The following is a 115,343-nucleotide window of genomic DNA, read 5'->3' as shown; positions in this document are numbered from 1 at the left end:
CGCGAGCGCCTTCTACCAGGCCACTGCCGCGACCCCGCTCGGCGCCCGCGCGCGGCGGCACCTCTCCTCTGAAGGGCGCCGCGTCACCCGCATCGACGACGAGGTACTCGACGCGACCCTGCTCGATGGTGAGGGCGCCGCGAGCCTGCACCAGGGGGAGGGTGCGCTGCTGAACGCCCTCACCCAGCAACGCACCGGGCAGATGTCCGACATCGTCTCGACGATCCAGGCCGAGCAGGATCGCATCATCCGCTCGGGGCTGAATGGCGTGCTCGTCGTGCAGGGCGGGCCCGGCACCGGCAAGACCGCCGTGGCGCTGCACCGCGCCGCGTACCTTCTTTATACCCACCGTGACCGGCTGCAGAACTCCGGCGTGCTCATCGTCGGACCGTCACGGTCGTTCCTGCAGTACATCGAAGCCGTGCTGCCCTCGCTCGGGGAGACCGGAGTGGTGCTCGCCTCGGTCGGGCAGCTCTACCCGGGCGTCGAGGCCACGCGGGAAGACCCGCCGGCCGTCGCCGCGCTCAAGGGGCAGACGTTCATGGCCGACCTGATCGCCCGGGCCGTGCGAAGCCGCCAGAAGGTGCCGGCCGAAGCCCAGGAACTGCAGGTGAACGGCGACCCGCTTCGGCTCAGCCCCCAGCTGATCCGCAACGCGATCGAGCACGCCAGGTCGAGCGGCAAGCCGCACAACGAAGCGCGCGTGGCGTTCGTGAACCACGCGCTCAATGCCCTCGCAAAGGCCTGGCTCGGCCAGTTGCAGGTACGCAGCCGATCGCTCGACGACGATGACATTCCGCTGCTGCGCGAAGACCTGCGCGGCTCCAACGATGTGCGGATCGCCCTGAACACGGCCTGGTTGCCGCTGACCCCCGAGAAGCTGCTGCAGGACCTGTACGCGCGGCCGCAGTGGCTCGCCGAGCTGACCCCGGCGTGGACGGCCGAGCGACGGGCCCTGCTGCTGCGCTCCCGCGACGCGGAATTCACGATCGCCGACGTGCCGCTGCTCGACGAGGCCGCCGAACACCTCGGCGAATACAGCGCCGTCGACCAGGCCAAGAAGCGGGCGGCCGACCAACAGCGGCAGCTCGACGTGGAAAACGCCGAAGCCGCCATTGAGAACATGAAGGTGAAGGGGTTGGTCAGCGCCGAAGACCTCGCCGACGGCTTCACCGAGTTCACCGATCGCGGAACGACCGCCGAGCGCGCCGCACACGACCGTACCTGGACCTACGGCCATGTCGTCGTCGACGAGGCCCAGGAGCTCTCGCCGATGCAGTGGCGCCTGCTGCTGCGCCGCGGTCCGCGCCGATCGTTCACGATCGTCGGCGATATCGCCCAGGCCGCCTCGGCCGCGGCGGCGCGCAGCTGGAAGGATGCGCTCAAGCCCGTTCTCGCCGGCTCCTTCGAGATCGACCGCTGGCGCCTCGAGGAACTCACCGTCAACTACCGCACGCCCAGCCAGATCGCCGCCGCCGCCGAGACCACCGCGATCGCGCACGGCCTGCCGATCACGCCGGCGCGCTCGGTGCGGGCGAGCGAATGGCCGGTCGAAACGGTGACGGATGTCGCGGCCGCCATTCGCACGGACCGCGCGCTTCCCGCGGCGGGCACCCTCGCCGTGATCGTGGTGGACGAGGCGTTGGATGCCCTGTACGCCACCCTGCGCGCGGAATTCGGCAGCATGATCGGCCGTGGTGCGCTCGGACTCAGCCGGCCGATCGCGCTGCTCACGCCGCACGATTCGAAGGGCCTCGAGTTCGACGCCGTGATCGTGGTCGACCCCTCCGCGATTCTCGCCGCGTCCGAACGTGGTGCCGGGGCACTCTATGTCGCCATGACCCGCTCGACGCAGCGGCTGTACCTCGCCGAGACGCCCGCTTCCCGGCCCGCTTCCCGGCCCGCGAAAGCGGGTGAGTCGGCGGTTTAACGCGGCCGAACCGACGACTCACCCGCTTTCGCGGGTGAGAGCGTGACCCGTGAAAGGGGGTGGCGCGACACGCCGAAAGAGCCTGTGACCGCCCATTCTGTGGGGCAAGGCCGCCGCACCATGCCGTAGCATTTTCACAGTATCGCGGGTGTTCGGTGCGATGTGAGAGTGGGCGTCACCGGTAGCGGTCGAGCCTCCCGGGGGAAGGTCACGACCGTGCGAAAATGGCTGCTGCGAGCCGACGTGCTCATGGTGCTCGCCAGTGCGCCGGCGTACGTGGCGACCCGGGAAGCGCTCAGCGTGTTCGCTCCGCAGGACCTCACGCCGCTGCGCTACCTGGCATCCGCCGCCGTGCTCGGACTGTACCTCGTGGTCAGGCGGCAGGGGCTGCGGCTGACCCGACGCGACCTGCCGCGCATGCTCGCGGTCGCGCTCTGCGGGTACGGCGGCTACGGCCTGCTGCTGAACTTCGGCCAGGCCACCGTTCCGGCCGGCACGACGAGCCTGCTGCTCAACATCTCTCCGGTGTTCGCCTTCGTGCTGGGCTATTTCATTCTGGTCGAGCGCACCACGCTGCGCGGCTACCTCGGCATGGGCGTCGCCGTTCTGGGGGTCGTGGTCATCACCTTGGGGGACAGCACCGCGACCGGATTTGAGGGGAACACGCTGCTGATCGTGGCGGCGGCTCTGCTGTTGTCGATCTTCCTGATCGTGCAGCAGCCGCTGTTGGCCCGCGTACCGCCGGTCGAGGTGGTCTTCTGGGGCTGCCTCGTTGGCGGGTTGGCGACCCTGCCGACGGCTCGCTTCGAGGCGCTGCCCGCGCACGTTCCGGCATCTGTCTGGTTGGCACTGGTGGTGCTCGTCGTGCTGGGCACGGCGGTGGCGTACTCGCTCTGGAACGTGACGCTGGCCCGCACGAGTGTGGCCGAAGGCGGGTCGCTGCTGCTGGTCATTCCCATCTTCTCGGTGCTGCTGGGCTGGGTGCTGCTGGGCGAGGTGCCGAGCCTGGGCGCCATGGTGGGCGGCGCCGCGGCGCTGATGGGGGTGACGATGCTGTCCACGGCGACGCACGCTCGTGCCCAGGCGGGGCCGGGGCTGCTGACCGGGGCCATCCCGATCATCGCGGCGCTGCCGCTTGTCAGCGTGCTAACCGGATCCATCGCGATCACCACGCCGCCGCTGAAAGAAGCTGAAGATGCGCCGAGTACGGCCCATGCGAAGGCCGATCAGGGCTAGCCAGCGAAGCACCTGTCAGTCAGACTTAAGTAGTCCGTGCCCAGACACGGCCGAGATGAGGCTACCCGTGTCTGCTGAACCGACTAACCTTTCCGACTTGAACGACGACAACATCGAGGTCACGCACCCCAAATCCTGGGCGGCCGGGGTCCCGGGCGTGCTGCACTCGATGCAGCCGGCTCTGGCCAAAATGGGACCGGGTCGCAGCTTCAAGACCCTGCTGGCCATGAATCAGAAAGACGGCTTCGATTGTATGAGCTGTGCCTGGCCCGACCCGGCGCACCGAAGTTCCTTCGAGTTCTGCGAGAACGGTGCGAAGGCCGTGACGTGGGAGGCCACTCCGGTGACGGTGCCCACGAGCTTCTGGGCGCAGCATCCGCTCAGCGAACTGGAGGATAAGTCGGAGTACTGGCTGGGGATGCAGGGCCGCCTCGTCGAGCCGGTGTACAAACCCGCCGGGGAGGATAGCTATCGGCCCGTCTCCTGGAGCGAAGCGTTCGACGTCATCGCTCAGACCCTCAACGGACTCGACAGCCCCGATGAGGCAGCGTTTTACACGAGCGGGCGCGCCTCGAATGAGGCCGCGTTCGCCTATCAACTGTTCGTGCGCGCGTTCGGCACGAATAACCTGCCTGACTGCTCCAATATGTGCCACGAATCCACCGGCTGGGCCATGGGCCAGACCATCGGCATCGGTAAGAGCACGATCAGCTACGAAGATTTCGCCCTGGCTGACCTGATCATCATGATGGGGCAGAACCCCGGCACGAATCATCCGCGCATGCTGACGGCCCTCGAAGGGGCCAAGGCGAACGGGGCCGAAATCGTTGCCGTGAACCCACTGCCCGAGGCCGGGCTGCGCCGCTACAAGAACCCACAGACGATGCGCGGCGTCATCGGACACGGCACCGATATCGCCGACCAGTTCGTGCAGATTCGTCTTGGTGGCGATATGGCTTTGCTTCAGGCGGTCTGCAAACGCGTGCTCGACGCTGAGGCCGCGAACCCCGGGACGGTGCTCGATCATGCCTTTCTCGAGCAGCATTGCGTCGGTCTTGAGGAGTTGCGGCAACACCTCACCGGGCTCGACGAGCGCGCGGTGCTCGCCGCCACCGGGGTGCGGGTAGAGGTAATCGACGAACTTGCCGCCCGGTATCTGAAGGCGCAGCGGGTGATTATCACCTGGGCGATGGGCCTCACGCAGCAGAAGAAAGCCGTCGCGACGATCAAGGAGGTCATCAACCTGCTGCTGCTGCGCGGCAACATCGGTAAGCCGGGCGCCGGAGCATCGCCGATTCGGGGGCACAGCAACGTGCAGGGTGACCGCACGATGGGAATCTGGGAGCAGATGCCGCCCCAGTTCCTCGACGCGCTTGCGCAGGAGTTCCATTTCAATCCTCCCCGAAAGCACGGCGTCGACGCGGTCGACAGCGTGCGGGCCATGCGCGACGGGGCGATCAAGGTGTGGGTGGGCCTTGGCGGCAACTTCGTGGGAGCGGTGTCCGATACCGCCGTCGTCGAGGCCGCCGTGCGTCGCACGGCCTTGTCGGTGCAGATCTCGACCAAGCTCAACCGCTCGCACGTCGTCACGGGTGAGGCCGCACTGATTTTGCCGACGATGGGCCGCACCGAAATCGACCGTCAGATCAGCGGCGAGCAATTCGTCTCGGTCGAGGACACCGTGTGCGCCGTGCACGCCTCCCAGGGCACCGTTGCCCCGGTTTCGCCGAACCTTCTCTCCGAAGTCGCCATCATTTCGCGGATGGCCCGCGCGGTTCTCGCAGACCGGGCCGGCGCTGCTGATGTCGCGAATGTCGCCAGAGTGGATTGGGCCGGTTTCGAGGCCAACTACGACCTCATTCGTGAGCATATTTCCCGCGTGGTGAGCGGATGCGAGAACTATAACGAGCGCATCCGACACGACGGCGGGTTCGTGCTCGCGAACGGGCCGCGGGATTCTCGAACCTTCAGCACGCCCACCGGTAAGGCGCACCTCACGGTGAACCAGCTCGAGCACATCGAGATCCCGCCTGGACGGTTGTTGCTGCAGACCCTGCGCTCGCACGACCAGTTCAACACCACGATCTACGGCAACGACGACCGCTATCGCGGTATAAAAAAGGGTCGGCACGTGGTCTTCATCAACAAGCACGATCTGGCCACTCTCGGTTTCGCCGACGGCGATTTCGTCGACGTGCACAGCGAGTTCAACGATCAGGTCGATCGGGTGCTGCGCAATTATCGTCTGGTCGTGTACCCCACGCCCCGCGGATGCGCCGCCGCGTACTTTCCCGAGGCCAACGTGCTCGTGCCCCTCGACAGCGTTGCCGAGGGCAGCAACACCCCGGTCTCGAAGGCCGTGGTGGTGCGCCTCGAACGCGCCGCCTGATGCCCGGCCCGCCAGGGACAGTGCCGCTATCGGGCGGTGCTGAGCCAGCCGGCGGCGTCCGGCGGGGGTGAAGCGTCTTCGGGCGAGAATGCGGCCGGGCGAGAATGCGGCCGGGCGAGCCTCGGCGCACAGCCGGAGTGCGACATCCGCTGCTCGACGGGTGGTTTCCTGGGCGGTGGCCGAACCGGTCGCTGCGGGTGAGTGTGCCGACAGCCGCGCGCGATGAGCCTGATTGCTGCGCTCACGTCGGCCGGTGGGCGGGAACGTGGCGACCTCATCGACGGACATTCGTGGTGTCCTTCCGCTGATCAGTAACGAAAAATGAGTGTCCTCATTTCTGAGCGTCGGCTGAAAGTCGGGCCTAGAACAGAGCAGGATGGAATATCCCCGATCGGGGGGTGGTTTCGCTGGTAATGGTAGACACAACAATGCACGCAATCACCTACGCGAGATACGGAAGCCCCGACGTTCTTGAGCTCACCGAGCGGCCGCTGCCCAAGGTCGGCCCGGGAGCGGTGTTGATTCGCGTCAAGGCCGCCGCGGTCAATCCGGTCGACTGGAAGGTGATGGGCGGATACCTCGATTCGATGATCGACGTCGTCTTTCCAGCCATCCCCGGCTGGGACGTGGCCGGCGTCATCGAGGCCGTGGGCGTTGACGCCCATGGGTTTCAGATCGGCGACGAGGTCATCGCCAACGGGCGCACCGACTGGGTGCACGGTGGCAGCTTCGCCCAGTTCATTGCGCTTCCCGAACGGCTCGTCGCCCGCAAGCCCGCCTCGCTGACCTGGCCCGCGGCCGCCGGCCTGCCGCTCACCGGCATGACCGCGTTCCAGGTGCTGAACCGCCTGGTCGTCACCGCAACGGATACCGTGCTGATCCACGGCGGCGCCGGGGGAGTCGGCTCGATCGGCATCCAGATTGCCGCCGCTCGCGGTGCCCGCGTCATCGCGACCGCCTCCGCCGTCAACCACGACTACCTGCGCACCCTCGGCGCCGAACCCGTCACCTACGGCAGCGGACTTGCCGAGCGCGTGCGCGCGCTCGCGCCCGACGGCGTGAGCGTCGTCGCCGACTTCGTCGGTGGTGTGCTCGACACGACACTCGAGGTGCTCGCCGAGGGCGGGCGGCACGCATCCGTCGCCGACGCCGAGGTCGAACAGCACGGCGGAACCTGGATCTGGGTCGACCCCGCTGCGACCGACCTGCAGGCCCTCGCCGACCTCGTCGACGAACAGGGACTGCGCGTCGAGGTCGCCCGTACCTTCCCATTGGCCGAGGCAGCGGATGCCTACCGCCTCAGCATGCTCGGCCACACCCGCGGCAAAATCATCGTCACCCCCTGACCCTTTCCCTCATCAACCCGAACGAGGAGCACCATGACCAACGTCCCCACCATCACCCTGAACAACGCCACGACGATCCCGCAGCTTGGCTTCGGCACCTACCAGGTCACGCCGGAGACCACCAAGGCGGCGACCCTCGCCGCCCTGAAGGCGGGCTATCGCCACATTGACACCGCCGAGATGTACGGCAATGAGAAGGAGGTCGGTCAGGCGATCGCCGAGTCCGGAATCGCCCGCGCCGACATCTACGTCACGAGCAAGCTCAACAATGGCTTCCACGACCGCGCCGACGCCCTCGCGGCCTTCGACGGCACCCTCGAGGCCCTCGGCTTCGACTACCTCGACCTGTTCCTCATTCACTGGCCGCTCCCCGCGGTCGGCGACTACGTCGAGACCTGGAAGGCCATGGAAGAGATGCAGCGCTCCGGACGCGTGAAGACGATCGGCGTGAGCAACTTTCAGCAGGAGCACCTGCAGCGCCTGTTCGACGAGACCGACACCGTGCCGGCCGTCAACCAGATCGAGGTGCACCCGTATCTCACCCAGGAACCGTTGCGCGCCTTCAACACCGCCAACGGCATCGTGACCGAGGCCTGGTCCCCGCTCGCCCAGGGTGGCGTGCTCGCCGACCCGGTCATCACCACGATCGCCGAGCGTCTGGGCCGCACGACCGCCCAGGTCACCCTGCGCTGGCACCTGCAGCGGGGCGACGTGATCTTCCCGAAGTCGGTCACCCAGAGCCGTGTCGAGCAGAACTTCGCCCTCTTCGACTTCGAACTGACGGATGCCGACCTCGCCGCGATCGGCGCCCTCAACCGCGACGAGCGCACCGGCCCCAACCCGGACGAGTTCAACTACATCCCGTAGTCACGTTCAGGCAGTCACGTTCAGGCAGTCGGGTGCCTGTAGCCGAGTGCATTCCGTGATGGCGGGCCGGGCCGGTCAGAGGCTCACGAGCAACATGGTGACGACGAATACCAGCCCGGCCGCCAGGAACGTGACCGTCGTGTACCCGAGAATGTCGCGCATCTTCAGGCCCGCGATCGCGAGCAGCGGCAGCGCCCAGAACGGCTGAATCATGTTCGTCCACTGGTCGCCGTACGAGACGGCCATGATCGCGATTGACGGGTCAACGCCGAGGCGTTCGGCGGCATCGAGCATGATCGGCCCCTGCACGGCGAACTGGCCGCCGCCGGAGGGTACGAAGAAGTTGACCAGTCCAGCCGACAGCAGGGCGAACACTCCGAAGGTCTGCGCCGTGGAGATGTCCACGAAGAAGTCAGAGAAGATGCCGATCAGGCCGGTGCCGGTCATCATTCCGAGAATTCCGGCGTAGAGCGGAAACTGCAGCAGAATGTCGCCGACGTTTGAGGCGGCATCCTTCGTCAGCCGAATCAGCTCGAACGGGTTGCGCACGAGCAGAAAGATCAGGGCCAGAAAGGTCCAGTTCACAATGTCGAGGGTCAAGGTTCCGCCCTCGACGAAGTGCACGACGAGGTAGGCCACGAGAGCGAGACCGACCAGCGTGGTCAGGATCCGACTCGCATCGAGCCGGTCGGCGGGTGTCGTCACGGGTTCCTCAGCGACCTCGGCCTCGCGGGCGTCGAAGCTCAACTCGTAAATGTCGTTCTGGCGGCGCGGCGCCACCAGCGCGAGCGCGAGCGCGACGATGATGATCGTCGCGATCGCGGCGCTGATATTCCAGAGCGAGAATGTCGTCTCGCTCAGCGGAATCGTGCGCCCGAGCTGTTCGGCGAGAAACGAGCCTTCGGTCGCGGCGGTGAGCGGTCCAGATCCCGAATAGCCCATGTGCCACACCACAAAACCCGAGTATCCGGCGGCTACCAGCAGTGCGAAATGCACACGGATACCCCGGGCCCGCATCTGCGCGGCGACCTCCTTCGCGAGCAGGCCGCCGACGACGAGGCCGAGGCCCCAGGTGATGAGGGAGGCGACGGACGCGATAACGAACACGAACACGTACGCCTGCAGCGCGGTCTTGGGGACCCGACTGAGACGGCCGAGCAGCCGGTGAACCGGGCTGGTATTGGCGAGAATATGACCGAGCAGCAGCACGAGAGCCATTTGCGTCATGAAAGCCAGCAGTCCGGCCAGTCCGTCGCCCCAACTGCGAACCACATCGATCGGTCCGGAGTCGGTGAGGGTCAGGGCGAGAATCGCAACGATGACGGTGAGCACGATGACAAACACCAGCGCGCTCGGAATATAGCGCTCGACCAGCGTATTTATTGGCCGCATGAACGCGGCGACAGGGCCCTTCGAACGTTTTTCAATCGTGGACGACACGAGATAACCTTCCGGTTGCAACATCATTGTTGAAATCAGGCAACTGCCTCAGGGCTCAGATCCATATTGTGGACAGCCCCAGGGCGCACTTATGAAAGCACAGCGCCTAACTGACGGTACGTTCCGGGTTCGCGCGTGTCAAACCGGTTGCTTGTCCATATTGTGAAACTCGAGAACCTTGTCGAGCACCTCAAGGCGCAGATCGTCACGCTGGGGGAGCCCGAACCGGACGTCGCCGTACGGAAACGGCTTGTAGAGGCCGGTGCGCCGGTAGCCGCGGCGCTCGTAGAACGCGAGCAGCTCGCTGCGGGCATCGAGCACAGTCATGGTCATTACCGTGGTGGCCCACTCGGCGGCTACGAAGCGCTCGGCCTCCGCGAGTATTCGTGTGCCGTCGCCGCGCGCCTGACCGAGCGGCCGAACGGCGAACATTCCAAAATAGGCATGTGTCGCATCGGTGCGTGCCACATGCGCGCATCCGACGAGAATGCCGGCGCGCTCGGCGAGGAGCACGACGCTGTCGGGGCGACGGATGTCCGTGCTCAGCAGCTCGAGGTCGATCCGCTGCCCGGAGATCAGGTTGGCCTCGGTCGTCCAGCCCTGCCGGCTGGCCTCACCGCGATACGCGCTCGTCACGAGCTCGATCAGGGCGGGGGCGGCGTCGAGGTCGGCGCGGCGAAAGGTGAGGGGCCGCATCAGGGGCTGGGGCTGGGGCAGGGGCTGCATTCTGGCAACCCTAGCCGCCCGCAGACGCGAAAACGCAGAAACTCCGAGGGCGCCTGCGGTCGGAGCCGCAGACGCCCCCGGAGGGCGAGCCATCGAGGTGGGGGCTACACGAGTGCGTCGTCGCGAACCGGCACTCGGCCGGCGGCGACCTCCGCCGTGGCGAGATCGATGCCGCGGGTCTCCGGCAGGCCGAACGTCGCGATCAGGCTGATGACGCTGACCCCGGCGAGCAGCAGGCCGATGGAGGCGCTGCCGGCACTCGCGATGATGGATGCCGCCACGAGCGGGGTGATGCCGCCGCCGACGAGAGCGCCGAGGTTGTATGCCATTCCGGCACCGGTGTAGCGGTAGCGGGTAGCGAACAGTTCGGGCAGGAACGCGCCGACCGGGCCGTAGATGCCGGCGACGATGAGCAGGGTGCCCGAGAGGCCGAGGCCGAAGGACCAGGTCGTGCCAATGTCGAGGATCGGAAACAGGGCGAGCGACCACGGCACCGCGACGATGCAGGAGGTGACGATGACCGCCCGGCGGCCGACCCGGTCAGAGAGAATCGCACTCGCGATCGTGCCGACGGCGAAGACGAGGGCGCCGATGATGCCGAGGGTGAGGATGGTCGGACGGCTGTGGTTGAGGCCCTCTGGATTGGTGCCGTAGGCCGAGAGGAACGCGGTTCCGGTGTAGAAGAAGGCGAAGAGCATCATGGTCGAGGCGCCGCCCAGCAGGATCTGGCGCGGCTGGTTGCGCACGACTTCCCAAACCGGGAGCTTGCGGGCGACCGGCTTGGCCGTCTGGGCATCCGTCACGGCCTTGAACACGGGGGTCTCTTCGATCTTGAGCCGAATGTAGAGGCCGATGATCACGAGCACGGCGCTGAGGATGAAGGGGATACGCCAGCCGTAGCTGAGGAACGCCTCCGACTTGTCGCCGAGCGTCAGGTTGATGATGAGAAAGGTTCCACTGGCCAGGGCGAACCCGATCGACGGCCCGAGCTGGGGGAACGCGGCATAGAGGCCGCGGCGACGCGGGGGAGCGTATTCGGCGGCCATGAGTGCGGCACCGGCCCATTCGCCGCCAACGGCGAAGCCCTGCAGAAAGCGCAGCAGCACGAGGATGATCGGCGCTGCGACGCCGATGACGCTCGCGTCGGGCATCAGGCCGATGGTGACGGTGGCGATGCCCATGATCAGCAGGGTGCTGACGAGGGTCTTCTTGCGGCCGAGCCGGTCGCCGAAATGGCCGAACAGAATCGCGCCGAGCGGACGCGAAACGAAGGCGACGGCGAAGGTGCCGAAACTGGCGAGGGTGCCGGCCGCGGAGCCGAGGGCGGGAAAGAATACCTGCGGAAAGACCAGTGCCGCGGCGGTTCCGTAGATCAGAAAGTCGTAGAACTCGATGATGCTGCCCATCGAGCTGGCGACGGCCACACGGGCCATCGAGGTGCGGCGCGGAGCGGGCTGCGCGCGGCGCTGTGCGGTGCGTTCGAGCATGCGATATCTCCCTTGACATCGTCGGTCGGGACCAAGCTGTCCCGGCGAGATGCCAGCGTGGCAGGCAACGCGGCGTCCCACTACCTCCCGAGGGAGGTGATGTGGCTGGCGGGTTGCGTCGTCACGGGTTGCGTCGTCACCGGATCAGGGCAGCAGGTGGAACCTGCGGGCAACGAGCACGGCCTCGCTTCGGCTGTGGGCGTTGAACTTGGCCATGATCGCCTGCATGTAACTCTTGACCGTGACGCTCTGCAGGGCGAGCCGTTTGCCGACCTCCGCATAGGAACAACCGAGGGCGACCTGCGCGAGAACGTCGGTCTCGCGCGGGGTCAGGCGCGGAACATCCGTTGTCGAGGAGGTGCTGCCCGAAGCGGATGCCGTTCCCACGAGCCGTGCGGTCACCGCCAGGATGCGCTCGGCCAGGGCAGGATCGGCCGTGATGCTGGCGACGGACAGCAGTTCGGCGTGGGCGAGGCGCACGACCTCGATCAGGTCGCGGTCGATCGGTTCGGCGGCGAGGCTGCCGACGACCCGCAAAATGGCGACCCGATGGTCGACCTCGTCGCGAATCTGCAGCTCGCGGGAGATCTGCAGGGCACCGATGCCGAGTTCGGTGACCAGACGCTCGCCGATGGGGGAGCGGTCGCGGGTGGCAGCGTAGAGGATGCTGCGCCCCCGGCCGTCGACGAGTACGGGCAGCGCGACCATCGACCGCAGGCCTTCGATGCGCACCGCCTGATCGTGATGGTGGGTGATGCGGTCGGAATCGAAATAGTCAGAGACCCCGACCGGCCGGGCGTGGCGCAGGGCTCGCCCGCCTACGCCCTCGCCGGGCTGCACGTTGAGGTTCTTCAAACCCTGGGTGGTGGTGCCGACGAATTCGGTGATCACCAGCTCGCTGTGATTGACGAGGCCGGCGAAGATGACGCCGAGACCGGTCTGCGCGGCCAGCTGACGGATGGCGCCCTTCAGCAACTCCCGGTCGCTCGGCCGGTAAACATCATCGTTGGGTTCGGTCATGGTGCCTTTCCCGCATCTCACGGTTAGCCGGATGTTAGCAGCTTCCCCGCGAAGCCGGGCTCGTCGCGCAGGTCAGCTGTCGCGCGGTTAAACTGGGAGAACGGACTCCGTTCCCGCAGCGTGGCCTGGGCGAGAGGGATCGTCGAGTAACCGCGGAGAATCATGAGCAACACCAGCAGTCGTACCAATCTGCCCGGCACAACAGACCCCACCCCGCCCGAGAAACCGGGCGTGAAGCACCCGGGCCGCCGAGCGCTCATCATCAAGGTGTTCGTGATTGTGCTCGTGACGGTCGGCATCTTCGTTATCCCGGCGCCGCAGGGCGTCGACGCTCGGGGCATGCACATGCTGGGCATTTTCGTGGGCACGATTCTCGGCCTGATTCTGCAGCCGCTGCCCACGCCATCCGTCGCCCTGATCGGGCTGTCGCTCGCCATGGTCACCGGAACCATGGATACGGGCACCGAGGCGCTCGAAGGCTTCGCAAACCCGACGATCTGGCTCATCGTGGCCGCATTCTTCATCGCCGAGGGCTTTCTCATCACGGGCCTCGGGCGCCGCATCGCCCTGTGGTTCATCTCGAAGCTCGGCGGATCAAGCCTGGGACTCAGCTACGGCATGGCGTTGACCGATCTCGTGCTGGCTCCCGCCACCCCGTCGAACACCGCCCGCAATGGCGGGGTTCTGTACCCGATCATCGCCTCGCTCAGCCGCGAGCAGGGATCGACCCCCGACACCGACCAGTCCCGCCGCAAGCTCGGCGCCTACCTTTCCTTCACGTCGCTGCAGGTGAACGCCGTCACCTCGGCGATGTTCATCACCGCGATGGCGGGCAACCCCATCGCTCAGCAGGCCGCGGTCGACGCCGGCATTGACGTGACGTGGGGCAACTGGGCACTCGCCGCCCTGGTACCGGGCGTGCTGAGCCTCGTCGCCGTGCCGTGGGTAATGTCGAAGATCTACGCTCCGACGATCACCAAGACCCCGGAGGCTCCCGCCTTCGCGAAGGCCGAACTGGCCAAGATGGGGCGCCTCAGCCGCGGCCAGATCATCATGGCGCTGACCTTCGTGCTGCTGCTCGTGCTGTGGATCTTCGGCAGCATGCTCGGCGTCACGGCCACGACAGCGGCGTTTGTCGGCGTATCGATCCTGCTCGTGACCGGGGTTCTGACCTGGAAGGACATGGCCACAAACGGCTCGGCGTGGAGCACGCTGATTTTCTTCTCGGTGCTCGTCGGCATGGCCGACCAGCTCAACGCCCTCGGCGTCATCGCCTGGATCGGCGACGGCGTGGCCCTCGCCGTCGGCGGCCTGCCGTGGATGCTCGCCTTCGCTATTCTGACCCTGGTGTATTTCTACGCGCACTACTTCTTCGCCTCGAACACCGCGCAGATCGTGGCGATGTACGCCATCTTCCTCGGGGCCGCGATCGCCGCGGGCGCACCACCGCTGTTCGCCGCGCTCGTGCTCGGCTTCATCGGCAACCTCTTCGGTGCCATCACGCACTACGCGTCGGGGCCGGCCGGCGTCACCTACGGCTCGGGCTACGTGAAAACGAGCGAGTGGTTCCGCATCGGTTTCATCATGAGTGTCGTGCTGATCGGCATCTGGGTCGTCGCCGGCGGTGCCTGGATGAAGCTTCTCGGCATGTGGTGACCCGCTCTCGCGGGAGGGGGAGGGTGTGACTGCAAGGGAAGCTAAACTAATCGAATGTATGTTCCTCATCGGTGGACCGTGGCGGACCCGGTCGCGGTCGCCGAGGCCGACGAGCTCACCGGGCCGACACGCGGGTACGCCCAAGCGGCTCCGGAAGCGGTTCATGCCGGCTTTCCCTCGCCGGCCGGTGGCTATTACACCGGCCCGGTCGACCTGAATCGCCACCTGATTCAGGACCCCACCGCGACGTTCATCGTAAGGGTCAGCGGCGACAGCATGACCGGCGCGGGAATCTTCGACGGCGACGAGGTCATCGTCGATCGTTCCCTCGACGCCCGGGACGGCAGCGTGGTCATCGCCGTTGTCGACAGCGAACTGACGATCAAACGTCTGCGCATCAACCACAACGCAAGCGTGCCCGGCAGCATCCGTCTGGTACCCGAGAATCCGGCCTACCCCGACATCGTGCTCGGCGAAATGAGCGAGCTGACCATCTGGGGAGTCGTTACCCGGTGCCTGCACCGTGTCTAATCCGCCCTCCGCCCCGCCCTCCGCCCCGCCCCGCACCCCGCCCTCCACCCCGCCCTCCATCGCGCCCTCCATCGCGATCGTCGACGCGAACAACTTCTACGTCTCCTGCGAGCGCATCTTCAACCCCAGACTCGAGGGCAAGCCGGTCGTCGTGCTGTCCAACAACGACGGATGCGTCGTCGCCCGCTCCCAGGAGGCGAAGGCCCTGAACATCGACATGGCCGTGCCGTGGCACAGCATCGCGGCAGAGGCGACCCAGCAGGGGGTCATCGCCCGCTCGAGCAACTACGAGCTCTACGGGGATCTGTCCGCCCGCACCGTGGAACTGCTCGGCCGCTACACCTCGTCGCAGGAGGTGTATTCGATCGATGAGAGCTTCATCCGTCTCACCGGCACCGCGCGCGAGGTGACGGCGACCGCCCGGGAGATTCGAACCGCCGTGAAGAAGCTGATCGGCCTGCCGGTCAGTGTCGGCATCGCGACCAGCAAGACCCTCGCCAAACTCGCCAACCGCGGCTCGAAGACCGCTGCGGCGCTGAACGGGGTCTGCAATCTGGCCGCGTACTCGCCGGAGCAGCTGACCGCAATCTTTCGGTCCATCGAGGTCGGCGAGGTCTGGGGTATCGGAGCCCGCACGGCGCAGAAGCTGATTGCCTTGGGCATCTACACCGCGGCTGACCTGCGCGACGCGGATGCCGTGCGGGTGCGGCGCCGCTTCGGTGTCGTGCAGGAACGCGTCGTGCAGGAACTGCGTGGGTTCGATTGCCTGCCGCTCGAAGAGCTGCGCGCCGACAAGGAACAGATCCAGTTCTCGCGGTCATTCTCGATCCCGATCAGCACGGTACCCGAGCTGCGGGAAGTGCTCTCCGTCTACACCCAACGGGCCGCGGCCCGGCTGCGCGAGCAGGGCTCCCTGGCCCGGCTCATGCGCGCCTACGCGTCTACCTCGCCGTTCAAGGAGGACCACGTCACGCACGCCGTCTCCCTCGCCTTCCCCGACCCGACCGATGACCCCGTCGAAATGTATCGGGCCGCGATCGCCGCCCTCGGGCCGCAGCTGCAGTCGGATCGGCAGTACGTGCGAGTCGGCGTCAGCCTGCACGAATTCTCCGCACGAGAGTCACACGCGACCCTCGACATCTTCGGAACCGATCCCGCCCCCTTCGCCGCCGGCGCGGTCCTGGATGCCGTCACAGCGAAATACGGAGCGGAGACCCTGGGCCTGGGCCTCGGCGGACTACGCAGCAACCGCGGCTGGACGATGCGCCGTGACCTGGTCTCCCCGCGCGCGACGACGCACTGGAACGAGCTCGCCACCGTTCACGCCCGCTGAGGTCATGCCGGCTCAGGGCACTGCCGGCTCAGGGCACTGCCCGCGGATATAGTCGGCGATCAGCTCGGGGGTGAAATATGCCACGTGACCCGCTCCCGTGATGACATCTGCACTGACCGGGCCTGAACGGCCGATGGGCGGCCGAATTCGGGAGAGTTCTTCGACGATCTCTCGAAAGACAGGGTTCGACTCGCTTCCCGAGACGAACTGGAAATCGACCGCGGACCGGGCCAGTCCGGCACGATCGACCACTTCACCCGTCAGCGGTACGTCATCCCGAATGAAGTTCTCGGCCAGCTCGTGTGCGCGTGCGGCGTACCAGTCCAATCCCGCCGGGGGTTCGAGCAACTCGCGAAGCGAGTCGTGACGGGGCGGGGTGGCCTGCGCGGCCAGCAATCCGGCTGCCAGAGCGCCCGCCCAGTCTTCGGGGTGTGCAATGAGATGTTCATCGACGGATGCTCTGGCCCGGGAATAGAGCTCGGCCCCGGCTGGCGTGCACCGAAAGTAGCCCGGTTCGCAGACCAGAACGCGGCCCACGAGGTCGGGGTGGCGCAGGGCGAGCTGTACGGCAACGATTCCGCCGGCACTGGCGCCGAAGACGTGTGCGGGAACAAGGTGCAGGGCTCGAAGCAGGTCGCCGGCATCGTCGGCATGCTGCGCTGAGTCGCAGGGCCAGCCGCTCCTGCTGCTGCGCCGGGTTCCGCGAGGATCGAAGGTCACGACGGTGAAGCCGACGAGTCGTTCGGCGATCGGTCGGAACATTTCCGCGTCGTCGCTGGCCGCCCCCGAGATGAGCAGGGCGGGGCCCTCGCCACGAATCTCGACATACAGTCGGCAGTCGTTGACGTCGTACCAGCCGGTGCGCGGTCGGCCCGCCCCCGGGACGGCGAAAGGGTTGGAGTCAGGTGCGCGGTCCGGCATGCCACCGATCCTAGACGTTTACGTGCTGGGGGCGTCGGGAATATCCGGGCTGGTCTCCGGATGGATGCTGCGGGTCTCGGAACGACGCCGTCGCCCGGGAACCAGATCGCCCAGATGCACCATCGGCACGATCTTCGCGATCGCGAGGGCCGCGTACATGACCGTGTTGATGGCCACGAACGCCGCGAGGATGGCGAAAAAGTCCGAGTGCAGCGTGGCCTCGGGAAGTAGAATTCCGGCCGATATCACGGGCAGGGCGATCACAAGCTCGCCACCGGTTCGGGGGCCGTCTGTGTGGGGGCAGGCGGAGTGTGGGTCACGTGGCCCCAGGTGCCCTGCCGGCCACGGGTGATGTCGACGATGCCCTTGACGTACACCACATTGAGGAACATATCGAAGAGGAGTTCCGGCACGACGGTGACGGCGAGCAACCGGGCAGCCCAGCCACCCTTCCAGACCGACACGACCCGTTCGGTCGTGAAGACGACTCCGAGGCCGAGCCAGAACGGAAACCACACCCAGGCATCGATCGAGAGCAGGGTGAGCAGAATGAGAAACATGAACGCGGTCAGAGCGATGACGCTGTAGCCGATGCCGAGTTGCTGCGCCCAATACCGAAAGGTCGGGGGCGTGATGCCGTAGGCGCCGAGGTTCTCGAGGGCGCCGCGCTGCCAGCGCAGTCGCTGCACCCACAGGCTGCCGAGTGTCGGCATCACCTCCGTGACGACGGTGCACTCCGAGGGCGAAATGATCAGCGCCCCAAGAGACTTCAGCGCGATCGTCAGCTCGTTGTCTTCGGTCAATGCCAGGGTGTCGTAGACGTGGCCGGGGGTTCCCGGGATGCTGGCGCCGCGACTGCGGGCGACCTCGCGCAGGGCGCGGGACCGGAACATGGAGGCGGTGCCGGTCAGAACAAAAACCTTGCCACGACGGCGGTGGATCTGCGCCGAATACCGCACATACTCGTTGCGCTGCATCTGGCCCAGCAGGCCTGCGCCCGGTTCCCCGTAGAACAGACCGCCGATGGCCATGAGCGCCCGGTCGCTCGTGAAGCGCGCAACTCCGGCCTGTAGAAAACCGGCGTCGAGCGTGGTGTCCGCGTCGAGCACCATGATGATGTCGTTGTCGCCCTGGGCGGGCAGAATTGTTTCCAACACCTGGTTCAGAGCGCCGGCCTTCTTGTCGCGGTTGCCGATGGTCTCGTACACCTCAACCCCGTGCCGTCGCGCGATCGTCGCGGTGCTGTCGGTGCAGTTGTCGGCCACCACGATCACTCGCTCCGGTCGATGCGACTGCGAGAGCAGTGAGCTGAGCGTCGCCGACAGTGACGCCTCCTCGTTGTAGGCGGGGATCAGCACGGTAATACGCACGGGCCCCGCATAGGTACCACGCGTGGCGGCCATCACGATTTTCGGTGCGAGCGGTGCGGTGCGTGCGTTCGAGGACCGGCGGGACTTGTTGGTCACCCTCCGCTCGAGCAGGGCAACTCCGGCGGCGAACAGAACGGCGAGGGCGACGGCGGCCCAGAGCACGCGGAATGGGGGCGCTTCGAGGGCGTAGAGGTAGCTCCAGATTCCCAAGATCAGCCCCTCGCTGGGGGCCTTACCCGCCTCGGGTGAGTCCGACGCGACGGCGATCCAGAGCAGCGTGGCTGCGGCAACGACGGCCGCACCCACGACGAGGCCGACCATACGTCCAAATAGCGTCGTCCCCATGAGACGGAGTCTAAGCTACCGTTCGGTCGCGTTTTCGTGGCTTGCCGCGCACGATCGGTGACCAGGTCTGATCTAACCGTGCAGGTGGTGTATGTGCCAGCCTGTCGACGCTGTCAGCCGATCGAGCAGCGCCTGGGCGGCGAGCCGAGATTCGGTCGCGCCGCGCGGGTCGGAGACGTCGATCGCGAGCGGTGGGGCTTCACCGAACTTGGGAATGTCGACCACGACCCGCCCGCCGTGGGGCAGCGGTACGAAGGGCCGCGCGGTGCCTGCATCCTGCACCGCGCAACCCAGCGCTGCCGCGATCGCGTCCAGAGCCTCGGGTTTGGTGATGGTCGCGTTCACAATGATCGTCGCCACGGTCTGCATGGGAACTCCCTGTCAAATGGCTGCGATAATGCGGGGCCGCTTCGACCCTAGCGTGTCGTTCCGGGGAGGCCCGATGGGCGGGGCATCCGCTGCCCGTGCTGCCAGACCGCGATCGTCAGCGGTACGCCGGGCCGGTAGGCGAGATGGGCGACGGATGGTGCGTCGAGCACCTGAAGATCGGCCCGCCCGCCGACAACCAGCGACCCGACCGCGTCGGGACCGGTGTCTCGCTGCAGGGCCTGGGCTCCGCCCCGGGTGGCGGCCCAGACGGCCTCTTCGACCGTCAGCTCCATCTGCAGAACCGCCGTTGCGACGCAGAACTGCATCGACGTCGTGTACGAGGTGCCGGGGTTGCAGTTGGTGGCGATGGCGACCGTGACTCCGGCGTCGAGCAGCCGCCGGGCCGGGGCGAGAGGCTGCCGGGTGGACAGATCGCAGGCCGGCAGCACGGTCGCTACGGTGCCTGAAGCGGCCAGCGCGGCTAGATCGGCGGGGGAGACGACGTTGCAGTGGTCGACGCTGGCCGCGCCGAGCTCCACGGCGAGGGCGATGCCGCCGCCGTGCCCGAGCTGGTTGCCGTGCACCCGCAGACCGAGGCCCGCCGTGCGACCGGCGAGCAGTACCTCGCGGCTCTGCTCCACGTCGAAGGCGCCGTTCTCGCAGAAGACGTCGATGAACGACACCCACGGGCGCACAGCGGTGAGCATCGGCCCGGTCACGAGGTCGAGGTAGTCGCGCACGTCGATTCCATCCGGCACGACGTGGGCGCCGAGAAAACTGACGACATCCGCGTGCCGGGCGCCGATCCGGGCCGTACGGGCCTCCGAATCGACGTCGAGCCCATAGCCGGTCTTGGTCTCGAGAAAGGTGGTGCCCTGGGCGAGTGCCTCGGCGCCGAGGCGCCGCAGGTTCGACTCGAGTTCGGCCTCCGTCGCCGCCCGGGTCGCTTCGACCGTCTGACGGATGCCGCCGGCCGCGTAGGGCTGCCCCTGCATTCGCGCCTCGAACTCGGCCGACCGGTCTCCGGCGAAGAGCAGGTGGGTGTGCGAGTCGACCCAGCCGGGCAGCACCGCCCGGCCGCCGACCGAGACGCGGGTGTCGGCGGCGGGGGCGTTCGCCGCGCTGCCGATCCAGCGGATGCGGCCACCCTGCATGAGCACGGCTCGGTCGGGCCGGCGTGGCTCACCGTCGGCCTGAGTGGTCAGCTCGCCGATATCGGTGATCAGCTCGCTCGTTTCGATCGTCATGCTGTGCCCCCTGTTCTCGTAGTGCTGGCGTCGAGTCGTGCCAGAGCGCGTCCGAGCAGAACGGCCGGGTCGGTATCGTCGCCGATTGCCAGCAGCCCGTTTTGGGCCACCAGTCGACCGCCGACGATGACCGAGCCAACGTCTGCGGCCGTGGCGGCGAGCAGAATCTGGCCGGGGGCGCAGCCGACCGTGCGCAGCGAGGCCGCGTCTAGTTCGACGAGGTCACACCAGGCGCCGACCCGCAGGCCGCCCGCGAGGCCGAGGGCACGGTATCCGTTGTCGGTCGCGATTGTTCCGAGCTCGGCGGGATCGAACCTGCCGCGCCGCCCGGAGGCGAGGCGCTCGCCGTGTTCGAGGCCGCGCACTTCGAGCAGCGGGTCGACGACCGCGTTTTGGTCGGAGCCGAGAGCGAGGCGCACGCCGGCGTCGGCCAGTCGTCTGGCCGGGCCGATGCCGTCGCCGAGGTCGGCCTCGGTGCTCGGGCAGAACACGGCGGTGACGCCGGCCGCCCCGAGCAGGGCCACGTCGTGCGGGGTCAGGTGAGTGGCGTGCACGACGCTCAGCCGCGGGGACAGAGCGCCGAGCTCGGCGAGCAGCCCGGTCGGGGTGAGGCCGTACTCCCGCAGGCAGTCTGCGTTCTCTTGTGGCTGCTCACTCAGGTGCACGTGCAGGGGCACGTCGTCGGGCAGCCCGGTGAGTACGGTCGCGATCTGCGCCCGGGATACGCCGCGCACCGAGTGCAGGGCGGCGCCGAGGGTCACGGTGTCTGCGAAGCCCGCGAGGCTCAGGCGCAGGTCGTGCCAGCGGTCAAGCCAGCGCTCTGCGGTGTCGTCGCTGAAACTGCGCTGCCCCGCGGCGAGCGGCTGGCCGATTCCGCCGGTGAGGTAGCAGGTGTCGAGCAGGGTCAGGCGGATACCGGTGGCGACCGCCGCCCGGGCCAGCGCGTGTTCCATCGCGTGCGGCCGGTCCCACGGCGAGCCGTCCGGTCGGTGGTGCAGGTAGTGAAACTCGCCCACCGCGGTGTATCCGCTCGTGAGCATCTCGGCGAAGACCCCGCGGGCCAGCTGCTCATAAGCTTCCGGGTCGAGCGCGGCCGCGGCCGCGTACATGCGTTGCCGCCACTGCCAGAAGTCCCCGCCGCCATCGTGGGTGCGCCCCCGCAGCGACCGGTGAAAGGCGTGCGAGTGCGCGTTGCCGAATCCGGGCAGCACGAGCCCGAGACTTACGTCGTCGGCACTCGGCGCGACCTCCACCTGCAGGCGACGGATGCGCCCGCCCGCCCCGACAGACACGCGCACCCCGTCGACGGGCGCGCCGTCGATCAGCGCCGTGGCGCACCAGTAGGTCGGGCCGGGGGCAGCAGGGGTCATTCGCCCTCCCACATCGGCACCCGCAGGCCGCGCTCGCGGGCCACCTCGGCGGCGCGCTCGTAGCCGGCGTCGACGTGCCGCATGACGCCGGTTCCGGGATCGTTCACGAGCACCCGTTCGATCTTCTGAGCGGCGAGCGCGGTGCCGTCGGCGACAATGACCTGCCCGGCGTGAATGGAACGGCCGATTCCGACGCCGCCGCCGTGGTGGATCGACACCCACGTCGCTCCCGACGCGGTGTTGAGCAGCGCATTCAGCAGCGGCCAGTCGGCGATGGCATCCGAGCCGTCCTTCATACCCTCCGTCTCCCGGTACGGCGAGGCGACCGAGCCGGAGTCGAGGTGATCCCGGCCGATCACGATCGGCGCGCTGAGTTCACCGCTCGCGACCATCTCGTTGAACTTGAGGCCCGCGAGGTGCCGTTCCTGGTAGCCGAGCCAACAGATGCGGGCCGGGAGCCCTTCGAAGTGCACCTTCTGCTGCGCGCCGGCGATCCAGCGAGCGAGCTTGGCATCGTTCGGAAACAGCTCGAGAATCGCCCGATCGGTCGCAATGATGTCTGCAGGGTCGCCCGACAGAGCCACCCACCGAAACGGTCCCTTGCCCTCTTCGAACAGCGGGCGGATGTACGCGGGTACGAACCCGGCAAAGTCGAACGCCCGCGCGCAGCCGCCGAGCAGCGCCTCCGCGCGAATCGAGTTGCCGTAGTCGAAGACCTCCGCGCCGGCGTCCTGAAAGTCGACCATGGCCTGCACCTGTTTGGCCATCGAAGCGCGGGCGGCGAGGGTGAAGCCCTCCGGATCACGCGCCGCCTCGGCGTGCCAGTCGGCGACCGCCACACCCTCCGGCAGATAGCTGAGCGGGTCGTGGGCAGAGGTCTGATCGGTGACGATGTCGATGGCAGCCCCGCGGGCGTGGAGTTCGGCGAAGACGGTCGCGGCGTTGCCGACGAGACCGACCGAGAGGGCGCGCTTCTCGGACTTTGCGGCCAGCACCCGGGCGAGCGCATCGTCGAGGTTCTCGGTCATCTCGTCGAGATAGCCGTGGTCGACGCGGCGCTGCAGGCGGGCCGGGTCGACGTCGATGATCAGTACCACACCGCCGTTCATGGTGACGGCGAGCGGCTGAGCGCCGCCCATGCCGCCGGCGCCGCCGGTCAGGGTGAGGGTGCCGGCCAGGGTTCCCCCGAACCTCTTCTCGGCGACGGCGGCAAAACACTCGAAGGTGCCCTGCAGAATGCCCTGGGTACCGATGTAGATCCACGAACCGGCCGTCATCTGCCCGTACATGGTCAGGCCGAGGTGCTCGAGTCGGCGAAACTCGGGCCACGTCGCCCAGTCGCCGACGAGGTTGGAGTTGGCGATGAGTACCCGCGGCGCCCACTCGTGGGTGCGGAACACACCGACCGGCTTGCCGGACTGCACGAGCAGGGTCTCGTCGAGCTCGAGGGTTTCGAGGGTACGCACGATCGCGTCGTAGGCCTCCCAGTTACGGGCGGCCTTGCCGGTTCCGCCGTAGACGATGAGGTCGTCGGGGCGTTCGGCGACCTCGGGGTCGAGGTTGTTCATGAGCATCCGCAGCGGGGCCTCGGTTGCCCAGCCCTTCGCGGTGAGGGTGGTGCCGCGGGCGGCGCGCACCGGGCGGGGCAGGTGTTCAGTCATGACGCATCCGTTTCTGCGAGGCAAATCAGGCGAGGGTGGGCACAACGCGGCGAGCCGCGGCGAGAATGTCACCGGACTGCACGGCAGCCACGACGAGTTCGATCTCGGGGGAGAGAAACCGGTCGCTGCCGGGCCCGGCCACGGTCTCACGCACCCGGTCGCGCACGGCGCCGGTTGCCGCGCCGGGCACGAGCGGGGCGCGCAGGTCGAGCGCGCGCGCCGCGGTCATCACCTCGATCGCGAGCACCCGGCCGAGACCGTCGATCGCGGTCTGCAGCTTGCGGGCGGCGGCCCAGCCCATCGAGACGTGGTCTTCCTGCATCGCCGACGACGGAATCGAATCGACGGAGGCCGGCACCGCGAGCCGCTTGAGCTCGGACACGATACCGGCGGCGGTGTACTGGGCGATCATCAGGCCGGAGTCCACACCGGCATCGTGCGCGAGAAAGGCGGGCAGTCCCTGACTGCGGGCCGGGTCGAGCATGCGGTCCGTGCGGCGCTCGGACATGGCTGCCACGTCGGCGACGACGATCGCGAGAAAGTCGAGCACGTAGCCGACCGGGGCGCCGTGAAAGTTGCCGTTGGACTCGACCCGGCCGTCGAGCGTGATGACCGGGTTATCGACCGCGGAGGCGAGTTCGCGGCCGGCGACCAGGGCGGCGTGGTCGAGGGTGTCGCGGGCGGCGCCGTGCACCTGGGGCGCGCAGCGCAGGGAGTAGGCGTCCTGCACCCGGGTGCAGTCCGCACCGCGGTGGCTCGCGACGATCGATGACCCGGCGAGCAGGTCGCGCAGGTTCGTGGCGGAGACCCGTTGGCCCGCTTGCGGGCGCAGCGCGGCCAGGTCGTCGGCGTAGACGGCATCCGTTCCCAGCAGGGCCTCGACGCTCATCGCGGCGGCGACATCCGCTGTCGTGAGCAGGGCGCGCAGGTCGTGGATCGCGAGCGACAGCATCGCGAGCATGCCGTCGGTGCCGTTGATGAGGGCGAGACCCTCTTTCTCGGCGAGCACGACGGGAGTGAGGCCGGCGGAATCGAGTGCCTCGGCGGCGGGCATCTCGGTGCCGGACCGATCACGCACGGTGCCCTCGCCCATCACGGCGAGCGCGCAGTGGGCAAGCGGCGCGAGGTCGCCCGAGCAGCCGAGCGACCCGTACTCACGCACGATCGGCGAGATGCCGGCGTTCAGCACGGCCGCGTAGGCCTCCACGGTCGACAGCCGCACGCCGGTGCGGCCGGTCAGGAGGGTCGACAGGCGCAGCAGCATGAGGCCGCGCACGGTTTCACGGTTCACCTCGCGTCCTGAGCCGGCGGCGTGCGAGCGCACGAGGCTCTGCTGCAGCTGGGTGCGGCGGTCAGCGGCGATGAAGGTCGTGGCGAGCGCGCCGAAGCCGGTGGAGATGCCGTAGTGCGGCGCGGTGTCGTTCGCGAGCGCCTCGACGATGGCCCGGCTCGCCGTGATCGCCGTGCGTGAGTCATCGGCGATGACGACGGATGCCCCATCCCGGGCGACCGCGACGACGTCCGCGATCGACACCGGCCCGATACCGACCGTGATCGTGCGGGCCTGACCTGTGGGGGCCTGATGTGTGGGTGCCTGATGTGCGGGGGCCTGATGTGCGGGGGCCTGGCGTGCGGGGGACTGCGTGGTGCGTTGGGTGTTCGAGGCGGTCTCTGTGCTCATACGTCTATCTGACCGCACGGCCACCCTGGATTCGAGTGTGCCTGACCCGTCGGTGTCTCGCCGGTGAGATAGTAGGGCATGCCCAGACCCTCGCCCCGCAGTTCCGCCCTCGCCGGCCGCGCGGCCCCGACCGCCCCGGCGGCGCGCCAGACCCTGACGATTCTGCAGTTTTTGGCCCATCAGCGCGGCCCCGTTGCCGCGTCGGTGATCGCCACCGCGCTCGAGCTGCCGCGGTCCACGGTGTACCGCCTGCTTGGGGTGCTGGAAGAACACGGTTTTGTGCTGCGCTTTCCCGAGGTGCAGCGCTACGGAATCGGCATCGCCGCCTTCGAGATGAGCTCGGGCTTCTCCCGCCAGGAGCCCCTGAGCAGGCTGGGTCGACCGATTCTCGCGGCGCTCGTGGACCACCTCGGCGAGAGCGCGCACCTTGCCGTGCTGCACGGGCGTGACGTGATCTATCTGGTCGAGGAGCGCGCGCCGCGGCGCCCTGCCCTCGTGACGGATGTCGGCGTGCGCCTGCCCAGTCACCTCACCGCGAGCGGGCGCGCCCTGCTCGCGACCTTGCCCAAGGCGCAGCTTCGGGCGCTGTTCCCGACCCCGGCCGCGTTCGTAACGAGAGCGTTCGCCCCGAGCACGAGCACGAGCACGAGCACGAACCCGAGCCCGGTCGCCCCGAGCCCGGTCGCCCCGAGCCCGGTCGCCCCGAGTTCGGGCGGGTGGGATCCGGCGCCTCACGGTGACCTGGTCTCCAGCTACGGGCAGCTCACCCGTCTGCTCGAGGGTGTGCGCGAGCGGGGGTATGCGGGGGAAGACGGAGAGGTGACCGAGGGTTTCGCATCCGTCGCCGTAGCCGTGCGTGATCACACCGGCTGGCCGGCCGCGGGTATCGCGGTCACGTTTCCCCGGCAGAATGTGTCGCCAGAACGTTGGCCCGCGCTCGCCGCGGAGATCGCGCGCTCCGCCGCCGAGCTCTCCCGTCGCATCCGTGGCCGTGACGCCTGACCCTGCCGTCTGCCGCCTCATCGCAGGCCATTCGGTTGTCTCACGGACATGACCAGCACGGGTCAGCTGATGGCGCGGTTGGCGCGGTGGTTTTGGGCGGGCCGCCACGTTTGGCTCGGGTCTATCCAGGCGGGCCCGAGTACTTCGGGCCGTCCGTGGGTCATGCGGATTTGCCAACCCGAGGTGTCGATGGCGTGGTGATGTCGGTAACAGAGGCACACTCCGTTGGCGACTTCGGTTTTGCCGCCCTGGGCGTAGCTTTTCACGTGGTGCAGTTCGGTCCAGTACGCCGGAATGTCGCAGCCGGAGATGATGCAGCCGCCATCGCGAGACATGATCGCTTTCGTCATCGCCGGGGAGAACGCCCGCCGTTTATCGCCGACACGGAGGACCTCGTTGTTCGGGCCGAACAGGATGGGGATGAATCCGCCGCTGCAGAGGGCCTGGTCGACGGTCGTGAGTGAGACCGGGGCTTCGACTCCGTCGATCCAGCCGACGCCGCGGCCGGCGTTGAGGTCGACCGCGTTGACGTGCACCGTGACGGTGGGGGCGGAGCCGCCCATCACTCCGGCTTTGGGGTCGCGGGCGGCTTCACGGACCATGTCGCGCAGAATATCGGCCCGCTTTTCCCCGGCGGGGCGGCGGTCGATGTCGACGACCTCGGTGTCGGGCACGACCTCGGTGTCAGGCACGACGTCGGACCCGTCGGCCCCGGCCAGCTCAGCCGGCCCGGCCGTGGGGAGAAACTTCACCGTCGCCCGCGCCGACAGCCGCGACGCGAAATACGTCTCGAACTCCCCGCGCAGGTCGGGGGTCACGCCGCCGAAGATCCGGTAGAGGCCCCGTTCGAATGAGCCGAAGCTGATGCTGCTCTTGGCCTCCCGAGCCTCTTCCTGGGGCGCGATGCCGTCGGGGTCAAGGCGGGCCTGCCACTCATGTACCAACACCCGCATCCGATCGGCCGGCAACGCGATACCTGCACCGGGGAGACCGGCGGTGTCGTCGTTGAGGGCGCCCGTCGCGTTGGCGACGAGCACTCGTTCGGCGAGGTGCAGATCCGAGGGGTCGGCCTGCCGGATGACCTCTTGCAGGCCTTTCACGATGATCTCGGCCGAGTCCACGCCAATCTCCCCGGCGGCCAGTGCTGCACTCACGGTGGGAAACACGGCCGGTCGCAGCTGTCCCACCTCTGACCGCACGGACGTCAGCGCTCCGAGGCTGATGCGTCGCTTCACTTCCCGCACTGACACGTGGGTGACGCTCATGATCAGGTCGAGCTTTCCGGTGCAGCCCATGCGCTTGGAGAGGCTGGCGGTGCCGCCGTAGAGCTCGACGTCGGCGCGGCGGGCGACATCCGCTGTTGATGCAACGCGGGCACCATCGACGCGGCGGCCGAGCTGCTCAAGACCATCAAGAAGGGCGAGTGACAAGGCATCATCTTGTAGTGAGTAGGTCAGCCCGGTCAGGGCCTTGGCGAGCAGCTCGTTGATGTGGGCGAGCTGGTCTACCGGATTGTGGTCGGCATCTGTGTCCGACGGGAGTGTCTGTGACATATTCTCAGTTTACTCCTGAATGAAGACAAATACCAGAGAATATCAAGAACTTTTTCTGACTCTGGTATTTATCGACGCCCCGAGTGGCGGCCTGTTCGGCCGGCTGACCGTGCTGCACCAGCTCCCGCTGTCGGAGTCTGAAACGCATCTTTTCAACCCGAGCTTCTCACCACCCACCGACACTCCACGCTACAGACCCACGCCGCGAGAGCCTGCCGGGGGGAGCCTGCCGAGGGGAGCCTGCCGAGGACAGACCCGCCCTACTGCGCGGTGGGAACGTCGAGAGCAGCCAAGAAATGTTGCTGCGCCGTCGTGGAGTCGTCGTCGTTCACGAAGACACAGCGTGAGGTGCCAAACGGATTGAGGCCCTGAGGCAGCACAAGAACCCCGAAGTCCCGCCATAGGTCGTCGATCAGACCGCGCAGTCGGGTGATGTCTCCGGGTGTGATCGAGACGGCGGTATTCACATCAATTTGGGTCAGGCGAAATCCCGGCCCACGATGCGCCCGCAACCGCGCTTCGTGGTACAGCAGATGGGCGATGGGGGCGGAGGCCGTGAGCCGGGGATTCACCTCAATCACCTGTCCGGCGATCATGTCCCAGCTGATCGGACCGCGCAGAAAGAGCTCGGGGATGGTGCGCAGCCCGGCGGCGATGTGCGTCGCTGCCGACCAGTGTTCTGCCGCAATCGACGGAGTCCACCGGGCTCCCACGAACCGTCCGGCAGCGTCGAGTAACTGCTCGTGAACCTCCAGAACCCGCACGGTTCGACTTCCGATGACGGCGGATGCGCCGAGGGCGACGCCCGGAACGAAGCGCTGCAGTTGAAACCGGTCGGGAAGAATCTTCCGGACCGCCAGCTCGTTGATGTGGCCGATGACCTCGGCCGCGCTGGACCCCCCGCGGGGATCGCACAGCACGCCGACACCGGCGGCGCCGCCGGCCGGCTTGAAGACATAACGGCCGCGTGATGGAACCGGTGTTGAAGGTTCCGTTCCCGGCGTGAGGGCTCCGGTGCTTCGGAGCCACGTCTGCCGAGTGAAGGTGTACGTGCGGGCACACGGAATCCGGTTGGCCTGCAGCAGGTTCATGGCGCTGTTCTTGTCCATCAGCGCGGTCGTGGCACGCGCACGAGCGCGAAGGTGGCTGCGTTCGAGCGCACCGATCAGGGCTGCCCGGCCGCCACCCGTATCGGCCTGCAGTCCGAGTGCGGTCAGTGTGTTGACGTCCAGGATGAAGGCCAGAAAGGCTCCGCGGCCGGTGCGGTACTCGCCGGCTCCCGCCGCCAGGAGCGACCCGACATGCCAGCGCACGTGGGGCGGCAGCATCGTTCCCGGCGGCGGCGGACGCTCGGCCGAAATAATGACGGGGTCATCGGCCGTGGCCAGCCGCACACCGGTCAGTTCGGCCCAGATCTGCGCGTTGAGCTCCAGCATCGCGAGCACTGCTGCCACGTCGACCGGTCCGGGGACTTCGGTTGCGCTGGCGCGCTGCGGGTCGAGTTCGGGCAGCCGCAGCACGAACACGTCGTGGGGCCGGGTATAGAGGTGACCCTGGATGCCGCTGTCGAGACCATCGATGGCGCGACTCCAGAAGGCGGGCACGAGCGTGGGGTCCAAAAAGACTCCGGACGTCGAGACAGCAACAATGCGCGGGCCGGCAGGATCACCGATCAGTGTGCCCAGATGGGAAACACGGTCGCGGTGCTCCGGCGTGACATCGTCGGCCACAGCCGGCGCCACGGCCACGGCCACGGCCCCTGCCACGGCCTGTGCCACTGCCGTCGTGGTGGTGCCGAGATCACCGGTGCCTGAGCGGGCCATAGCTCATGGTAGCGACAGCGTGCGGGTCAGGACCAGACCGCAGCCAGCCGGTAACGGTGCAGTAACGCGCCCCGGTGAACAGTAGCGATTACCGAGGCGAAAGGAGAAACAAACATGGACGACAATCTCAAGCTGCTGGTCTTGGATCTGGGGGAACACCCCCCGGCATCGCAGGCCGACGACACACTGGGCAGGGCCCTGGACACCGTCGCCGAGTACGGAGTGGAAGTGCACCAGAGCAGCGGACGCATCCTCGTCGTGGACGCGCCAGACCTGACGCAGGCAGATCTGCAGGAGGCCGTTCCGGCCGCGCGGTTGCTGCCCCTTGATGCGGACATCCCCGACCTGTTTCCCCCGCTTGACGAGAGCGAGACCCTCTTCGTGGCGGGCCTGCGCATCAGCACATCGGCCGGGTACCGGCGCGAGAAGGCCGCCCAGAAGCCCGGCGAATCGCCGGAGGAACAACTGATGTTCACCGCACCGTGCATGCCCGGAGGAGAGAACAATGGCTAATGAACGCATGATCAACCGGGTTTCAGCGGGAATCGTGTTTGTCGCCGGACCCGGCGACTACGCCATCTCCGCGGCCGAGCGCGCGCACGTCATCGCCGAGGTGCAGACCGGCCTCGACGCCCTCGCCGGCAACGAGCCGCGCGCGCGTTTGTCGTGGGTGATTTCGTCACGGGTGGCGACCCTGCAGAATTTCACGGCCTGGCAGGGGGCCAATTGGCCGGGTCTCACCGAGCCCTTCTATCGCGGCATCAGCGACGCGCTCTGGAGCGGCACGACGCAGAAGATCTACTTCTTCAACGGCAGCGAGTACATCCGTGTTGACCCGAACAACGGCTGGAATGCCGACCCGGGTTATCCCAAGCCCATCGCCGGCAACTGGCCCGGGTTCCCGGCCTCCTTTGCCGCGGGAATCGACGCTGCCCTGTGGAGTGAAACCAACCAGCGGGTGTATTTCTTCAAGGGAAGTCAGTATCTGCGGGTCGACCCGAACGCGGGTTGGGCTGTCGAACCGGGGTATCCGAAGGCGATCGCCGGTAACTGGCCGGGCTTCCCAGCCGAATTCGCCGCCGGAGTCGATGCGGCCCTGTGGAGCGGAACGAACCAGCGGATTTACTTCTTCAAGGGTGATAAATACATCCGCGTCGATCCGAACAACGGCTTCAACGTGGAGCCGGGCTATCCGCTGCCGATCGCGGGCAATTGGCCGGGCTTCCCCGACGAATTCGCCAAGGGTGTCGACGGGGCGTTATGGAGCGGCACCACGAACAAGATCTACTTCTTCAAGCGCAACCGCTTCTACAACGACTACATCCGGGTGGACCCGAACAACGGCTGGAATGTGGAACCGGGTTATCCCAAGCCGGTCGGGCTGGGCTGGGAAGCCGAGGACAAATGGCGGGATCCGGCTCTCGCGCTGCTGGGATTCCCCGCCGGTCAGGCCGGGTACGACCAGCTCTCCCAGGCCCTGCAGACGGCATCCGGGTCGCAATTTGGCTACATCGGGTTCTTCACCAAGATGCCGACGGCGTGGATGGGATACGCCAGCGGCCTCAAAGTGGTCATGCGCACCCAGGGATCACTCACGGCGTGGACCTCCATCGACCGCATCTACGCCCACGAGACCGGACACATCTTTGGGGCGCCCGACGAGTACACCTCGTCGAAGTGTGCCTGCGACAGCGTGTCGGCGCGCTGGTTCACGGAGGTCAACGGCAACTGCAAGGTGTGTGCGGTCAATCCCCAGGCGTGCCTGATGGACAACAACGTCAACAGCATTTGCACGTTCACCCACGCGCAGATCGGCTGGAAGGCGTTTTTGAACAAGCTCGACGCCGGCGTGCACACCTACGCGAATAACGCGCTGTACCAGTTCTCGGGCGAGTACTACGTGCGCTACACCGGCTTCACCCTGGACGCGGGCTATCCCAAGAAGATCGCCGGAAACTGGCCGGGCTTTCCGGCGTCGTTCCAGGCCGGGGTCGATGCCGCGCTGTGGAGCGGGCCCACCAACAAGGTCTACTTCTTCAAGGGCAACCAGTACCTGCGGGTTGATCCGGCGAACGGATGGGCCGTGGAGGCGGGGTACCCGAAGCCGATCGCGGGCAACTGGCCCGGCTTCCCGGCAAGTTTCGCGGCCGGGGTCGACGTCGCGCTGTGGAGCCCGACCACCCAACGGATCTACTTCTTCAAGGGCAACCAGTACCTGCGGGTTGATCCGGCGAACGGATGGGCCGTGGAGGCCGGGTACCCGAAGCCGATCGCGGGCAACTGGCCCGGCTTCCCGGCGAGCTTTGCCGCCGGAATCGACGCGGCATCATGGGGCGAACCGAACCAGCGCATCTACTTCTTCTCTGGCACTCGGTACGTGCGCGTCGATCCGAACAACGGCTGGCAGGTGGAGCCGGGTTACCCACAACCCATCAACCGCAACTGGATGCCGTTTCCGGTCGCTCCGCTGCGGTTCTCCCGCACGGGGGAGTTCGCCGAGAAGGAGGTGGAAGCCCGCAGCGCAGATACCGATTAGACAGGGCCGAGATTGGACAGGGACCGATCAGGCCGCGACCGTTGAGGCCGTGATGGCGGGCACCCGTTCGGCGCGAAGCGGCGCGCCGGGCGGGGTGCCGTCGCCGAACGGGCGACCGCCGAGGGCTTCGCGACCGGATGCTTCGAGCCAGCCCCGTGCATCCGGTCCCTTGGGCACGATTCCGCTGGGATTGATGTCGCTGTGCGTCAGGTAGTAGTGGGCCTTGATCTGGTCGAAGTCGATCGTGTCGCCGAACCCGGGGGTCTGGAACAGGTCGCGCGCGTAGGCCCAGAGCACCGGCATCTCGCTGAGCTTGTTGCGGTTGCACTTGAAGTGGCCGTGGTAGACGGCGTCGAATCGGGCCAGGGTCGTGAACAGGCGCACGTCGGCCTCGGTGATGGTGTCGCCGACCAGGTAGCGCTGGGTACCGAGGCGTTCTTCGAGCCAGTCGAGGCGGGCGAACAGAGCGTCGTAGGCGCGCTCGTAGGACTTCTGGCTGCCGGCGAAACCGCACTTGTAGACGCCGTTGTTGACGTCGTGAAAGATGAGCTCGGCGACCTCGTCGATCTCGACGCGCAGGGCCTCGGGGTAAAGGTCGGGCGCGCCGGGGCGGTGGTGGGCCGTCCACTCGGATTCAAGGTCGAGCGTGATCTGCGGGTAGTTGTTGGTGACGACCTTGCCCGAGGGCACGTCGACGATGACCGGTACGGTGATGCCGCGCGGGTAATCGGGAAAGCGCGCGAAGTAGGCATCCTGAATGCGTTCGATGCCGAGCACCGGGTCGACGGCGCCCGGATCGAGATCGAAGGTCCAGCTGTTCTTGTCGTGGGTCGGGCCAGGCAAGCCGAGGGAGATGACGCCCTCGAGGCCGAGCAGTCGACGCACGATCGCGGTGCGGTTCGCCCACGGGCAGGCGCGGGCGGCCACGAGGCGGTACCGGCCCGCTTCGACCGGCCAGCCGTCGCGGCCGTCGCGGGTGATGCGGTCTTCGATGTAGTTGGTGTCACGGTTGAAGGGCTGGCCGGGCTCGATGTAGTTCGGTGTGAGCGTGCTCGGTGTGAGCGTGCTCGGTGCGGGGTTCGGGGTCGTCATGGCTCCACGCTACCCGCAGCGTACGCTGCAACCTGTTCGGCGATCTCGGCGTCGGTGCGGGCGTCGAAGATGCCCCACATCATGTGGGTGGGACCGCTGCCGTCGCTGCGCGGCGCGGATGCCCGGCTCACCCAGCGTTGGGTGAGGGCGGCGGCGCCGAGCGCGGTCAGTGACGGTGCAACGCGTTTCCTGATGATCTTGCCCGCGTACACGGCGCCGTCGTCGGCGAGTCGCCAGCCGCGTTTGTGGGCGAGCACCTGAGCGATTTCCTCCTCGGTCAGCCACTGGGAAAAACTGCGGCTGGGCGGGTCGATGGCGGTCAGCTTCATGCAGGCAACTGTATCGAATGGTGACTGGTGTATCGAATGGTGACTGGTGTATCGAATGGTGACTGGTGTATCGAATGGTGACCGGTGTCTCGAAGGTGCCTGGGTTGCGACTGGCCCTGCCCCGAACGTGGGCTGACCGGTCGTTAAGCCCCGCCGATATGTTCGATGAATGACCGTCATCCCGCGTTCCTCGCCGCGCGATCGACTGTTTTCCGGCGGCCTGAGCATGCACATGCAGCCCATCGTCGATCTGCAAACCGGGTTGCTGAACCGCGTCGAGGCGCTCGCCCGGCTGAACCTCGCCGACGGCACGGTGATGTATCCCGACGACTTTCTGCCGCCGCTGACCGCGTCAGAACTCGATCGGCTGTTTCGTGAGGGCCTCGACCAGTCGCTCGCCTATCTGGCCAGCTGGGACGCCCTCGGAGTCGAGGTCACCGTATCCGTCAATGTGGCGCCCGCGACCCTGCTGCACGCCGACTGCCTGCGCTGGGTCAGCGAGGCTCTGCAACGCCACGCCATTGAACCGCGGCGGCTCGAGCTCGAGCTGCTCGAATCCCAGACGATGAACCAGTCGGGTCAGCGTGACGTTGTGGAGCACCTCCTGGAAATCGGGGTGGGGCTCGCGATGGACGACCTCGGCAGTGGCTACAGCAGCCTGAAGCGATTGGCGACGCTGCCGTTTCGGTCGATCAAGCTGGACCGTGACCTGCTGGTGGACATTCGGCGGCGGCCGACCGAGACCCTCAGCCTGATCGCTACGCTGCGCCAGCTCGGGCGCGATTTCGGAGTCACGGTCGTCGTGGAGGGGCTCGAGGACGAGGGCATGGCCGAGGCGGCAACGGTGCTCGGCGTGGCGCTCGGCCAGGGCTACTTTCTGGCCCGACCAATGCCGCCCGAGGCCGTACCCGACTGGATCGCGAGCTATCGGTACCCGCTGCGGGCCGGAACAATCGTCACCAACCTCGGCGCGCTCGCCTACCACTGGCAGTATTCGCGCTGGGACTGGCCTCATCTGGCGACCCTGCACGAGTGCCCACTGACCGCGTACCTGACGAAAGCGCTGACCGGCACCGGCACGGGCACAGGCACGACGGGCACGGCGACGGATGCCGCCGCGGTGCGACGCTGGCATGCCCTGCAGCACAGCGGTGACGGCTCCCACCTGGTGGCCGGCCAGCAGCTTGTGGACTGGCTCGTGCAGCGGGTGCGCGCGGAGGGAGCGCCCGACGCGGGGTGGGACGCAGCGTCAACTCGTCGGATTGCCGATTTCGGTTCATAATCGAGCAGCACGCGAATTCGCATCCCCACACACCGACCCGTACCTACGATCGAGGAGATCCCATGAGCAGCACCCTGAATCCCTACCTGTCCTTCCGTGACGGTGCCCGCACCGCGATGGATTTCTATCATGGCGTGTTTGGCGGAAACCTCACCGTCAGCACCTTCGGCGAAATGCATGCCAGCGAGGACCCGGCGGAGCAGGAGAAGATCATGCACTCGGAGCTGACGACCGACGCCGGTTTCACGCTCATGGCCTCTGACACTCCCAATTCGATGGAGTACACGGCGGGCAGCTCCATCTCCGTGTCGCTCAGCGGCGACGATGATGCCGAACTGCGCCGCTACTGGGACGGCCTCGCTCAGGGCGGCGTCATCGCCCTGCCGCTCGAGAAGGCTCCGTGGGGTGACAGCTTCGGCATGATCCACGACCAATTCGGCATCAACTGGATGGTCAACATCCTCGGCCCGAAGGAGTAGAGCCTGGCCGGGCGCTAGGCCACTTCGACGACGTCGGGCGCGACGAGTTCGCCCGGTGTCGTCGGTCGGGCGATGAGAAATCCCTGTACCGTGTCGCAGCCGAGATCACGCAGAATCGTCAGTTGTGCCATGCGTTCGATTCCTTCAGCGGTCACCGTCAGCCCGAGCGCGTGCGCGGTACTGATGAGCCCGCCCACGAGCAGGGCGTCGGAGGTCGACGTGTCAATGTCGTCTACGAAAGACTTGTCGATCTTGAGCACGTTGAGCGGCAACGCCCGCAGCATGGCCAGGGACGAGTGCCCCGTTCCGTAGTCGTCGAGCGCGATTCCGATTCCCGCCGCACGCAGTTGGTTCAGCTGATCGATGGCCCGGGGCATGTCGGCGATGGCCGAGCTCTCGGTGATCTCCACCTGAATCAGGCGTGCCGGAATGCCGTGTCTGGCCAGAGCCGCCGTGAGATCGGGCACAAGCGTCAGCGCTGCCAACTGGAGTGGCGATACGTTGAGGGCAATCCGGCGTGGTACGCCGGCGTCGACCCAGAGCCGGGCCTGCTCACAGACCCGGTCGATGACCCATCGACCCACTCGGTGAATATCTCCCGACAGCTCCATGATCGGGATGAACTCGTTCGGTGGCACCGAGCCGAGTTCCTCGTCTGTCCACCTCAGCAAGGCTTCAACGGCTGAGTACTGCCCGCTGCGGATATCGAGTTGCGGTTGAAAGTTCAGCGTGAAGGCCTGAGAAGCGACGGCATGTTGCAGGCGCCGACGAATGCTCGCGTTGCGGGCGATCGGTGCAGTCTCACCGCGCCCATCGAGTCGGGCAACCTGATGACGACCGGCGTTCTTGGCCTTGAGCATTGCCGCGTCGGCCTCACGCAGCAGGGCTTCCAGCGGGCTGAGGTCGGAGTCGTCGGGCATGTCGTTAAGCAGGGCGATCCCGACCGAAGCCGAGAGGTAGAGCAGGTGCCCGTCGGAGGCAAACGGCGCCGCAGCCGCCGTCACGATGCGTTGGGCGATGTCCGCGGCCTCACCCTCGCTGATGTCCAACAGAAGGGCCGCAAATTCATCGCCGCCGAGCCGAGCCAGAACGTCGGAGTCGCGCACGTGGTCTCGCAGCCGATCAGCAAAGTCGACCAGAATCTCGTCCCCGATCCGGTGACCGAAGGTGTCGTTAATCGCCTTGAAACCGTCCAGGTCGATATACAGCACGCCGATGGTGCACCGGCGGTCCGCGGCGGCTGGTTTCGCTGGTGACGTGACCGCCGACGTGACCGCCGCCGAGAGAGCTGCCGCTGCCAGCAGTGCGGTGCCGCGATCCTGAAACTTGCGACGATTGGGTAGTCCGGTCAGGGGGTCATGCAGCGCCGCATAGCGAAAATCTTCAGAGAGGCGCTGGAAAACCTGCGACACGGACACGACGCGCGGGGCGGCATCCGTCATCACGATGACGTCACGATAGCGTCGACTCTCCGGCTGGTCGAGAATCAGTTGCGCGGCCTCAGCAAGTTCGGTGTGCCCGGGCACGACCAGTGTGTCGTCGGGGACCAGATCACCGACCGTGGAGCGGGTATGAATGGATCTTCCGTAGCCGAGCCGACCGGTGAGGGTGTATTCGACATGGTCCCGGGACAGGAGCGACAGGGTTCCGGAGCGCTTCACCACCAAGCAGCGCAGTGCGCGGTCGGATCGGAACATGCGATCGATATGCGTTGCGGGGGTGTCTGAGGCAATCAGGGTTGCGGCCACGGACAGGTCCACGAGACGGGTGGCGCGGTCTGCCCGTGGGAGTTGTCGACGGACGGCCGGGTGCGGGTTCATGTTAACTGACTACTCCGACACCGGTGCTCTCGGCGGTGAACTCGCCGGTGTTTACGCACTGTTCAGGTCTTGTCCTGTTCCGGCTGGCGCTAGGCCGGCCCCGGGGTGTGCTGGATGCGGGTAGGTTGTGCGCATGACGGGTGAGGCAGCATGACGAGCGATGCCGTGATGGTGTCCGTTCCCGCACCGTCGGGCGTGCGCGAGGTGCGGCTCTCGAGCCCTGAGCGCGTGCTCTACCCCGACCTCGGCCTGACCAAGCTCGACCTGGCCCGGTACATCATCGACGTGGGGGACGCCTTCGTCACCGCCAACGGTGATCGGCCCGTGTCACTGCAACGATTTCCGGCCGGCATCGAGGGCGAGCAGTACTTTTCGAAGAACCCGCCGAAGGGCGTTCCGGAGTTCGTCAGGGCGGTGACGGTGGTCTATCCGAGCGGGCGGCAGCATCCGCAGCTCGTGATCGATGAACCCGCGGGCGCGGTCTGGGCGGTGCAGATGAACACGATCGTGTTTCATCCCTGGGCCTCGCGCGCCGGTGCAACCGACCTGCCCGATGAGCTGCGCATCGACCTCGACCCGCAGCCGGGCACGGCCTTCGACGATGCGATCACGGTCGCGATCGAGCTGCGCGCGGTACTCGCCGAGGCCGGACTGACGGCGTTTGTGAAGACGAGCGGTAACCGTGGCCTGCACGTCTTCGCGCCCATCGTCGCCCAACACGAGTTTCTCGAGGTGCGGCACGCGGTGATCGCCGCCGCCCGCGAACTTGAACGACGGATGCCGCACCGGGTCACTACCGCCTGGTGGAAGGAACTGCGCGGCGAACGGATCTTCGTCGACTTCAATCAGGCCAACCGTGACCGCACGATGGCGGGGGCCTACAGCCCACGCCCGCTCGGGCATGCTCCGGTGTCGTGCCCGCTCACCTGGGACGAGCTTGAACACGCCGATCCCGCCGCGTTCACGATTCTCACGGTGCCCGAACGCCTGCGCAGACTCGGTGACCCCTGGTCGGGGCTGCACGACGCCCCCGGAACGATTGACACCCTGCTCGCCTGGTGGAGCCGCGATCTGGCGGCCGGACTCGGCGAGCTGCCGTTTCCACCCGACTTTCCGAAGATGCCAGGTGAGCCACCGCGGGTGCAGCCCAGCCGCGCCCGCCCGACGTAGCGCCGTGCGGGCTGGGGCGTGCGGGCTGGGGCGTGCGGGCTGGGGCGTGCGGTCAGGGCCGCGGTGAGCGGGTCGGGCGCAGCAGCAGCACCGTGAGCAGCGCGGCGGCGAGGGCGAGGCCGGCGACCATGCCGGCCGTGCCCGCCCAGCCCCAGGTCACGAAGAACACCCCGCCGAGCCAGCCGAACAGGCTCGACCCGGCGTAATACGACAGGTTGTACAGCGATGAGGCCTGGGCCCGGCCCACGGTGGCCTCGACACCGGTCCAGCCGGATGCCACGGCGTGCGCCGCGAAGAATCCCGCCGTCGCCAGCAGCACGCCGAGCAGGGTGAGGACGAGCAGCGGCGACAGGGTCAGCAGGACCCCGACGACCATCAGGGCGAGGGAACTCAGCAGCACCGCCCAGCGGCCGAAGCGGGCGGCGAGAATTCCGGCCTGCGCCGACGACCAGGTGCCGCCGAGATACGCCACGAACACGAGGCTCACGAGCGATTGGGGGAGTCCGAACGGGTGACCGCTGAGCCTGAAGCCGAGGTAGTTATATAGGGCGACGAACCCGCCCATCAGCAGGAACCCCTGGGCGTAGAGGGCCAGCATCCGCTTCGATTTGAGGTTCTCGCGCAGCAAATGCAGCAGTGGCGGGTGCGCGGGCGGCGCAGCACGGGACGCCCGGCGCGCGGGCCGCGGAACGAAGCCGCGGGAGGCAGGCACGAGCACGATGAACAGCACCGCTGAGATCGCGCACAGCACCGCGACAGCGAACACGCCGACTCGCCAGTTGCTGAACTCGGTGACCGGGCCGGCGACGAGGCGGCCGAGCAGCCCGCCGATCGACGTACCGGCGACGTAGGTTCCGGCGGCACGCGCGGCGTGCCGGGGCTCGATCTCCTCGCTCAGGTAGGCGATCGCGATCGCCGGCACCCCGCCGAGCATGAGTCCCTCGACGAGTCGCCCGGTGAGCAGCAGCGAAAAGGTGGGGGCGAACGGCACGAGCAGCCCGAACACGGTCGCGGCGATGACGGCGATCGCCATGGCGCGCACCCGGCCGATGCGGTCGGCCACGACCGACCACGGGATCACCCCGATTGCGAGCCCAATGGTCGAGGCGGACACGACGAGCGCCGAATCCGCGGCACTGACCCGAAGATCGTCGGCGAGATGGGCGAGCACCGCCTGCGGCGAGTAGAGCTGCGCGAAGGTGGCGATTCCGGCGAAGAACAGGCCGGCGAGCAGGCGGCGATAGTCGCTGCTGCCGTGCGAGTGGCCAGTCCAGTCGGCGGATGCTGCGGGTCGCCCCCGTCCCGCATCCGCTGCCCTCGCTGTCACTCACCCACAGTATCGGCCGCCCGGTGCGCCGGCCCGCGCGCCATCGTCGGCGAGAAGTGCGGAACGTCAGTAACATGGGCGCGTGAAACCGTTTCTGTTGCTGGCCACGCGCCCCGAAGACGAAGCCGCCGATGACGAATATTCCGGGTTTCTCGCCGGCGCCGGGCTCACGCGTTCGCAGCTGCACCGGGTGCGGCTCGAGGCCGGGCCGATGCCGGAGATCGACCTGGCCGACTATTCCGGCATCATCGTGGGCGGCAGCCCCTTCAACGCGGGCGATCCCGATGACGAGAAGACGGCGGTGCAGCGCCGGGTCGAGCACGAACTCGGGCACCTGCTCGACCGCGTGATCGCACAGGACTTTCCGTTCCTCGGCGCCTGTTACGGCATCGGGCTGCTCACCGCGCACCTGCACGGGGTCGTCGACAGCGCCTGGGGTGAGGAGGCCGGCCCGATCGAGATCACCCTGACCGATGACGGGCGCAGCGATCCGCTGTTCGCTGCGCTCGCGCCGAACTTCGTCGGTTTTGTCGGGCACAAGGAGGCCTGCAGCCAGGTGCCGCCCGGCGCGGTGGTGCTGGCGAGCGGTCGCGCCTGCCCGGTGCAGGCTTTCCGGGTCGGCCGCAACGTCTACGCGACCCAGTTTCATCCCGAACTCACCCGGGAGAGCATCGTCACCCGGCTGCGCATCTACCGCGACAATGGCTACTTTCACCCGGATCGCCTCAACGACGTGATGACGGCAATCGGCGCCTCGACCGTCACCGAACCGGCGAAGCTGCTCACCGCGTTTGTCGCGCGTTTCGGCGCCGACGATGCGACGGCGACGGATGCCGCGGCATCCGTGGCGCAGATCAGGTACCCGGGCGAAGCGTAGAAACTGCGCCCGGGCGGCGACCCTGCGCCGCGAGGCAGCGGAAGCTCGACGTAGGCTGGCGCCATGACGTTTCTGGCTGCGGCGACCCCGGTTGTCTACATTGTGCACGAGAACAACGACTGGATGCCGCCCCTGCTGGCCGGTTTCGAGGCCGAGGGTGTGCCGTACCGCGAGTGGATGCTGGATGCCGGCTCGATCGACCTCACCCAGGCCCCGCCGGAGGGCGTGTTCTGGTCGCGCCTGAGCGCGTCGTCACACACCCGCGGCCACGCCCACGCGAAGGAATACGCCCGTTCGGTGCTGCGCTGGCTCGAAGCGCACGGCCGTCGGGTGATCAACGGCACCCACGTCGTAGAACTCGAGGTGAGCAAGGTGGCCCAGTACGTGCAGCTCGGCGCGGCCGGGTTCGACGTTCCGGCCACCATCGCCGTATTCGGGGTCGACGATCTCGGCGCGCGCGCTCGCGAACTGGCCCTGCCGTTCATCACCAAGCACAACCAGGGCGGCAAAGGGCTCGGTGTGCGCCGGTTCGATAGCTACACCGACTTCGATGCCTACGTCGCCGGGGCCGATTTTGAGGTTCCGATCGACGGGGTCACCCTGCTGCAGGAGTACGTGCTGAGCGCCGAACCCTTCATCACCCGGGCGGAGTTCGTCGGCGGTCGGTTCGTCTACGCGGTGCGCGTCGACACCTCCGCGGGCAGCTTCGAGCTGTGTCCGGCCGATGCGTGCGTGGTCGAGCCGGCGCCCGGCCTGGCCCCAGCGGTGTGCGCCGTGCCCGGCGCGGGAGCCAGCCTGTTTACCCGGCGCGACGAGATCGAGGCGGGGCATCCGCTGATCGTGAAAATTGAGGCCTTCTTGGCCGAGCACGGAATCGAGGTGGCCGGCGTCGAATTCATCGAGACGGCCGACGGTCGTTTTGTCACCTATGACGTGAACACGAATACCAACTACAACCCCGACGTCGAGGCCGGCCTGTCCGAGGCGGGTGGCGCGCGATCGGTGGCCCGCTTTCTGGGCGGCGAACTCGCGGCCCGGTACTCCGCTGACTAGTGCGCTCACCGCGGCGCCCGTGAGATGGCACCTAAATAATTAGGTGCCCGCAGAGATGGCACTCAAAGCCGTTCGAAAGGTACGATAGTCACCTCAGTGCGCGCCCGCCCAGCGAACGAAGGAGTGCGTCATGCAGAACATCAGCCCGTTTCTGTGGTTTGACAACCAGGCCGAGGAAGCAGCCACGCTCTATACCTCCGTGTTCAGAAACTCCCGCATTCTTCAGGTGACGCGATACCCCGAAGGCTCGCCGGCTCCGGCCGGCACGGCGATGTCGGTCACCTTTGAGATCGACGGCCTGCGCGTGCAGGCCCTGAACGCCGGTCCCGCCTTTCAGTTCAGCGAGGCAATCTCGCTGTTCGTCAACGCGAATACCCAGCCCGAAATTGACGACTATTGGAGCAGGCTCACCGCTGACGGCGGCGAGCCGAGCCAGTGCGGTTGGCTGAAAGACAAGTTCGGGCTGTCCTGGCAGATCGTGCCGGCGGTGCTCGGTGAACTTCTCTCTGACCCGGACCCCGAGAAGTCGGGCCGCACCATGCAGGCCATGCTCGCCATGACCAAGCTCGACATTGCCGCGCTGCAGGCCGCGCACGACGGCACAGACCTCGATACCGCCTAACCGCACTACCCGCACTAGCCGCACTACCCGCACGAAAGGAACGATAAATGAGTGAAACCGATCCGCTCGGAGCCGAAGCCGAGGGGATTCCCGCTGATGCGCTCGATGCGTATTCGCGGGTCGTGACCGACGTCGCGGCGACCGTGACCAGACAGGTCGCCGCCATCGAGATGTTTCTGGCCACGTCCCGGGGCAATGCCCGTCGGGGCGGTGGCTCGGCGGTGGTCTTTTCCGAATCGGGCCATCTGCTCACCAACGCCCACGTGATCACCGGGGCATCGGCGGGCAACGCCACCTTCGCCGACGGCTCCACGAGCCCCATTGACATCGTCGGCGCCGATCCCCTTTCCGACCTCGCCGTGCTGCACGCCCGCGCTGGCCTCGTTCCCGCCCCCGCGACCCTCGGCAACGCCGACAGCTTGCGCGTCGGCCAGCTCGTGGTCGCCGTCGGCAATCCGATGGGGCTGTCCGGATCGGTCACAGCCGGCGTGGTCAGCGCCCTCGGCCGGTCGCTGCCGACCCGGTTCGGTGACGCCGGCCGGGTCATCGAAGACGTGATTCAGACGGATGCCGCCCTCAACCCGGGCAATTCGGGTGGCGCCCTCGCAGACTCTCGCGGAATCGTGATCGGCATCAACACCGCCGTCGCGGGCGTCGGCCTGGGATTGGCCGTACCCATCAACCTCACGACCCGGCGCATCATCGACGCGCTGCTGCGCGACGGCCGCGTGCGGCGCGCCTACCTCGGCCTGATCAGCGCCCCGACACCCTTGCGGCCGGAGGTCGCCGTGCGCGTCGGCCAGGAGATCGCCCTGCGCGTCGTCGACGTGATCGAACGATCGCCGGCCGCACGCGCCGGACTTAAAGTCGGTGACCTGTTGCTCTCCGCCGGACGCCAGCCGGTGCACGACGCGCAGAGCCTGCAGCGGCTGCTCTTTGTTGAGGCGATCGGACATCCGCTGCCCGTCACCGTGCTGCGCGGCACGGCCATGGTCGATGTCATCGCCGAGCCCGAGGAGCTCTCCGCCGTGCGCTGATACTCGTGACCGTTGCAACGTGACTGCTTCAACGCTCAAAACTGCTGCAACACTCTTAACTTCTTCATAGGAGGCCCATCGGCGACGCATAGCCAGCACTGGCTGGATGAACACTAACGAATTCGAAAACCTCGAATTGACCTGTGCCAACTCACTGAGTGTTCATCTGGAGGACCCCCATGCTGCAATATGCGATGATCGCCATTGACCTGTGCGTCATCAGCCTGCTCACATTCGGCCTGTACTTTCCGCGTCACCGCCGGCGGGACCTGATCGCCGCCTACCTCGGCGTGAACGTCGGCGTGCTGGCCGTCGCGATGGTACTCGCGTCGAGTGCCGTCGGCGTTGGACTCGGGCTGGGACTGTTTGGGGTGCTGTCGATCATCAGGCTGCGGTCGACCGAGATCGAGCAGCACGAGGTCGCGTACTACTTCGCCTCGCTCGCCCTCGGCCTGCTCGCCGGGCTGAGTGCGACCGCCACGACACTGAACTGGTTCGCGGTCGCCCTGATGGGCCTCATCGTCGCCGTCATGTTCGTGGGCGACCACCCTCGCCTCTTCCGTCAGTACCGGCAGCAGACGGTCGTGTTGGAGCGGGCGATCGCCGATGAGACCGCACTGCAGCTGCACCTCACCGAGCTGCTCGGCGCCCGGGTACATTCGGCGCACGTGACGCGGCTCGACCTCGTCAACGACACCACCGTCGTTGACGTGCGCTACGAGGTGCGTGAGCGGCTCGCTCGCCCGGCGGCTGCCCGTGAGAGTGCCGTCACCGAGGCAGCGGATGCCGCCGCCCGGCCCGCAGGCCGGCTGCCCGAGCATCCGCTGCCCGAGCATCCGCTGCCCGAAACGGCCGTGCTGTCTCGGATCAACTCGTGACCCGGCTCGCCGCCCCTGATCTGACCGGCCGTGATCTGACGGGCCGTGATCTGACGGGCCGTGATCTGACCGGGCCTGATATTCCCACCCACGATATGCCCGGCCTCGAATTGCCCGCCCTCGAGCCGATCGGCCTCGAGGAGCTGACCGAGCGGGCGAGCCTGCAGACCCGCGTCGATCGCAAATACGTGCTGCCGCTCGCCGACCTTGACGCCGTGCTCGTCGACCTGGCCGACGACACCCGAGTACTCGACATCGGGGGAGTGCGCGCGTTCGCCTACGAATCGATCTACTTCGATACCCCCGAGCGCACGAGCTACTTTCTGACGGCGCAGCCGCGGCGGCGGAGGTTCAAGATCCGCACCCGCACCTACCTCGACTCCGCCGCCACCTATCTGGAGGTGAAAACCCGCGGCGGGCGCAGCGTCACCGTCAAGGAGCGTCTGCCCTACGACACCGCAGACGGGAACCGACTCACGCCGGAGGGCCGCCGCTATGCCGACCAGATTCTCGACGAGTCGGGTATCGGCGGCAGCGCGGCGCTTGGCTTCACCCGGGCGCTCACCACCCGCTACCGGCGCACGACGCTCTACCTGCCGGCCTCCGAAAGCCGGGCGACGATCGACACCGACCTGTCATGGGTGATAGACAACGAACGCAGGCTCGACCTGCCCGAACTGACCGTCGTCGAGACCAAATCCGGCGCGCGGGCCGGTGCCGTTGACCGCGTGCTCTGGGCACACGGCCACCGCCCCGCCGTTATCTCCAAATTCGGCACCGGCATGGCGGCGCTCTGCCCCGAGCTGCCCGCCAATAGGTGGGTGCGGGTATTGAGCCGCTACATTCACCAGCCCGCCCCCACCGCTTGGAGCACCCGATGAATTTTCCCTCGACCCGCCGACGTGGTGCCTTGAGTGCCGTTCCGTTCGTGCTCGCCGTCGCCCTGCTCGCCGGGTGCGCTTCGACCCCGGCCGCCCGTACCGACAGCAGCAGTACCGACAGCAGCACGGCCGACACGGTCGCCGGTGCCACCACGAGCGCCTCCGCCACGGCCCTGTCCACCGCGGCGGAGGTGCTGACCGCCAACCTGGCCGTGACTGACACGAGCGCCGCCACCTGGGAAGAGTCCGCCGAGATCGCGGTCACCCTGGCTGGCGACGCGTCCTCGGCAACCGGCACCGGGGCATCCGGTGCCGTCTCGGTCAGTTCGAGTGCTGCCGGCGGCAGCACGGTCACGATCACCGCGGCCGGCACCTATCGGCTCAGCGGAACCCTCGCTGACGGCCAGGTCATCGTCAACACGGCCGATTCCGGTACCGTACGGCTCGTGCTCGACGGCATCGACGTGTCCAGTTCGACGACCGCCGCGATCAACGTGACGGATGCCGACACCGTCGCTGTCGTGTTGGCCGCCGGCTCAGAGAACGTGCTGAGCGACACCTCCAGCTATGCCGAGGCCGATGAGGCCAACGCCGCGCTCTACAGCTCTGCCGACCTGACGATCACCGGAACCGGGGCGCTGACCGTGAACGGCAACGGCAACGACGGCATTACCGGCAAGGACGGCCTCGTCATCGACTCCGGCACGATCACCGTCACGGCCGCGGACGACGCCCTGCGCGGCAAGGACTATCTGGTCGTCACCGGCGGAACCCTCGACCTGACGGCCGGCGGCGATGGCCTTAGTTCCGACAACGCCGAGGATGCGGCCGCGGGCTTTATCGCGCTGACCGGGGGAACGATTGACGTAATCGCCGACGGTGACGGCGTAGCTGCGGTGACGGATGTCGTCGTCACCGGCGGCGACGTCGGCATCGAATCCGGGGGCGGAGCGGGGGCATCCGTCGCCGACGACGCCTCGGCGAAGGGCCTCAAGGCCGGCGTGATCGTCGTGATCGAGGGCGGCACCCTCAACGTGGACGCCGCCGACGATGCCGTGCACTCCGACTCGATCGTGCACGTGGCCGGCGGCGGGCTGACCCTCGCGGCCGGCGACGATGCGGTGCACGCCGACGTCGAGCTGCTCGTCTCGGGCGGCACGCTCACCGTGACCGAATCCTACGAGGGCCTCGAGAGCGCCGCGATCACCGTCAGTGACGGAGTTCTCACGATCGCCGCGAGCGACGACGGCATCAACGCCGCCGGCGGCAGTGCGAGCGGCACCGAACGGCAGCGGGGCGGCATGAGTCAGGCCGGCGACTACTCGCTGAACGTCACCGGAGGGTCGATCACGATCAACGCCTCCGGTGACGGTTTCGACTCGAACGGATCGGCCTCGATCACCGGCGGCAGCCTCGTCGTGAACGGGCCCACCGACAACGGTAACGGCTCGCTCGACGTCGACGGAACCTTTGAGATCAGCGGCGGCTCGCTGCTCGCCGTGGGCAGCTCCGGCATGGTCGTCACGCCTGATTCCACCTCCGGCCAGGGGACCCTGTCCGCCAGCCTCGGGTCGACCCAGGCAGCGGGCACGGTCGTCACCGTCGTCGCTGCGGGTGGCTCGCAGGTATTGGAGCATGAGGCCGTGAAGGCGTTCCAGTCGGTGGTGTTCTCGTCGGCCGACGTCGTGGACGGCGCCAGCTACGAGGTGTACGCCGACGGCGTGCTCGTGGCCACGGTCACGGCGGGCGTCGCGGCCGCCGGCGGCATGGGCGGCGGCCCAACCGGCCGATGATCCGCCGTTGCGCGGGTGATGCGCCAGCGCGTGGGCAGGCCTGTGGTGAGTTGCGCGGGTGCTGCGCCGTTGCGCGGGATGCACACCACCCGCGTAGCGGCGCACTACCCGCGCAGCGCCGGGGCCGCGCTTGTGGAAACACGTTGCGCGGGTGCTGCGCCGCTGCGCGGGACTTGAGCCCGGGTGTGTGCCGAGCAGGGGTGGTTCATGGGGGGCGACAGAACCGTCGTTCGTGACCTTTGACCCTAGACCGGGTGTACGGTGCCTTCAAGACTGGGACTAGACGATCAAAGGACGATCTCATGGCCACGCCGCACACCACACCTCAGCGCACGACCGAACTCCGGCTCGCGCGCGCGCGGTGGAGGGCCGACGAATCGGTTCCACTGCTCGATGACGTCATCGCGTTCGCCCGCGTCGCGTATGCGGGGCTGACGGATGCCGCCGGCCACCCGGCCATTGAACATCCGCTTCGCATCATGGAGATGGTGAGCAGTGACGATGCCCGCATCGTCGCGGTGCTACACGACACGCTGCTGCACGAGGCCATTTTGCACGACGAATCGTGCAGTCCGACCCTGGCCCGGGATCTGCGGGCGCTCGTCTCTGACCGGTTGTTGATGGCGGTGGCTGCGTTCTCGCACAGCGGCGACGGCCTCGACGGAATCTCGGCGGAGCTCATCGCGGGGGACCCGATTGCCCGGGAGGTTGAGTTGGCCTGCCTGGCCGATCTCACCGACCCTGACCGCCTCGCCGAGCTCGATGCTTTCTCGCGGCGGCGCCTCGAGGCGAGCTGTGCCGCGTCGGCACGGGCGCTCGGCACCACCCTGCCGGCCGTGCAGGCCGACCAGTGGATCGCCAAGCGCAGCGCCACTCGCGCCCTGCGCGCCGCGGGGGATGACCCCCTGCTGACCACGGAGCTCGGGATGGCCCCGCGCCCGCGGCCACGCAGCCGAGGCTCGCGGGTGTGGACTTTCGCCCGCAACCGCTAGTTCGCCCCGCTCTCGTCCCGCCCGAGTCCCGCTCTCGCGAGGGGCAGGGCGGACTATCCGCCTACAGGGCGGCGGCCCGGCGGTGCCGCAGATGCTGCACGATGCTGATCAGGATGGCGATCGCCATGATCGCGTAGAGCGTCACGGAGATCGGGGATGCGACCAGAATGCCCACGTCGCCCTCTGATACCGCGAGCGCGCGGCGCAACTCGGTCTCGGCGAGGGGTCCGAGAATCGCCGCGATCAGCACCGGGGCCAGCGGAATCGCGAAGCGCCGCATCACAAAGCCGAGCACCCCGATTGCCACGAGCAGCCACAGGTCCTTCATCGATGAGGCAATCGCGTAGACGCCGAACACCGAGAACACGGCCACGCCGGCATACAGGTAGTGCTTGGGCACGAGCAGCAGCTTGGCCCACACCGAGGCGAACGGCAGGTTGATGATCAGCAGAATCACGAGGCCCACGAACAGGCTCGCGAGCAGCGGCCAGACCAGGTCGGCGCTGCGCTCGAAGAGCAGCGGGCCAGGCTGCATGCCGTACTGCTGAAAGGCGGCGAGCATCATGGCGGCCGTCGCCGACGTCGGCAGGCCGAGCGCGAGCAGGGCGCCCATCGCGGTACCGGCGGTGGCGTTGCCGGCCGCTTCGGGTCCGGCCACGCCCTGGATCGCTCCGCGACCGCCGAACATCGTGTCGCCGCGCCGCTTGGCGAGCTTCTTCTCGGTGCCGTAGGCGAGGAACGTGGGTACCTCGGAGCCGCCCACCGGAATCGCACCGAACGGCAGGCCGAAGCTGGTGCCGCGCAAGAATGCCGGCAGCGCCTGCTTGAACTCGCGCCAGTTGAGGTACGGCGAGCCCTGCGTGGTGACCCGCGTGGCGGAACCTTCGCGGTGGATGCGCGAGGCCACGTGCAGCACCTCGCCCATGGCGAGCAAGCCCACCGTGACGACGATGATCGAGATGCCGTCGAAGAATTCCGGCATGCCGAGGGTGAACCGGGCGGCGCCACTCTGGCCATCGATGCCGACCATGGCGAGCGCAAGTCCGATGCCGAGTGCGATCAGGCCGCGCACGACCGACTCGGCAACAACGGCCGAGATCGCCACGAACGCGAATGCCGCGAGGGCGAAGTATTCGGCCGGCCCGAACAGGGTGGCGAGGCGCACGAGGTAGGGCGAGAAGAACACGACGAGGGTCGTGGCGATCATGCCGCCCATGAAGGCGCCGATCGCGGCTGTGCCGAGTGCCTTGGCCGCGCGCCCGTCTTTGGCCATGCGATGGCCCTCGAACGAGGTCGCAATCGCCGAGCTGTTGCCGGGCGTATTCAAGAGGATGCCGCTGGTCGAGTCCCCGAACAGGCCACCGAAGTAGATGCTCGCGAACATGATGAACGCGCCGGTCGGATCGAGGCTGAACGTGACGGGCAGCAGCAGGGCCACGGCCATCGCCGAACCGAGCCCCGGCAGCACGCCGACGGCGGTGCCGAGTACCGCGCCGATGACCAGAAAGACCAGGTTCATCGGGGTGAGGGCGACCGAGAAGCCCTCGAGCAGGTTGCCTAGCTGATCCATGAGAAGACTCCCGTCAGAATTCCCGAAGGAAGGGTCAGGCCGAGACCGGCCGAAAATGCGAGCTGCATGCACGAGGAGAAAATCAGCGAGACGCCAATGTCAAACACCGGGCGCCTGCTGCCGAGGGCCCGGGCGAGTGCCCAGAACAACGCGGCGGCGGAGAGCAGCCAGCCGACGGGCTGCAGAATGAGCACGAAGACGATCACGCACGCGAGCACGATGCCGGTGGTCTTCCAGTCGGTCAGGCCGATCTTCGCGGTGGTCTTGGGGTGAACGGTCGACCGGATCACGCGAATCTCGCTCGTGGTGTCGATGTCGCCGACGTCGTTCAGTAGGTCGCTTGAGACGCCGACCCGGCTGGAGTTGCTGTCGCCGTCAATCGGGCGGGGAGCCCGCACGACCTGCACCGCCAGCAGCACCGCGAGCACGTAGAGCAGTGCGGCCACGATGGTGGGAAAGAAGGTCGGGCCGGGGGCGCCGGCACCGTCGGGTATATCCATCGTCACGATGCCGATGGTCAGAAACACGGCGATGCCCAGGGTCAGGGCTGCCACGACGAGCTCGCTGCGGCCGGCCAGCCATGACTGCGGTGACCCGGTGGGTGAAGCGGATGCCGCGGCATCCGTCACCGTGCCGGCCGCCGGATGGAACCTGCTCTCGTTCCCGGTGCTCGCGTTCCCGGTGTTGTCAGTCCCGGTGTTGTCAGTCACAGGCCGAGCTCCTCAACGATGGATGCGACGCGGAGACTTTCCGTGTCGATGAAGTCCTGAAATTCGCCGTCGGTGGCGTAGCTGTCGCTCCAGCGGTTGCGGGACATGGCGTCATCCCATTCCGGGGTGGCGTGCATCTCGGTGACGATGTCGACGAGTTCCTGGCGGGCCTCCTCGCTGATGCCGGGGGGCGCCGCGTAGCCGCGCCAGTTCGACATCTCCACGTCGTAGCCGGACTCGATGAACGTGGGCACCTCGATGCCCTCGACGGGTTCGGCGGCCGAAGTGCCGAGGGCACGTACGGAACCGGCCTCGATCTGGTCGCGGAAGTCGTTGTAGCTGGAGATTCCGGCCGAGGCGGTGTTGGAGAGCAGGGAAGTCAGCACCTCGCCGCCGCCGGCATAGGCGACGTAGTTGACCGCGGCGGGATCAATGCCGATTTCCCGGCCCAGCAGGCCGCTCAGCAGGTGATCGATGCTGCCGAGGGAGCCGCCGGCGATGGCGGTTCCACCCGGATCGGCGGCCCAGGCGGCCGTGAACTCATCGATGGTCTCATACGGTGAGTCCTTGGGTACGACGAGCACGTTGTAATCGTCGGCGACCCGGGCGATGAGCGTCACGTCGTCGAAGGACACGTCGGCCGTCGACAGCTCGATGCCGCCCATCATGGCCGCACCGGTGGCCAGCAGCAGGTCTTCGCGACCGTCCATCTGGGCGACCTGGCCGAGGCCGATCGTGCCGCCCGCGCCGGGAACGTTGATCACCCGGGCGTTATTGACGATGCCGTTCGCGCGCAGCGCCTGCTGCGACTCGCGGGCAAAGCCGTCCCAGCCGCCGCCGGGGGCAGCGGGGGCCAGCAGAGTGAGCTTGCTGCGGGCGGTGGCGCCGCCACCGGCCGAGCTGGCATTGGCGGTGGCGGCAAGCACCAGCACCGCGGTCACGGCCGCGAATGCGACCGTGAGAATCGTTTTTTTCATGCACGAATCCCTTTCTACGGGCGACATCGTTGTTGCCGCAGGAGTGGGGTCAACCCTGCCATCGGCATCGAGCGACTAGTCTCAAAACAGTAGTTGTGGACTTAGATGCACTCTGGGAGAACGAACAAGAGCACGAACAACGGCACGGGGCACGGGGCACGGGGCACGAACAACGGCACGAGGCACGGCACGAATCGATGGGCGCAGCGGGAGCAGAATGATCTGGAAGCGACGCGGCATGCTGCTGCTCGTGCAGGTTCTGATCGTCACCGTGTGCGTGAGCGTGACGAGTGTTGTTGCGGTCAGCGTGCAGCAGCGCCTGCTGCAGGACCGCACCGTGGACCGCGTCACCGCCGTGGCCGAGAGCCTCGCCGGACTGCCCGCCGTGATCGAGGCCATCGAGGCCATCGAGGCCATCGAGGCCAGCGAGGCCAGCGAGGCCAGCGAGGCCAGTGCCAGCCCCGACACGAGTGCCGCGACCGAGGCGCTGCAGCCCCTGGCCGAAATCGTGCGGCAGGCCTCGGGGGTCGACTACATCGTGATCACCGACGCCCGGGGCATCCGTCTGACCCATCCGACACCGGATGCCCGCGGTCGACCGGTCTCGACCGATGCGTCGCGGGTGCTGCAGGGGGAGACGTTCGTCGGAGTGGAGCAGGGCACCCTCGGGCTGACCCTGCGCGCCAAGGTACCCGTCTGGGCGCTCTCGTCCGAGTCGGCTGCCGCAGCGCCGAGTACCGCAGCTCCGAGTACCGCAACGCCGAGTCCCGCACCGTCGAGTCCCGCAACGACCGACGCCGCGATCATCGGTACCGTGTCGGTTGGCCTGCTGCAGAGTCACGTCGCGGCCGACCTCAACGAGGGAGTGCTGCAGCTGGCACCCTGGGTGCTTGGATCGTTGATCCTGGGCATTCTGGCGGCGGCAGCCGTGAACCGAGTGGTGAGTCGGCGGTTCGCGCGGCTCGAGGCCGACAGCCGTGAACTCGACGTGCAGCGGCGCCTCGCCGTCGAACTCGGCAGTCAGACCCATGAATTCACCAATCGCCTGCACGTGGTGTACGGGCTGGTGGAGGGCGGGGAACCGCGCGAGGCGCTCGACTACATCGGCTCGCTCGTGCCGGTCGCCGGGGCTGCCGCGGCTGCCGGGGCTGCCGGGGCTGACGCGCCAGACGAGGCCGAGCTGGTCGGGATTCCGCGAACGATCGAGTCCCTGGGCCTGCGCGCGACGCTGGCGGCCCAGCTCGCCACGGTGACGGCGCGCGGGGGCAGGTTCCTGCTCGACGCCGAGTGCTCCGCGCCCGCTGCCCACGTCGACGACGAGCAGGTCACTGTGACCGCCAATCTGGTGCGGAACGCCGTCGATGCCGTGTCCACGCTCGGCCCGAGCGCCCGGGTCGAGGTGCGCGTGTGTGCCGATGCACATGGTTTCGCGCTCACCGTGAGCGACAACGGCCCCGGCCTTGACGCGGGACTGCGTTCCCGGGTGTTCGAGCGCGGCTTCAGCACCAAGCTCCGCGAACGGCGCAGCGGGGTCGACATTCCCCGCGGGGTGGGGCTGGCGCTCGTGCGTGAGATCGTGCTGCGTCGCGGTGGCGCCATCGACGTCGGGAGTTCAGAAGCCGGCGGTGCCCGCTTTCAGGTCAGGCTGCCCGCCGTTGGTGTACCTCGCCACGAGTGCGCACCGGCCGAAACGGCACGTCGATGACGCGCCCGGTGACCGGCATTCGCGCTCTTATCGTCGAGGATGACGCATCCGTCTCGCGCCTGCACGTGCGCTACCTCGAGGGGGTCGGCGGTTTCACCGTGCTGGGGACAGCGGTAACCGGGGCCGAGGCCGTGGCCTTCGTGACCCAGAACGAGGTGGATCTCGTGCTGCTCGACATGCACCTGCCCGACTTCAGCGGCATCGAGGTGCTGCATCGGCTGCGGGCGCTGACCTTCGACAACGTCGACGTCATCGTCGTCAGCTCCGCGACGGAGGCCGTGACCGTACGTCAGGCCGCAGCGGCAAGCGTCGAGGACTACCTGGTCAAACCCTTTTCCCGGGCGATCTTCGACCTGCGCCTCGCGGCATACCGGGCACGGTTCGCGGCGCGGGCGCTGAGCGACACCGGGCAGATTCCGCTGCGCCAGGTCGACATCGACCGGCTGATTGCCGGCCGGGTGCCCGGACCTGGCGCGGGCTCTGGCGCGGGCTTTGGCTCTGGCCCTGGCTCTGGCCCCGCGACGCGGCCGATCGGCCAGACCTCGGAGCTCGCGGCGATGCCCAAGGGGCTTTCGGCACCGACCGTCGAGCTCATTCTGCGGGCACTGCGCGCCCAGGAGGTGAGCACCGCCGTTCAGGTGGCCACGGGCTGCGGCCTCGCCAGAGGCACGGCCCGCCGCTACCTGGACTTTCTGCGGCAGGCCGGCCTCGTCGACGTCACCCATCGGTACGGCGCCCGCGGACGCCCCGAACTGCTCTACAGCGTGACCCCCGCCGCGCGTCACGGCTGAGAGACGATCTCGCACCCTTGCCGGGCGTCGATGTCGATGTCGATGTCTATGTCGATAAGTGACAGCTGTGAGCGAGCAATCCTGCTATAGCGGGGTCGCGGCCTCACAGCTGTCACGTATCGACACGGCGACCCAGAACCGAGCGGGCCGGGAGCTACGAGACGGGCCCCGCGGCCGCGCACAGGGCACGCACCGCAGCGAGCGGAATCGGCAGCCAGGCCGGCCGGTTGCGGGTCTCGTAGACCGTCTCGTAGACGGCCTTGTCGAGTTCAAACGCGTCGAGCAGGGCGCCGCGAGCCAGCAGGTCCTGCCCGCTCGCCGCGGCGTATCCCTCGAGAAACGCTGTGCGGCACTCCGATGCCCAGTGTGCGATGGCGGCCGGGTCGTGATCGGCATAGTCCATGGCGATCGTGCTCGCCGCGTAGGCGAACGAGCGCAGCATTCCGGCCACGTCGCGCAGGGCAACATCCGGTCGCACCCGCTCGCTCAGGGGTTTCAGCGGTTCACCCTCGAAGTCGACGAGCGCCCAGCCGCGCCCGGGCACGTTGAGCACTTGGCCCAGATGATAGTCACCGTGGATGCGCTGCAGCGCCGGCCACTCGGCGGTCTGCGCTCGGTCGAAAATGCGGTCGACGGATGCGGCATGCTCGGCCAGCTGCGGAACCTCGCGCACCGCGGCCCGGTAGCGTTGCCGCATTCCGGTGATCGTGGCCGCACTGATCTCGGGGGTGACGGCCAGGCTCGGCATCACTCGGGCCAGGTCGAAGTGCACCTTCGCGGTGGCGGCGCCGAGGCTGCGGGCCTGGGCGCTGAAGTCGGTGCCGGCCTCGGCCGCGGTGAGGGCGGTGCGCCAGGCGTCCTCGACGCCCGGCAGAAACTCCTGCGCGAAGGCGAGGTGGCCGCTGACTCTCTCGTCGTCGATGTCGATCCAATGGCCGCTGATGTTGCCGATCGGCTGCGGTACGAGGTCGGATCCGCCGCGGGCGAGCGCCGTCTGCACCGCCACGTCGGGGTTCTCGCCGGCGTGCAGGGCGCGGAAGACCTTGCAGATGACGGGCGCTGCCGGGAGGCCCGCGGCATCCGTCAGATCGTAAATGATCGAGGTGTTTGACTGCTCGCCGCGCAACACCCGGCTGCCGGTCACGGAGTGGGCGGTGGCACCGGGTTCGCACTGACCGGCCGCGTCGGCCTGGCGGTCGTCGGCCACGGGGGAGACTTCGCCCCGCAGCATGAGGCCCAGCAGGGCCTCCGTGTAGGCCGGATCGTGCGGAGCGTCGTAGACGTAACCGGTGCCGGCGTCGGGGGTGCCGGGGTCGAGGGTGCCGGAGCCGATGGTGCCGGAGCCGATGGTGCCGGAATTGATCAGGGCGGACTCTGCTCCGGGAAGGGGGCTGGTGCGCTCGGTCAGCGGTAGCTGGTAGAGCGTGCGTTCCGGGCCCGCTCCCTCGCTCGGCGCCGACGAGTCGTACACCAGAGAGGTACGGATGCGCACGCCCGGCACCGACGTGGGCAACGACCATTCGCCGATGCTCTGCAGCACCGGAACCGTCCCTTTGCTCGCGAACCAGCGTTGCCGAGCCACCCACTCATTGAGGTAGGGCGGCAGGGCATGTGCAGACGTGCCGTTGACGGTCATGCCCACATGGTACGCGAGGCCGGTGGCCAGCAGGAGGTTACCGGCAGGTGGTGACGAGAGCCGGACTAGGGCGTCACAATGTGGTGGGCTTGTCCGTCGGCTTCGCGGGGTCTGCGGGGTTCGCCGAGTTCGCCGAGTTCGCCGAGTTCGCGGGATCGGACGCGGGCGGGTCGCTGCGAATCTCAGACTTGAAGATCTTCATCGACTGGCCCAGGCTGCGAGCCAGGGCCGGAAGCTTGGGCGCGCCGAAGAGCAGCAGCACGATGAAGAGGATGACGATGAAGTGCCATCCGGTGAGATTGCTGAGCATGAACGGGGCTCCTCGGGTCTACGGTTTCGGCACGGTCCAGCCGAAATCATTCGCCAGTGTACCCGGCCAGTGTGGGAGGAGACTCAGCGTGGCAGCGGCATCAGGTCGCTGGCTGACCGGTCGCTGGCGTGCAGGTCGTTGCCGAGCAACTCGGCGAACCGCGGCGAGGGTTCCACCCCGAGTTCGCTGCCCAGGCTGCGCCGAAACTCCCGATAGGCCCGCAGCGCCGAGGCGTGGTTGTCTTCCGCGAGGTGGCCGCGCACCAGGATGAGTTGTGCGCTCTCCCGCAGCGGGTCGATGGCCGTAGCCGCCCTGGCGGCTCCGATGGCCGGGCCGAGATCGCTGTGCCGCAGATGGTGGCGGGCGAGGGCCTCGAGCGCTTCGATGCGTTGCTGCTGCAACCGGTCCTGCTCGCGCAGCACCCAGTCCTCATACCAACCCGGCAGCAGATCAGCCGCGCGCAACACCTCGGCCGCGTCGCCGGGCACGGCGAGGTGTGCGGCGGGGCGGGCCGCGGCATCCGTGATCTCGTCGATGAGGTGACGCACCGCGTGCAGGTCAACGATCACCGTGGGTTCCAGCTGCAGAGGATCGCACGGCCGCACGAGGGCCGGCAGGTCATGCGCGATGCGAAACAGGCTCGCGCGCAGGTTGCCCGCGGCCTGAACCTCGCTGCTGTCGGGCCAGAGCAGCCCCGCCACGACGTGACGCGAACGAGCCCCCAACAGGGCGAGGGCGGAGATCAGGCGTTTCTGCCGCGCTCCAACCTCTACGGCCTGCTCATTCCGCCGTAATTGCCAACAGCCGAGCACAGTCAAATTCCAAGCCGGTGCCTGTCGCGCTCCCATGCTGACATGGTGGCGAGGTCTCGGTGCCTTGTCAATGTGCTCGTCGGGGTCGACAATGTCCGTGTCGAGAACGTCGGTGTCGAGACCGACAGCGAATCGAGAACCTCGGCATCGAGAGGAAATCATGACCAGTCTCGCCGTGTGTGTCGGAATCAACGAGTTCGAAAACCTCCCCACCCACAGCTGGCTCAACGGCTGCGTCAATGACGCCGACGACATCGTGTCGCTGCTTACCCGTCACTATGGGTTCAGCGACACAGACATCACCCGGCTCACCGATTCGGCCGCCACCAAATCGGCGGTGATGGGGGCCCTGACCGATGCGATGGGCCGCGTGCGCACGGGCGAGGCGACCCAGCTGGTGTTCTCCTTTTCCAGCCACGGTACCCAGGTGCCCGACTCGAACGCCGACGAATCGGACAGCGTCGACGAAGCTTTCGTGACCTACGACATGCGCCAGTCGGGCGATAACTGGGACCCGACGACGCTCATTGTCGACGATGAGCTGCACGACCTGTTCGCGCTGCTGCCCGAGAATGCGCTGCTTGACGTGATCCTCGACACCTGCCACAGCGGCACGGGGCTGCGTGCGATCGATCTGTTGCCCAGTCGGCGCCCGCGGTTCGTGCCGCCACCGACGCCGGTCGCGGTCGAACGCGCCGAGGCCGCCAACTCGCGGTCGTTCCGTGATCTGGTGCGCGCGGCGACCGACACCGGCGACACCGGCGAGCAGGGAGCCGGGCACCCGGCCCTGTTCGCAGCCTGTCGCTCCAACCAGACCGCGGCCGACGCCAACTTTGGCGGTCGGTACAGTGGAGCTTTCACCCACTTTCTGATTCAGGCCCTGCTCGCCAATCCCTACCTCACCCGTGCCGACATCCTCACGCAGGTGAACACGGATTTGCGGGCCGAGAAGTTCACGCAGCGGGCTCAGCTCGAAGCCCCGGCCGCCGGAAAGCGGATGCCGTGGGGCAGCCCGTTCGCCCGCGCCGGGTCCCCGGCACCCGTGCGAGCGGAGAGGCCGGTACGCACGCTGGGGCCCGTGCGAACGGACAAGCCGGCCCGCGACGACCGCAACTAGCCTGTTCTCGTGAGCGGTAAAGAGCTGCCGAAGGCCTGAGTAAAGAGTTGTCGAAGGCCTGAGTAGACGGCTGCTAGTTCACGGGGCGGTTGGCGCGGTGGTTTTGGGCGGGCCGCCACGTTTGGCTCGGATCAATCCAGGCCGGGCCGAGTACTTCGGGCCTTCCGTGGGTCATGCGGATCTGCCAACCCGAGGTGTCGATGGCGTGGTGATGTCGATAACAGAGGCACACCCCGTTGGCGACTTCGGTTTTGCCGCCCTGGGCGTAGCTTTTCACGTGGTGCAGTTCGGTCCAGTACGCCGGGATGTCGCAACCGGAGATGATGCAGCCGCCATCGCGAGACATGATCGCTTTCGTCATCGCCGGGGAGAACGCCCGCCGTTTATCGCCAACTCGGAGGACCTCATTGTTCGGGCCGAACAGGATGGGGATGAATCCGCCGCTGCAGAGGGCCTGGTCGACGGTCGTGAGTGAGACCGGGGCTTCGACTCCGTCGATCCAGCCGACGCCGCGGCCGGCGTTGAGATCGACCGCGTTGACGTGCACCGTGACGGTGGGGGCGGAGCCGCCCATCACTCCGGCTTTGGGGTCGCGGGCGGCTTCACGGACCATGTCGCGCAGAATGTCGGCCCGCTTTTCCCCGGCGGGGCGACGGTCGATATCAACGGCGTCGGTGTCAGGCACGACCTCGGACCCGTCTGGCCCTTCTGACCCGTCGGACCCGTCGGTCCCGGCCATGTCGGTCTGTCCGGCGGTGGGCAGAAACTTCACCGTCGCCGTCGCCGTCGCCCGCGCCGACAGCCGCGACGCGAAATACGTCTCGAACTCGCCGCGCAGGTCGGGGGTGACGCCGCCGAAGATTCGGTACAGGCCTCGTTCGAATGAGCCGAAGCTGATGCTGCTCTTGGCCTCCCGGGCCTCTTCCTGGGGTGCGATGCCGTCGGGGTCGAGTCGGGCCTGCCACTCATGTACCAGCACTCGCATCCGATCGGCCGGCAACGCGATACCGGCACCGGGGAGACCCTCGGTGTCGTCGTTGAGGGCACCCGTCGCATTGGCGACGAGCACTCGTTCGGCGAGGTGCAGATCCGAGGGGTCGGCCTGCCGGATCACCTCCTGCAAGCCTTTCACGATGATCTCGGCCGAGTCCACGCCAATCTCCCCGGCAGCCAGTGCCGCACTCACGGTGGGAAACACCGCCGGTCGCAACTGTCCCACCTCAGGCCGCACACCGGTCAGCGCTCCGAGGCTGATGCGTCGCTTCACTTCCCGCACTGACACGTGGGTGACACTCATGATCAGGTCGAGCTTGCCCGTGCACCCCATGCGCTCAGACAGGGTGTCGGTGCCGCCGTCGTACTCGACGTCAGCACGGCGGGCAACATCCGCTGTTGAGGCAACGCGGGCACCATCGACGCGGCGGCCGAGCTGCTCGAGCCCATCAAGAAGGGCGAGGGACTCGTCATCGGCGACCAGCGGGAAGACGAGCCCTTCGAGAGCGTCGGCGAGTTGCTCGGTGATGTGGGCGAGGCGTGAAACCGGATTGTGGTCGGCATCTGTGTCCGACGGGAGTGTCTGTGACATATTCTCAGTTTACTCCTGAATGAAGACAAATACCAGAGAAACTCAAGAACTTTTTCTGACTCTGGTATTTATCGACACCCCGAGTAGCGGCCTGTTCGGCCGGTTGATCGTGCTGCACCAGCTCCCACGGTCGGAGTCTGAAACGCATCTTTTCAACCCGAGCCTCTCACCACCAACCGACACTCCACACCCAGGCGGAGGTCGGGCCTATCCCCGCCGGAACGTGGGGGTCGCCGAGTCGCCTGGGTCGCGACAGCCGTTCAGAGCGCGCACTCGGGGCGCTGTCGCGCAACCTCATGCGTCAGTAGTCAGCGGCGCCAGACGAACCCGTCAGGAATGCGGGAACCCGCCTGAGCGCCTGTTTCGCGGTGGTTAACGGCGTTCCATCGCTTGGTGGAACGCCGTTCCAGTGGTCTGTGGGGCGTCGGCGGCATCCGCTACCTCACGGGTGGCGCGCCGGCGAACCGGCGGCGCTATCGATGCGGTCCGTGCAGTCGATGCAGTCGATGCATTTCGAGCAGTTGGCACCGTCGGCGCGAAGGCGGCAAAACTGAGGCGGCCACCCTCGTCGAAGCGCAGCAGACCGCCGCGGCGAATCAGTACTGGTCCGGCGGCGGGCAGTCCCGCCCTGCGGGCCTCGGCTCGGTCGAGCAGAAACTCCTGGGTGAAGGAGGCGCCGATCTCCGAGACGACGAAGCCATCGGGACTGACCCGCACGCTGGGCCGCACCCGGTCGACGGTGATCGAGCGGGCCGGATCGAGTCCGGCCGCTTCGATCAGGGCCGGATTCTCCCAAATCAGGCGCAGCACCTCTTCGGGGTCGCTGCCGAGGGCGGCGAGGCGAATCGGATAGCGCAGCTGCGGCGCCAGGGCTGCCACGTCGACGGGCGTTGCCCGTCGCACTCCGATGGCTGCGAAGGCTTCAACGACGGCGTCGCGGTAGTGGTTGTCGTCGCCGGGCACCAGCTGCTCGTCGGCCGCGAGAATTCCGTGCAGCAGGTCTTCCCAGGTCGTGTCGACGGGCGGCAGGTAGCCCAGGCCGCGCACGAGCATCGTCAGGACTCGGCGGCCGACGATCGCGCCGGCGGAGGCGACCTGCACGAGGCTGGCTCGCCCGCCGGGTCGATCGATGCGTTCCACCCAGAGCCGCACAACCACGGCCAGCAGCGCGTGCACAACCGCCTGGCTGCGGGCGTGCGGGCTCGGCAGGGTGCGCCAGTCATCGGGGATCTCGTCGGTGAGGCTATTGCGGCCGGCGAGGCCGTAGCGGGAGGCGGCGGAGCGGGCGGAGGAGTGGGCGGCGGTGTGGCTGGCGAGGCCGTCGCCGAACCCGAAGAGGCGGCCACGCAGCAGCTCGGTCGTGATGCCGACGAGTGCGGCCTGGTCGGCCACGGGCGGCACCACGCCGGCGAGCAGCTGTTCGACGCGTTCGTCGGCGGCGAACACCGACAGGATCGCGACCAGATCGGCGATGGCCTCGTGCAGCGCCAGCGCGTCGATTCCCGCGTGGGCGTCGGCCCACCGCGGCCGGTAGCCGTCGATAATCGCGTGTGTCACTTCGTGGGCGACAACGTCTCGGAACAGAGCCAACGGCACCCGGCCCGGGCCCTGATCGTCGGCGTAGTGCCCCAAGCGGATGCTTCGCTCGTCACGGTCGTACCCCGAATCGCTCGCGGCGACCTGGTCGTAGGCGAAAATGGAGAGGCGTTTGCCGCCGGCCCAGCCCATCCGCCGCCCCAGCGTGGATTCGAAGACGAACAGCGTCGAGGCGGCCACCGCGTAGACGTGCTGGGCCAGAAAACGACGGTCGGCGAGCAGGTCGACTCGGTGCGGCGATGGTGCGCGGTCGACGCAGCCCCACGGGGGCCGCGGGTCGGCGAGGTCGGCGAGGGCAGGGCGGCGGCGGTGCTGCGGGGCGGTGCCGTTCACCGAGATCGCGAAGCGGGCGCTGAGCATGGTGGCCGCAGAGTGCGCGTCAAGGGTGATGCGCTCGACCGGTACCCGCACGCGGGTCAGCAGCGCACCGTTCGGGCCGGAGGTGTTGGGCCCCTCGGCCAGGGCGGTGAGGGTAATCAGGTCGCTTTCGGTGGGCACGGGAAAACCGTGGTCCTGCCGGGCTTCGCTGTCAAGGTGTGCGGCGATAACACCGGGATAACGCCTCCGTAACGGGTCGCTCGCCAAGCTGGCACCGCATGTGACAACGCGCCCAGGTGAGCACGCCCATGTAGCAGCGAAAGGAGCACCACCATGATTGAGCCCGGATCAGAGAACTTCGCCCGCGGAACCGGACTGCCCCCCGGCAGCGATGTGCTGGAGACGACCGGACGCTTCATCGTCGTCTTCGACGAAAGCGAGGGAGACCCCACGGCCACCCTGCGCAACGCGGGCCTCGGGAACGTCGCGAATTCCCGTGACTTCACCGACCAATCGGTTGACCCGCTCGAGGTCGAGAACGCCGACGCCACCATATTCTCGGAGCTCGGCATCGCCGTGGTGACAGCCGACCGGGGGCAGGCGCGCAGCTTTGCGCACTCGGCCGAGGATCGCGGAACCATCCAGTCGATTTCACCCGAACTCGTGCACCACATCCTGAAGCGGCAGGGCACCCAGACCTCGCCCGGCCAGGGCTCACAGGAACAGGACATGCAGCAGGCCGGCTTGCAGACTGGGACCCGCAGCGGGTTCGGCGCGAACCCGCTCGCTTTCCAGGACACGCCTCAGTTCACCTGGGGTCTGCAGGCGACCGACGTGCCGTCGTCGCCGTGGTCGGGCCGGGGAATTCGGGTCGCGGTGCTCGACACCGGGTTCGACTCGACCCACCCCGACTTCGCGGGGCGCCAGATTACGACGCAGTCGTTCATTCCGAACGAGCAGGCGCAGGACGGCCACGGCCACGGCACCCACTGCATCGGTACCTCGACGGGAACCAACGCCCCGGCGAGCGGTCCGCGCTACGGAATAGCCTATGGCGCCGAAATCTTCGTCGGAAAGGTGCTCAGCAATGCCGGATCTGGCAGTGACGGCGGCATCATCGCCGGCATCAACTGGGCGGTCGCCAACAAGGTGCCGATCATTTCGATGTCGCTCGGCGCCAACGTGTCGCAGGTGCATCCGCCATACACCGCGGCGGGTCGTCGTGCCCTCAACAAGGGATCGCTGATCATCGCTGCCGCCGGCAACAACGCCGCGCGGTCACAGGGCAACTTTGGCTTTGTGGGCGCACCTGCGAACAGCCCGCACATTCTCGCGGTGGCCGCCCTGGAACAGTCCCTGGACGTCGCCAACTTCTCGGCCCGTACCCTGGCGATACGCGGGGGACAGGTGGACATTGCGGGTCCGGGATTCCGGGTGCTGTCCTCGTGGCTGATGCCGGCGAAATACAACACGATCAGCGGTACGAGCATGGCCACGCCGCACATCGCCGGCCTCGCGGCGCTCTGGGCGGAGGCGACCGGTTTTCGAGGTCGCGAACTGTGGGCCACCCTCGTGCAGGAGGGCCAGCGGCTGCTTGCCCCCTCCGTCGACGTGGGATCGGGCCTCGGCCTGGCACCGCAGCGCGGCTCGCGCAGCGTATCGTCGGACGATGATTCACGTTAGCCGCGCGCAACGGGCGGTGCGAATGAAACGGGCGGTGCGACCAAGGAGGGTGTCACCATGCTGAATGTCAGTGTCGTCGTCGACGACGGGCACGCTGACGACCTCGAGCGCGTGGCCGAGCGGCTGCGTGCCAGCGGCATGGCGGTCGATGCCGTGCTGGGCGAGGTCGGCATCATCACGGGCAGTGTGCGGCCGCAAGATCTGGCGGCCGTGCAGGAGGTCGAGGGCGTGGCATCCGTCACCGCCGACCGAACCGTGCGGCTCGAACCCCCGGACTCCGACATCCAGTAGCCCACCCCGCCCCACCCAGTTCCCGCGAGAGCGGGTGAATCGTCGCTGTGACCACGTCACACCGACGATTCACCCGCTCTCGCGGCGCTATGGGGCGGGCTGTGGGGGCGGGGCGGGGCGGTCGGTGATCGTGCCGGTCAGGGCCGCGATCGCGCGCACGACCCGTGGTCTGGCCGCGGCCCAGACCACGATCGTCACGACGAGCGCCCCGGCGAAGATCGCGAAGCCGTGCCAACCCTCGCCGTCTTGAGCCGCATACATGTGATTGAGGTTGCGCAGGGCTCCCGTCGTGAACACCAGAAAAACGTGCACGCTGATGAAGGCGACGAAAAAGAGCATCACGGCGACGTGAAGGGCGCGGGCGACTCGGATCGGAAACAGCGCGCTCATCCGTCGGGACGTCCATGACGGCGAGAGGCGCAGCCCCGTCAGCAGGGCCAGCGGGGCGGCCACGAACACGACCAGAAAGTAGCTGATGGTCTGGAGCGCGTTGTAGTTAATCCAGCCGTTCTCCATCGGCCAGTCGAGCGACGCGTACTGCAGCGCCGCCGACGCTGCGTTCGGAACGATGCTCCAGGTCACCGGCACGAGCCGCAGCCACTGCCCGGTCGCGAACAGCAACACGTAGAACAACACCCCGTTCAGCACCCACAGCGTGTCCCAGCCGAGGTGCAGCCACACGTTCAGACCGATTCTGGTCGGCGGTCGTTTCGTGCGCAACAGGCCGGTGTTCGTGCGCTTCCAAAAACTGGTCGGACGACCGGTGCGGCGAATCTGCCAGCCGGTCCGAATGATGAAGAACAGAAAGAATGCGTTCAGTCCGTGCTGCCAGGCCAGCCACGCGGGAATCCCCACCGGGGCCGAGTCCGGCAGGGTCGTCGTGCCGGGATACACGGCCAGAAACGACTGAACCTCTGGCAGAGAGCGGATGCCGCGCGCCGCCAGCACGACGCCGGCAAACAGCACGAGAGCGGCCGGGACGATCCAGAGCAGTCTGAGCCACCGGTGTGTCGGGGCAATCGCGGAGCCGGAATCCGTGCTGGCCATCGGGCGCTCCATCGTGGGTCGCTGCGTCATCGGCGGACCCGAACGAGTGCTCTCATGACCTTGTTCCTGCGTGCGGTGTCGCGCGTGTGAGGGAAAGTTTCCAGACTGCTTTGCAGCCTAGCGGTCACGACGTTTTCGCCCGGGGTCTGATGACCGTGACAAATTCGGGCGTAACAATCGGCCCGGCAGTTCGCGCAGCGCAGCAGTCTGCGCAGCGCAGCAGTCTGCGCAGCGCAGCAGTTCGCTCAGCGCAGCAGCGACTCGACGCCCCGGCGCATCGTGACGGGGTAGTCGGTTGTGGCCGTGCCGACGCGCACGAGCATCTGCACGGTCGCCCCGTTCGGGGCGTACGCGGCGTGAATCCCGGCATACGGCTCGGCCATCATCGGATACTCCTCGAGCACCTGGCTGATGGGCTGCATCACGAGGCCCAGGCTGCGGGCCCGCAGGCTGAGGGCGCCGTAGAGCATGCCCGCCTCAACCTGTTCGGTGCGGCTGTTTGCCTGGGTGCTGATCAGCGCGTAGGCGGGCGTCGCCGCGGCGGCCGCCGTGGCCATGGCCACGTCGCGGTCGGCCGAACTCTGTGCGCTGTTGATGCTCGGAATCATCGTGAGCGCGCCCTGCATGAGGTATTTCATGAAGCCCGACGTACCCTGTCCCTCCACAGCGAAACCGTACCGCTCGTTGTTTTTCTCGGCCTCGTTCGCGCGGAACAGGCCGGCGGACTCGGCGGCGACATCCGCATTGCCCGATTCGATGGTGCTGCCCCGCACGCCGAAGGCACCGAGTGTGGCCACGTCGGCGGCCTCGGTGACGAGATCAAGACGGGCGACGGATGCATCGGCCGTGGCGGCGAGCGAGCTTACCTGCGCCCTGGTCAACGACTCGTCGCTGTAGGGGCTGCGGTTCGTGTCAGAGAGAAAGAGAGAGTCGAAGTCAGCGGCCATGGCGCCTGCCGCGGTCTCGGTGCCCGCCGCCGCAGGGTTCAGCACGATTCTGGCCACCGCACGAGTCGTCATGCTCGCAGCCAGATCGGCTTCGTCATACTCGCCGTCCGGAAAAAGCTCAATCGCCACGTCAATGCCGAGGTGCGCCGCACCGACAACCAGGTACTGAAGAAAGGCGCCCTGGGAGACCAGTATCTGGCGGGACAGCGGGTCGACGGCGGGGGTCAGGCGGTCGGCGTCGACATAGAGCGAGAACGCGTCGACGTCGGCTGGGTCAAGCTCGATGATCCACGGCTGCATGTTGTGGCTGTTGGGGGCGAGCAGGCCGTAAGCGGCGAGCTGCACCCGGGGGTCGTCGAACTGTGCCGCATAATCGGCGGCCCACGGCTCGAGGTACTTCGGTGTGACGAAGAGGCCACCCACGGTGAGCACGGCCACGAGCAGAATCGCGACCACTCCGACAACGCAACCCGAGACGATCAGTGTGAGGCGGCGCATCCGGTGCCGCTTGCCGCTTCTGATCCGTGTGGCTGGGGCCTGTGTCGTCGGGGTCTGCGGAAGAGGTGCGGGTTGATCGAGGATGCGCTGGGTCATGATGCTTCCATCATCTGGCGGCACGGAACACGGCGTATAGGGCACAACGTCCCGCGCAAAAGCGGATGTACCGGCCCAGCCAGCGACCGGGTACGTGGGGTAGCGTTGCCCGCCCACGCTAAGGAAAGAGCTCGCATGTCGAAACGAACCATTGTGATCACCGGCGCGAGCGACGGCATTGGCGCGGCCGCGGCCCGCAACCTGAGCCGCCGGGGCGACCGCGTCGTGATCGTCGGGCGTTCAGCCACCAAGACCCGTCAGGTCGCCGATGAACTCGGGGCGGACTTCTTCGTGGCCGACTTCGCCGACCTGTCGGAGGTGCGATCGCTCGCCGCGACGCTGCTCGAGCGCTACCCGCGCATCGACGTGCTCGCCAACAATGCCGGCGGCATCATGGGGGAGCGCCAGACCACGGTCGACGGTAACGAGAAGACCTTTCAGGTCAACCACCTCGCCCCGTTCCTGCTGACCAACCTGCTCATGGACCGGCTCCTGCAGAGTCGCGCGAGCGTCATCAACACCTCGAGCGCCGCTAATTCGCTGCTCGGCAACCTCGTGATCGGCGACCTCAACGCAACGAGCGGCTACTCGGCCAACAAGGCCTACGGCGACGCGAAGCTCGCCAATATTCTGTTCACGACCGAACTGCATCGCCGTTTTCACGAGCAGGGGCTGTCGACGGCCGCCTTCCACCCGGGCGGCGTCGCGACCGGCTTCGCGGCCGGGTCGACGAGTGTCATGCGCCTCGTCTATACCAGTTGGCTCAAGCGCTTTCTGAAGACGCCGGAACAGGGCGCCGACACTCTCGTCTGGCTCGCCACGACGACGCCCGGCGTGGACTGGGTGTCGGGGGAATACTACGACAAGCGTCGCGTCGCGAAGGCGCACAAGCAGGCAGCCGACAGCGCCCTCGCTCGCGAACTCTGGGATCGCAGTCTGGACCTCGTCGCCGCGCCGGTACTCTGACCCGGCTACAGCGGCGCGGCTGCGCCACGGCGACGATGAGGTGCGTCACGGTCGTCTGGGAGCGGCCCTGCCCTGGATTTCGACCGCAGAAAGCGCGGTCTGTCGACATCCGTGCCCGCGAGGGCATATGAATTTTGAGAGAATCAAAGCTATGACTGATTCGGAATACCCGGCAGAGTTGCCGACGCAGAGCACCGCGACACCATCACGAGCCACCACCGCCTACCGCGCCGCCCGCGACCAGCTGCTTGCGCTGCGCGCCGACCACGCCCAGGCCGCCGCCGACTTTGAGTGGCCCGATGTGGGCCCCACCTTCAATTGGGCCACCGACTGGTTCGACGTGATCGCCGCGGGCAATGACCGCATCGCACTCTGGATCGTCGAGGAAGACGGCCGCGAGCAGAAGATCAGTTTCGCCGACATGTTGCTCCGCTCCGACCGGGTCGCCACCTGGCTGCAGCAGAACGGCGTCGGCCGCGGCGACCACGTGATGCTCATGCTCGGCAACCAGATCGAGATCTGGGAGTCGATGCTCGCCATCATGAAGGTCGGCGCGGTCATCATGCCGACCTCCGAGATGCTCGATTCCGGCGACCTCGCCGACCGGGTGGCCCGCGGCGGCGTGCAACACGTCATCGCCAACGCCGCCGACGCACACAAGTTTGCTGACATCGCCGGGAATTACACGCGCATCAGCGTCGGACAGGCCGCCGCCGCATCCGCGGCAGTGCCGGCAGACGGATGGCTCGACTACGCCGCCTCCGCCGCGGTCAGCCCGACAGATCTCGGTGTCACGGTCGCCTCTGAAGACCCGTCACTGATCTACTTCACGTCGGGCACCACGAGCAAACCCAAGATGGTGCTGCACTCGCAGACCTCGTACCCGGTCGGACACCTGTCGACGATGTACTGGCTGGGCCTCATGCCGGGCGACGTGCAGCTCGCCATCAGCTCGCCCGGCTGGGGCAAGCATGCCTGGAGCTGCTTCTTTTCGCCATGGATCGCCGAAGCGACGGTGTTCGTCTACAACTATTCCCGCTTCGACCCGGCGGCCCTCACCGCCCAGCTTCACCGCGCGAAGGTCACCACGTTCTGCGCGCCGCCGACGGTCTGGCGCATGCTGATCCAGTCCGACGTCGGCAGCAAGCCGGCGGCCCTGCGCGAGCTGCTGTCGGCCGGCGAACCGCTGAACCCCGAGGTGATCGCGCAGATCGATCGTGCCTGGGACCTCACCATTCGAGACGGCTACGGCCAGACCGAAACCACCGCGATCGTCGGCAACGCGCCCGGATCCGAGCTGCTTGCCGGCTCGATGGGGCTGCCGCTGCCCGGCGTCAGTATCGAACTGCTCGACCCGATCACGGGCGAGGTCGCCGACGAGGGCGAGATCTGCCTCGCCCTGTCTGAGCGCTCGGTGAATGTGATGACCGGTTATCACGGAGACCCCGAGCTCACCGCGCGCGCCACCCGCGACGGCTATTTTCGCACCGGAGATGTCGCCCGCCGTGAGTCCAACGGCTACCTCACCTTCATCGGTCGCACCGACGACGTGTTCAAATCCTCCGACTACAAGGTGTCGCCGTTCGAGGTGGAGAGCGTGTTGCTCGAGCACCCCGCCGTCGCCGAGGCGGCCGTGGTGCCGGCACCGGATGCCACGCGTCTGAACATCGCCAAGGCGTACGTGCAGCTCGCGGCCGGCTGGGAGCCGACCCGCGAGACGGCCCTCGCCGTGCTGCACCACGCCCGGGTGGGCCTGCCGCCGTACATGCGGGTGCGCCGGGTCGAGTTCGCGCCGCTGCCCAAGACCAGCTCGGGCAAGATTCGCCGTGTCGAGCTGCGGGCCCGTGAGAACGTGGCCGCCGAGCAGGGAATGCCCCTGCCCCAGGAGTGGCGCGACGACCAGTTCCCCGAACTCAAACACCCCGAGCTCAAGCATCCCGAGCTCAAGCATCCCGAACTCAAGCATCCCGAAGCCAGGTAGCCGACGCCGAACCGTGAGTTGAACATCCGTTGCCAGCGGAAACCGATGCTCAACTCACGGTTCGGCGTCGGGAATTCTAGAAGCGGGCGAGCAGCTCGGTCTTCTTGGCCTGGAACTCGTCGTCGGTGACGACCCCGGCGTCGCGCAGCCGGCCGAGCTGCAGCAGCTGGCTGCCGGCCGAGTGGTCAATGGCGGTGAGGGCCATCGGTGTGCCGGTCGGAGCCGATTCGAGCGACGCCGGCGCGGCGGGGGAGAAGGCCGGGCCGGCCGGCGACGCCGTGATCGTCGACGGCTTGGCCGGACCGTGGGCCGCGCTCTGCGAGATGCGGTCGATCCAGGCCAGCGCGATGGCCGAGAGAATGAACACCATGTGAATGACGACCTGCCAGAGCACGCCGTCCCAGGTGTAGAAGTTGCCCGTGATGGTCTCGGTCGGGTTGGTCTCTACCGGGGTTCCGCGGGCGGCCAGATCGCCGACCTCAATGAACGTCTTGAGCAGGTGAATCGACGAGATGCCCACGATCGCCATGGCGAGCTTGACCTTGAGCACGTTCGCGTTCACGTGTGAGAGCCACTCGGGCTGGTCGGGGTGGCCGTCGATGCGGATGCGTGAGACGAACGTCTCGTAGCCGCCGATGATGACCATGATCAGCAGGTTCGCGATCATGACGACGTCGATCAGGCCCAGCACGGAGAGCATGATCGCGGCTTCTTCGACGTGGATGGCACCGTCTTCGTCCGGCACGGTCAGCGAGTGCCAGACGTCGCCGCCGAGGCTGACGAGCTCGACCATGAACACGATCACGTAGATGATCTGCGCCACGATCAGGCCGAGGTAGAGCGGGGCCTGCAGCCAGCGGCTGAAGAAAATCATGAGGCCGACGCCGCGAACCCAACCGGATTGCGGGCGGAACGGGCGCGGGGAATTTGAGGGGGCTTCAGTCACTGGGCAACCTTAGGGTGCCCTTGTTGTGAAATACCCTCCAGCGTGGAACTGCCCCACCTCTGGCCTCTGGAAGTGGGGCCGAAAGACCCGGGCGCTGTCGCATCCGTCGGCGTAGCGTCAAGGTAGACGCTCCGTCTATCACGCGCGCGTCTCGATTCTTTCATCACGATCCCACGAGGAGAGCGACCCTATGACCATGACCGAAGGCACCCGCAGCGCAGGCCAACAGGCGGCACCGTTCCACGCCGAACCGCTCGGCTGGGCGGGCTTCGTCTCCGGACCGTGGCAGGACGGCATCGACGTGCGCGACTTCATCCAGCGCAACTACACGCCCTACCTCGGCGACGCAGGCTTTCTCGCCGGCGCCACCGCGCGCACGACCGGCGTCTGGGCGAAACTCAGCGCCATGTTCCCCGAGGAACAGCGCAAGGGCGTCTACGACGTCGACGCGACCACCCCCGCCTCGATCACCGCGCACGCCCCCGGCTACATCGACCGCCCGAACGAGATCATCGTGGGCCTGCAGACGGATGCCCCGCTCAAGCGCGCCATCATGCCCTTCGGCGGCTGGCGCATGGTCGCGACGAGCCTCGAAACCTATGGCTACCCGGTCTCACCGGAACTGGAAACCATCTTCACGAAGTACCGCAAGACCCACAACGACGGCGTCTTCGACGTCTACCCGCCGGCCGTCAAACGCGCCCGCCACAGCCACCTGATCACCGGACTGCCGGATGCCTACGGCCGCGGCCGTATCATCGGCGACTACCGCCGCGTGGCCCTGTACGGTGTGACCGCGCTCATCGCCGGCAAGAAGCGCGAGCGGGTCGGACTCGACATGCAGCCCTCCACCGAAGAGATCATCCGCGCCAGAGAAGAGAACTCGGAGCAGATCAAGGCGCTCAAAGAACTCGTGCAGATGGCCGTGTCCTACGGCTTCGACATCTCTCGCCCGGCCGAAACCGCGACCGAGGCGATTCAGTGGCTGTACTTCGCCTACCTCGGCGCGGTCAAGGAACAAAACGGTGCCGCCATGTCGTTCGGCCGCAACACCGCATTCCTCGACGCGTACATCGAACGGGATCTGACCGCCGGCATCCTCACCGAGGAAGCCGCCCAAGAGCTCATCGACGACCTCGTCATCAAGCTGCGCATCGTGCGCTTTCTGCGCACCCCCGAATATGACGAACTCTTCTCCGGCGACCCGACCTGGGTGACCGAGTCGATGGGTGGCATCGGCCTCGACGGCCGGGCGCTGGTCACCAAGACTGCTTTTCGTTTTCTGCAGACCCTCTACAACCTGGGCCCGGCCCCCGAGCCGAACCTGACCGTGCTCTGGAGCGATGCCCTGCCCGCGGGCTTCAAGCGCTTCTGCGCGCAGGTCTCGATCGACACCTCGGCCATTCAGTACGAGTCAGACGACCTGATTCGCGACGCCTGGGGTGACGACGCGGCGATCGCCTGCTGCGTGTCCCCGATGCGGGTCGGCAAGCAGATGCAGTTCTTCGGAGCCCGCGTCAACACCGTCAAGGCCCTGCTCTACGCCATCAACGGTGGCCGTGACGAGATCACCGGCGAGCAGATCGCCCCCGAGACCGTGCCGCTGGTCGGCGATGTGTTGGACTACGACACCGTCTGGAATGCCTACCTCGGCACCCTCGAATGGCTCGCGGAGACCTACGTCGACGCGCTCAACTGCATCCACTACATGCACGACAAGTACGCCTACGAGCGCCTCGAGATGGCCCTGCATGACGGCGACATTCTGCGCACCATGGCCTGCGGTATCGCCGGCCTCAGCGTGTCCGCCGACTCGCTCTCCGCCATCAAGTACGCCACCGTGCGCCCGGTGCGCGATACGACCGGCCTCGTCACCGACTACACGATCGAGGGCGAGTACCCGGCGTTCGGCAACGACGATGACCGGGTCGACTCCATCGCCGTGCTCATCGTCGAGACCTTCATGGGCATGATCCGCAAGCACCCGACCTACCGGAACGCGGTGCACACCCAGTCGGTGCTGACGATCACGTCGAACGTCGTCTACGGCAAGAAGACCGGCAACACCCCCGACGGTCGCCGCGCCGGCGCCCCGTTCGCCCCGGGCGCGAACCCGATGAACGGCCGCGACACTCACGGCATGCTCATCTCCGCGCTGAGCGTCGCGAAGATTCCGTACGCCGAGGCCCAGGACGGCATCTCGCTCACCAACACGGTCGTGCCGGCCGGTCTCGGCCACACGCCGGAGGAGCAGGTGACCAACCTGGTCGGCCTGATCGACGCGTACACGCTCTCACACGGCTACCACCTGAACATCAACGTGCTCAATCGGGAGACCCTCGAAGACGCCATGGAACACCCGGAGAACTATCCGCAGCTCACCATCCGAGTGTCGGGTTACGCGGTCAACTTCATCCGGCTGACCCGCGAACAGCAGCTCGACGTCATCAGCCGCACGTTCCACGGCAGCGTCTGACGCCCGTGCCGGCTGTCATGCTCGGGATGCCGAGCGCGGATTTTCCGAGCCAGGAGTGCGCCGTCGTCGCCCTCGACGCCGGTACCGTCGCGGTGTCGAATGTCGCGGTGTCGGATGCTGCGCTATCGGATGCTGCGGCGCCCGACCAGACGGCGGCCCACCACGCCGAGATGGCCGCGATCCGGTCGGGTTCGGTCGCGAGCCTGCACTCCTGGGAGCTCGTGACCGCTGTGGACGGGCCGGGTACCCGCCTCACCCTGTTTCTGTCGGGGTGCCTGCTGCGCTGCCAGTACTGCCACAACCCGGACACCTGGAAGCTGCGCGACGGCACCGTGACCGACATCGAGGACATCCTCACCCGCATCCGCCGGTATGAGGGCGTGTTCACGGCCACGAAGGGCGGTGTGACGGTATCGGGCGGCGAGCCGCTGATGCAGCCCGCGTTCGTCACACGCCTGTTCGCCGAGCTGCACGGCCGCGGAATCCACACGACCCTCGACACCTCCGGCTACCTCGGGGCGAGTGCCTCCGACAAACTGCTCGACAACGTCGACCTCGTGCTGCTCGACGTGAAGTCGGGCCTACCCGACACCTACCGCGAGGTCACCGGGCGTGAGCTCGCCCCGACGATCGCGTTCGGTGACCGACTTGCCGAACGCGGCATCGCGGTGTGGGTGCGCTTCGTGCTCGTGCCGGGCCTCACCGACGCCGTCGACAACGTGGAGGCCGTCGCCCGGATCGTCGCCCGCTGGCCCAACGTGGCGCGCGTGGAGGTACTGCCCTTTCACCAGATGGGCGAGGACAAGTGGAACCGGCTCAGCATCCCGTACCCGCTGCACGGCGTGACGCCACCGGATGCAGCGCTGCAGGACCGCGTGCGGGCCCAGTTTCTAGCGCACGGGCTGACCGTCTTTTAGCGGGGAACGGTACGGCCCCCAACCGGGGGACTTACGAAACCAAGGAAAATACATTGATTCGTCCCCCGGTTCGACTTAGCCTTAGGGGAACGATCGGCTCCGGAGCCTCTCGGGAGTCGGAGCACCATGGTTGTGAGCGCGCGAATCGGGGCCCTGATCGTGGTCGTCGTCGGTGCCCTGGCGCTGGTCGGATGGTACGTCGGCCTAAGCCGGCTCACCAACCTGATTCCCGGATTCGGGGCCATGAGACCGACGACGGCCCTCTGCCTGCTGTTGTTGGCCGCCGCCGTGCTCCTTCTGAATCGCCCCATTGCCGCGGGCGTGCTCGGCTGCCTGGTCGCGGTGCTCGGCACGCTGACCCTGCTCGAATATGCCTTCGCCGCCTCTCTGGGTGTGGCCACCCTGCTGCCCGGAATCGACCTCGGCACCGTTGACCTGGGCGGGCACTCGCTCATCATGGCCCCCGGCACGGCCGCGGCGCTGATCTTCTTGGGGGCATCCGTCGCCCTGATCGGGTATCGCCGGCACACGACGCTGGCCCTCATGTTGTCGATGGTCGGCCTCGGGATCAGCCAGATCGCTCTCGTCGGCTTCGCCTATAGCGTCTCCTCGTTGTACACCGTCGCGGGAACCACCAGCATGGCGCCCCACACCGGCGCCAGCTTGCTGATCCTGTCGCTGGCGATCATGGCGCAACGACCGAGAGACGGACTCATCGGGCTGCTGCGCGATCAGGGCAGCGCCGGAACCCTGCTGCGCGGCGCCTTTCCCTTCTTTCTTCTCGTACCGTTTCTGGTGGGCTGGCTGCGCCTCTGGGGCGAACGCGAAGGGATGTACACCACCGCGTTCGGAACCGGGATGCTCGTGATCAGCATGACCGTTCTCGGTTGCGGGGTCAGCTGGCTGGCGGCTCTGCGGCTGCGCGAACTCGATCACCTGCGTGATGCCAGCGACGAGCAACTCGCCGAGGTGAACCGCACCCTCGAGTCGACGGTCAGTGAGCGCACGCGGGAATTGGCTGAGTCCGCGGAGACCCTGCACGCACTCATTCGGGTGGCTCCCGTCGGCTTCGTGCAGCTCGATGCCGACGGAGGCCTGCTGGCGGCGAACGACACCTGGATGTCCCTCAGCGGCATGACCGTGCAAGAGTCGCTCGGCGGCGGCTGGGCAAAAGCAATTCACCCCGACGATGTCGAACGTGTCGTTCGCGACTGGACCGCCTGCGTCGAGCAGGGCGGCAGCTATGAGGCAACCCTGCGGTTTCGTCGACCGGATGGGGAGGAGAGCTGGGTGCAGGTGAGCACCACCCCCCTCAACGGTTCGGAGGTCGACGACTCGTCGCAGAACTTCGTGATCACCGGACATCTGGCGAGCGTCACCGACATCACGGCCCTGCGTCAGATTGAGGCGCGGATTGAGCACCTCGCCTTTCATGACGCGCTGACCGGTCTGCCCAATCGCATCCTGCTCCTGGACCGACTCGACCAGGCGTTGCTGAATGCGGGGCGGCACGGGCGGGGAGTTGGCGTGCTCTTTCTCGATCTGGATCGCTTCAAGATCATCAATGACACGCTCGGGCACCATGTCGGCGATGCGGTGCTCTCCGAGGTCGCCACCCGGCTGTCGCACGGTGCGCGCAGCACCGACACGGTCGCGCGCATCGGCGGCGACGAGTTCGTCGTGGTGTGCCCCGATGTGGCGGGCCTCGACGACGTTGCCCTGATCGCGGCGAAGATCAGCGACCTGATCAGGCAGCCCATCGACCTGCCCGATCTGCCAGACCCGCACGACCTGCCCGATTTGCCCGATCTGCCCGATGCCGGGCAACTCTCACCGGTCACCGTGAGCGTCGGGGTGAGCATCGGTATCGCGTTCGGGGTTGGTGGGGATGAACCCGAACTGCTGCTGCGCGAAGCCGACCGGGCCATGTACCTGGTCAAAGACCCGGTACGCACCCCGCTCGCCGTGCTGCCAGAGCGGCTGGACCGTTCGGTCTTGTAGATCGGCGTTGTGGCCCGGTGCTCGAGATTCGTGCCGGTCGCCGGCCTCTGCGAGACTGGGCGGGCATCAGCCACAGCACCGGAAGGACCCCATGCTCGACTTCTTGTTCGGCCCGATTCCCGGGATCATTGTCACCGTCGTCATCATCGCGGTGGTCGTTCTCGTCTACGCCCGCACGATCTACAAGAACGCGGGGCCCGACGAGGCCCTCATCATCACCGGTAAGAAGAGCCGCAAGACCATCGTCGACGGGGCGACCCTCGAAGAGTCAGGCCAGCGCGTCGTACACGGCCAGGGCGTGTTCATCACCCCGTTCTTTCAGAAGGCCTTCAAGATCAGCCTGCGCAGCCGCGCGATCGAGATCACCGCGGTCGCGCAGGACCGCAACGGCATCACCCTCTCGGTCGAGGCCGTCGCCATCGTCAAGGTCGGCGATTCCCCGAAGTCGATCCGGGCTGCCGCGCAGCGTTTTCTCGGCCAGGACAAGAACATCGACGGCTTCGCCCAGGAGGTGCTGAGCGGTTCGCTGAGGTCCTCGATCGGCGCGACCGACGTGATGACCGTCATCCAGAAGCGCGACGAGCTCGGCAGCGCCGTTCTCGCCACAGCCCGCGAGTCCCTCGCCAACCAGGGCCTCGACGTCGACTCCTTCGAAATCAAGGGCATCACCGACGAGAACGATTACATTCGTGACATCGGCCGTGCCGAGCAGGCCAAGGTGCGCCGTCAGGCCGAGGTGGCCGAGCACTTCGCCAACCGCGAATCGCAGGAAGCCCTGATCGCCGCCGAGCAGGCCATCGCAGAAGCACAGAACACCCTCGCCCTGCGCAAGGCAGCCCTGCAGCTCGACACCGACAAGGCAGCTGCCGAGGCCGCCGCGTCGAAGCCGCTCGCCGAGGCGAAGGCCCAGCAGGCCATCGTGCAGGAGCAGGAACTCACCGCCCAGCGCCGGGCCAGCCTGCGTAAGGCCGAGCTCGAGTCCGAGGTCAACGCCATTGCCGACGCGGATGCCTACCGGATTCGCGTGACCGCGATCGCCGCTGCCGAGGCATCCGTCGCCGCCGCCAACGCCGACCGCGACAGCCGCGTCGCCTACGCCGACGCCATTCGCGCCGAGGGTCAGGCCGAGGCCGACGCGATTCTCGCCCGCGGTACCGCGGAAGCCACCGCAACCCGGCTCTCGGCCGAGGCCGTCGCCCAGCAGTCCGAGGCCCTCATTCAGCTGCGCCTCGTCGAGATGCTGCCGAAGATCGCTCACGAGCTGGCTGCGCCAATGGGCAACATCGACCAGCTCACGGTCATTTCGACGGATGGCGCCAGCCAGCTCTCGAAGAACGTCGCCGCGGGCTTCACCGAGGTAGACGCCGTGTTGAGCTCGACCATGGGGGTGGGCATCAAGGACCTGCTCGGCGGACTGCTCGGCGGCGGCGTCGCGAGCGCCCTCGCGAAGGATGCCGTTGCCACGGGCCTTCCGAACGATGTTGCGGACGGTGTTCCGGCCGGCGTTCCCGTCGTTGCTCCGGAAAGTTCCGACAGCAGATCGTAACTTTCAACCCCTAGCTTTAGCCCCCGCGGTGTTGTTGCATAAGTCATCGACCCCGAACACGGTGTTCGAGGGCGAAGGCGCGGGGGATGACAATGACCACCAAGGTGTTCGAGCCTTACACGTTCGCCGAGACCCACCGACGCACCGGCCATGGTGTGCTCGGTGGGTTCCTCGGCTTCGTCGCCATGAGTGTCGCCGCCGGCATTCTGGCCAGTGTGGCCGTCACTCCCGTGCTCGCCGTCTCGGGGGTCGCCGTCAGCAGCACGATCAATGCCTTCGAAAACCTGCCCGGGTACGTCTCGATCGAACCCCTGTCGCAAAAGAGCAACATCTACGCGACGCAGACCGACGGCACACCGGTGCTCCTGGCCTCGTTCTACGACCAGAACCGGGTCGAGGTCGCCTTCGACGCCATCAGCCAGTTCGTGAAGGACGCCGCCGTGGCCGGTGAAGATCCCCGGTTCTACGAGCACGCTGGCGTCGACCTGCAGGGCACCGTGCGGGCCACCCTCAGCACCGTCGCCGGGGGCGTCACCCAGGGGGGATCCTCGATCACGCAGCAGTACGTGAAAAATGTGCTCGTGCAGAAGTGCGAAATCATCGTCGATCCGGTCGAACACGACGCCTGCTATCTCGCCGCCACCGAGACCACCCCCGACCGCAAGCTCAAGGAGATGCGGCTCGCGATCGGACTCGAGAAGAAGTATGCCAAGGATGACATTCTGCGGCAGTACCTGAACATCGCCGGTTTCGGCGGCACCGTCTACGGCATCGAGGCCGCCGCGAACTACTACTTCAACACCACCGCGGCGGCGCTGAGCCTGCCGCAGGCGGCGAGCCTCGTGGCGATCGTTAACAACCCGGTGAAATTTCAGCTTGACCGGCCGAACAGCGAGACGAACGGGGCCGCGAACGGCTACGCCACCAATCGGCAGCGGCGTGATTACCTCCTCGGCGAGATGCTGAAATACGGCAAGATCACCGAGGCCGACCACGCGGCGGCCAGTGCGGCCCCGATCGAACCCGTCATCACGGAACCGAGCACCGGCTGCCAAACCGCCGGCGACAACGCCTTCTTCTGCGACTACGTCACCCAGAAGCTGCGGAACGACCCGGCCTTCGGCGAGGATGCGGCCTCCCGCCTGATGACCTTCCGGCGCGGCGGGTACAACGTGTACACGACCCTCGACCTCGACCTGCAGGGCGCCGCGGTCGCCACAATGAACGCGGAGGTACCCAAGACGTACGCGGCCGGTGACGTCGGCGCCGTCATCTCGAGCGTGCAGGTCGGCACCGGCCGGGTGCTCGTGATGACGCAGAACAAGGACTACAGCCAGGATCCGGCCGTTCAGGCGACGGGCGCCAACTACACGAGCATCAACTACAACACCGACTTCGCCGAAGGTGGCTCGCGTGGTTTTCAGCCGGGGTCGACCTACAAGGTCTTCACTCTCGCCGAATGGTTGAAAGAGGGGCACTCCCTCAACGAGCGGGTCGACTCCCGGCGCAAGTCGAACTGGGGCACCTTTAAAGACAGCTGTCTCGGTCCGCAGAACTACGACCGGCAGAACTGGAACCCGCGCAACGACGCGAACGAGAGCGGCGGCAACTACAGCGCCCTGCAGTCGACGATCGGTTCCATCAACACCGGGTTCATCGGCATGGCCAAGAAGATCGATCTCTGCGGCATCCGTCAGACCGCCGAATCCTTCGGAGTGCACCGCGCCGACGGCACCCCCCTGCTGCAGAGCGCCGCGACGGTGATCGGCACCAACGAGGTGGCGCCCCTGAGCATGGCGGTCGCTTTCGCCGGCATCGCGAACAACGGCACGACCTGCTCGCCCATCGCGATCGACCGCATCACCGGGCCGGACGGTGCCGAGCTGCCGGTGCCGCAGTCCGAGTGTGTGCAGTCAGTGGAACCGGCGGTCACGGCGAGCATGGCCTATGCCATGCGCCGGGTGATGACCGATGGCACCGGACGCCAATCGAACAGCGCGGCGAAGCCATCCGTTCCCCTGATCGGCAAGACCGGCACCACCGACGGCGCCAAGGACACCTGGATGAGCGGAGCCAGCAGCAAGGTCGCGACGGTCGTTGCGGTGGTGAGCCTCACCGGGGCCGTCAACCAGCGCCGCCTGCAATTTGCCGGGGGGCAGGTCGCGACGGCCCGGCACCGCATGTGGCCGGCCGTGATGAGCGTCGCCAACGCCAAGTACGGTGGCGATGCCTTCGTCGAGGCCGCCCCGCCTCCGCCCGTGCGCACGGTACCGCGGCGGCCCCAGGCTCCGGTCGCGCCGCCGCCCGCCCCGCCCGCCCCAGAGACGCCGCCGACCCAGTAGTTCGCGCACGGAAACCGGATACGACGACGAAAGCCCAGCGATTGCCTCGCGCGTGTGATCCGGTTCTCATCACGAGTTGCGGTCAGCCGCTCTCGCGCAGGGCAAAGGGGTGCAGCAGCACGGGGTGCAGACCGGTGCGATCACCTGGCCGGGGCGCGATGTCGGTGACGAAGTGGGCGGCCGACGGTGTGGAACTGCCGGAGCCGCTCGCGGTGGATGCGGCGGCGGCCTCGGTGGCATGGCGCTTCTTCGCCTGCACGGCCACGTCGACGAGATCCCACAGGTTCTCCCCGGTGAGTGAGACGCCCTTCGCGCCGGAGCGTCGAGTGTGGCCGCGCACGAGCAGGTAATTGGTCTGGAACACCGCACCGCCGATGCGTTCCTGGGCGTCATGGAAGAACACAACGTTGCTGACCGGGCCGGTGCCGTCGTCGAGGCTGACGAAGACGACTCGACGGCCGTCGCGCATCGGAGGCGTGTTCGTGGCCCGCCGTACCCCGGCGATGAGCACCTCGGTGCCGCCCGGCAGGTCGCCGAGCTTGGATGCGGGGGTCACGCCGAGCTCGGCGAACAGCGGGTAGAACATGCTCATCTGGTGTCCGTTCACGGCGAGGCCGAGGCCCTGCAGCTCCAGGTCGGTCTGGGTGCGGCCGCGCAGCTCGAGTGAGGTGACCGCATTGAAGCGGGGGCCGGTGAACGTGGGTACCGGAAGCTCCACTTCGAAGGCGAGCTGGTCGACGGCAATCGTGACGGCGGTGCCGCGCAGTGCCTGAATATGGGCGAGCAGCTCGTGCCGACGGGCACGGTCGTACCCGATAAAGCTGTCGAGCGCACCGACCCGGGCGAGCGCCTCAAAGGTGCGGCGCCGCGGATACACCCGGTCGCGAAAATCCTGCAGCGAGCTGAAGGGCTGGTGCCGCGCGATGCGGGCCCGTTCGGCGACACTGCTGCCGGTCAGTTCGGGCAACGCCAGACGGATGCCCTGACCCCCGATGCCCTGACCCCCGCTGCCCTGACCCCCGGCCGGCAGGTCTTCCACCCGATAGTCCAGCCCGCTGTGCTGCACGTCGAGACCGAGCACCGGCACTCCGAGGTGCCGGGCCTCGGCCACGATCAGGTCTTTCGGCCACATGCCGGGGTCGTGGGTGAGCAGCCCGCAGAGGAACGCGGCCGGATGATGCGTCTTCAGCCACGCCGACTGATAGGTGGGCAGGGCGAACGCGGCGCCGTGCGCCTTGGCGAAGCCGAAGCTGCCGAAGCCGGCGAGCACGGTCCAGGTGCGCGCGATAACACTCTCGGGAAAGCCGCGCTCGAGCGCCTTCTCGCGCACATACGCCTCAATCCGGGGCAGTTGCTCGGGTTTACCGAGGTGGCGGCGAAAAACATCCGCTTTTCCGAGGCCGCAGCCGGTGAGTTCGTCGAAGAGTCGCATGACCTGTTCGTGAAAGATGACCACGCCCTTGGTCTCGCGCAAAATCGGTTCGAAGCGGGGGTGTAGGTAATCGGGCGCGACCTCGCCGTGCCGGGCCTGCAAATACTTGAGAGGCATGTTGTTCTGCATCGGGCCTGGCCGAAAGAGCGAGATCTCCACGGTGAGGTCGTTGAATACCTCGGGCTGCAGCTTGCCGACCAGTTCCATCTGCCCGGGCGATTCGATCTGAAAAATGCCCAGGGTGCGGGTGGAGCGGATGAGCTCGAACGTGGCGGGGTCATCGAGCGGCACCCGGTCGAGGTCGATGCTCTCGCCGGTGAGCCGGTGGTGCTCTTCTACCGCGTGCGCCATCGCCGACTGCATGCGCACGCCCAGAATGTCGAGCTTGATCAGGCCCATCGGGTCCATGTCGTGCTTGTCGAACTGCGACATCGGCAGGCCCATGCCGCTCGCCTGCACGGGCGTGCGGTCGAGCAGGCTCGAGTCGGAGAGAATCACGCCGCACGGGTGCACCGAAATGTGCCGGGGGAGTCGGTCGAGTTTCGCGGTCAGGTCCACGAGCAGGTCGAGTTGCTGCGACTCGCGCACCTCGGCGGCGAGGGCCTCGAGCTCGGGTTTCTCTTCGAGGGCGCGCCGAAAGTCGCGGGCGTTGAAGCGCCACATCTGCTTGGCGATGACCGCGATCTGGGCGTCGGGCATGCCGAGCGCGAGGCCGGCATCGCGCACCGCGCCGCGGCCGCGGTAGGCGTTGGTCATCGACATGAGCGACACCCGGTCGCTGCCGAAGGTCTCGAACAGGGTGCGGTAGATGTCGTGCCGGCGGGCCGACTCAACGTCGAGATCGATGTCGGGCAGGGTCTGGCGTTCGGGGGAGAGAAAACGCTCCCAGAGCAGCCCGTTGGAAATGGGTTCGACCGAGGAGGTGCGCAGCGCATAGTTCAGCACCGAGCCCACGCCGGAGCCGCGGGCCTGAATGCGCACGCCCATTCCGCGCACGATGTCGGCGACCCGCGACACCGTGAGAAAGTAGCTCGCGAAGCCGAGGTGCTCGACCGTTTTCATTTCGTGGGCGAGCTGGGTGTGTGCGGCCTCGATCGCCCGGCCGCCCTCCCGGGCGTAGAGGTCGTCAATGCCGTGACGGGCGCGCCGCCACAGCTCGGCGACGGGGTCACCGGTGACCCCGATGATGCGGGCCTCGGGCATGCGGGGGCGGCCGAGGCCGATGTCGGCGACCGGGTCGAGCGCGCAGCGGTCGGCGAGCTGTTCGGTGTCGCGCAGCATCCGTTCGAGGGCGCCGCTGTCGTGCGACCCGGCATCGACGACCATGCGGGCCACCTGACGCATGGCGCCGACCGGTTTCAGCCAGGCCTGGCCGTTGAACTGCGGATGCTCCAGCTCGGCAAGCGAGGTCAGGTTGCGGGCCGCGTCGGCCAGGTCGGCGGTGACCGCCTCGTCGGGGGTGCCGTAGCGCACGGCGTTGGTGAGCACCGCGGGCAGGCCCGTGCGCTCAGCGAGCGACAGCATACGGGTGGCCGGGGTGACGCTTCCGGCGGTGCCCGGCTCGGCGAGATGACAGACGACTTCGAGGTTCAGGGACTCGGGCGGGAAAGCCCGCAGCCAGGCGTCGAGGCGACCCTGCGCATCCGTCGTCTCGCGGCGGTCGAGGGCGAGGCCGACATCGCTTGCCGGGCCGAGCAGTACGGTGAGGGACTGCAGGCCGGCCAGTTCGGCGAGCCGTACCCGGTCGATGCTCGGGGCGCGGGCACCGGCGGCGACCGCCCTGTGGGCGGCACCGTGGTGGGCGGCGTTGTTGTGGGCTGCAGAAACGGCTCGGCACAGGGCGGCGTAGCCGCGCCCGGCGGTGTTGCCATGAGCAAGCACCACGACCCGGCCGAGCGAATGGTGTTCGCCGTCGTGCACGGCGAGTTCGGTGCCGAGCGCGGGGCGGATGCCGGCGGCCACACACGCGCGCACGTGTTTGACCGCGCCGTAGAGTCCGTCACGGTCGGTGACGGCGAGAAGACTCGCCCCCTGGGCGGCGGCCTGCTCGGCAAGGGCCTCGGGCATGGTGACGCCGTAGTGCGTGGAATACGCACTCGCGACGTGCAGGTGCGAGAAGGTCATGGCGGTTCCTAACCCCAGTCGAGGGCGAGCACCCAGGAACCGTCGTCGTCGTGGCGCAGGTCGTAGCGGTGTTGTTCCTCGCCGCCGCGGGAGGCGTCGAGTCGCCACAGCTCGGTGTCGATGCGCACCGGTGCGCCGCCGTTCTCCCACCAGCGAGTGCGCTTGAAGACGGCCTGAGGCTGGCCGATGACGGTGTGTTCGAAGCGGTTCCAGATGAACGCGCGGGGGTCGCCCTCGGCCCCGAGAACGACGTCAACGGGCGAATCTATGATCTGTGGCATGACGCAACTCCTTAGATGAAATCGAACAGATGTTTGATTCAGAGTGTACGTCACGCCTCCGACACTGGCCAGATATTAATGCTGGGAAGCGGCCGGACGCGTTGCCAATCAGTATGTTTACGCATAAAAGATCGTTAGGCTCGAATTGGAATCCTTCAGAAGTTCACGAACTAGAAAGGTACTTTCATGACAGTCAACAGAGCCGTTGCCTACAAGAGCCCGGGCGAAGTCCAGGTCATCGACACGGACTATCCCACTTTCGAGTTGAAAGACGGACCGGGTGTCAACCCGGCCAACGTCGGTCGGAAAGTGCCGCACGGGGTCATCCTGCGCACGATCACGACCAACATCTGCGGGTCGGACCAGCACATGGTTCGCGGCCGCACCACCGCCCCGAAAGACCTCGTGCTCGGCCATGAGATCACCGGCGAGGTCGTCGAGGTCGGCCCCGACGTCGAATTCATCGCGGTCGGCGACATCGTCTCGGTGCCGTTCAACATCTCGTGCGGTCGTTGCCGTAACTGTAAGGAGCGCAAGACCGGCATCTGCCTCAACGTCAACCCCGACCGCCCTGGCAGTGCCTACGGCTACGTCGACATGGGCGGCTGGGTCGGCGGGCAGTCCCAGTTCGTGCTCGTGCCCTACGCCGACTGGAACCTGCTGAAGTTTCCCGACCGCGACCAGGCCCTCGAGAAGATCATGGACCTCACCATGCTCTCCGACATCTTCCCCACCGGATTCCACGGTGCCGTCACCTCAGGGGTCGGCGTGGGATCGACCGTCTACGTCGCGGGGGCCGGACCGGTCGGCCTCGCGGCCGCCGTCTCGGCGCAGCTGCTCGGCGCTGCCGTCGTGATCGTCGGCGACATGAACCCGCAGCGCCTCGCGCAGGCCCGCAGCTTCGGCTGCGAGACCATCGACCTCACCCAGGGCGACCCGCAGGATCAGATCGAGCAGATCCTCGGCGTGCCGGAGGTCGACTGCGGCATCGACGCCGTCGGCTTCGAGGCCCGCGGCCACGGAAAGGATGTCGGCACCGAGGCCCCGGCCACGGTGCTCAACTCGCTCATGACCGTTACGGCCGCCGGCGGTGGCCTCGGCATCCCCGGCCTCTACGTGACCGGTGACCCGGGCGCGAAGGATGCCGCGTCGCAGGAAGGATCCCTCTCGCTGCGGCTCGGTCTCGGCTGGGCGAAGTCGCTGTCGTTCGCGACCGGCCAGTGCCCGGTGATGAAGTACAACCGCCAGCTGATGATGGCGATCCTGCACGACAAGGTACAGATCGCCAAGGCCGTCAACGCCCAGGCGATCACCCTCGAAGACGCCCCGCGCGGCTACGCCGAGTTCGACGCCGGGGCCGCCACGAAGTTCGTGCTCAACCCGAACGGCTACATCACGGGCTAGTCCGCACCGGCCGCGCGGAGCATCCGTCGAGAATCAGACAGAATTCTGGTTCTCGACGGATGCTTCCCGTCATTTGTCACGGTGACCGGGGGGTTGTCGCACAGGTTGCGGCGATTAGTGTTGAAGCATGACCGGTGCCGAACTTCTCGAACCCGCTGCGCGGTTTTTTCACACTCTCTCGGACATCCCCGAGCAGTTGGAGACCCCGACCGGGCTGATTCGTGACCGTGGCAACCGTCCGCTGCAAGACCTGCGCCTCTCGGTCACCGACCGCTGCAACTTTCGCTGCGTCTACTGCATGCCCAAAGAGATCTTTGGCCGTGACTTCGCCTTCATGGAGCGCGAAGAGCTCATGACCTTCGAAGAGATGACCCGCCTCGCCCGCATCTCCATCGCGCACGGTGTGGAGAAGATTCGCCTCACCGGTGGCGAACCCCTGCTGCGCCGCGGCCTCGAGGAGCTCGTCGGCATGCTCGCCGAGCTGCGCACCCCCGACGGCCGAGAAATCGACATCGCCCTCACCACGAACGGCTCGGCCCTCGCCACGAAGGCGCAGGCGCTCAAGGACGCCGGCCTCAAGCGCGTCACCGTCTCGCTCGATTCCCTCGACGACGCGACCTTCCAGGCCATGAACGATGTGAAGTTTCCTGTCTCCAAGGTGCTGCACGGCATCGACGTGGCCCACGAGGTGGGCCTCGGACCGATCAAGATCAACATGGTGATGCAGCGCGGCAAGAACGACCAGGACATTGTGGCCATGGCCCGCCACTTCAAGGACACCCCGTACATTCTGCGGTTCATCGAATTCATGGACGTCGGCACCAGCAACGGATGGGACATGGCCGCGGTGATCCCCTCGGCCGAGGTCGTACGCCGCATCAACGCCGAACTGCCACTCGAGGAGGTCGCCCCGAACTACAGCGGCGAAACCTCGAGGCGCTGGCGCTACCGCGACGGCGGCGGCGAGATCGGCGTCATCTCGAGCGTCACCCAGTCGTTCTGCCACTCCTGCTCCCGCGCCCGGGTCTCGACCGACGGCAAGCTCTTCACCTGCCTGTTCGCCACCGAGGGCCACGACCTGCGGGCGCTGATGCGCGGCGGCTGCACCGACGAGCAGCTCTCCACCGTGATGGCGCATATCTGGCGCGAGCGCACCGACCGATACTCCGAGCTGCGCAGCTCCAAAACCCGCGAACTGCGGGCATCCGGTGCCAAGAAGATCGAAATGTCCTACATCGGCGGCTGACCCGCTGCGGCATCCGCGTGCCCGGCGCGCCCGGAAGCTGCTTGTGCGCCCGAGAACGGCACGTGCGCGCCAGCCTGGCGCCGTGTCGTGCGCCGGAATACTGCTCCTGCGCCCGACTCCTGCACCCCGTTTCGTTCATGCGCCCAGAAACTGCTTGTGCGCCCGTGATCGCGGGCGCACAAGCAGTTTGTGGGCGCATGAGGAGCGAGTGTGCCCGGTGAGGCACGGGCAGCCGGGGGCGCGCCCGGGGTGGCTGGGCGGCCGGCCGAAGTCGGTGACGGATGCCGCGACATCCGTCACCCGACCGCTGGCACCAGGCGGGCGCGGACCATTCGACGGAGATCGGCTCCGAATTCAGGATCCTGGCACGCGAGAAGACTGCCTGAGAAGCGAGAACACGGTCTGGTGGTGTTCGCCTCCGTCGAACGGTACGGCGGACGGACCTGTGGAACCGTGGACGAGAATAGACGGATGACTGACGCCGGCGACTTCGTGGATTCCACGCTGCAGAGCGAGGGAACCTGGTACCGGGCCGCCGACGACAAGGAGCGCCTGAACAGCGACCTGCGCTTCTACGGCGCCTCGGTCGGTGCCGTGCGCGGTACCGTGCGCGACCTCGCCCGCCGGTACCCGGGAATGACCCACGACGAGATCACCGCTCTCAGCTCGGAGCTGTGGCGGGAGCCGGTGTTCGAGCGGCGCCTCGCATCCGTCGTTCTCTTGCAGGCGAATGTGTCGCGGCTGGTCGGCTCCGACCTCACCCGCATCGAGGGTTTTGTGCGCGACGCGCGCCTGGCCGCCCTCGTCGACCCGCTTGCCCTCGACGTGCTCGGGCCCCTGCGCGAGAACGTGGGCCGGCGGGACCGGATGCGCATCGACCTGGCCTTCGACCGCTGGGTGCGTGACGACGTGTGGCTGGCGCGTGCTGCTCTGCTCTCGCCGCTGCGCGCCCTGCGAGCCGGCGCGGGGGACTGGCCCGGCTTTACCCGCCGGGCAGCTCTGGCGGCGGGGCACAGCCCCGTCGTCGTCGAGGCGATCGACCGGGTTCGGGCCGAGGTGGGCATCCGTCGGCCGGACCTTCTGGGCTAGCGTGAGGGAATGTCCTCTCAGCAGCTGATGCTCGTCTGGCCGAATGACCACCGGCCGACCCTGGCACGCCGCGAACTCGCGATCGAGGTGGTGAACGTATCCGCGCTGCCCTGGCTGCCCGCGGAGGGCGACGATTTCTACGTGGCCGGATTCCTGCTGGCGCCGGGCGTCACCCCGGGCACCCGGGCCGGCGGCGACTTCGCCTTCGTCGCCGGCAGCGAGCCCGCAGTGCCCCTGCAGCCCGGTCAACGCCGGCGGGTTGCCGTGCACCTCGCGCAGGAGGCCTGGGACCAGGCCGCCGCCGGCACCCACCGGGTGCAGGCCCTGCTGATCAGCCTCGACCTGCGCAGCGCCGAAAACGCGCCGCTCGAGCGCCTCCCCGACCGAACGGATGCCGGAGCCGCCGAGCGCGCGCTGATCCCGCCCGGCTCCGCGGCCGCCAAGCGCGGCGAGCGGCTGATTTTCGACCGGGTCCTGACCGCAACCGAGTCCGCCGCCGTGCTCGATGAGATCCTGCTGCTGTGCACGGCCACCGGCTTCCACGCCACCGGCGTCGCGCAGAATTCGGGCCAGGTCACCGCCCACCACATCGAGGTTGACCTGACCGCCGAAGAATGGTTTCTGTACGACCCGCGCTCGCGCGCCAGCTACCGCTATCACGACCACACGGTGACGGCACCGCACGACGAATTTCCCACGCACAGCGAATTCGGAGAGTTTGTTCCCGACCAGGCACTGCGGCTCGCGTTCCCGCGAAAACTGTTCGTGTGGGGCCGGCCTGGCGACGATTACCGGCCGATCCTCGTGCAGCGACTCGGGCACCATTCGATCCTGATCACGATTGAAAACCGGGACGATGCGGCCGCCCGCGGCACAATCATCGTCAATACTGAGCTCGGCCTGATCGAGAAAATGTGCCGAACAACGGAAGCCGTGCTGCTCACGAACGTGCAACCCGGCCTGCCGGTTGAGCGCCACACGCCGACAGATCTGGGCGACCTCAGTTACCAGACGCCCTCCTACTGACACGCGCACACGACACGTTCGGCGACACCGTGGCACAATTTTGGGATGAGCAGAATCACGGTGCGCCGTAAAATCACCCGACTGACCGTGGGTCAGCGTCGAATCCCGAACGAAGACGTTCTCGCGGTCGAAGAGCCCCTGGAGATTCGCGTGCAGGGCCGCTCGCTCGCGGTCACCATGCGCACCCCGGGGCATGACTTCGAACTGGCGGCCGGGTTTCTGGTCTCCGAGGGCGTCATCTCGCGCAGCGATGACTTCAACACGGCCCGCTACTGCGCCGGCGCGACCGAAGACGGCGTCAACACCTACAACGTGCTCGACGTCACCCTTGCGCCGGGCGTCAATGCGCCGGCACCGAGCCTCGAACGCAACCTGCTGACGACGAGCTCGTGTGGACTGTGCGGCAAAGCCAGCATCGATATGGTGCGCACGAAGTCGTCGTTCGAGGTGCGCGACGACGAGCTGCGCCTCGACGCCGGACTGCTCACGACCTTTCCCGACCGCCTGCGGGCCGGGCAGCCGGTTTTTGACAAGACCGGGGGCATCCACGCGGCGGGCCTGTTCGACGGCGCGACCGGCGAGCTGCTCGTGCTGCGCGAAGACGTCGGCCGGCACAACGCCGTCGACAAGGTCATCGGCTGGGCCCTGACCGAAGGGCGCCTGCCGCTGACCGGAACCGTGCTGATGGTGTCGAGCCGGGCGAGCTTCGAACTCACCCAGAAGGCCCTGATGGCCGGCATTCCGGTGCTCGCCGCGGTGTCGGCACCGTCGTCGCTCGCCGCCGAGTTCGCCGCCGAGGTCGGCATGACCCTGGTCGGTTTTCTGCGCGGCGACTCGATGGTGATCTACTCCGGCGGCGAACGCATCACGGAGCCCGAGCCCGCACCGATTCTGGCCGAGGCCGTTCTCGTCGAGTAGCATTCGGCCGGCCGTGCCGCGGGCAGAACTCCCGCGGCACGGCCGGCATAATGCAGCCCGGCGTGGTTCGGCTCAGCTCAGCTGCGGCACGTCCTGTGGCGCGTGCACAACGAAGCGCACCGACATGGCCTTGTAGCCCGGTGTGTTCGACTCGCGGGCGACGAGTTCGCGGTGCATGAGTGCGTTCGCCTCGGGAAAGTAGGCGGCGGCGCAGCCGCGGGGCGTGGGATACGCGACGAGCCGAAACCGGTCGGCGCGACGCTCGGATCCCTGGAAGGTGCTGATCACGTCGACCAGGTCGCGGTCGGCGAATCCCAACTCCGTGAGGTCGTCCTCGTGGATCAGGATCACGCGGCGCCCATCCTTGATGCCGCGGTAGCGGTCGTCGAGCCCGTAGAACGTGGTGTTGTACTGGTCGTGGCTGCGCATGGTCTGCAAAATCAGGTGACCGGGCGGGGGCGTGAGGTACTCGAGCGGGCTGACCGTGAAGCGGGCCAGGCCGATGTCTGTCGCGAAACTGCGGCTGTCGCGCGGCGGGTTCGGCAGCACGAACCCGTTCTTCGTCTTCAGCCGAGCGTTGAAGTCGGCGAAGCCGGGCAGCACGCGGCTGATGTGGTCGCGCACGACGTCGTAGTCCTCCGACATGGCCTTCCAGTCGACCGGGTGGTCTTCGCCGAGCGTCGCCGCGGCCATGCGGGCAATGATCACCGGTTCGGCGAGCAGATGGTCCGACACCGGTTCGAGGCGCCCCTGCGTCGTGCGCACGACCGACATCGAGTCCTCCACCGACAGCACCTGCCGGCCAGACGGATGCTTGTCGTCGGTATCCGTGCGGCCGAGCGTCGGCAGAATCAGCGACGTGAGGCCGTGCATGACGTGGGAGCGGTTGGGCTTGGTCGACACGCTCACGGTCAGGCCGACGCGCTGCATGGCTGCCTCGAGCAGCACGGTGTCGGAGCAGGCGAGCGCGAAGTTGCCGCCCATCGAGACGAAGACGTCGACGTCGTTGTTCTCGAAGGCGTCGACGGTGTCGACCGAGTCGAGGCCGTGCTCGCGCGGCGACTCGATGCCGAACTCGGCGTCGAGGGCGGCCAGCATCCACTCGTGTGGTTTTTCCCAGACGCCCATCGTGCGGTCGCCCTGCACATTGGAGTGTCCGCGAACGGGGCACGCGCCGGCGCCGGGCTTGCCGAAGTTGCCCTGCAGCAGCAGCAGGTTGATGATCTCTTTCAGGGTGTTGACCGAGTGCGGCTGCTGGGTGAGGCCGAGCGCCCAGCAGATGATGGTGGCCTTCGAGGCGACCATCATCTGGGCGACCTTGGCGATCTGCAGACGAGAGAGCCCGGTTGCGGCCTCGGTCTCGTCCCAGTCGATGGTTTTGCGGGCGGCGCGGTAGGCGTCGATGCCATCGGTGTTCGCGGCCACGAACTCGTGGTCGACGACGGAGCCGGGAACGCGCTCTTCTTCCTCCAGCAGCAGGTGGCCGAGTGCCTGGAACAGGGCGAGGTCGGCGCCGACCTTGATCTGCAGAAACTCATCGGCCAGGTCGACGCCCTTGCCCACGACGCCGGTCGGGGTCTGCGGGTCGCGAAAGTTGAAGAGTCCCGCCTCGGGTAGCGGGTTCACGGCCACGATCTTGCCGCCGTTGGCCTTGCAGTCGGCCAGGGCCGAGAGCATGCGCGGGTGGTTGGTGCCTGGGTTCTGGCCGACGACGAAGATCAGCTCGGCGCTGTGGATGTCTTCGAGTGAGACGGTGCCCTTGCCGATGCCGATCGTGGGGTTGAGGGCGGAGCCGGAGGATTCGTGGCACATGTTCGAGCAGTCCGGCAGGTTGTTGGTGCCGATCGACCGGGCGAACAGCTGGTACATGAACGCCGACTCGTTGGCGGTGCGGCCCGAGGTATAGAAGACGGTCCGTTCGGGCGTGGTGGCCCGAATGGCCTCGCCGACGAGCTCGAAGGCGTCGTTCCAGCTGATCTGCGAGTAGTGCGTGTCGCCGGGGCGAATCACGACCGGATGCGAGATGCGGCCCTGGTTTCCGAGCCAGTACTCGGTCTTGGTGGCGAGCTCTTCGATCGAGTGCTCGGCCCAGAACTCGGGGCCGACGGTGCGCAGGGTGCTCTCTTCGGCGACGGCCTTGGCACCGTTTTCGCAGAATTCGGCGGTCTTGCGGTGTCCCTGGGACTCGGGCCACGCGCATCCGGGGCAGTCGGTGCCGTCGCGCTGATTCAGGCGCAGCAGCGACCTGGTCGTGCGACTGAGGCCGGCCTGGGCGATGCCCCGGTCGAGTGCCACGACGACGGCCTCGAGGCCGGCGGCGTGCGTCTTGGGTTTCGTGACGACGAGATTGTCTTCATTGATATCTTCAACCGGTGCTGGGCGTTTCATGACTTCATCCTGCCTGCAAAGTCTGTGAATCACGAACCCGACGGTGACCGGGATGAGGAAAATTCCTGATCGCCACGTAAGGTTGCCCACACCCCCCGTGTGGGCCGCATAGCCCCACCTGAACGAACCCTGTAACGACGCAGGCACAAGGAACCCATGAGCTGGCTCGACCGTGACCGCACCATCGCCCCACCCGGATTCAACCGCTGGCTCATTCCGCCGGCCGCCCTCGCCGTGCACCTCTGCATCGGCCAGGCCTACGCGACAAGCGTCTACAAGACCGCCCTCGTCGAGCACTTCGACGCAAGCCTCACCCAGATCGGCGTGATCTTCTCGATCGCGATCGTCATGCTCGGGCTCTCGGCCGCGATCATGGGCACCTGGGTCGACACCAACGGCCCGCGCAAGGCGATGTTCGTCGCGGCGCTGTTCTGGTCCGGCGGCTTTCTCGTCGGCTCACTCGGCATCTTCAGCAACCAGCTCTGGCTCGTCTACCTCGGCTACGGCTTCATCGGTGGCATCGGCCTCGGCATCGGCTACATCTCCCCGGTGTCGACACTGATCAAGTGGTTCCCCGACCGCCCGGGACTCGCGACCGGCATGGCCATCATGGGCTTCGGCGGCGGCGCCCTGATCGCCAGCCCGGTGTCCACGGCGCTGCTCGCGTTCTACGACCCGAACTCGGGAACGGCCGACTGGGTGGCCAGCGGCGACGCCGTCGGCAAGCTGTTCGTCACCCTCGGCGTGCTCTACCTCGCCTACATGATGTTCGGCGCGTTCACGATCAAGGTTCCCGCCCCCGGCTGGGCGCCGGCGGGCTTCGACCCCAGCACCATCAAGGTCAAGGCGCTCGTCACGAGCAACCATGTCTCGGCCAAGAATGCCATTCGCACCCGCCAGTTCTGGCTCGTCTGGATCGTGCTGTTCTGCAACGTGACCGCCGGCATCGGCATTCTCGAGCAGGCCGCCCCGATGATCCAGGACTTCTTCCGCCAGGGTGACGGCACGTCGCTCGTCACCGCCGCGGTGGCCAGCGGATTCGTCGGGCTGCTCTCGATCGCCAACATGGGCGGCCGGTTCGCCTGGTCGGCGACCTCCGACAAGACCGGCCGCAAGAACATCTACATGATGTACCTCGGCGCCGGCACGGTGCTGTACCTGCTGCTCGCCCTGTTCGGCGGCAGCAGCACGGCGCTCTACGTCGTGCTCGCCTTCGTGATCATTTCGTTCTACGGCGGCGGCTTCGCGACCGTTCCCGCATACCTGCGCGACCTGTTCGGCACCTTCCAGGTCGGCGCCATCCACGGCCGCCTGCTCACCGCCTGGTCGGCGGCGGGAATCGCCGGTCCGCTGATCGTCAACGCCTTCCTCGACGCGCAGGGCACCCCGGGCGAGCTCACCGCGGCGGCCTACCAGCCGGCGCTGCTCACGATGGTCGGGCTGCTCGTGATCGGCTTCATCGCGAACCTGTTCGTGAAGCCGGTGCACACCGACTACCACGAACCGGATGCCGCGCCCAGCGCATCCGCTGCTGCTGCAGCACCCGAGATGACTGGAGAACGCACGTGAAGACCCTGAAGATCACCCTCGCCTGGGCGCTCGTCGGCGTGCCGCTCGCCTACGGCATCGTGCAGACCCTCACCCGCGTGACGGCACTGTTCGGCTGAACGCGGCCGGCCGGGGCGTCTCAGGCGGCGGATGCCCGCGCTGGCCCCTCCGCCGGCGTCGATGGGAGTGTCGATGGGAGCATCTGTGACACTTCGTGGGAGGCTGTGCGCCTCAAAGGGGCCATCGGTGACATCTCGCGCACGAGATGGCACAGAATGCCCCTTGAGCCTCGTGAACCTTTCCCAGGAGGCCCCTCAGCAGCCCCGGCGAGGCCACCATGGGGCCATTGTTGGCTTCTCGCTGGCGAGAAGCCAAAATACGCCCCTTGACTCCTGTCTGCACGGTGCGAGACGCCAAAAAGCGCCCCTTGAAATCGATTCAAGGGGCGCTTTTTGGCGTCTCGAGGTGGCGCGAGGTGTCCGAAGGGGCCATTGTTGGCGTCTCGCTGGCGAGAAGCCAAAATCTGCCCCTTGGCCCGGAGAAAACCCCTGGCCCGGCAGGATCCCGGAGTAATCCCGGCGGAACCCCGTGACTGCGCGCCCCTCGGCAGGCTCAGCGGCCGGCTGCGTAGCCCTGCGCGCCGCGGGGGTTCGCGGCCGCCGTGAGCAGGCCCGTCACCGGGTCGGCGCCGACGCACGACAGTCGACCGAGCGTCCAGTCGCCGGTGCGGGTCACGACGTGGCCGCGCTGCTCCAGCTCGGCAATGACGGCGTCGCCCAGGCGGTCCTCGACCTCGGCGCCGCCGGGCGTCCAGGTGCGGGGCCAGAACGATCCGGGGAACGAGGTCGTGTGGAACGCCGGTGCGTCGATGGCCTGTTGCGGCGTGTAGCCGCCGACCAGGGTGCGCAGTAGGTAGAGCAACTGCCACTGGTCTTGCTGGTCGCCGCCGGGAGAGCCGAGCGCCGTCACCGGCACACCATCCTTCAGTACGAGGGTCGGCGTGAGGGTCGTGCGCGGACGCCGGCCGGGCGTCAGTGTTGACGGTGATCCGGGCTCGAGCCAGGTCATCTGCAGGCGGGTGCCGAGGCAGAATCCGAGCTCGGGAATGAACGGTGAGGACTGCAGCCAGCCGCCGGACGGCGTTGCCGAGACCATGTTGCCCCAGCGGTCGACGACGTCGATGTGGCAGGTGTCGCCGCGAGTGACGCCGTTGTCGCTGACGGTGGGTTCGCCGACTCCGGCCTGCTGCTCGGCGACAGTATCGGCCGACGGATGCCCCGCCGCGCCCCACGCGGGCGGCCGATACTCGGTGCGCATCGGCGGCAGGAACGGTGTGTGACCCGGCACGACTCCCGGCCGGAACTCCCGCGAAGCGCGGTCGGTGATCAGGGCGCGGCGCTCGGCGGAGTACTCGGGCGAGAGCAGGTATTCCAGGGGCACCGGGCTCTGTGCCGGGTCTGTGGTGGCTGGGCCTGTGCTGGCCGGGTCTCCGTAATAGGTGTCACGGTCGGCCAGCGCGAGCTTCTCGACCTCGAGAATGGTGTGCACGCCGAGGGCCGTCGAGGGGTCGAGGCACTCATCGGGAAAGCCGTCGAGCAGGGTGAGCATCTGCAACAGCACCGGTCCCTGCCCCCACGGCCCGGTCTTGGCGATGGTGTGGCCGCGAAATTCGATGGTCGTGGCCGGCTCGTAGCCGGCCTCGAAACCGGCCAGGTCGGCATCCGTCATCACACCGGCGTGATCGGTGCCGGAGGAATGCCGGTGCGGGGTCTGCTGAAACTCCACGATCTCGCGGGCCACGAAGCCCTCGCGCCATTCGCGTCGAACGGCGTCGATGCGGTCCTCGCGGGTGGTGCCGGTGCCGGCCAGCAGCAGGCGGGTCAGGCTCGCCGCCCACGCCTCGTTCGTCACCAGTTCGCCCGCGACCGGCACCCGGCCGCCGGGCATCCAGTGTGCCGCTGAGGTGGGCCAGTGCGTGTCGAACAGGGCGCCGACGGTGCCGATGGTGCGGCAGACCGCGCCGAGCACCGGATGTCCGCGGCGGGCATACCCGATCGCGAACGCGAGCACCGGCTCGAGCTCCCAGGTGCCGTGGTCGCGCAGCAGCAGCAGCCAGGCGTCGACCGCTCCGGGCACGGCGGCGGCGAGGGCGCCGGAACCGGGAACGAGTTCGAGGCCCTCGGCGCGGTAGTGCTCGGGCGTCGCGGCGGCCGGGGCCGGGCCCTGACCCATCAGCACGATCGCGTTCCCGGGGTGCTGGGCGGTCGCGAAGACGCCGGTCATGTCGCCGCCGGGCCCATTCAGGTGCGGTTCAACGACGTGCAGCACGAAGGCGCCGGCGACGGCGGCGTCGAAGGCGTTGCCGCCGCGCTCGAGCACGGCCTGAGCGGTGGCGGTGGCCAGCCAGTGCGTTGACGCGGTCATTCCGAACGTGCCCTGCAGGGTGGGACGGGTGGTGAAGGTGGCCGGGGGAGTGAAGGGTGGGGCGGAACTCACAGCATCTGCTTTCGATTGGGGCAACCGGAATATCAGGGGTTCATGCAATGATGACCCCGATCCTGCGCCAAACCGATTCGAGCGCCACTCCGAATTACGAGGTGACCCCGATGCTGAAGAAGTAGTATTCCTAGTAACCTACTTAGTGAAGCAATTGCTATTTGGTGCCGTACGACTTGACGCTGCGGAGCGATCCGCGGGAGGAGCACACCTGTGGGACCCCACACCGCCCTTGATGAACTCCGCGAGGCCAGCATTCTCGACGGCATGCGCGCAGCCGATACCCTGACCATCGCCGCGAGCCGAGACGGCGGTGCCCGCGCGGTGCGCCTGCTCGCGCGCGCCGCCGTCGATCCCAGCGACCAACTCACGGCCATCGCGGCGGTGCACGCGCTCGGCCAAGTCTTCGACGACACCGCCGACGACGCCCTCGTCGCGCTGCTCAGCCACGACGCCGACTACCTGCGCGAACACGCCGCCTGGGCCTTTGGCTCCCGGCTGCCGCGCCTCGACGCCATCGCCGGCCTCGTGGGCCTCGTCAGCACCGGCGGATTCTCTGGCATGCTCGCCCAGCGCACACTCGAGCAGTGGGGCGCCTCGGCTCCCGATTCCATCGCTCTCGCTCTGGAAGGTTCCCTGCTCGGCATCACCGAAACGGATGCCCGGGCGCGCCTGGTCGAAACCATCGGCCTCGTTGCCGGCCGGATCCCCGACCGACTGCTGCGCCGCGTTGCGGCTGCCGAGGCCGAAGCCCCCGCCGTGCGCGCGACTGCGGTTGCCGCCCTCGGCGATCGGCCGAGCACCGAGGCCGCCCTCAGCATCGTCACGGCCCTCTCGTTTGGCAGCGACGAACTGGCCGCGGTCGCCCGGCTTGCCCTCTTCGACCTGACCGTACCGTCGTACCCGCGACCGCCGTGGAGCCAGGGATCGACCGTCGCCCAGCTGTTCCTGCATGCCGACATCGACGGCGAGCTGTCGCAGGTCGGCGCCGGCGACAATGGCGGCATCGCCACCCTGCTCGTGCGCCTCGGCGATGCCCTGGTGGCCCGCGGAGCGACGGGCACGCATCCGTCGCCGAGTGAACAGGTCGAGCGGGTGCTCACCATCTCCCGTGGTGGTTACGACGCCGCACTGACCGGACTGGCCTCGGTGGGATCCACCCTCGCCGGGCACTTCTTCGCCGCCGTGCCGTTTCCGGGCGGCCCGATGCCTGCGGCCGACGCCTGGCCGCGCCGCGTGGCCGCGCAGCGCGGCATCCGTCGCATTCTGCGTGCCGCCGGCTCGGTCGATGCCATTCACCTGCGCATGGCGGATGTCGGAAGCCTCGCCGCCGCCACGGTCGCCCGTGAGCTCGACATACCCGTGGTGTTCACGGTCGCACCCGACCCGCACGCCGTCATCAACTCCCTCGAGCAGTCCGGGGCGCTCAGCCACGCCAACTTCGGCACGGTCGACGCGGTCGAACACTTCTGGTTTCGGGCCCGACTCGTGCAGCGCCTCGCCGCCGACGCCGAGCACACCGTGCTGTTTCCCCGCCCCGACCTCGAGCGCGACATGCGCGAGCTGGTCGGCATCGACGTGACCGCCCACCCCGAGCGGCACTCGGTGATCGCCGAGGGCATCGACCTCGCCGTGATCGAGCAGTCGAGAGCGGATGCCCTCGATTCTGTTGCTGAAGCCGCCCCGGTCGGCACTGCCCCGGACGCTGTTGCCCCGGGCGCTGCTGTCTCGGGCGCTGTTGTCTCGAGTGCTGTGGCGGCGGATTTCGCTGATCTTGATGCCCTGCTGGCGACGCTGCCACCCGAGCGCCGCGGGCTGCCGCTCATCCTCAGCGTCGGCCGATTGCACCGGGTCAAGGGCATGGCGGCCCTCGTCACCGCCTGGGGCACCACACCCGCGCTCCGTGCGCGGGCCAATGTGCTGATCGTGGGGGGTGACCTCCAGCATCCGTCGCCCGACGAACGGCAACAGCTGACGCTCATGAGCGGGGTCGTGCCGCTCGCCGATGCCGCTTCTCACGGCCTGCTGCTCGCCGGGCATCGCGGCAACGACACCGTCGCTCGGTGGCTCGCAGCCGCCCGCGTCGGCCGACCGGGGTTGGCGGCCCCGCACGGCGTCTACGTCTGTGCAAGCGTCAAGGAGGAGTTCGGCCTGGCCGTGCTCGAGGCCATGGCGAGCGGCCTCACCGTCGTGGCCCCGGCCGGCGGGGGCCCGGCCACCTACGTCGAAAACGGGGTGACCGGCCTGCTCGTCAATACCGGTGATCACGGCGCCCTGACGCGCGGCATCGTCGCCGCGCTGGCCCTGGCCGAGGGGTCGTTCGGGTCCGACTACGCCGAGCGAGCACGCCGCATGGTCGCCGACAACTTCACGATCCAGGCGATGGCATCGACCCTGACCGGCGTCTACCGCGACGTGGCCGCCGCCAATGAGCCGCTCGCCTGGGCGCTCAGTGCGTCCTGAAGCGGTGCGTCCTGAAGCGGTGCCTGCTAGAACGGTGCCTGCTAGAACGGTGCCTGCTAGAACGGTGCCTGCTCAAGCGGTGCCTGCCCTTGACCAGCACGCCATGAACCGGAAGTGACCCGTGACCCTGCTCATCATCAGCCCCGACTACGCCTCCCACCTGTTTCCGCTCGCCACCCTGGGCACCGAGTGGCAGCGCGCCGGGGAACGTGTGGTCGTCGCCTCCGGTCCGGCGACGGCCGACATCGTCGCGGCCTTCGGTTTCGAACGGGTCAACCTGCAGCTCGGCCGCGGCTCCAACCCCGGCACCATTCGCGCCGAACAACAGCCAGAGGGTGAAGACGACGCCCTGCGCGGCTTCTTCGACGCGACCCGCCGCGGCATGGTCGAAACCCTGCGCTTTCAGGCCGAGGCCCGCAGCAGCGATCTGCTCTACAACCCGGTCGAGATTGCGCGCAGCGTGCAACTGCTGGTCGAGCAGGTCAAGCCCGACCGCGTCATCGTGGATCACCTCGCCTTCAGCGCCCGGCTCGGGCTCATCACGGCCGGGGTGCCGCACGCGGATGTCGTGTTGGGGCATCCGTCGGCGCTGCCCGTAGCGGGCGAGGTCTATGGTTACCCGCCGGCCTGGCCGGCCGTCTTCGAGCCGGCCGCGAGCGACCTGGCCGAGCTGCGCGCGCTCTGCGAGCGCGTGCGGGACTCCTTCACCGCTCAGTGGAACGCCGCTCTGGCGCAGCTGGACCCGGCCGCGACCCCGAGCGCCGACGCCTTTCAGGAGACCGGTGACGTGTTGCTGCTGAACTATCCCGAGGAACTGCACGACCCGGCGCGCACCGAGTTGCTGCCCCCGCACCGCTTTCTCGGCTCTGCCGTGCGCGATGAAGCCCCCGATGTCGAAGTCGAGGCGTGGCTCGCCGGCTCGGATCTGCCCATTGTCTACGTGAGCTTCGGCAGCTTCCTGGCCGTGCGCGGCGACGTGCTGGCCCGGGTCGCCGAGGCGCTGCGGCAGCTGGGTTCCGAGCATGATGGGAGCGGAGTGCGCGTTGCGATCGCCGTCGGGCCGACAGACCCCGCCGAGCTCGGTCCGATCCCACAATCCTGGCTCGTGCGCGGGTTTCTGCCGCAGGTGACCCTGCTGCGCTCCGCGGCGGCGGCCGTGTCCCACGCCGGCAACAACAGCGTCACCGAGGCCATGACGGCGGGGGTTCCGCTCGTGCTGCTGCCCTTCTCGACCGACCAGTTCGCGGGTGCCGCTGCGCTGCACGACGCCGGGGTGGGCGTTGCGCTCGACCCGAATGCGGCATCCGTCGCCGAGATTCGCGTTGCCATTGAGCGGATGCTCACGCTCGCCCCCGAACCGCGGGCCCGGCTCGACGCGCTGGGCACGTCGCTGCGCGGCAGTGTGCTGCTCGGTGGCGCCGGCCCGCGCCGTGCCTTCGAGGCGCTCGAGGCCCTGCCCGTCGCGCGCTGAGGCTGCGCTCTGAGACCGCGATGAGGCCCTGAGCTGAGTCGCGGACTTCGTGCCTTCGTGAGGTAAGTGACGGTGCGAAGTCCGCGACTCAGCCGTGCCCAGGTGCTGGCAGGGGTCCTGGTGCGGGGGAGTCAACGTCAAGCCCGGTCGACAGGTCGCCGCACTCGACTGCCTGCACGTGATGCGCCATCAGGTACGGCCGCGCACCCTGGTCACCCTGCAGCCCGGCCGCGAGTGGTGCCCAATGCGCCCGCCCGATCAGCACCGGATGCCCCGGCCGGCTCCCAAAAACGGCCTGCCTGAGCGAGTCCGGCGTGACGACGATGTGCTCGTGCTCGTGCGTGCCCAGCACCCGAGCCACGGTCGCGGTATTGAGATCGGGAACGTCCACCGGAACCACGGCGATGGCCGAGGGGAGGGGCTCGAGCCGCCCCGCCGCATCGAGGCCCGCGCGCAGCGACGCCGACAGCCCCGCGGCCCAGTCCGGCGCCCGCACAATGACGACCGGCACCTCCGAGCCGCCGAGGGTCTCGGCCAGCAGGGTCTCGGCGAGCAGGGTCTCGGCCTGCTCGGCGGCCGCTCCGAGCACGACGAGGATGGGGGAGCATCCGCTTGCCGCGAGGGTCGTCACCGCGTGCTGCAGCCACGGAACTCCGTCGGCGCCGCGCACGAGGACCTTGGGTGTTCCGTAGCGCGTGCCGCCGCCGGCGGCCAGCACGAGGCCGGCACTGCGGGTCTGTCCCCGGAAAGTGGTTGTGCTCGCGGCCATAGTGCTTATCGTAGAACGCAAGAGCCACCAGCTGCCGCGAGACCACGATCAGCCGAGGGAGAATGCCGATGATCGACACGTCCAAGGGTTTCACGCTGCGGCGCACCATCGCCGCGACGCCCGACCGGGTCTGGACGGCCTGGACCGACCCCGTCGCGGTCGCACAGTGGTGGCATCCGCGGGGTACGAGCACGCCTCGGGATGAAGTGCGCATCGACGCGCGCGTGGGCGGTCAGTACCGCTACACAATGGTCAATGATGCCGCCGGAAACCGGGTCGTCACCGCCGGCGTCTACCGAGAGGTCGCGCCGTTCGAGCGCCTCGTGTTCACCTGGGGCGAGCCGGACGATGTCGTTGACACTCCGGTCGTGACCCTCACCCTCGAGCCGGTCGCCGCCGGCACAACCCTGACGTTCGACCTGCGCGGCGTCGACGGCGCCCCCGGCGACGGGTTCTTCTACGACGGCTGGAGGGAGACGCTCGACTCCCTCGCGGAGTACCTGGGCTAGATCCGCGGCAGCGCCGTGAAAGACTGAGGGCATGGCGCGCGTACGAATCCCGAAAAAGTTACGCACGCCCGTCATCCTTCTCGTGGGGCTGGTCGCCGCCCTCGCGGTGGTCGGCAACCTGCTGGCCGAGCCCGAGTCGGGCAGTCGGCCCGCGACATCCGCGGCACCGAGCGCCGCGCCGAACCTCGCCAACCCCACCGCCGACGCGGCCGCTGACCTCGCCACCGTCGCCGGGCTGCCGGGCACCGACTGGGTCGACGACGGCAGCTACGCGGGAGCGCGCGACGAACTCTTCGGCGATGCCTGGTCGTACGACTTCGACAACAACGGATGCGACGCGCGCAACGACGTGCTGGCCCGCGACCTGACCTCGATCAGCCTGCGCGCGAGCGAGTGCACGGTGACCACCGGCACGCTGCTCGACCCGTACACCGGCGAAACGATCAGCTTCACCCGCGGCATCGACACCTCGAGCGAGGTGCAGATCGACCACCTGCTGCCGCTCAAGGCCGTCTACGCGACCGGCGGGCAGGCCTGGAGCCAGGAGAAGCGCGAGGCCGTGGCGAACGATCCGATCAACCTGTTGGCGGTGAAGGGATCCGAAAACGGTTCGAAGAGCGACTCGCTGCCGAGCGACTGGCTGCCGGGCGTCTATCCCGACGTCTCCGACCGGCACGATCTCGGCCAGCGCGTGGTCTGGGACGACCTGCCCGCCGACACCACCCTGCAGTGCTGGTACGTGCAGCAGCTCGTGCCGGTGTTCGTCGCCTACGAGCTCGGCCTCACGGAGCAGGACCGCGTCGCGATGACGACCGTACTCGAAACCTGCTGACCTGCTGACCCGCTGGTTCGGGCGTGGCCCCGGCTGCCGATAGCCTACGAGCAGGGCAGGCCCGCATCACCCGTACCGCCGCAGCACCCGTACCGCCCCCGCACGTTCCCCCGACGGCCGCCCGGGAGGCCCGCCATCTCATTCCGCGACGTACTTCAGCCCGGTGCCGGGCGCATCCGCGCGGCGCAGTATCTGCCCGCAACCCCCGAGACCGTGTTCTGGGGGCGGCTGCCGTGTGCGAGCGATGTCGGTGTGCTCACCATCGACGCCGGCACCGAGGTGACGATCGACACGATCAGCCACGAGGGCGTGCTCGAGGATCAGGGCCGCAACCCGGCCGTCTTCTTCGGCGGCCACGGCGTTGACCGAGCCGACGTGCTTGACGACGCCGTCGTGCTCGCGGCCAGTGACTTCTCGCGCAATCCGCGGGTCGACGGACCGCACGTGGTGACCGGGCCGATCCACGTGCGCGGAGTGCGTCCGGGCGATCTGCTCAAAATGACCCTCGTCGAGGCCGTGCCCCGGGTGCCGTATGGCATCATCTCCAACCGCCACGGCAAGGGCGCCCTGCCGGGGGAGTATCCGCTCGGCTCCGACAACGTGAGCATCTTCGCCACGGTCGATGCCGCTGACGGCAGCGAGCGCGAACCGGCCGGCACCCTCGTCGGAACGCTGCCGCTCCTACCCGGCGGCCAGCGGGTGGTGCGGTTTCCGCTGCATCCGTTCCTCGGCATCATGGGCGTCGCCGTCGCCGGCGAACAGCGCGCGCACTCGGTTCCGCCGGGCGCGCACGGCGGCAACATCGACATCAACCTGCTCACGGTCGGGTCTTCGCTGTACCTGCCGGTGCAGGTACCCGGCGCGCTCGCCTACGTCGGCGACCCGCACTTCGCGCAAGGTGACGGCGAGGTCGCCCTCACCGCGATGGAAGCGAGCCTGCGCGTCACCGTGCGCTTCGACGTGATCGCGGCGGCGGATGCCATCGCCAACTTTGGCGCGCTGGCCGGCCCGCTCGCCGAAACGGCCGAATTTCTCGTGCCGACCGGGCTCGACGAGCACCTCGATGAGGCCATGCGGGAGTGTGTGCGGGCCGCCATCGCGCTGCTCGGCGCCCGCTACGGCATGGAACCGACCCTCGCCTACGCGTACCTGAGCGCCGCGACCGACTTCAACATCTCACAGGTCGTCGACCTCGTGACCGGGGTGCACGCCCGCATTCGGGTGGCCGACTTCGAGGGCGCCGGGCTCGCCCGCGACCGCACCGAGGCGTCGTCATGACGAGCGCGTTCGACACGACGGTCTGGCGGGTGCTCGGCAATCCGCTCGTGGAGGGTGCGTCCGACGATGCATCCGGCCGGCTCGCCGGCGAGACGGTCGCCGTGAAAGACCTCTATGCCGTCGCCGGGTTTGCGATCGGCGCCGGCAACCCGCAGTACCTGCGGGAGGCTGCCCCCGAGGCCAGCCATGCGGCGGCGCTCGCGACCCTGCTGGGGGCGGGGGCATCCGTCGTCGGAATCGCGCAGACCGACGAATTCGCCTACAGCGTCGCGGGTGTCAACGCCCATTACGGCATCGCGCCGAACCCGCGGGTCGCCGGCGGGCTGCCGGGCGGCTCCTCGAGCGGGCCTGCCGCGGCGGTCGCCGCCCGGCACGCGAGCATCGGTCTCGGCACCGACACGGCCGGATCCATCCGGGTGCCCGCGTCGTACCAGGGACTCTGGGGCCTGCGCACGACGCACGGCGCCGTCAGCCGGGCGGGCCTGCTGCCGCTCGCGCCGAGCTTCGACACGGTCGGCTGGCTCACCCGCACGCCCGAACTGCTGCGCACGGTCGCCGGGGTCGGACTGCGCTCGACGGCCTCGCTGCAGGTCGCGGCGCCCGAACGGTTCGCGGTGGCGGTGCCCCTGATCTTCGCCGCCGACGAGGGCGTGCAGGCTGCCTTCGTCGATGGACTCGACCGCCTGACCCGCCGCGGAGTGCTGCCGGCTCCCGAGATCATTGAGCTGGGCGATCTGGTCGAGCTGCTCGCCGCGTTCCGCACGGTGCAGGCCGCCGAAGCCTGGGAAGCGCACGGCGACTGGGTGCGCGCGCATCCCGGAGTTCTGGGTTCCGACGTCGCCGCCCGCTTCGAGGCCGCCTCCCGCATCACCCGGCCGCAGGCGACGGATGCCCGCGCCTCCCTCGCGACGCACCGCGCGGCACTCGACGCGGCACTGCAGGGGCGCACCCTCGTGCTGCCCGCCACCTCGTCGACCGCGCCCGACCGCGGTGCGTCTGCCGCCGCGGTCGACGCCGCCCGCGTGGCGACCCTGTCGCTGACCTGCCTGGCCGCGATCGGCGGCTACCCGGCCGTGTCGGCGCCCCTGCTGGAGGTGGCCGGCGCACCGCTCGGGCTGTCTCTGGTCGGCCCCCGCCACAGCGACCTCGCCCTCGTCGACGTTGCGGCCCGTTTCGCGGCCGCTTTCGCCGCCTGAGACCCAACGAGGAGGCCCCTGCGGACTGGGCCGCCTGCGGCTGAGCCCGCGAACAGCCTGCCCGCCGTATCCGCTCGCGCGAGTGGGCGCAAATGGCCCCTTGAATCGAACTCAAGGGGCCATTTGCGCCCACTCGCACGTCGAGCGAACCCATGAGACGCGGGCACGGGCCCGTCGGTCGCGAGCAGCCGCCCAACGGGGTCAACAGCGTCCCGAGTTCGGGTTATGTTCTGGGAACCATCGCGCTGCGACGGATGCCTGCAGGCCGCATTCGTCGCGCATCCGTAGCCCGCCGTAACGCGCCTGAAACGTTCGTTGCGTAAACTAGCAACATGAAACAACTGTTTCAGAAGCCTGAGGGGATGAAACAGATGAGCGATCGCACCACGGGCGCAACTCCGGCCGCCGGCCTGCCGATCAACCCGCCGCCGCGGCTGCTGATGGGCCCGGGTCCGATCAACGCCGATCCGCGCGTGCTGCGCGCCATGTCAGCTCAGCTGGTCGGGCAGTATGACCCGTCGATGACGGCCTACATGAACGAGACGCAGCAGCTCTACCGCGGCGTGTTCCGCACCGAAAACGAGCACACCCTGCTCGTGGACGGCACCTCCCGCGCCGGCATCGAAGCCGCTCTCGTCTCCCTGATTGAACCCGGCGACCGGGTGCTGGTGCCCATCTTCGGTCGTTTCGGCCATCTGTTGCGCGAGATCGCGGAACGCGCCGGGGCCGAGGTGCACGTGCGCGAAATAGCGTGGGGTCAGGTCTTCACCCCCGCCGCGATCGAGCAGGCGATCCGTGAGACGCGCCCGAAACTGCTCGCGGTCGTGCACGGCGACACCTCCACAACCGTGATGCAGCCCCTCGACGAACTGGGCGCCATCTGCGCCCGCCACGGCGTGCTGTTCTACACCGACGTCACCGCGTCGCTCGGTGGCAACGCGTTCGAAGCGGATGCCTGGGGCCTCGATGCGGTCACGGCCGGCCTGCAGAAATGCCTGGCCGGGCCCTCCGGATCGGCGCCCTCGACCTTCTCGCCCCGCGCGGCGGAGGTCATCACTGCCCGCCGCAGCGTCGAGGCCGGGCTGCGCGAGAGCGGCGACTCCGGTCTCGGGGTCGGGCGCAGCGTCATCCGCTCGAATTATTTCGACCTCGCGATGCTGTTCGACTATTGGGGTGCGCGCCGGCTGAATCACCACACCGAGGCCACGACGGCCCTCTACGGTGCCCGCGAGTGCGCCCGCCTGCTGATCGACGAGGGCCTGCCCGAGGCCATCGAACGTCACCGCCTGCACGGCGCCGCGATGCTCGCCGGCGTGCAGGGCCTCGGGCTCGACGTCTTCGGCGACCTTGCCCACAAGATGAACAACGTCGTCGCCGTCGTGATCCCCGACAGCGTCAACGGCGATGCCGTGCGCGGCTCGCTGCTCGCGGACTTCGGCATCGAGATCGGCACCTCCTTCGGGCCCCTGCACGGCAAGATCTGGCGCATCGGCACGATGGGCTTCAACGCCCGCACCGACACCGTCATGACGACCCTCGCGGCCCTCGAACAGGTGCTGCGCCGCCAGGGAGCGGCGGTCACCGGCGGCGGCGGTGTCGGCGCGGCCTGGGATGTCTATGCGGATGCCGTCGGGGGCGCCGCGTGAGCGCCGTCGACGACCGGAAGCCCGGCGGCGCGCCCGCGAGCACCGCGGCATCCGTCGTGCTGGAACGCTGCGACGAACTCGCGACGTACACGAGTCTGCCGGGTGGCCTCATCGAGCGGGTCTATCTCTCGCCGCAGCACGCCGCCGTCAACTCCCGCACCGGGCAGTGGATGCGCGCGGCCGGCCTCACGACCTGGCAAGACTCCGCGGGCAATCAGTGCGCCCGCCTCGAAGGCCACCGCGCGGGACTGCCCGCGCTACTGCTGGCCTCTCACCTCGATACCGTGCCGAGCGCCGGACGCTACGACGGTATCCTCGGCGTGCTCATCGCCCTCGCGGTCGCCGAACGCATCAACGCCGGCGTCGCCCCGGCCGACCGCCCGGTGGCCCTCGAGGTGCTCGCCTTCGGTGACGAAGAGGGCACCCGCTTTGGCACCACCCTGCTCGGCAGCCGCGCGGTCGCCGGAACCTGGGACCCCGACTGGTGGAGCCTCGAAGACGCCGACGGCGTCACCCTGCACGACGCCTATCTGGCCTTCGGCCTCGACCCGGCAACGGTTGGCGACGCCGCGCGCGCGCCGGTCGAGCTGGTCGGCTACCTCGAGGCGCACATCGAGCAGGGGCCGGTACTCGATGAGGCCGGGCTGCCGCTCGGTGTCGTCACCTCCATCGCGGGCGCCCGCCGCTTTCAGATCGTCGTCGAGGGCGCCGCCGGGCACTCCGGAACCCCCTGGGCGCGCCGCCGCGACGCCCTCGCCGGCGCGAGCGAGGCCGTGCTCGCCATCGAACGGATTGCCCGCGGCGAGGCCGGCCACTCGAGCGGACTCATCGCGACCGTCGGACACCTCGCGGTGTTTCCCGACGCGGTCAACGTCATCGCCGGCCGCGTCGAATTCAGCCTCGACCTGCGCGGCGAATTCGACGACGCCCGCGACGCGGCCTGGCTCGGCATCAAGGCCGCGATGACCGCGATGAGCGAGCGCCGGGGGCTGCGAGTCACCTGGCAGCAGACACATTCGGCGCCGGCCGCCCACTGCAGCGAACGGATGCGCCGGGTCGTTGCCGCGGGCATCCGCGCAACAGAACGGGCGGGCGCAGACCCGGCCGCGCCGCCGGAACTGTTCTCCATGGCGGGCCACGACGCGATGGCCCTCGCCGCGGTGACCGAGATCGGCATGCTGTTCGTGCGCTGTGCCGGGGGAGTGAGCCACCACCCCGATGAGTCCGTCACCGAAGCGGATATCGCCCGCGCGGTCGACGCGCTTGAGGCCTCCGTTCTTGAGCTGTTCGAGCAGTACCGGAGCGAGCCGGGCGTCGAGGGAACAGCCTCATGACCGTGGTTAACATAGGCCAGCGCATCGACGGCCAGTACGGCGAGCTGTCGCCGCAGGAGCAGCGGGCGGCGGACTTCATCCTCGACCATCTGAGCGACCTCGCGGTCTACAACGCCTCCGAGCTCGCCCGGTTGAGTGGGGTGTCGAAGGCGACCGTGTCGCGGCTGTTCCGCAGGCTCGGCTTTCAGGATTCCGCGGAGGTGCGCGAGCACGCCCGGGCGCTGCGCAGCTACGGCTCGCCGGTCGGCGGACCGGGGGCCTCGGCCGGCACCCCGTCTCGGCTCGCCGCGCACGTCGAGGCCGAGCAAGAGAACCTGCGCCGCCTGCTCGTCGGGGTCGAGGACGGCCGCCTCGACGAGGCCTCCCGCCTGGTCGCGTCGGCCCGGCACGTGCTCGTGATCGGCATGCGCAACAGTTATCCGCTCGCGCTGCACCTGCGCGAACAGCTCATGCAGTCCCGCGACCGGGTGACGCTCGGCCCGGTTCCTGGGCAGTCGATCGGGGAGGACCTCGCCGAACTCGGCCCGCGCGACGCCGTCGTTCTGTTCGGCTTTCGGCGCCGGGCGAGCGGGTTCGCGCAGCTCGCGACGGCGATCCAGCGCCGGGGGATCCCGCTCGTGCTGATCGCGGATTCCTCCGCCCGAAGGCACAGCGACAAGGCGACCCACTGGCTCGAGTGCCCCATCGACAGCGTGTCGGCCTTCGACAGCTACGCCGCGGCCATGAGCCTGGTCAACCTGCTCGCAACCGGTGCGATGGGCGCGCACGTGCGCGAGAGCCGTACCCGCATCGCCGCGATCACGAGCGCCTACGAAGACCTCGACGAGCTCGAGGTTCCCTGGTGACGGCAGGGCTTGTCGAGTTCACCTCCGGTCGACCGGGAGCGCGCCCGATGTGGGTAGGCGCTACGCCCGTTACCGTAGCGGTCACCCAGATCGGGGGCGCTCGCCGCAGATCACGGGCTCTCGCGTTCCGACCGCGACCGCAAGCCCGGGGCGGCGGGCGGCGCGGGTGGGGGCGGGCGGCGCGCGCCCTAAGCTGACGGTATGTCCCCGTCCCTCCTCACCCTCTCGCCGAACCAGCTGCGCGAGCCGCTGCACGCCTGCCTCGCCGTGCCCCGCTGGATCGACGCCGTCGCCGCGCACGCTCCGTACGCCTCGACCGCCGACCTGCTCGATGTCGCCCGCGACGCGGCCCTGTCGCTCAGCCGCAGCGAGGTCGACGAGGCCCTCTCGGAGCATCCGCGCATCGGTGAAGTGCCGGTGACCGCCCCCGAACAGGCCCGCCGCTTCTCCGCCGCCGAGCAGGACTCCGCCGACGCCGGCGATGAGACCCTCGCGCTGGCCGTTGCCGACGGTAATCGTGCCTATGAAGCGCGCTTCGGCCGGGTCTTTCTCATTCGCGCGGCGGGACGCACTCGCGCCCAGATCCTCGCCGAGTTGCTGCGTCGCCTGCAGTTGCCCGACGATGAGGAGGCCGAGATTGTGGGCCAGGAGCTGCGTGATATCGCCCTGTTGCGCCTCGAAGCCCTCGCCGGGCGGGCCGATTGAACACCCCCGCCCCCGCCCCCGCTCCCGGCCCCGTGCGCAGTGCCATCACGACTCACGTGCTCGACGCGGTCACCGGACGCCCGGCGGTCGGCGTGCCGGTCGAACTGCAACAGCTCAGCGGCCTCGACTGGAACCAGATCGGTCGCGGGGCGACGGATGCCGACGGTCGCCTCGCATCCCTCGGTCCGGCAACCCTTCCCCCCGGCCGCTACCGCGTCGTCTTCGACACCGGCGAGTATTTCGCCCGCACGGCCACGCCCACGTTCTACCCGGAGGTCGTCGTGTCGATCGAACTGCACGCGACACCGGGCCACGATCACGTGCACGTGCCCCTACTGCTCAGCCCGTTCGCGTACTCGACCTACCGCGGCAGCTGACGCCGGCGCCGGCGCCGCCTTCTCGCCAAGTGTCACAGAACGCCCTCAACTCCGATACCGCTCAGTAAGCATTTGTATAGTGATTTCTGGTTCGTGGCAGGGTTGTGGCCAGTGCGCGCGGTGGAAACGTTTGGAAAATTGCCCCCCGCGACTCACCGACGGGCGACCGAAGAACTCCGTATTCGAAGTGCTGTCGGCAAGATCCAGAATCGTCCCATCAATGGAGACCAAGCGCCGGCCCGCCAATCAGAACCCGGTGTCTTTGGCCCCGCCAACGGTTTCGCGCAGGCTTATGCGGCCTGGCTCCGCCGGGCTTGAGATGCCCCATTTTGGGGCTACGTGTGGACTTGGTGTGGGCGCTGATGGTGGGGAAAATAGTGAAGGACTCGAATAAGGGGCGCAGATGACCGTGACTCCTCTCGGATTTTGCCACGAAGGCAATGCCCGTGGACGGTACGTTTCCGGCGTCAACGAGCGCAGTGTCCAAAGCATCATCGACCGCGGTGAAGAGAATTTCGACGAACTGTGGAGCCTTACCTGGTGGTTCGAGCCCGGCCTGGAGATACCGGGTGCGCATGAATTCGAGGAGAACCTGACCAGAGCCGGGACGATCGCCAAGCTTCGGGGGTGGAAGGTCGATTGGCTCGACGCCCAGTCAACGGTGTTCGCTGAGGGCCATTGGTTCGATACCGAGCCGTGGCTCGCCTGGAAGCACGGCTGGCGAAGGCGTGGAATCGGCCATCGATCCGTTACCCTTGAATTCGCGACCTGGAGCTACCTCTCCCCATTCGGTTCCTCGCCCCGGCCAAGAAAGATCCGCACCTCGCAGGGCGCCTGTACTCTCATCAGAGACCTCTTGGTCGATGACGATGAGACGTTTCGAGGCGAGACGGCGAACCGCGTTGTCGACGCGCGGGTCGGATTAGAGCGCGTAGTCGAGGCCGCCGCCAATATCGGATTTGGTTTTGCGATGGTTCCGCGCGTGGGGTGTCTGTCCGAAGATGCGAGCCTGACCGAAGTAGTTTTTTCGTCCGCTCCTGCGGACGCGCTTGTGAGTACGATTCTTGCGGCGGTGCGAGAGGCCGATGATCGCTGCGAGGGCAATATTGAGATGTTTAACTCGGCTCCTTGGTGGGCACGACGGTGTGCGCGAGGCCCGTCCTACGATTTTCTTTCGTCGGTGGTCGGCCTTGCCCGCACCGACTATTGCCTTGCACTAGTGCCGCTTGGGGTTGATTTCATCAACGTCGAGCTCCCCGAAGATCCTTGGGCCGAGATCCGCGAAGCTGTGGCGGATTAGCGGAGGGAGCAGTAATGCCGAAGCACGCTCGCCTGCGGCGAGATCTGCCGGTGCGAGTGCAACGGTGATCGGGTCGTCGACGACGCGGGCGCCGCCTGACGGAACCGGCGGTCAGCATGCACAGAACGCCCCATCAGCGGCTGGGGAGGCGCCGGCTCACAGCCCGGCGGCGGGCTCCTGCACGCGGCGCCCCTGCACGTAGACGCCGGTGATAGCCGGTTCGCGCAGCCCCATCAGCAGCGCGAACAGGGTCTGCTCCGCCAGGGTGGGGGCATCCGCTTCAGCAGCCACCCCGGCAGCAGCGGGCGAGCGGATGCCGTGATCCACCACCCGGGACAGCGGTTGCCACAGCTCGGGGTCGATGAGCAGAAAGTCGGCATCCTTGCCGAGGTCGAAGTTGCCGTACCGCGCCTCCATATCGAGGGCGCGCGCGCCGGCCAGGGTGCCGGTGAAGAGCAGCGCGGCCGGGTCGAGGGCGACGCCCGCCTCACCGGGCTCGGACAGGTGGGTCTTATAGGCGTCGTTGAGTACCCGCGCGACGAGCCATTCGTCGCCGGCGCCGACATCCGTGCCGATGGCCACGGTCACGCCCGCGGCGATCGTGCGCAGCCACGGCATCGTTCCCGAGCCCAGAAACTGCTGCGAGGTCGGGCAGTGCGCGATCGACGACTCGGTCTCGGCGAGTCGGCCGAGTTCACCGTCGGTGCAGTGCACCGCGTGCGCCAGAATGCTGCGCCGCCCCAGCAGGCTCGCCCCGCCGCGCGTCGACCCGGGCAGAAACAGGCCGTCGTAGGTGTCGAGATACGTCTCGACTCCATAGACCGCTTTCACGGCGTCGATCTCACCGGTGACCGGCCGATTGTTCTCGTTGAGGTGACTGTGAAAGTACACCCCCTGGGCCCGAACCCGCTCGTACAGCGCGCCCAGCCCGGCGAGCGTCTCGGGCGTCACCGACAGGCTGAAGCGGGGCACGAGGGCGACCTGCAGCAGCGCCGTCGTCGGGTCGCCGGTGTCGACGGCGTGCCAGCGGGCGATCTCCTGCTCGGCCAGGCGCAGCGCGTCGGCCTCGCTCGTCAGCAGCGTCTGAGCGGCGGGCGAGCCGACCGTCTGGATTCCGCGGCCGCTCACCACGCGCAGGCCGGCCCGGCGGGTCTCCTCAAACAGTGAGTCCTGCGCGTGGGCGAAGGCCGAGCCGAAGACGAGCGCGCTCGTCGTGCCGGCGGCAATGCGAGCGCGGGTGAAGTCCCGGGCGACCTGCGCCGCGAAGTCAGGGTCGGCCAATCGGGCTTCGGCCGGAAAAATGCAGGTCTCGAGCCATTCGAGCAGTTGGCCGCCGCCGTAGGCATCCGTCGCGTAGGTCTGCGCAAAGTGCAGGTGGGTGTCGACGAATCCCGGCACGATGAATCCGGCCATGGTCACCGGAAGCTGCGCGAACTCGGGCGGCAGGGCGGCGAAGTCTCCGACCCAGGCGATGGTGCCGGTCGGGCCCGTGACGAGGGCACCGTCTGGCAGCGACACGAGGTGGTCGCGGGCCTGCTGCACGGTGGGCGCTCCGGCAACGTGAAAGACGTGGCCGCGGTAGACGTGCGCGCGGCTGCTGGACGTGGTGCCGGGGGCGGCGACGGAGGCACCGGGCCCGGCTTCTGCAGAAGAAGTCACCCCCTATTTTGCCATATCCGCTGTGTGTAGCGTCTCGCCGCGGCACCCCGTCACAGCACCCGTCACACGAGCCCGGTGTACGAGTCCCACGCCGGGCCGGCATCCGCTGCGTCGTCGTGCAGCACCGTGGCCTGGATCAGCCCGTAAGGCCGGTCGGCCGCGTGGAACACCTCGTTCGTGTTCGTCACCCCGAACGGCGCCAGGTCGTAGAGAAAGTGATGCTTGTTCGGCGCCGACAGCCGGATCTCCGCGATGAACGGGCAGGCCTCGAGCACGGCCTTGCCCATCTCGTACAGCGTCTGCTGCAGGGCGAGGGAGTGCACGAGGGCGAACTGGCGTACCAGAATCTGCTTGATCTGGGCATACGCCGCCTCCCAGTCCACCTCTGTCGTCGAGAAGCGCCAGCCCGCTTGGAGCGAGGTGGCCATCACCCGGTCCCCGGTGGGCTCCAGCAGCGTGTACTCGTCGTGCATGAACCCGGTGAACTCCGACCCGGTGGATTTCAAAATGATCAGGTCTTTCAGTCCGCCGACGACCCAGGTTCACTGACCCTGCCCGGTGCCGTCGACCGTGATCGCGGCCGTGCGCACCTCCTGCCCGCGCCGCACCCAGGTGTGGTCGTGCTCGGCGCCGTCGATCACCACGCGTTGCCAGGCGAACTCTTCGATCTCGATGCGCGCGGTCTGCACCGGTTTGATGTGGTCGACGAAGTGCCCGGCGAGGTCGAGGCCGTAGCTCTCGATCGACAGCAGCCCTTTCTCCTTCGCGAACGAGTACGCGGTCTGCTTCTGCGTGTCGGTCGGCAGCACCTGAGACTGGTCCCCGGCGAGGTGCGCCGCGGCGAAATCCCCGCGCAGCGCCGTCGACACGCTGATGTCGTGAATCTCGTGCCGCGGCGAGTCGCGGTAGATGCGCACGATGCGGTTTTCCGCTTTGCCGTAGCGGTTGGGGCCGAGAACGATCGCCATGGAAACTCCTTCAGTTGCGCTGGTGCGGATGGAAAGTATCAGGGTCGGCGCAGCACCCCGAGCGGAACGCCGGCGATGCCGTCGTCGACCGCGTAGACGGATGCCCCGCCCAGCCAGGTGCGCTGCACCCGGCCCGTGAGGGTGGTGCCGTCGAAGGCGCTGATCGGGTTCTTGTGCCGAAGTTGGCTCGCGTCGACCGTGAAAGACTCGGCGGGGGCGAAGGCGACCAGGTCGGCATCCGCTCCGAGAGCGATGCGGCCCTTGCCGGGCAGTCGGGCGAGAGCGGCGGTGGCGCCGCTCATCCAGCCGAGCACCCGCTCGAGGCCGATGCCGCGGCTGGCCGCGGCGGTGCAGACGGCGGCGAGGCTCAGCTGCAGGCCCGAGATTCCGCCCCAGGCCAGGCCGAAGTCGCCGCCGTGGCCGAGCTTCAGGGCGCGCGTCGAGGGCGAGTGGTCCGAGGCGATGCAGTCGATCACGCCCGACTCGAGGCCCTGCCAGAGCAGGTCACGGTTGGCAGAGTCGCGAATAGGCGGACAGCATTTGAAGGCCGTTGCGCCGTCGCTGATCTGCTCCGCGCTGAAGAACAGGTAGTGCGGGCAGGTTTCCACGGTGATCGGCAGTCCCTCGGCGCGGGCCGCCGCCAGGGCGGGCAGCGGGGCAGCGGAGGACAGGTGCAGAATATGGGCGCGCACCCCGGTGCGGCGCACGGCCTCGATGACGTGGCCCACGGCATCCGTTTCGCTGCGGTCGGGGCGGCTGGCGACAAAATCGCGGTAGGCGTCTCCGCCGCCGTTGACGGCGCCCGCCAGCACCTCCGGATCTTCGGCGTGCACGAGCAGCAGACCGTCGAAGGCGGCGATCTCGGTGGCCGCCGCCTCGAGCTGGTCGAGCGACAGGTGCTCGAACTCGGGCACGCCCGAGGGCGACAGAAAGGCCTTGAACCCGAACACTCCGGCGTCGTGCAGCTCGCGCAGGCTGCCGAGGTTGCCCGGAATCGCCCCGCCCCAGAAGCCCACGTCGACGGATGCCTTCGGCCCGGCCACCCGCCGCTTTTGTTCCAGCGCGCTCACCGTACAGGTCGGCGGCAGGCTGTTGAGGGGCATATCGATGATCGTGGTCACGCCGCCGGCGGCCGCCGCGAGGGTCGCGCTCGCGAAGCCCTCCCAGTCGGTGCGGCCGGGTTCGTTGACGTGCACGTGGGTGTCGACGAGGCCGGGAACGAGCATCTGGTCGTGCGGCAGCAGCACCTCGTGCCGCGCAGCAAGGGCGGTGTCGAGGGGCTCGATCGCCACGATCCGGCCGCCCCGCACGGCGACCGCGGCCGGCACGAATTCGGCGCCCACGAGCACGCGCTGGCTGCGAATCACGAGGTCGAAGGTGGCTGACATCGTGCTCCTTTGGTCGGGCGAATGGTCGGGCGAATAAGTCGGGCGAATAGCGGGCTGACCGGCCCCGACACGGGCCGTGAGACCGACTGTACTGAAATTTGTGGGTCGGTATCGGGCGGTTCTGAAACATGTGTGACACACGAAATGCGATCGTCGCATCCGGTGTCGATCGGTAACCTGAGCGACGCATCCCCGGTGTCGAAGCGACACACGGCGGGCCTACCGTCGGGTCAACCAGACGCGTTCCGCGCCCGGTTTTGTCGCCCGCCGGCGCAGCAGCCGGCCCGCCCGCACCGAGAGGCCCCCATGACCCAGCCCCGAGGATCCGAACGCTTGGCCGTTCACCCCGTTCGTCGCACCGTGAAGACGGTGGCTGCCGCCCTGCTGATGTCCGTCGTGCTCAGCGCCTGTGCCGCCACCGAACCCGATTCCGGGGCAGCGGATGCCGCGGCCGACGGCTTCGGCGCCGCCAGCATCCAGCTGTCCTGGATCAAAAACGCGGAGTTCATGGGCGAAATCGTCGCCGAGAGTGCGGGCTATTTCACCGACGCCGGGTTCGACTCGGTCGATCTGGTGGCCGGACCGCCCTCATCCGTCGAAGCGACCGTCATCTCGGGAACGGTCGACATTGGAATCGGCAACGCCATTTCGACGGGCACCGTCATCGCGAACGAGGGCGCCCCGCTCAAGATCATTGGGGCGACCTACCAGAAGAACCCGTTCTCGATTCTGTCGCTCGAGGACAACGGCAATATCGCCACGATCGACGACCTCACGGGCAAGACGATCGGCGTGCAGGCCAGCAACCTCAACCTCTGGGAGGCCTTTCTCAAGGTCAACGAGATCGACGAAGACGAGGTGACGACCCTGCCGGTGGAATACGATCCGACCCCGCTGTTCAACGGGGAGGTCGACGGCTGGTTCGCCTATGTCACGAATGAGTCGATCGATGCCGACCTCATGGGCCTGAATCCGGTCAACCTGCCGCTGGCCGACAATGGCCTGCCGTTTGTCGCCGAGACCTTCACGGTGACCGACGAAGCCCTCGAAAACGACCGCGAGAAGCTCAAAGCGCTGCTCGTGGCCGAGATCCGCGGCTGGACAGACGCGCTGAAGGACACCGACATGGCCGCGGCACTCGTCGTCGAAGGCTACGGCAGCGAATTCGGCCTGACCATCGAGAAGGAGACCCTGCAGGCCCAGATCCAGGCGGCCGACCTCGTCGTGAGTGACGAGACCGCCGAGAACGGCCTGTTCACGATCAGTTCCGAGCTGCAGGGCCAGAGCATCGCGACCCTCGCGGCCGCCGGAATCACGGTGACGGCCGACCAGCTCTTCGACCTCACGCTGCTCGACGAGGTCTATGCGCAGAATCCCGAACTGCTCGACTACGCGAACTAGGCTCTGGTTGTGGTGACCGAGCCGAGCACGGGGCTGCACATCAGCGCCCTGCACAAGGTCTTCACGGTCGGGCGCAAGCCCGTTGTGGCACTCGAGAACGCGACCCTGCACACCGACAAAGGGACGTTTCTGTCGCTGCTCGGCCCGTCGGGGTGTGGAAAGTCGACGATCCTGCGCATCCTGGCGGGGCTCGAGACGGCGACGAGCGGCACGACCTTCGTCGACGGCAAGACTCCAGCCGAGTTGAAGAAGGACCATCAGCTCGGTATCGCCTTTCAGGATTCCGCGCTGCTGCCCTGGCGCAGCGTGCGTGGCAACATCAGGCTGCCGTTCGAGGTGGCGCGCCTGGCGGTCGATGAGGCCTATGTCACCGAGCTCATTCATCTCGTCGGCCTCGACGGGTTCGAAAAGGCGAAACCGGCGCAGCTGTCCGGCGGCATGCGCCAGCGGGTGTCGATCGCTCGCTCGCTCGTGCTGAAGCCCTCGGTGCTGCTGCTCGATGAGCCCTTCGGAGCGCTCGACGACATGACCCGGCAGCGGCTCAACACCGAGCTGCTGCGCATCTGGACGCACAAACCGGCGACGACGCTCATGGTCACCCACGGCATCGCCGAGGCGATCTTTCTCTCCGACCAGGTTGCCGTGATGAGCGCGCGGCCCGGGCGGGTGAAACAGGTGATCGAGATCGATCTGCCGCGACCGCGGCATCCGGAGATGATGCGCACGCCCGAGTTTCATGCCCTGCACGACCAGGCCTCTGAGCTGCTGTTCGGCGACGCGGAAGCCGGCCCCGACACGGGCGCCACCCGGGATGCCGACGGCGGCCCGGCCGCAGCCACCGGTGCCGCGGTGAACCTTGACCCGGGCCGCTCGACGGCGCTGGCCGGCACGACCTCGGCCCGGGCGGCCTCGGCC

General features: G+C 67.8%; 91 protein-coding genes and 2 pseudogenes (1 of these 93 running past the window's edge). 55 read left to right on the top strand and 38 right to left on the bottom strand.

The annotated features are described in order from the left end of the window. The 5 genes from E3T55_RS04715 to E3T55_RS04695 all read left to right on the top strand — a co-directional run. A protein-coding gene (locus tag E3T55_RS04715) for a HelD family protein (RefSeq protein WP_134518417.1) crosses the window boundary here: on the top strand, window positions 1-1,930 show its 3' portion. The gene continues 332 nt to the left of window position 1, outside the view; only the last 1,930 of its 2,262 coding nucleotides appear in the window; the start codon falls outside the window, past its left edge; its stop codon occupies window positions 1,928-1,930. A 216-nt stretch (window positions 1,931-2,146) separates the two neighbouring features. Then, complete coding sequence (locus E3T55_RS04710; RefSeq protein WP_134518416.1) at window positions 2,147-3,166, top strand: DMT family transporter; 1,020 nt, start codon at window positions 2,147-2,149, stop codon at window positions 3,164-3,166. A 55-nt stretch (window positions 3,167-3,221) separates the two neighbouring features. Then, the gene (locus E3T55_RS04705) at window positions 3,222-5,555 is read left to right on the top strand and encodes an FdhF/YdeP family oxidoreductase (protein ID WP_134518415.1); all 2,334 of its coding nucleotides are present in this window, start codon (window positions 3,222-3,224) and stop codon (window positions 5,553-5,555) included. Between the two features lie 428 nt (window positions 5,556-5,983). Further along, complete coding sequence (locus E3T55_RS04700) at window positions 5,984-6,901, top strand: NADP-dependent oxidoreductase (protein WP_134518414.1); 918 nt, start codon at window positions 5,984-5,986, stop codon at window positions 6,899-6,901. A 33-nt stretch (window positions 6,902-6,934) separates the two neighbouring features. Continuing rightward, entirely contained in the window at window positions 6,935-7,768 is an 834-nt protein-coding gene (locus E3T55_RS04695) for an aldo/keto reductase (protein ID WP_134518413.1), read from the top strand. Window positions 7,769-7,843: 75 nt separating this feature from the next. On the opposite strand, the gene E3T55_RS04690 is transcribed toward E3T55_RS04695, so the two are convergent. The 4 genes from E3T55_RS04690 to E3T55_RS04675 all read right to left on the bottom strand — a co-directional run bounded on the left by E3T55_RS04690 (window position 7,844) and on the right by E3T55_RS04675 (window position 12,441). Continuing rightward, window positions 7,844-9,160: a short-chain fatty acid transporter gene (locus E3T55_RS04690; RefSeq protein ID WP_134518499.1), complete on the bottom strand. Its 1,317-nt coding sequence runs from the start codon at window positions 9,158-9,160 to the stop codon at window positions 7,844-7,846. A gap of 186 nt (window positions 9,161-9,346) precedes the next feature. After that, window positions 9,347-9,934 carry a GNAT family N-acetyltransferase gene (locus E3T55_RS04685; RefSeq protein ID WP_241992869.1) on the bottom strand — a complete coding sequence of 196 codons (588 nt, stop codon included), beginning with the start codon at window positions 9,932-9,934 and terminating at the stop codon, window positions 9,347-9,349. A gap of 104 nt (window positions 9,935-10,038) precedes the next feature. Then, window positions 10,039-11,421 carry an MFS transporter gene (locus tag E3T55_RS04680; protein ID WP_134518412.1) on the bottom strand — a complete coding sequence of 461 codons (1,383 nt, stop codon included), beginning with the start codon at window positions 11,419-11,421 and terminating at the stop codon, window positions 10,039-10,041. A gap of 144 nt (window positions 11,422-11,565) precedes the next feature. Next, a complete protein-coding gene (locus E3T55_RS04675; RefSeq protein ID WP_134518411.1) occupies window positions 11,566-12,441 on the bottom strand; it encodes a LuxR C-terminal-related transcriptional regulator in 876 nt (291 codons plus the stop codon). A gap of 162 nt (window positions 12,442-12,603) precedes the next feature. Here E3T55_RS04675 and E3T55_RS04670 point away from each other — a divergent pair, with 162 nt between their 5' ends. The 3 genes from E3T55_RS04670 to E3T55_RS04660 are packed head-to-tail and all read left to right on the top strand — an operon-like array spanning window position 12,604 to window position 15,961. Further along, window positions 12,604-14,097: a DASS family sodium-coupled anion symporter gene (locus tag E3T55_RS04670; protein WP_134518410.1), complete on the top strand. Its 1,494-nt coding sequence runs from the start codon at window positions 12,604-12,606 to the stop codon at window positions 14,095-14,097. Window positions 14,098-14,151: 54 nt separating this feature from the next. Then, a complete protein-coding gene (locus E3T55_RS04665; RefSeq protein WP_134518409.1) occupies window positions 14,152-14,628 on the top strand; it encodes a LexA family protein in 477 nt (158 codons plus the stop codon). Next, window positions 14,621-15,961 (top strand): Y-family DNA polymerase, encoded by a 1,341-nt coding sequence (locus E3T55_RS04660; protein ID WP_134518408.1) that lies wholly within the window; start codon window positions 14,621-14,623, stop codon window positions 15,959-15,961. The genes E3T55_RS04665 and E3T55_RS04660 overlap by 8 nt, the downstream gene beginning before the upstream one ends. 12 nt (window positions 15,962-15,973) lie before the next feature. Here the strand turns inward: E3T55_RS04660 and E3T55_RS04655 are convergent, their stop codons facing one another. From E3T55_RS04655 to hutH, 8 genes are all read right to left on the bottom strand, one after another. Beyond that, on the bottom strand, window positions 15,974-16,882 hold the full coding sequence (locus E3T55_RS04655) for an alpha/beta fold hydrolase (RefSeq protein WP_134518407.1): 909 nt from the start codon (window positions 16,880-16,882) through the stop codon (window positions 15,974-15,976). Between the two features lie 18 nt (window positions 16,883-16,900). Further along, window positions 16,901-17,146 (bottom strand): hypothetical protein, encoded by a 246-nt coding sequence (locus E3T55_RS04650; protein WP_241992868.1) that lies wholly within the window; start codon window positions 17,144-17,146, stop codon window positions 16,901-16,903. Then, complete coding sequence (locus E3T55_RS04645; protein WP_134518406.1) at window positions 17,143-18,597, bottom strand: glycosyltransferase family 2 protein; 1,455 nt, start codon at window positions 18,595-18,597, stop codon at window positions 17,143-17,145. The genes E3T55_RS04650 and E3T55_RS04645 overlap by 4 nt, the downstream gene beginning before the upstream one ends. Window positions 18,598-18,669: 72 nt before the next feature. Beyond that, entirely contained in the window at window positions 18,670-18,966 is a 297-nt protein-coding gene (locus E3T55_RS04640) for a hypothetical protein (RefSeq protein ID WP_134518405.1), read from the bottom strand. 47 nt (window positions 18,967-19,013) lie between these two features. Next, complete coding sequence (hutI, locus tag E3T55_RS04635) at window positions 19,014-20,213, bottom strand: imidazolonepropionase (protein ID WP_134518404.1); 1,200 nt, start codon at window positions 20,211-20,213, stop codon at window positions 19,014-19,016. Further along, window positions 20,210-21,583, bottom strand: a complete 1,374-nt coding sequence (locus tag E3T55_RS04630) for a formimidoylglutamate deiminase (protein WP_134518403.1) — start codon at window positions 21,581-21,583, stop codon at window positions 20,210-20,212. Before E3T55_RS04630 ends, hutI begins: the two co-directional genes overlap by 4 nt. Further along, window positions 21,580-23,244: a urocanate hydratase gene (hutU, locus tag E3T55_RS04625; RefSeq protein ID WP_134518402.1), complete on the bottom strand. Its 1,665-nt coding sequence runs from the start codon at window positions 23,242-23,244 to the stop codon at window positions 21,580-21,582. The genes E3T55_RS04630 and hutU overlap by 4 nt, the downstream gene beginning before the upstream one ends. Before the next feature lie 25 nt (window positions 23,245-23,269). Next, window positions 23,270-24,925 (bottom strand): histidine ammonia-lyase, encoded by a 1,656-nt coding sequence (gene hutH / locus E3T55_RS04620; RefSeq protein ID WP_134518401.1) that lies wholly within the window; start codon window positions 24,923-24,925, stop codon window positions 23,270-23,272. A 78-nt stretch (window positions 24,926-25,003) separates the two neighbouring features. Between hutH and E3T55_RS04615 the strand changes: the two genes are divergently transcribed. Beyond that, the gene (locus E3T55_RS04615) at window positions 25,004-25,927 is read left to right on the top strand and encodes an IclR family transcriptional regulator (RefSeq protein WP_134518400.1); all 924 of its coding nucleotides are present in this window, start codon (window positions 25,004-25,006) and stop codon (window positions 25,925-25,927) included. A 62-nt stretch (window positions 25,928-25,989) separates the two neighbouring features. Here the strand turns inward: E3T55_RS04615 and E3T55_RS04610 are convergent, their stop codons facing one another. Next, window positions 25,990-27,480: an HNH endonuclease signature motif containing protein gene (locus tag E3T55_RS04610; RefSeq protein WP_134518399.1), complete on the bottom strand. Its 1,491-nt coding sequence runs from the start codon at window positions 27,478-27,480 to the stop codon at window positions 25,990-25,992. Between the two features lie 260 nt (window positions 27,481-27,740). Beyond that, window positions 27,741-29,303, bottom strand: a complete 1,563-nt coding sequence (locus tag E3T55_RS04605) for an ATP-grasp domain-containing protein (protein ID WP_134518398.1) — start codon at window positions 29,301-29,303, stop codon at window positions 27,741-27,743. 114 nt (window positions 29,304-29,417) lie between these two features. On the opposite strand from E3T55_RS04605, the gene E3T55_RS04600 reads away from it, so the two are divergent. Together E3T55_RS04600 and E3T55_RS04595 are read left to right on the top strand one after the other, a co-directional pair. Next, window positions 29,418-29,816, top strand: a complete 399-nt coding sequence (locus E3T55_RS04600) for a hypothetical protein (RefSeq protein ID WP_134518397.1) — start codon at window positions 29,418-29,420, stop codon at window positions 29,814-29,816. After that, on the top strand, window positions 29,809-31,839 hold the full coding sequence (locus E3T55_RS04595) for a hemopexin repeat-containing protein (RefSeq protein WP_134518396.1): 2,031 nt from the start codon (window positions 29,809-29,811) through the stop codon (window positions 31,837-31,839). Before E3T55_RS04600 ends, E3T55_RS04595 begins: the two co-directional genes overlap by 8 nt. Window positions 31,840-31,866: 27 nt before the next feature. Here E3T55_RS04595 and E3T55_RS04590 read toward each other — a convergent pair whose 3' ends face one another. Both E3T55_RS04590 and E3T55_RS04585 read right to left on the bottom strand, forming a co-directional pair. Further along, window positions 31,867-32,931, bottom strand: a complete 1,065-nt coding sequence (locus tag E3T55_RS04590) for a glutathione S-transferase family protein (protein WP_134518395.1) — start codon at window positions 32,929-32,931, stop codon at window positions 31,867-31,869. Beyond that, window positions 32,928-33,260 carry a hypothetical protein gene (locus tag E3T55_RS04585; RefSeq protein ID WP_134518394.1) on the bottom strand — a complete coding sequence of 111 codons (333 nt, stop codon included), beginning with the start codon at window positions 33,258-33,260 and terminating at the stop codon, window positions 32,928-32,930. The genes E3T55_RS04590 and E3T55_RS04585 overlap by 4 nt, the downstream gene beginning before the upstream one ends. A gap of 169 nt (window positions 33,261-33,429) precedes the next feature. Between E3T55_RS04585 and E3T55_RS04580 the strand changes: the two genes are divergently transcribed. Further along, window positions 33,430-34,542, top strand: a complete 1,113-nt coding sequence (locus E3T55_RS04580; protein ID WP_134518393.1) for an EAL domain-containing protein — start codon at window positions 33,430-33,432, stop codon at window positions 34,540-34,542. Window positions 34,543-34,604: 62 nt separating this feature from the next. Beyond that, the gene (locus tag E3T55_RS04575) at window positions 34,605-35,021 is read left to right on the top strand and encodes a VOC family protein (protein WP_134518392.1); all 417 of its coding nucleotides are present in this window, start codon (window positions 34,605-34,607) and stop codon (window positions 35,019-35,021) included. A gap of 14 nt (window positions 35,022-35,035) precedes the next feature. On the opposite strand, the gene E3T55_RS04570 is transcribed toward E3T55_RS04575, so the two are convergent. Further along, window positions 35,036-36,841, bottom strand: coding sequence for a putative bifunctional diguanylate cyclase/phosphodiesterase (locus E3T55_RS04570; RefSeq protein WP_134518391.1), 1,806 nt, complete (start codon window positions 36,839-36,841; stop codon window positions 35,036-35,038). Between the two features lie 150 nt (window positions 36,842-36,991). Here E3T55_RS04570 and ligD point away from each other — a divergent pair, with 150 nt between their 5' ends. Next, window positions 36,992-38,011, top strand: a complete 1,020-nt coding sequence (gene ligD / locus E3T55_RS04565) for a non-homologous end-joining DNA ligase (RefSeq protein ID WP_174775428.1) — start codon at window positions 36,992-36,994, stop codon at window positions 38,009-38,011. Window positions 38,012-38,063: 52 nt separating this feature from the next. Here ligD and E3T55_RS04560 read toward each other — a convergent pair whose 3' ends face one another. After that, a complete protein-coding gene (locus E3T55_RS04560; protein ID WP_134518390.1) occupies window positions 38,064-39,338 on the bottom strand; it encodes an MFS transporter in 1,275 nt (424 codons plus the stop codon). Between the two features lie 82 nt (window positions 39,339-39,420). Between E3T55_RS04560 and E3T55_RS04555 the strand changes: the two genes are divergently transcribed. The 8 genes from E3T55_RS04555 to E3T55_RS04520 all read left to right on the top strand — a co-directional run bounded on the left by E3T55_RS04555 (window position 39,421) and on the right by E3T55_RS04520 (window position 47,471). After that, window positions 39,421-40,215, top strand: coding sequence for a glutamine amidotransferase (locus E3T55_RS04555; protein ID WP_134518389.1), 795 nt, complete (start codon window positions 39,421-39,423; stop codon window positions 40,213-40,215). A 63-nt stretch (window positions 40,216-40,278) separates the two neighbouring features. Beyond that, window positions 40,279-41,268 (top strand): ATP-grasp domain-containing protein, encoded by a 990-nt coding sequence (locus tag E3T55_RS04550; RefSeq protein WP_134518388.1) that lies wholly within the window; start codon window positions 40,279-40,281, stop codon window positions 41,266-41,268. Window positions 41,269-41,398: 130 nt separating this feature from the next. Next, the gene (locus tag E3T55_RS04545) at window positions 41,399-41,890 is read left to right on the top strand and encodes a VOC family protein (RefSeq protein ID WP_134518387.1); all 492 of its coding nucleotides are present in this window, start codon (window positions 41,399-41,401) and stop codon (window positions 41,888-41,890) included. A 47-nt stretch (window positions 41,891-41,937) separates the two neighbouring features. Then, the gene (locus tag E3T55_RS04540; RefSeq protein WP_134518386.1) at window positions 41,938-42,927 is read left to right on the top strand and encodes a S1C family serine protease; all 990 of its coding nucleotides are present in this window, start codon (window positions 41,938-41,940) and stop codon (window positions 42,925-42,927) included. A gap of 179 nt (window positions 42,928-43,106) precedes the next feature. Next, on the top strand, window positions 43,107-43,805 hold the full coding sequence (locus tag E3T55_RS04535) for a DUF4956 domain-containing protein (protein ID WP_134518385.1): 699 nt from the start codon (window positions 43,107-43,109) through the stop codon (window positions 43,803-43,805). Continuing rightward, on the top strand, window positions 43,802-44,686 hold the full coding sequence (locus E3T55_RS04530; protein ID WP_241992867.1) for a polyphosphate polymerase domain-containing protein: 885 nt from the start codon (window positions 43,802-43,804) through the stop codon (window positions 44,684-44,686). The genes E3T55_RS04535 and E3T55_RS04530 overlap by 4 nt, the downstream gene beginning before the upstream one ends. Further along, entirely contained in the window at window positions 44,683-46,479 is a 1,797-nt protein-coding gene (locus E3T55_RS04525) for a carbohydrate-binding domain-containing protein (protein WP_134518384.1), read from the top strand. The genes E3T55_RS04530 and E3T55_RS04525 overlap by 4 nt, the downstream gene beginning before the upstream one ends. A gap of 302 nt (window positions 46,480-46,781) precedes the next feature. Beyond that, entirely contained in the window at window positions 46,782-47,471 is a 690-nt protein-coding gene (locus E3T55_RS04520) for a hypothetical protein (protein ID WP_134518383.1), read from the top strand. A 61-nt stretch (window positions 47,472-47,532) separates the two neighbouring features. Here E3T55_RS04520 and E3T55_RS04515 read toward each other — a convergent pair whose 3' ends face one another. From E3T55_RS04515 to E3T55_RS04505, 3 genes are read right to left on the bottom strand one after another with little or no spacing between them, the layout of a single operon-like run. Beyond that, window positions 47,533-49,041 carry a tripartite tricarboxylate transporter permease gene (locus E3T55_RS04515; protein WP_134518382.1) on the bottom strand — a complete coding sequence of 503 codons (1,509 nt, stop codon included), beginning with the start codon at window positions 49,039-49,041 and terminating at the stop codon, window positions 47,533-47,535. After that, entirely contained in the window at window positions 49,029-49,751 is a 723-nt protein-coding gene (locus E3T55_RS04510; protein WP_198418511.1) for a tripartite tricarboxylate transporter TctB family protein, read from the bottom strand. Before E3T55_RS04510 ends, E3T55_RS04515 begins: the two co-directional genes overlap by 13 nt. Continuing rightward, window positions 49,748-50,728, bottom strand: coding sequence for a Bug family tripartite tricarboxylate transporter substrate binding protein (locus E3T55_RS04505; protein ID WP_134518381.1), 981 nt, complete (start codon window positions 50,726-50,728; stop codon window positions 49,748-49,750). Before E3T55_RS04505 ends, E3T55_RS04510 begins: the two co-directional genes overlap by 4 nt. Window positions 50,729-50,945: 217 nt before the next feature. Between E3T55_RS04505 and E3T55_RS04500 the strand changes: the two genes are divergently transcribed. Both E3T55_RS04500 and E3T55_RS04495 read left to right on the top strand, forming a co-directional pair. Next, window positions 50,946-52,433: a sensor histidine kinase gene (locus E3T55_RS04500; RefSeq protein ID WP_134518380.1), complete on the top strand. Its 1,488-nt coding sequence runs from the start codon at window positions 50,946-50,948 to the stop codon at window positions 52,431-52,433. Then, window positions 52,430-53,224, top strand: a complete 795-nt coding sequence (locus E3T55_RS04495; protein ID WP_134518379.1) for a response regulator transcription factor — start codon at window positions 52,430-52,432, stop codon at window positions 53,222-53,224. The genes E3T55_RS04500 and E3T55_RS04495 overlap by 4 nt, the downstream gene beginning before the upstream one ends. Before the next feature lie 154 nt (window positions 53,225-53,378). On the opposite strand, the gene E3T55_RS04490 is transcribed toward E3T55_RS04495, so the two are convergent. From E3T55_RS04490 to E3T55_RS04480, 3 genes are all read right to left on the bottom strand, one after another. Next, a complete protein-coding gene (locus tag E3T55_RS04490) occupies window positions 53,379-54,860 on the bottom strand; it encodes a maltokinase N-terminal cap-like domain-containing protein (protein ID WP_134518378.1) in 1,482 nt (493 codons plus the stop codon). Between the two features lie 73 nt (window positions 54,861-54,933). Next, the gene (tatA, locus tag E3T55_RS04485; protein WP_134518377.1) at window positions 54,934-55,170 is read right to left on the bottom strand and encodes a twin-arginine translocase TatA/TatE family subunit; all 237 of its coding nucleotides are present in this window, start codon (window positions 55,168-55,170) and stop codon (window positions 54,934-54,936) included. A gap of 83 nt (window positions 55,171-55,253) precedes the next feature. Continuing rightward, window positions 55,254-55,982 carry an AfsR/SARP family transcriptional regulator gene (locus E3T55_RS04480; RefSeq protein WP_166791671.1) on the bottom strand — a complete coding sequence of 243 codons (729 nt, stop codon included), beginning with the start codon at window positions 55,980-55,982 and terminating at the stop codon, window positions 55,254-55,256. A 160-nt stretch (window positions 55,983-56,142) separates the two neighbouring features. Here E3T55_RS04480 and E3T55_RS04475 point away from each other — a divergent pair, with 160 nt between their 5' ends. After that, the gene (locus E3T55_RS04475) at window positions 56,143-57,099 is read left to right on the top strand and encodes a caspase family protein (RefSeq protein WP_134518375.1); all 957 of its coding nucleotides are present in this window, start codon (window positions 56,143-56,145) and stop codon (window positions 57,097-57,099) included. A gap of 73 nt (window positions 57,100-57,172) precedes the next feature. Here E3T55_RS04475 and E3T55_RS04470 read toward each other — a convergent pair whose 3' ends face one another. Together E3T55_RS04470 and E3T55_RS04465 are read right to left on the bottom strand one after the other, a co-directional pair. Further along, complete coding sequence (locus E3T55_RS04470; protein WP_134518374.1) at window positions 57,173-58,684, bottom strand: HNH endonuclease signature motif containing protein; 1,512 nt, start codon at window positions 58,682-58,684, stop codon at window positions 57,173-57,175. A gap of 372 nt (window positions 58,685-59,056) precedes the next feature. Beyond that, entirely contained in the window at window positions 59,057-60,778 is a 1,722-nt protein-coding gene (locus E3T55_RS04465) for a gluzincin family metallopeptidase (protein WP_134518373.1), read from the bottom strand. 153 nt (window positions 60,779-60,931) lie between these two features. Here E3T55_RS04465 and E3T55_RS04460 point away from each other — a divergent pair, with 153 nt between their 5' ends. Both E3T55_RS04460 and E3T55_RS04455 read left to right on the top strand, forming a co-directional pair. Beyond that, on the top strand, window positions 60,932-62,281 hold the full coding sequence (locus tag E3T55_RS04460) for a S8 family serine peptidase (protein WP_134518372.1): 1,350 nt from the start codon (window positions 60,932-60,934) through the stop codon (window positions 62,279-62,281). Window positions 62,282-62,338: 57 nt separating this feature from the next. Further along, entirely contained in the window at window positions 62,339-62,572 is a 234-nt protein-coding gene (locus tag E3T55_RS04455) for a ketohydroxyglutarate aldolase (protein WP_134518371.1), read from the top strand. 87 nt (window positions 62,573-62,659) lie between these two features. On the opposite strand, the gene E3T55_RS04450 is transcribed toward E3T55_RS04455, so the two are convergent. Both E3T55_RS04450 and E3T55_RS04445 read right to left on the bottom strand, forming a co-directional pair. Beyond that, on the bottom strand, window positions 62,660-63,649 hold the full coding sequence (locus E3T55_RS04450; RefSeq protein WP_420897969.1) for a cytochrome b/b6 domain-containing protein: 990 nt from the start codon (window positions 63,647-63,649) through the stop codon (window positions 62,660-62,662). 215 nt (window positions 63,650-63,864) lie between these two features. Next, the gene (locus E3T55_RS04445; protein WP_134518370.1) at window positions 63,865-65,160 is read right to left on the bottom strand and encodes an Acg family FMN-binding oxidoreductase; all 1,296 of its coding nucleotides are present in this window, start codon (window positions 65,158-65,160) and stop codon (window positions 63,865-63,867) included. Between the two features lie 135 nt (window positions 65,161-65,295). Between E3T55_RS04445 and E3T55_RS04440 the strand changes: the two genes are divergently transcribed. Next, window positions 65,296-66,126 carry an SDR family NAD(P)-dependent oxidoreductase gene (locus tag E3T55_RS04440; protein ID WP_134518369.1) on the top strand — a complete coding sequence of 277 codons (831 nt, stop codon included), beginning with the start codon at window positions 65,296-65,298 and terminating at the stop codon, window positions 66,124-66,126. A 151-nt stretch (window positions 66,127-66,277) separates the two neighbouring features. Continuing rightward, window positions 66,278-68,107, top strand: coding sequence for an AMP-binding protein (locus E3T55_RS04435; RefSeq protein ID WP_134518368.1), 1,830 nt, complete (start codon window positions 66,278-66,280; stop codon window positions 68,105-68,107). A gap of 76 nt (window positions 68,108-68,183) precedes the next feature. Here the strand turns inward: E3T55_RS04435 and E3T55_RS04430 are convergent, their stop codons facing one another. Then, window positions 68,184-69,053: a TIGR00645 family protein gene (locus E3T55_RS04430; RefSeq protein ID WP_241992866.1), complete on the bottom strand. Its 870-nt coding sequence runs from the start codon at window positions 69,051-69,053 to the stop codon at window positions 68,184-68,186. A gap of 190 nt (window positions 69,054-69,243) precedes the next feature. On the opposite strand from E3T55_RS04430, the gene pflB reads away from it, so the two are divergent. The 5 genes from pflB (at window position 69,244) to E3T55_RS04405 (ending at window position 78,335) form a co-directional block, all read left to right on the top strand. Further along, on the top strand, window positions 69,244-71,529 hold the full coding sequence (gene pflB, locus E3T55_RS04425; protein WP_241992865.1) for a formate C-acetyltransferase: 2,286 nt from the start codon (window positions 69,244-69,246) through the stop codon (window positions 71,527-71,529). A 5-nt stretch (window positions 71,530-71,534) separates the two neighbouring features. Next, complete coding sequence (pflA, locus tag E3T55_RS04420) at window positions 71,535-72,446, top strand: pyruvate formate-lyase-activating protein (RefSeq protein WP_241992864.1); 912 nt, start codon at window positions 71,535-71,537, stop codon at window positions 72,444-72,446. A gap of 126 nt (window positions 72,447-72,572) precedes the next feature. Next, window positions 72,573-74,447, top strand: a complete 1,875-nt coding sequence (locus tag E3T55_RS04415; RefSeq protein WP_134518367.1) for a GGDEF domain-containing protein — start codon at window positions 72,573-72,575, stop codon at window positions 74,445-74,447. Window positions 74,448-74,538: 91 nt separating this feature from the next. Then, window positions 74,539-75,993, top strand: a complete 1,455-nt coding sequence (locus E3T55_RS04410) for a flotillin family protein (RefSeq protein ID WP_166791670.1) — start codon at window positions 74,539-74,541, stop codon at window positions 75,991-75,993. 86 nt (window positions 75,994-76,079) lie between these two features. Next, the gene (locus E3T55_RS04405) at window positions 76,080-78,335 is read left to right on the top strand and encodes a transglycosylase domain-containing protein (protein ID WP_134518365.1); all 2,256 of its coding nucleotides are present in this window, start codon (window positions 76,080-76,082) and stop codon (window positions 78,333-78,335) included. Between the two features lie 82 nt (window positions 78,336-78,417). Here E3T55_RS04405 and dnaE read toward each other — a convergent pair whose 3' ends face one another. Both dnaE and E3T55_RS04395 read right to left on the bottom strand, forming a co-directional pair. Next, entirely contained in the window at window positions 78,418-81,891 is a 3,474-nt protein-coding gene (dnaE, locus tag E3T55_RS04400; protein WP_134518364.1) for a DNA polymerase III subunit alpha, read from the bottom strand. A gap of 8 nt (window positions 81,892-81,899) precedes the next feature. Then, complete coding sequence (locus tag E3T55_RS04395) at window positions 81,900-82,172, bottom strand: hypothetical protein (RefSeq protein ID WP_134518363.1); 273 nt, start codon at window positions 82,170-82,172, stop codon at window positions 81,900-81,902. A gap of 186 nt (window positions 82,173-82,358) precedes the next feature. On the opposite strand from E3T55_RS04395, the gene fdhA reads away from it, so the two are divergent. The 5 genes from fdhA (at window position 82,359) to fdhD (ending at window position 87,855) form a co-directional block, all read left to right on the top strand. Beyond that, the gene (gene fdhA / locus E3T55_RS04390) at window positions 82,359-83,576 is read left to right on the top strand and encodes a formaldehyde dehydrogenase, glutathione-independent (protein ID WP_134518362.1); all 1,218 of its coding nucleotides are present in this window, start codon (window positions 82,359-82,361) and stop codon (window positions 83,574-83,576) included. A 127-nt stretch (window positions 83,577-83,703) separates the two neighbouring features. Next, the gene (moaA, locus tag E3T55_RS04385; RefSeq protein WP_134518361.1) at window positions 83,704-84,822 is read left to right on the top strand and encodes a GTP 3',8-cyclase MoaA; all 1,119 of its coding nucleotides are present in this window, start codon (window positions 83,704-83,706) and stop codon (window positions 84,820-84,822) included. A 471-nt stretch (window positions 84,823-85,293) separates the two neighbouring features. Continuing rightward, entirely contained in the window at window positions 85,294-85,911 is a 618-nt protein-coding gene (locus E3T55_RS04380) for a DNA alkylation repair protein (protein WP_134518360.1), read from the top strand. Between the two features lie 9 nt (window positions 85,912-85,920). Further along, complete coding sequence (locus tag E3T55_RS04375) at window positions 85,921-86,937, top strand: hypothetical protein (protein ID WP_134518359.1); 1,017 nt, start codon at window positions 85,921-85,923, stop codon at window positions 86,935-86,937. Between the two features lie 45 nt (window positions 86,938-86,982). After that, window positions 86,983-87,855, top strand: coding sequence for a formate dehydrogenase accessory sulfurtransferase FdhD (fdhD, locus tag E3T55_RS04370; RefSeq protein ID WP_134518358.1), 873 nt, complete (start codon window positions 86,983-86,985; stop codon window positions 87,853-87,855). A gap of 72 nt (window positions 87,856-87,927) precedes the next feature. Here fdhD and E3T55_RS04365 read toward each other — a convergent pair whose 3' ends face one another. Next, window positions 87,928-90,243, bottom strand: a complete 2,316-nt coding sequence (locus E3T55_RS04365; RefSeq protein ID WP_134518357.1) for an FdhF/YdeP family oxidoreductase — start codon at window positions 90,241-90,243, stop codon at window positions 87,928-87,930. A 156-nt stretch (window positions 90,244-90,399) separates the two neighbouring features. Here E3T55_RS04365 and E3T55_RS04360 point away from each other — a divergent pair, with 156 nt between their 5' ends. Together E3T55_RS04360 and E3T55_RS21145 are read left to right on the top strand one after the other, a co-directional pair. Further along, window positions 90,400-91,812: an OFA family MFS transporter gene (locus E3T55_RS04360; protein ID WP_134518356.1), complete on the top strand. Its 1,413-nt coding sequence runs from the start codon at window positions 90,400-90,402 to the stop codon at window positions 91,810-91,812. After that, complete coding sequence (locus E3T55_RS21145; RefSeq protein ID WP_420897968.1) at window positions 91,809-91,910, top strand: MFS transporter small subunit; 102 nt, start codon at window positions 91,809-91,811, stop codon at window positions 91,908-91,910. Before E3T55_RS04360 ends, E3T55_RS21145 begins: the two co-directional genes overlap by 4 nt. Before the next feature lie 493 nt (window positions 91,911-92,403). Here the strand turns inward: E3T55_RS21145 and E3T55_RS04355 are convergent, their stop codons facing one another. Beyond that, entirely contained in the window at window positions 92,404-94,215 is a 1,812-nt protein-coding gene (locus tag E3T55_RS04355; protein WP_134518489.1) for a gamma-glutamyltransferase family protein, read from the bottom strand. 285 nt (window positions 94,216-94,500) lie between these two features. On the opposite strand from E3T55_RS04355, the gene E3T55_RS04350 reads away from it, so the two are divergent. Next, window positions 94,501-96,750: a glycosyltransferase gene (locus E3T55_RS04350; RefSeq protein WP_134518355.1), complete on the top strand. Its 2,250-nt coding sequence runs from the start codon at window positions 94,501-94,503 to the stop codon at window positions 96,748-96,750. Window positions 96,751-96,871: 121 nt separating this feature from the next. Then, window positions 96,872-98,221 carry a glycosyltransferase gene (locus tag E3T55_RS04345; protein ID WP_134518354.1) on the top strand — a complete coding sequence of 450 codons (1,350 nt, stop codon included), beginning with the start codon at window positions 96,872-96,874 and terminating at the stop codon, window positions 98,219-98,221. A gap of 88 nt (window positions 98,222-98,309) precedes the next feature. Here E3T55_RS04345 and E3T55_RS04340 read toward each other — a convergent pair whose 3' ends face one another. Further along, complete coding sequence (locus tag E3T55_RS04340) at window positions 98,310-98,990, bottom strand: nucleotidyltransferase family protein (RefSeq protein ID WP_134518353.1); 681 nt, start codon at window positions 98,988-98,990, stop codon at window positions 98,310-98,312. A 68-nt stretch (window positions 98,991-99,058) separates the two neighbouring features. On the opposite strand from E3T55_RS04340, the gene E3T55_RS04335 reads away from it, so the two are divergent. From E3T55_RS04335 to E3T55_RS04290, 10 genes are all read left to right on the top strand, one after another. Beyond that, window positions 99,059-99,499 (top strand): SRPBCC family protein, encoded by a 441-nt coding sequence (locus E3T55_RS04335; protein WP_134518352.1) that lies wholly within the window; start codon window positions 99,059-99,061, stop codon window positions 99,497-99,499. 31 nt (window positions 99,500-99,530) lie between these two features. Continuing rightward, window positions 99,531-100,331 carry an HNH endonuclease family protein gene (locus tag E3T55_RS04330; RefSeq protein ID WP_134518351.1) on the top strand — a complete coding sequence of 267 codons (801 nt, stop codon included), beginning with the start codon at window positions 99,531-99,533 and terminating at the stop codon, window positions 100,329-100,331. Window positions 100,332-100,583: 252 nt separating this feature from the next. Further along, entirely contained in the window at window positions 100,584-101,609 is a 1,026-nt protein-coding gene (locus E3T55_RS04325; RefSeq protein ID WP_420897967.1) for an acetamidase/formamidase family protein, read from the top strand. After that, on the top strand, window positions 101,606-102,805 hold the full coding sequence (locus E3T55_RS04320; protein ID WP_134518349.1) for an amidase family protein: 1,200 nt from the start codon (window positions 101,606-101,608) through the stop codon (window positions 102,803-102,805). Before E3T55_RS04325 ends, E3T55_RS04320 begins: the two co-directional genes overlap by 4 nt. Window positions 102,806-103,245: 440 nt before the next feature. Then, window positions 103,246-104,451, top strand: coding sequence for a pyridoxal-phosphate-dependent aminotransferase family protein (locus E3T55_RS04315; protein WP_198418519.1), 1,206 nt, complete (start codon window positions 103,246-103,248; stop codon window positions 104,449-104,451). Beyond that, window positions 104,448-105,785, top strand: coding sequence for an allantoate amidohydrolase (locus E3T55_RS04310; protein ID WP_134518348.1), 1,338 nt, complete (start codon window positions 104,448-104,450; stop codon window positions 105,783-105,785). The genes E3T55_RS04315 and E3T55_RS04310 overlap by 4 nt, the downstream gene beginning before the upstream one ends. After that, complete coding sequence (locus E3T55_RS04305; protein ID WP_134518347.1) at window positions 105,782-106,630, top strand: MurR/RpiR family transcriptional regulator; 849 nt, start codon at window positions 105,782-105,784, stop codon at window positions 106,628-106,630. The genes E3T55_RS04310 and E3T55_RS04305 overlap by 4 nt, the downstream gene beginning before the upstream one ends. A 201-nt stretch (window positions 106,631-106,831) precedes the next feature. After that, window positions 106,832-107,335 carry a 2-oxo-4-hydroxy-4-carboxy-5-ureidoimidazoline decarboxylase gene (gene uraD / locus E3T55_RS04300; RefSeq protein WP_134518346.1) on the top strand — a complete coding sequence of 168 codons (504 nt, stop codon included), beginning with the start codon at window positions 106,832-106,834 and terminating at the stop codon, window positions 107,333-107,335. Beyond that, window positions 107,332-107,712 (top strand): hydroxyisourate hydrolase, encoded by a 381-nt coding sequence (gene uraH / locus E3T55_RS04295; protein ID WP_241992863.1) that lies wholly within the window; start codon window positions 107,332-107,334, stop codon window positions 107,710-107,712. Before uraD ends, uraH begins: the two co-directional genes overlap by 4 nt. Before the next feature lie 403 nt (window positions 107,713-108,115). Then, complete coding sequence (locus tag E3T55_RS04290; protein WP_134518345.1) at window positions 108,116-109,012, top strand: hypothetical protein; 897 nt, start codon at window positions 108,116-108,118, stop codon at window positions 109,010-109,012. Window positions 109,013-109,168: 156 nt separating this feature from the next. Here the strand turns inward: E3T55_RS04290 and E3T55_RS04285 are convergent, their stop codons facing one another. The 4 genes and pseudogenes from E3T55_RS04285 to allB all read right to left on the bottom strand — a co-directional run bounded on the left by E3T55_RS04285 (window position 109,169) and on the right by allB (window position 113,027). After that, window positions 109,169-110,671: an amidohydrolase family protein gene (locus E3T55_RS04285; RefSeq protein WP_134518344.1), complete on the bottom strand. Its 1,503-nt coding sequence runs from the start codon at window positions 110,669-110,671 to the stop codon at window positions 109,169-109,171. Between the two features lie 62 nt (window positions 110,672-110,733). Next, window positions 110,734-111,198, bottom strand: a pseudogene (gene pucL / locus E3T55_RS21140) (factor-independent urate hydroxylase); the annotation flags it as partial. Window positions 111,199-111,213: 15 nt separating this feature from the next. After that, the gene (locus E3T55_RS21135; RefSeq protein WP_420897966.1) at window positions 111,214-111,639 is read right to left on the bottom strand and encodes a hypothetical protein; all 426 of its coding nucleotides are present in this window, start codon (window positions 111,637-111,639) and stop codon (window positions 111,214-111,216) included. A 38-nt stretch (window positions 111,640-111,677) separates the two neighbouring features. Continuing rightward, on the bottom strand, window positions 111,678-113,027 hold the full coding sequence (gene allB / locus E3T55_RS04275; RefSeq protein WP_134518343.1) for an allantoinase AllB: 1,350 nt from the start codon (window positions 113,025-113,027) through the stop codon (window positions 111,678-111,680). A gap of 306 nt (window positions 113,028-113,333) precedes the next feature. On the opposite strand from allB, the gene E3T55_RS04270 reads away from it, so the two are divergent. After that, window positions 113,334-114,428: an ABC transporter substrate-binding protein gene (locus E3T55_RS04270; protein ID WP_134518342.1), complete on the top strand. Its 1,095-nt coding sequence runs from the start codon at window positions 113,334-113,336 to the stop codon at window positions 114,426-114,428. A 9-nt stretch (window positions 114,429-114,437) separates the two neighbouring features. Then, a pseudogene (locus E3T55_RS04265) lies at window positions 114,438-115,202 on the top strand (ABC transporter ATP-binding protein); the annotation flags it as partial. Window positions 115,203-115,343 lie beyond the last annotated feature (141 nt).

The sequence above is a fragment of the Cryobacterium frigoriphilum genome (assembly GCF_004403305.1).
Taxonomy (GTDB): domain Bacteria; phylum Actinomycetota; class Actinomycetes; order Actinomycetales; family Microbacteriaceae; genus Cryobacterium; species Cryobacterium frigoriphilum.
This window is presented reverse-complemented; position numbering and strand designations above follow the sequence as displayed.

Coding starts and splice junctions, on each gene's coding strand:
- E3T55_RS04705 (WP_134518415.1), top strand. CDS start 3,222: ATGAGGCTACCCGTGTCTGCTGAACCGACTAACCTTTCCGACTTGAAC.
- E3T55_RS04700 (WP_134518414.1), top strand. CDS start 5,984: ATGCACGCAATCACCTACGCGAGATACGGAAGCCCCGACGTTCTTGAG.
- E3T55_RS04695 (WP_134518413.1), top strand. CDS start 6,935: ATGACCAACGTCCCCACCATCACCCTGAACAACGCCACGACGATCCCG.
- E3T55_RS04690 (WP_134518499.1), bottom strand. CDS start 9,160: ATGCGGCCAATAAATACGCTGGTCGAGCGCTATATTCCGAGCGCGCTG.
- E3T55_RS04685 (WP_241992869.1), bottom strand. CDS start 9,934: ATGCAGCCCCTGCCCCAGCCCCAGCCCCTGATGCGGCCCCTCACCTTT.
- E3T55_RS04680 (WP_134518412.1), bottom strand. CDS start 11,421: ATGCTCGAACGCACCGCACAGCGCCGCGCGCAGCCCGCTCCGCGCCGC.
- E3T55_RS04675 (WP_134518411.1), bottom strand. CDS start 12,441: ATGACCGAACCCAACGATGATGTTTACCGGCCGAGCGACCGGGAGTTG.
- E3T55_RS04670 (WP_134518410.1), top strand. CDS start 12,604: ATGAGCAACACCAGCAGTCGTACCAATCTGCCCGGCACAACAGACCCC.
- E3T55_RS04665 (WP_134518409.1), top strand. CDS start 14,152: ATGTATGTTCCTCATCGGTGGACCGTGGCGGACCCGGTCGCGGTCGCC.
- E3T55_RS04655 (WP_134518407.1), bottom strand. CDS start 16,882: ATGCCGGACCGCGCACCTGACTCCAACCCTTTCGCCGTCCCGGGGGCG.
- E3T55_RS04645 (WP_134518406.1), bottom strand. CDS start 18,597: ATGGGGACGACGCTATTTGGACGTATGGTCGGCCTCGTCGTGGGTGCG.
- E3T55_RS04640 (WP_134518405.1), bottom strand. CDS start 18,966: ATGCAGACCGTGGCGACGATCATTGTGAACGCGACCATCACCAAACCC.
- hutI (WP_134518404.1), bottom strand. CDS start 20,213: ATGACGATCGAAACGAGCGAGCTGATCACCGATATCGGCGAGCTGACC.
- E3T55_RS04630 (WP_134518403.1), bottom strand. CDS start 21,583: ATGACCCCTGCTGCCCCCGGCCCGACCTACTGGTGCGCCACGGCGCTG.
- hutU (WP_134518402.1), bottom strand. CDS start 23,244: ATGACTGAACACCTGCCCCGCCCGGTGCGCGCCGCCCGCGGCACCACC.
- hutH (WP_134518401.1), bottom strand. CDS start 24,925: ATGAGCACAGAGACCGCCTCGAACACCCAACGCACCACGCAGTCCCCC.
- E3T55_RS04615 (WP_134518400.1), top strand. CDS start 25,004: ATGCCCAGACCCTCGCCCCGCAGTTCCGCCCTCGCCGGCCGCGCGGCC.
- E3T55_RS04610 (WP_134518399.1), bottom strand. CDS start 27,480: ATGTCACAGACACTCCCGTCGGACACAGATGCCGACCACAATCCGGTA.
- E3T55_RS04605 (WP_134518398.1), bottom strand. CDS start 29,303: ATGGCCCGCTCAGGCACCGGTGATCTCGGCACCACCACGACGGCAGTG.
- E3T55_RS04600 (WP_134518397.1), top strand. CDS start 29,418: ATGGACGACAATCTCAAGCTGCTGGTCTTGGATCTGGGGGAACACCCC.
- E3T55_RS04595 (WP_134518396.1), top strand. CDS start 29,809: ATGGCTAATGAACGCATGATCAACCGGGTTTCAGCGGGAATCGTGTTT.
- E3T55_RS04590 (WP_134518395.1), bottom strand. CDS start 32,931: ATGACGACCCCGAACCCCGCACCGAGCACGCTCACACCGAGCACGCTC.
- E3T55_RS04585 (WP_134518394.1), bottom strand. CDS start 33,260: ATGAAGCTGACCGCCATCGACCCGCCCAGCCGCAGTTTTTCCCAGTGG.
- E3T55_RS04580 (WP_134518393.1), top strand. CDS start 33,430: ATGACCGTCATCCCGCGTTCCTCGCCGCGCGATCGACTGTTTTCCGGC.
- E3T55_RS04575 (WP_134518392.1), top strand. CDS start 34,605: ATGAGCAGCACCCTGAATCCCTACCTGTCCTTCCGTGACGGTGCCCGC.
- E3T55_RS04570 (WP_134518391.1), bottom strand. CDS start 36,841: ATGAACCCGCACCCGGCCGTCCGTCGACAACTCCCACGGGCAGACCGC.
- ligD (WP_174775428.1), top strand. CDS start 36,992: ATGACGAGCGATGCCGTGATGGTGTCCGTTCCCGCACCGTCGGGCGTG.
- E3T55_RS04550 (WP_134518388.1), top strand. CDS start 40,279: ATGACGTTTCTGGCTGCGGCGACCCCGGTTGTCTACATTGTGCACGAG.
- E3T55_RS04545 (WP_134518387.1), top strand. CDS start 41,399: ATGCAGAACATCAGCCCGTTTCTGTGGTTTGACAACCAGGCCGAGGAA.
- E3T55_RS04540 (WP_134518386.1), top strand. CDS start 41,938: ATGAGTGAAACCGATCCGCTCGGAGCCGAAGCCGAGGGGATTCCCGCT.
- E3T55_RS04535 (WP_134518385.1), top strand. CDS start 43,107: ATGCTGCAATATGCGATGATCGCCATTGACCTGTGCGTCATCAGCCTG.
- E3T55_RS04525 (WP_134518384.1), top strand. CDS start 44,683: ATGAATTTTCCCTCGACCCGCCGACGTGGTGCCTTGAGTGCCGTTCCG.
- E3T55_RS04520 (WP_134518383.1), top strand. CDS start 46,782: ATGGCCACGCCGCACACCACACCTCAGCGCACGACCGAACTCCGGCTC.
- E3T55_RS04515 (WP_134518382.1), bottom strand. CDS start 49,041: ATGGATCAGCTAGGCAACCTGCTCGAGGGCTTCTCGGTCGCCCTCACC.
- E3T55_RS04505 (WP_134518381.1), bottom strand. CDS start 50,728: ATGAAAAAAACGATTCTCACGGTCGCATTCGCGGCCGTGACCGCGGTG.
- E3T55_RS04500 (WP_134518380.1), top strand. CDS start 50,946: ATGATCTGGAAGCGACGCGGCATGCTGCTGCTCGTGCAGGTTCTGATC.
- E3T55_RS04495 (WP_134518379.1), top strand. CDS start 52,430: ATGACGCGCCCGGTGACCGGCATTCGCGCTCTTATCGTCGAGGATGAC.
- E3T55_RS04490 (WP_134518378.1), bottom strand. CDS start 54,860: ATGACCGTCAACGGCACGTCTGCACATGCCCTGCCGCCCTACCTCAAT.
- tatA (WP_134518377.1), bottom strand. CDS start 55,170: ATGCTCAGCAATCTCACCGGATGGCACTTCATCGTCATCCTCTTCATC.
- E3T55_RS04475 (WP_134518375.1), top strand. CDS start 56,143: ATGACCAGTCTCGCCGTGTGTGTCGGAATCAACGAGTTCGAAAACCTC.
- E3T55_RS04470 (WP_134518374.1), bottom strand. CDS start 58,684: ATGTCACAGACACTCCCGTCGGACACAGATGCCGACCACAATCCGGTT.
- E3T55_RS04460 (WP_134518372.1), top strand. CDS start 60,932: ATGATTGAGCCCGGATCAGAGAACTTCGCCCGCGGAACCGGACTGCCC.
- E3T55_RS04455 (WP_134518371.1), top strand. CDS start 62,339: ATGCTGAATGTCAGTGTCGTCGTCGACGACGGGCACGCTGACGACCTC.
- E3T55_RS04450 (WP_420897969.1), bottom strand. CDS start 63,649: ATGACGCAGCGACCCACGATGGAGCGCCCGATGGCCAGCACGGATTCC.
- E3T55_RS04445 (WP_134518370.1), bottom strand. CDS start 65,160: ATGACCCAGCGCATCCTCGATCAACCCGCACCTCTTCCGCAGACCCCG.
- E3T55_RS04440 (WP_134518369.1), top strand. CDS start 65,296: ATGTCGAAACGAACCATTGTGATCACCGGCGCGAGCGACGGCATTGGC.
- E3T55_RS04435 (WP_134518368.1), top strand. CDS start 66,278: ATGACTGATTCGGAATACCCGGCAGAGTTGCCGACGCAGAGCACCGCG.
- pflB (WP_241992865.1), top strand. CDS start 69,244: ATGACCATGACCGAAGGCACCCGCAGCGCAGGCCAACAGGCGGCACCG.
- E3T55_RS04415 (WP_134518367.1), top strand. CDS start 72,573: ATGGTTGTGAGCGCGCGAATCGGGGCCCTGATCGTGGTCGTCGTCGGT.
- E3T55_RS04410 (WP_166791670.1), top strand. CDS start 74,539: ATGCTCGACTTCTTGTTCGGCCCGATTCCCGGGATCATTGTCACCGTC.
- E3T55_RS04405 (WP_134518365.1), top strand. CDS start 76,080: ATGACAATGACCACCAAGGTGTTCGAGCCTTACACGTTCGCCGAGACC.
- dnaE (WP_134518364.1), bottom strand. CDS start 81,891: ATGACCTTCTCGCACCTGCACGTCGCGAGTGCGTATTCCACGCACTAC.
- E3T55_RS04395 (WP_134518363.1), bottom strand. CDS start 82,172: ATGCCACAGATCATAGATTCGCCCGTTGACGTCGTTCTCGGGGCCGAG.
- fdhA (WP_134518362.1), top strand. CDS start 82,359: ATGACAGTCAACAGAGCCGTTGCCTACAAGAGCCCGGGCGAAGTCCAG.
- moaA (WP_134518361.1), top strand. CDS start 83,704: ATGACCGGTGCCGAACTTCTCGAACCCGCTGCGCGGTTTTTTCACACT.
- E3T55_RS04380 (WP_134518360.1), top strand. CDS start 85,294: ATGACTGACGCCGGCGACTTCGTGGATTCCACGCTGCAGAGCGAGGGA.
- E3T55_RS04375 (WP_134518359.1), top strand. CDS start 85,921: ATGTCCTCTCAGCAGCTGATGCTCGTCTGGCCGAATGACCACCGGCCG.
- fdhD (WP_134518358.1), top strand. CDS start 86,983: ATGAGCAGAATCACGGTGCGCCGTAAAATCACCCGACTGACCGTGGGT.
- E3T55_RS04365 (WP_134518357.1), bottom strand. CDS start 90,243: ATGAAACGCCCAGCACCGGTTGAAGATATCAATGAAGACAATCTCGTC.
- E3T55_RS04360 (WP_134518356.1), top strand. CDS start 90,400: ATGAGCTGGCTCGACCGTGACCGCACCATCGCCCCACCCGGATTCAAC.
- E3T55_RS04355 (WP_134518489.1), bottom strand. CDS start 94,215: ATGACCGCGTCAACGCACTGGCTGGCCACCGCCACCGCTCAGGCCGTG.
- E3T55_RS04340 (WP_134518353.1), bottom strand. CDS start 98,990: ATGGCCGCGAGCACAACCACTTTCCGGGGACAGACCCGCAGTGCCGGC.
- E3T55_RS04335 (WP_134518352.1), top strand. CDS start 99,059: ATGATCGACACGTCCAAGGGTTTCACGCTGCGGCGCACCATCGCCGCG.
- E3T55_RS04330 (WP_134518351.1), top strand. CDS start 99,531: ATGGCGCGCGTACGAATCCCGAAAAAGTTACGCACGCCCGTCATCCTT.
- E3T55_RS04320 (WP_134518349.1), top strand. CDS start 101,606: ATGACGAGCGCGTTCGACACGACGGTCTGGCGGGTGCTCGGCAATCCG.
- E3T55_RS04315 (WP_198418519.1), top strand. CDS start 103,246: ATGGGCCCGGGTCCGATCAACGCCGATCCGCGCGTGCTGCGCGCCATG.
- E3T55_RS04305 (WP_134518347.1), top strand. CDS start 105,782: ATGACCGTGGTTAACATAGGCCAGCGCATCGACGGCCAGTACGGCGAG.
- uraD (WP_134518346.1), top strand. CDS start 106,832: ATGTCCCCGTCCCTCCTCACCCTCTCGCCGAACCAGCTGCGCGAGCCG.
- E3T55_RS04290 (WP_134518345.1), top strand. CDS start 108,116: ATGACCGTGACTCCTCTCGGATTTTGCCACGAAGGCAATGCCCGTGGA.
- E3T55_RS21135 (WP_420897966.1), bottom strand. CDS start 111,639: ATGGCGATCGTTCTCGGCCCCAACCGCTACGGCAAAGCGGAAAACCGC.
- allB (WP_134518343.1), bottom strand. CDS start 113,027: ATGTCAGCCACCTTCGACCTCGTGATTCGCAGCCAGCGCGTGCTCGTG.
- E3T55_RS04270 (WP_134518342.1), top strand. CDS start 113,334: ATGACCCAGCCCCGAGGATCCGAACGCTTGGCCGTTCACCCCGTTCGT.